The organism is Enterobacter cloacae complex sp. IR5459 (assembly GCF_049238005.1).
In the GTDB taxonomy this organism is placed as follows: domain Bacteria; phylum Pseudomonadota; class Gammaproteobacteria; order Enterobacterales; family Enterobacteriaceae; genus Enterobacter; species Enterobacter hormaechei_C.
On the sequence record NZ_JBMKIG010000011.1, the window covers coordinates 57,006 to 153,094 of the forward strand.

Genomic DNA, 96,089 nt, shown 5'->3' on the forward strand with positions numbered 1-96,089 from the left:
GAGAAGATATATCAGGAGTCATCCTTCCGGCTTTAACCATCAGTGCGTAAGTGGCTGCAAGCCGCCGCTTTGCATCCGGATAATCGTTACCAACCTTCTCTTCCATCTGTACATCATCGAACAGATTTATAAGCCCGGTAAGACGTTTTGCCCTGCTATAAGCTTTACGTTTCTCAGCGAGGCTCTCAAACTCTGCATTCATTCCGTCATCGAAGCGTGTAAACCCTTCAGATGACATGAGAACACTATTAAAGGCGTCACTGTAAACCTCACTGACGGTATAGCGACCATGACCAGCTTCATGACAGGTAAAACCTTCAATCAGACTGACAAAGTCATCATTGCTATAATCGCCGTTTGGTAAAACACAAACTTTATTGACAGGATCAAAATACGGTCCTTTGGTATTGTCGTCTATTACAACTCTTACATCGCCTAAGCCGCTAATGACTTTTGCTATATTCTGTAAACGCTTAATATGGCGCGGCGATGATTTAAGATCTAATTTCATAGAATACCTCTTTATAAAAAAGGGGTACTCACCCAGATGGTGAAGTACCCATCTGGGGTTTTTAATAAAGCAAACAGTTACCAGCCTTTGAGCTCGATATCAAAACCATTTTCAGCATTGTCTTCCTGTTGCGAAACTGATTTCTCAGGTTCAGCTACAGAATCAGTCTTTGAAAACGTGCTGTTTTTTATATCGTTCTCTACGACAGGTTCAACCTGAAACACATTTGTTGAATCTAAAATAGCTTCAATACCTGTGTTCTGTAGCGCGTTCGGTTCTGTTTGTGAGCTTTGATTAAATGATCTGGTAATAGATTCCAACCAGTCAGTAACCTTTTGCTCTCCTGAAATAATACGCTTTAACATTGAAGCATCACTCATGAAATAAAACCACTGCTGTAACACCGCAACGTCGCGAGGTTCAGAAATGGCACCTTTAGGTAAATTATTCATTATGTGTTTTATAGCTTCTGCAAGTACTGCCGCCTCTTTATGTATAAACATGAAGCTAATGATCTTATTTTGCATTTGCTTCAGTCGGTCAATAGTACTTGAGCGCAAATTATTATTTTTACTAATTTTTTCATAAACCCTCATTGCTTCTTCTGCCAGATCTGTTATCAATTGTTCCTGATAGTAGTCCTGGGTTTCATCACCTTCAACGCTAATAGGCGTAAAAGGAATAAAGTGAGCAATATTAAATCTAAAGGATTTTATGAAATCATCTTTAGTTAATTTCAACTGATCAATCAAAGAAGACATTCTTGGGCTTCTATTTTTTTCAGCCTCAATATGCATCTCATAATTGTCTACAACGTTTTGAATACCTGCCTGAAACTCTCGTTCAATCTCTTGGGCCCCTTCCAGAAACTCTTCCATACTGGAAACTGGTAAAATCCACATATTGCTATAGCGGATGCACAAGCGTGAGCAAAGGGTTGATATTCTGCTGGTAATCGTACTTTTGAAGCTAAGGGCTTTTATGTCAATCCAACGTACTTCGCTTTTAGATACGCTTTTTTGATCCGTAATATCATCTCCATCATAAGACAAATCGATTTTATCGGTTCGACGCGATCCTTGACAGCCACTTATTTCAATTTTTGTTATAACTGCACCTTCCAGTAAATCTGGATATGATTTTGCAAAATTCTCAGAGATTTGTTTTGCAGATACTTTGTTAAGCATTGAAGTATTTAAAGTCATGGGTTTCTCCAAAAAAAAGGGGAAACCCTCCCCAACGGGAAAGATTTCCCGATAGGGTTGATATTAAAGCTTCTCTGGTGCAATTAAAAGAATACCGGGAAACTCAGCGGCAACATCATCATTGCCCATTGCTCCCTGATACATATAACCTTTTAATTCCATTTCTTTAATTAGACCTTCCATATTTATTTTACCATCATGATAAAACAATAAAGAATAGTCGTTATTCAGTTGCATAAGTCCAGTAAAATTAGTTCCGTTTTTTGCTATAGCAATGGTAGCAGCACCATCCGTACTTAAAAACGCACTAAATTCAAGATGGGATAACTCTGAGATACAAATATCAGAGGTTTCATAACAAATCCCATCTAACTCGACTTTTTTGCTGTGAAATACTCCAGCGATTTATCCTTGTCTTCGCCAAGAGAAAGATCTATAGCTTGAAGAACAAGATCGACCACATGTAAAGGTAAAGCAGAAGCAAAAGCTATTTTGAAAGTGTCAAGAAGACTAAAGGTTTTTAACGTCATCGACGTGCCAACCCAAGCTACTAATTGACGAATATCCATCACACTGTCTTCTGTACCAGAGTCATTTACTGCAATCGCTACTCTTACGAACTTCTCAATGACCTGAAAAGGCAAAGAGCTATATCGTTTAGTAAGCACATTGGTTAAAGCAACTTTGTCGGGCTTCTCCATTTCAACTATCAAGAACCGCTTTATAAAAGCTGCATCTTGACGTTGAGAAGAAACGAACCGGCGAGCGCCTCCACTCATGTTTGTGTTTGCAGTACCAATAAATCGCGTGTAGCCATTAGCAGTTATAACCTCACCACCATTAGCACTGAGTGACCAGGGCTTACGTTCAATGGGCATGTGAAGTTTTGCTGCCGTATCAGGATCGATTTTGTCCACTTCATCCAGAAGAATGAGGTGACCATTACGAAATCCCGTTACCAAATCGCTGTGTACAAAACCTGTATTACCACCATTAAGACTGCGCTCACCTTCAAGCTCATCAACTCGAATATTGCTGTTGATCTGCTTAATTGTCAGCGGCCAATTCATCATGTGGCTAATGTACATTACCATTTCAGTCTTGCCAGAACCGGACTCACCTTTAAGACACACACTTAAATCTATATCCGGACTGATAAGCAGTTTAACCACTTGTTCAAGTATTCGGGGATTTGGTATGTAGTCTTTGTTCAGCGGAGCTCGATACGAGGTTTTAGTTTTGAAAACAGGCACAGCCATCTTTGGATCCATTTCTGGAATACCAAAAAGGTCCTTTGCTAGAACTAAAAGATACTCACCTTTATCCACATAATGTTTTAACTTTATAACATCCGGGGAAAGAAGAGCTTCTAATTTTTCATAAGCATCAGAAGATGTTTCATTTAACTTCATAGCGGCATTAGACATTTTTAACTCCGGTAAAATGCAAACACCGCCCTCTGGCAGATGTTTGCCAGTGGCATTTTATTTGAGATTCATTTGGCAAATAGTTGCCATCAGTTTCCTGATTTGAGGCACATTATAACCAAGATGATTTCCCACTATTTCAAAAGCTTCAGACATGATCCATTCAAAATGATTTTCGAATATTGGATTTATTTCTAACTTGCCAAAAGCGTTTCGTTTAGTTAACAGATCACATGAAACAAGCTCGTCAAACAACTCTAATGTGGATTTAAAAGCTTTTATGTAAACATCCATAATTTCCCTGTCAGTCCATTTAACAGCCAGTTTTTTTTCTGACATTAAATAATCCTGATCAAAGAAGATGTCCCAGCCCATATCGTCATTGCAATCATGCAAAATGATTTCATCATCATTCCTGCATTCAGCTAATTTCGTGTTTTCACTAATCGAACGATGCGAATGATAATAGAGCCATGATTTTAATTCCGCTCTAAATTCACATGCATCAAGTCCATGAGATAAACAAGTGTATTCAAATGATTTTGACATATACCACCGTGTTTCAGCTTCTAAAAGTGGATTCACTGTGATATTACCATTGTCATCTTTGAAGAATAACTTTCTCCTCAACACTAGTTCTTTAATGATTTCCAAAGACTCTTCCATAGCGGATAGAAAAACAACATACACATCCTCAGGGGTCCATTCTATTACCAGACCACCCAAATCTGGGTTATATTCTTCAACCGAATATAGATAATCTGTTTCTGCTGCAAAATTAATTGTATGCAAAATCTGATTTTTAAGTAATTTGGATTTTTCATAAAGGTGATTTTCACGCCTTTCAGAATCATAATTTATCTCAGAAATGTTACTTTCATCTGATTTAAAGTTTAATCCGGACGTGTATGCATCATTTAAATGCTCTTTGGGTGAATCAACTATTTGCGTTATTTCATCTTCATCTATATCGAATATAGAAAAAAAACTAAGTTGATTACTACTTATTGCAGTAGCCCTAAATTTTTGTTTCATGGGGACTCCAAAAGGAGAAATCCCATGAAGGGATTTCTCCCCTTTAGGGTGGGTTTAATGTCAGATCTGATTAAAGCTACTTTGTCCAAAACCTTTTAGAGGTTTAGGTATGTGAGCCAACTTACTTGTTGCTACCACTCTCATGTAGTCAAGAGGATGTTCTCTCCCTTCAATCATAATAGTATCGACAACAATATAACCGGAGACCATCAACTCATCACCCTGATTTATACCAGTGAAACAGGTTGAATACATTTCAGGCGACACCTTGATTTGAACTGAAAATTCTCTCTCAGTGATTTCACCATCAACTTCTGTCTTCATCCTATTTTTGAGCTTTATTAACAAACCTATACTCTGGTCAGTCATTTTTTTCTCCACAGCACTGATAACTATCCCGGACACTTTTACTTCATTGATATATTCAAGATATGACATTTTCCGCTCCTCGATTTGTTCAAAGAGAAGCCCCGTTAGGGTTCCCCCTTAACAGGATTAAATAAATTTATTAGTTACATACATGAACGTGCAGACTACCAAACAGGCAATTCCGGCAATATGTAACCAATTTCTTGTTGGTTTAGTTGGTGCAATCGCTAAAGAGTTCTCCAACTTCTCTGTTACAAGACGTCGATTCTCTGCTTTAGCCGCATCATCTAAATATTGAGTTTCACGCTTAGCGAGAGTCTCAATTTTCGATTTTATTGCATGGTCCCATCCTTTAGTTTCAAAAACGCTTAACTCACTAAAGGTGTGCGTCATGAGATCTTCTGGGAAACCCAGTTTTTTCATTAACGGACGAATGGTATCATACATTTTTTCTACATTTTCGTAGTGGGCCTTTACTGCGACATCAAAACGCTTACGTAAAGTTAATTTTTCACGTTTGCAAATGATGTCCGAAACCCAATTTATTAACTGCTCATTTTTGAGTTCACTGGCTTTTTCAAGTGAGTAATCCAGATTATCCACGTCAAGAAATGAATTTAATCCGTATTTTTCAAACTCCTCAACAAGATATTTATCCAGTTCAGTTAAGCTTTTAAAAAGTGGTACATCTGGGGAAGCTTTAAGAAGCTTATAAGCTCCTTCGAAATCAATTTTCTTGACCACGAGCTCCACAACATCCACATGATAATAGCTTGAATAAGCAGAAAGCTTTTCGGCCAACAAAGACACAGGCTTAAGAGACTTAAGTTCAATGATATTTGGGCCGTCCTCATTCAAAATAACAATCAGTTCATTATCACGTTCTGTATATTTCATCAGAACTTCTAAGAGCTGTTTGTTTAGCGCCTTATCCATCTCTGGAATAATTTCACTAAAGGTTTGATGAAGGGCTTTACTGCGAGCTTTATTTTTAGACATTTGGGGTCACCTATATATAGTAAGAAGGAAGAAACAAATTTTCGTTTCAACACGAAGGCAAAGCCTGTCATTCATCTCCCGTAAGCTATGAACCGCCTGATTTATACTATCTGGCATTAGAAGTACGCAACAAAAATAGCCCCAGGAGGAGCTAAATTAGTTACGGTTTGGTAAATTCAGATTGCCTTTTGCAGGCATGGGAAGTGCACCAGCGACAAAGGTGACATTTTGCCGGTGGTGTCTTACAGCTTGTTTAAGCTGGCCGCTTTTCACGGCTAAATCAACGCTTAACGCGAAAGTAACTTTAAGCAAAGTTACTCAAATTTGGGAGCTGATATTTAAGCTCATTGTTTTTATACTATAGCTTTAAGCATAAGTAAATGCCCATATCGAATTATTCTGTATAAAGTGGAGAAATTCGAATATTAGCTGCTTCTTTTATCTTTTCTTCACTGCATTCTCTTAAAAAGAAAGAAGGATCACCATACCACATTACAAAAAGTTGCTTTTCTGCACGCGTAAATCCAACATAAAGCAAACGTCTTTCTTCTTCTATTGCCTCCTCCCCAACTGATCTTTTACTTGGTATCTGATCCGCATTACAACTCATTATTATTACTTTATTCCACTCAAGACCCTTTGAACCATGCAAGGTTGATAGGACTACTTTCTCTGGGCTGTATTCCTCGTCCTTCTTCCTAGGGCCTAATGACATTGCAGCAGCACGATTTATCATATTCATCCAACCAGTCTTTTCTGCCCACTGTTTACAAGTGTCTAAAGCAATTTTTGTTAAGGTTGCTGTACCTTTATTACTCCTCATCTTGATTGACGACGATTCCATCCATTTCGTAAGGTTGGCGAAACGTTTTGCTATCTCAACTTTATCAGAACTTTCCTGGGTAAAGCGCACGAAGTTTGAATGTAATGTTTTTGTTTCGAGAGAACTGTCCTCCGGGATGGCAAGGTCGCCAAAAGTAACTTTTCTTCCTCTCATACTCAATGCCACTTCATCCAAAACTGATTCCTGTTCTCCAAACAATGCCAATACTCTCTTCATTAAGCGAGGATCATTTGATTGTCGGAAAAAGGCCATAAGGCTTAACACATCGCTTGTTTCTTTTTCATCCCAGAATGATTTACCTCCGTAACGAATTACTGGCTGTTCGATCAAACTTTCTAGCTCATCCAAGTGAGCATTATTGCGGCTTAGAATTGCCCATCCATGTGGATCCTGATTTATAAGGCTTAAAATACCCTGTATCTGTTCCTCCATATCTACATATGAACGAAAAGTGACCTTTCCCCCTCCCTTTTTTGCCGAGCGTAACTCTTTGGCATAACGGTAAACATTCTTTCCTATCAGTGCTCCGGCCACCTCTAAAATTTCAGGTTCACACCTAAAGCATGTGTTTAAGTAAAATATGTTAGGTCTGAAGTGTTTTTCAAACTGTTGAAATATTTTGACTCCTCCTGAGGATCTGAAGGAGTAGATGGCCTGATCATCGTCTCCAACTATACTCGTATAGACTCCAGCTCTTGTATGCAATGCTATCCATGAGAATTGTATAGAGTCAGTATCCTGAACTTCGTCTACTATCAAATGTGTCAAATCTAACGTGCGCATTTTTCCCGAATGCATTTGACCGACAACAAATTTTGAAAGAGCATTGAGGTCCGCCACATGGTCTTTCTGGCATAACGCCTGATAGGTATTAAACAAATGGATCTGTTGTCTGTTATGCCGAACTGAAATCACATCCGTATCCATTTCTCTGCCGATAGCATCAATAACGAATTCAGCTTCAGCAAACTTCATCGTTACACCGGATTCTTTCAAAGCCCGGTGAATGACAGATCTCTGTGCTGGCCCTATCAACATCTTTCCCGGCCAGCGAATCATGTCCAGTTGCTTCTTAACGAGTCCGTGAAAAGTATCCACCAGCACCCGGTCAAGATCCTTCTTGCTCAATCGCTTTTGTAACTTTGCTGCAAGTGCGTTTGTTGCAGCGCGAGTAAAGGTCACCATCCCGATTCTTGCATATGGATACTTTTTGAGAATCGATATAACCGCTTCTATCATGGTGAACGATTTGCCTGATCCAGGCGCTGCTATCACCATATTGTTTGCGCTAGCATTCTCGATAACAGGTCTTTGCTCTTCTGTTGGCTTACCCATTTCAACCTCATTACTTCGTTTTAATAATTATACATTTTTATAAAAGCGCTTTTCTTGTGTACTGCTGGTTCTACTGTAAATCACTTTTTTTCCTTTTTTATGCAATCAGGTTGTTTGTGAAACGCGTGACTATGGAATAATGGTTCCATCTCCAAAAGACATTACAAAAAGGGCTTTAAATGAAACTTTTACGTTTAGTATCTCTGGTCTCTTCTGTCGTCATTGGTTTTTCCCTATCGGGTTGTGCCGGTGACACCGGCACTACGCCAGGCACCGCTCTGAATGCGTACAGTCACGGCCAGTACTGGCATGCTAATGCAAATGATTCTGTCGCCAAGAATGCCTATTCGTTTGCTGGTTTCGACGTTAATTTTAAGGAGCAAGAGGTTACTCCTGGAGGGGATGCCGACAACTTTCTTTCTAAGTATCTCATCAATAGTTCGATGGGCTACGTAACAGGCGGTCTAAAAGGTTTTGGGATCATGAGCCTCAGCTCTTTGTACAGTTCTTCTGACGCCGAATACATCCAGGTCAATCAATACCTAGTGTTCGTCCCCAATCCAAAAAAATTGCCTTACAATGATGAAAGTTTGGTACGTGAGGGAGCTAAGTATGTTTTTGAGCATACAAAAGCAACTCAGGCCTCATTTGGATACAACCCTGAAAAACAGAAAGCAGCTCTGGCCACATGTAAAATTGATATGGCAGTCGTCAATAAATGGAGTACCTGTGATCTGCCCTCTAAGCCTGATGCTGATGTTTTCCCTACAGATTCAATGTACAGCTTTCAGGCGATTCGCCCCGCAACAGGAACCGAAATTCCTGAGCTAAACCTTCCCGCTGGTGATTACGCTGTAATTCGTTATGTGTTCATCCCATTTAAAGGAAACGAAACAAGCGCTGATTTTTCGGGTATCATTTTCCGTTCTGATAGCCCAAATACAACAACTCCAGGGGGTGTTGCAGCCTCCATCAACGGAAAAGATTATTACCTCTTTACCGGTGAATACGGTAAAAAAGGCTTCCCAGAAAAAACATTGAAAGCCAAGTAATTAAAAAAGGGGCCTAACGGCCCCTTCTTCAATATTTCGGCAACTGCTTGCCCGTAACCGGATCCAGCGTAGTTGAACCTACCTCACATATGGCCGGTCGAGGTAAATAGCTACAATCTACATTTTCCTCTTTTATAGCCTGAGCATTTTCTTGTCTGGCCTTTATCATATTTTCTTCACCGCCCATTGCTTCCTTGGTACGTTCTGATGGAAGTTGATAGTTCTCATTCTGGAATGGTAAGTTTTCCACAATTGATTCTTCGGAGAATTTTGAATATTGATCAGGAACTTCTCCTACCTGAACTGCATCATTAATCCACTCCGTCAGATCAATTTTATCGAAATCCAGTTGCTGTATTTGCTTTATTGATAGCCCCACGCAATTAGAGGCGACAGGGTCTATTCCTAATTGCGGATAAGCTTGTTGCATAATAACGCGTGACAACATGGAATTATAACAGCACATGTCTGTTGCTTTTTTAACGCATTTCTTTGTGAAACCAACATTCAGATATTTGACGCATCGTTCCGTATCTAATGTAAAACAGGATTTTTGATTCTTATGAATAGAAGCTTCCATCTCTTTCTGGTCGCATGCTACCAACATTTCTAAAAGCATTTTAGTGACCTGATAGGCTGTATAAATCCAACCGATCACGTTTAATGCAAGCATAAAGTTTTGAACCGCAGCCGAGAAGACAACCTCTCCTCCGGTAGTAGCAACGTTCTTAAAGACAAAGTCACGAACTGTATCTGGTAGCAATTCGTAGGCTTTCTTCATTGCCATCTGCTTAAGCTGACCTATACCGAAGCTGGACATTGTTTCCTGTGCCAACTGGCCAGCACCTCCTGCCCCTCCAGAAGTTGCGGAAGACCCAACTGCCCTGCTTAGATTACCAGCGACGTTTTCATATACGCTCGTTAAGGAGCTCGTGACGTTGTTCCACATTTGCCCTACTGTTTTACCAGCTGATGCAGTCCACTCTCCGACCGCATTAGACATAGAAGCCCATGTACCTGTATCACCGCCGGTCCATTTTATTAGCTGAGCATTAATTCTGGTCCAGTTTGTGTTTCTGATCATAGATCCGGCAAGCATGATACCTTCAAGTGCTCCTGCGGTTCCCTGTGGTGCTTCGCAGCAGTCCGTCTTTGCCAGGCCATTTACAAAGCCTACTGAACGACCACACCATTCAGGTTTTCCTTCAAAGACGGAACATGAATTGGCATCGTTAGGGTCTTCGCATTTGGCTTCGCCCTGCATGTACTGAACCATGTTTGAATAAGCCGCAACTTTTCCAAAATCGTTGTTCTCTTCCTTTGGCCCAGTTTCGCATGTTCCACCTGAACATGGGATCATGCCAACACAGGCATTTGTAGAAGATTCAACCTCCCGAACTACATCCTTCCCTCTGTCACAGGTGTATTTCTGTTCATACATGTAGCAACTGTTAGTGCCCTCATCGAACCAACCCTCTGCACATGTTTGTTTATCGAGTACACATGCTGCATCATTTTTATAAGCACTACATGCATCAGGCATACTCTTTATTTCTTCATAGTTGTAACAGAGGTCCTTTCCATTAGCGTCTTTCATAATTTTTCCACTAGCGTCATAAGAGCAAATTTTGTCTTTGGCCAATGGATCACAAAAGTAGCCTTCAAGGTTTGTCTTCCAGGTAAGAAATCCTTTATCACCTTCATACAGAGGCTTTGCCAATGAAAGCACGCTTTCCGGAAGCCGTTTTGTGCCAACATCCATATCTTTAAACCGATCGAAACGGCAGAATGTATTCGGAGCTTGTACAGCATCGTAACAACCAGCTGGTTCCTGGACGTGCTTATCTTCGAGCTTCATATTTTCAAAAGTCAGCTCAACCTCAAAATACCCTTCACCCTTCCCACCAACCCATACTCTGGATGCCATTGTCACTTCTCGATCAGGCTCCTCATACACCGATTTTCTGACCTTATCAGTCACATCGTAAACCTTGTCGAGTTTCCACGATTTTTTTAACTCCCAAGATCCCTTAGGAGCCGGATAGTCACTTTCTCGATATGCACCATCTATGTGAGCAAAAATCTGCGTGCCATCAAGTGTTACCCGCATGTGGTCATCCCACTCCGCGTTAACAATCTTTGCTGAGGCCAATTTTGCATCCGGATGGAATTTTAATGTCAGTTCGTTATCATATACCCCGTCACTCCAGTAGTTGTCATCACGGCGACCAAACCATATACGCACACAATTATCGCCGCACATCGACATGTCTCCGTTTCCGCCTGAAATGTAAACAGGGACTGAAAAATCACGGGTTATCGTGCAGCTGCTGAAGTTATCTTGCTTAGGCGAGTTACAGTAGAACTCTTTGTAATCAGGATAGTGTGTGGTTACTGTTTTTTTAGAGGTCTCAACATTACAGTTCTGAAGCCAGTTTCCAGTACCAGCAACAGCATTTGTTATCTCATTTCTCCCCGCAGTAAACATGGGATCGTTAGGCTTTATAGATGATGCCGGGTTGTCCTTGTTAGCATTTACGAGGGTGCGGTAGGCAACGCCATCATAACTTTGAGCATCAAATAACTGGCTTTTCCGATTCTTTATATCGTTTACAAAGCCATCCTCATCCCCATAACGATCTGCGGCATTGAACTTAATATCGCTGTGCTTTTGCTCTGAGCTGAAAATCTCTCCGGTATTTGTTTTGGTTCCAGGAGTAGTATTGGGATTACTGCTTATACCAATGTTGCCATTAGCATCCCGAGAGAGCAGCTTTGCCCCTTCCTTGGTATAGTTTGAATTGATTGTCCCTCCAGACATACTCGGCAGTTGTACGGCGCTACCAATGGACTTTCCATCGGATGCGGCATTTTTCATGACACTTTCATTTGAGTTCCCTGCCCCATACTTTCCGAGATTAAGATTAGCGGATTCGGCTTTACCCACGTATTTCTCGGTGATCTTCCCACTGACATTCTCGCCTGAATCCGCATTCTTGTACTTCTCAACAATGTCCTGAGCACTGGTTGTCGCATTGCGATTTGCGTTAGGATTAGCAAGATTAAAGTTACTTTCGAGCTGGTCAAATATAGCGTCTGCCGCATAAATACGAGGAGTCATTACCATATTTATGAGAGAGATATAAAAAGCCCAACTCATAGTATTGGCAATCATTGATGCAATAATAGTTGAAGCTATCGTTTTTCTAAGTTTCATTATTTTTACCTTTAGAAATCAAGCGCCTGGTATATATCTGACGCAACAGTCATTGTAACGCCACAACATATAGACATAATTATCATTGCCTATTTTTTTGCGCCCACCTTTAAGGGTTGACCAGTCATGTACCGAATCACCAAGACGATGACAGCAATCCGGCCCTTTCGCCTCAGGAGTTGGGAAAAGCATTGAAAGCCGATACTGGGAACGAGGTGTAAAGTATTCCCACGTTTTCTCACACATTGCGTCTGCTCCCATCGTTCGCATCAGCATTCCCTGGCGATGTAGTTTAGTCAGAAGACGCTGGGTTATCAGTGAACTCGTCCTTACAGCGTCATCATTTGCGTAAATGTGGCCGGTTAATGGATAAAGGTTGCCATCGCATCCGGCACAAAAGTATGCAGCGAGATTATCCTTTCCTGCTGTTACTGCTACACAGTCAGCAGCGCACACCATTGAGGCAATTGGGTTTGCAAAAACTACTGCCTCTGGATTCAGGACGAGTGTAAGCAGATCACTTTCCCACATAGGGTCCACTTCGCTTATATAGGTCAGGCTGGCATCTATATAGGGTTCAGCAGTGCACTCGCCAATAATCAGTAATTTGAGCATTGTCATGATTGGGAACTCCCAAAGATGAACATCGTAAAATCCGGCTTCAGTTGCTGTCATTGGCTGATTTGTGTTGCTTTTACCAATATCAAACTGCGATTTTTGAAGCATCGTGCCTTCAAGAAAGGGGCTGCACCAGGGGCTCTTTACAACTTCTACAATCTTCACCGGCTGAAAGAAGCTCAATTGCCAACCTATTTCCGGTACGCCGTTCTGATCTGTGCAGTAGCAACCCGGACGTGAAGGAGCAGCGCCTTCTGGAGCTGCCCCTATGCCCATTATCCTCATGGGAAAAATGCAGCTCCAACAGATATTCTTAATCAAGCCCTGCCACACTCCAGCTGACTGACACATAGCCCCAGGGACTCCAGCATCTGCTGCCATAGCCATACCCGGTATAGAAAGCGAAAGCATAACTGCTACAATGAACTCTAAAAGTAACTTTTTGAATTTTTTCACCATCATGCTCACTTGGATGTAATAAATGTTGCAACACTTTCGATATAGTCGACGGCTTTGGTAAAATAACTTCTCATCTGGTCCGGATAATTTAGCGTCAGCCATGTTGCAAAGAGAGCGCCTATAATAAATCCGAGTTTCATCTTATTTTTCCTCTGAAAGATTTGGGGCTCCGATACCACGGACTTCTGCCTCGCTAAACAGGGTGATCCGGAATTTATCTTGGTCAGTAGTTATAAGCGCAGGTGTGTTTTTAATCTGAAAGCGTGAGATAATCTGTTCGTTAACTTTAAACACCTTACCGTTAAATTTTTCACGTAAATCATTTAGGTGATCCCATCCATTATCTTTTTGGATACGGGTAAACATTGGCATTACTTTTCCACTACCCAGACGTTGTCGATACTGCTGCTCAGCCCATACCAGCTGGCCCGGATTGAGTGGATCGAAAATTATCATCGTCAGGTTTTGAGGAAATCTCGAAAGTGGATTAATCAACTCACCGGCGGAAGCTATTACACGGCCCTGCTTATCTTTTACGTCCTGAGTGACCCTCACTGTAGGGTCAATTAAAAATTCTTTGTGTTCCTGGGCAGGAGGGAGGTCGACCATCCATTGATTTTTCCATGTGTCAGAAACGGCCCTTTTTTTTGCACCTTCCCAGTCATATTTTTGTGCACGTTCTTCCAGTTCTTTAATGATGCTCTTTTCTTCAACGGGATAAGTGGTACCAGCAACCGGGAAAATATCCTGATCGGGTTTTTTAGCAAGTTCTCGCTGAAAAAACTCAACGTTGAAGGAGCCTACCATTTTTGCAAAACGAGCTTGCTCCCTAGAAATAATTGTCGGTACTTGAGTTACTTGATACTGACTGAAGCTATCAGGATCAATTGTAATCAAAGGAGATTCAAATTTTCCTTTGACAATCATTTGGTTTATTGCTGCCTGTGTCTCTGGTAGCCGAGTAGTTCCTTTCTTTAGACCATTGAAAACTACACGAGCTTTATGCTCTGAGGCCGTACGTAGAAGGTCTTCCAGTACATAATCCGGCAAGCTAAATGAAGCAAAGATCGTTATTCCATTTTCAGTTGATAGTGCTTCTTCACGTGTGCTATCCATTTTTCTTTCGAAGTCAGCAGCTGTGATGCCCGAGGAACCAAACAATTTTTCGATATTTTTAGATTGTCCTCGCATGACTTCCGGCTTATTTTCCACAGCTTTCAGAGCCGCTTCATTAAGGCTGGCGTTTTCTTGAATTTCATCACGTCTTCTAATTATATCGTTGACAGCTTCAGAGTTATTACTTTGGGCCCTGATAGCCTGGGTATGGTCTATAACTGCTTGAACACTATCCGCATTCATACCGGGGACGTAACCACGGTTTATTTGCTTGCTCAGGTCCTGGTTTTTTTGGAGTGCTTCAGCTTGCGCTATGTACTTCTGCACATCTGGTGATTTTAGCGTAGCATCAAGGCTAAGAGCCCCATCTGGCTGCTGTGCACCTTTAGCCTGTGCCCCAAGCCCTTTTGCTTGCTGAGCGATTAGGTCAGCATCATGTTGATACTCAGTGCTTGCATTTGTATTACTTAAAACTGCACATAACGCAAGTCCAGGAAGTATTGGTAAATATTTTTTATTTACATTAAAAGATCGCATATGTTTTCCCAATTACTGAATTCAGCTTTACTGTTCCCCAAAAACGGGAATCCCATGAGTGATCGGTTTGCCCAATTAGGAAAACTTCGCCTTCAGGAATTATCAATTCTTTTTCAATCAAAATGGACGGAATATTGTATTTCTTCGAAATACGACGTGCATTAGCTTCAAAAAATTTGTCCCCGTTATAAACCCCATCCATTGTTACTTTAAGTTTGTCACCGCCCACACCGGCAACAATTTTTATGACTCGTTCATTTTCTGGGATAAAACGTACCGATTTCGGCATGTTAAATGCTATGAGTTCACCAGTTTTAATACTTTTATCCGAATGATCAATCATATAAAAATCAGCAGGCAGGCACCCATTCAATAAACCGTATCCAAATGTATAACGGGTGAAAAAGACACACATAACGAGAATCAGCAATAAAATATTAAGGGGGACATACCAATCCAGTATAAGCAGCCCTCTCTTTTTAGGTATGTAGTCGCTCATATTTTTCTCACTGGCACTGAAGAATATTTTTACTAGGCAGATGCACCTCTATCCAAGTAACTATTATCCATGTTTTTCAACGCTCGGAAGTCTGCAAACTAACCTAATATTCACCTATAAGAATGTTAATTCCTCAGCATGTATACGCAGCTTTGTTAGCGGCCATGAAAGATGCCTTTGGAGCAAAGTTACTTTCCGACATTAATTTTTCAAAGGTCCAATTATTGGGTATAAAAAAGCCGGGACATAATGTCCCGGCTTTATATTTAAAAATTAACTACTCACTGCTTGGTATTGATACAGTGTTTTCAGACTTACTTGCCTCTTCAGCCGGTCCGAAAACTGTCACGTGCTGTGTTGCAAAGTCTCCACTATCATCATAAGCAATTACTTTTATGTCCTGCTTACCACGGTTAAGGTTTTTAGAAAGTGTAGCCGTACTACCGAAAACGTTCCTTAATTCGCCGTTGATGAACCATTCATATCTAACCATTTTTCCATCAGTATCATCACATTTATTGGTAAAGCTCCAGCTTAGGTTGGTTTCCGTGTAGCTCAATGTACAATTAGGCACTGCGTTTTTAACGACATCAAACTCAACAGATGCTGAACCTCTCTGTCCAAGTTTACTAACAACATCAATTGTAATCTCGTATTTCTTTTCTTTTAAACCCGAGATCAGTTGAGCCCAATAATTTTTGCCGCTGGGTATTACTTCACCGTTCACCTTGTATGTGACCGTATCTATCGAGTCCGCCGAATGAGATAGCTTGATGTTTGACCTTAAGGTTACATCGAGTGGAGCTCTCATATATTTGTTAGAGAACTTGGGTGTCATCTCAACGTTCATTGGCGTTTGTTCATCGACAACAAAGGTATTTTCGATACGCTGTTCATTGTTTCGGTTATCTTTGAAAACAACCATCAATGTATATTTGCCAGGATTTTCAATTGTAAATTCTTTGGTGTCACCTTCATCTTTAGTGATTACCAGATTCTCTTTGTCGTAGATCCATTCACGGGAATAAGTAACACCAGGATAGTCTCCATCCTTAATACCGCTCAACGCAACGCGTAGGGTGGTCGGTGCCATGTCGTATTTAAGTTTGGAGCTTATTTTCATCTCGGGAAATTTATAAACCCACGATTTGACAGAAACTCTACGGGTAGAAACCGTATTCTCCTTATTGTCCGCTAACCATGCACTGTATTCAAAAGCAGCATATCCCTGTTTATCCAACATTTGCTCAGTAAGGGTAACAGACAGTGAAGAGCCCTTAAATGTCTGGCCATCCGGTGTTTTCCATTCTTCAACTACGTTATTACCATTCTGGTACTTACTGTTAGGGTTCGTGAACTTACCTTCCAAAGTAACTTTTTGACCAACCTCTACCTTTGAAACCCCCGTTACCGAGACAGAAAGGCGCTTGGGTTTTGCGGCTGCCAACCGAGCAGACGTTTCCTTCCATGAAGACTCCTCTGCCAGTTCATCGGAATCAAGGTAACGCATCCGGGCATAAATCGTAGACGGTAGGGTATCAGCTGAAGCCACAGTGTAAGTTGTATCTCCCTGCACCCAGTTGACTTTATCCTCTGACCAGAGAACCTCAGCGGTGCCTGCTGGTATAGGTTCATCGTTATCAAGCAGGGTTACAGGTATATCTGAGCCCTGAAGAATGTCTGTAACATCTATACTGAGCTTAGGCTGCTTGTAGGTAACTACCGTTAAGGCATCTGTGTAGGAAATCTTGGATGTGAATTTATTAGTCATTTTTGCCCTATAAAGCCACTTTCCTACTTCTGTCTTTTTGATACTTACACTTCTCTTTCCGGTCATGTCGGAAAGCATGGTCCAGGTTTGACCATTATCAGAGGACTGCTGCCATTCGGTGGGGGCGAGTGCATCAGAGTTAGCCGTACTGGCAGATTTGAAGCTTACCAGAGTACTAAGTGGGATCCTTCCGATAATAAGGCTTTTCGACAGGTTACCCTCCAGTTCCTCACCTTTATAGATTCGAATGCCTACAGCACTGGTCTCACGTTTCATTTCAAAATCAGAGAATGGCGATCTGACCTTAGCCACACCAACCAGACGCATATTACCCAGATCCATATTTTCAATTTTAATCTTGGTTTCGACAATGCCCGCATCATTGACCGGCAATGCTTCAGTCAGCGCAGTTCTTTCGTATGTAGTTTTATAACGGCCTGTTTCTGGATCTTTGCCGTATACACTTTTTTGAGAGTATATCGTGACGTCCCATTCTCCCATTGTTTTACGGTCAAATGCACTTTTACGTGTGGAGTTGTTATAACGCCCCACTGTTACCTTTAAGGGCACTTCAAGAGATGTGGCTGTTTTTTTGTCATCCACTTCCATCGATGCTCGAATATTGAAATCAGGCACCGTATATACGTTGAGGGTGTCTGTAGTTCTTAATTCTGGATCCTTTGAGTATTCTACAGCTATGTCAAAGACGTTCTTTGTCCACAATGGTGCAGCAGCAACCTTGACCCTTTGTACAAAGGTCGTTGCATCGTTGTTTGAGGAACGATTTTTAAATGACGTTTTGACAGCCTCAGAGCCGTTTTGAGAGACGATCATCGTAACGTCAGCTGGTACCACCTTCGCTAATATTCGAGCGGCCTCCCCCCCGGTCGTATAAGCCAGAGCAGTGTTCGGATTGATGCCTGCTATGACTTTATTCTTTTTGTAAGAGATGATCGGGTTGTATGGTAATTGTGTGGTCAGAGTACGGCGATTCCTTGCGGAAACCGCTTTAGAGCCCTTCCCGTTAATCATATAGACTTGATAGTCGAGCAGATTCTCACCTGTTTTATTAAAGAATCCAGTTAGACCCGGGGTACGTCCTTTAAAATAGAACTCCAACCCATCAGGGACATTGTTCCACTGAGGGTAGCATGCTGTAACATCTGATTTTTCCCCATACCAGGCGAGGTAAGCATTCGCATTTTCCTCTGTGGTAAACAGAGTGCATTTATCACCAGCTGTTTGACTAAGCAGGTCCGTATACTGACGTACGCGCGAGTAAAGAGTTACGTTTTTTTCCAGATTCTTAAGAGTGAATCCAGTAGGTTGATAAGTGAACACGGTACTGAAATTTACGTTTTTTCCATAAAGGTTTTCAGCCACCACAGTAATCTCGTGATCCGAATTAACTGCTAAATCGTCTCCAACCGGCAGGTAGTAAATACCTTTATAATTTGTAGGTGTTAACGAAACTACTTTGTTGTCTATTGTTACTGATTTTATGTCAGCAACCCCAGCCTGCCCCTGGAAAGCTGCAACGATAATCTCGTTCAGGAAGTATACGGGTGCTCGTTTAGTTAATACCTGCCCATCTTTGAGAACCATAAGCGTTGGGTTATCAGACAGCATCAGTTTGCTTTCAGGCTCAGTGTACGTAGAAGAGTTTTTGCTCGTATTTTCTACTGTAAAAGTCGCTGCGTAGGACCCGTTTATAAGATCCGTTAAGTCAAAGATATAGAGGTACTCATCACCGACTTTTTGAGGTCCACTTACCGGCTGTAAAGTTCTACGTAAAGGGGTTGCCCAGGACTGTTTGAAATCAATCTCAGTGCCATCATCTAAAGTCACTTTAGTCGTCGGCTTAAACACGCCATCCGGAGTCATAGTGAGCGACATAGCTGTTGGGAGCCACCATTCACCTTCTGTTTCTTGCTGGGGTACCTTAACGGCCACAGCAACGGTTTTGGCTCCGGTATAGATGTCCTGGCCACCTACTTTGATTGTTTTAGCCTCATCGGTAAAATTCCAAAGTGTATGGTCTACTACAGGAGGCCGATAATCCCAGTTAACAACAAGCTTTTTGGATTCAGGAGGTGCGAAATAATTATTCTTAGAGTTTGCTGTAATTGTGATATCACGTGAACCCAAAAGTTCATCTGTATCACTGGCCTTAATGCTTCCAACTTCAATGGTACAGGAAGTTCCGCCAATAGGTACTTCACAGGCGGAGCCTGAACCTATTGAGATGTATTGAATATAATTGCGGGGTTCAACAGAAACAGCGATATCTTTGATCGCTTCATCCTTTAAATACGATTTGAAAGAAAAGCCGTCATAGACTAATCCGTTCAGGGATGATTTAAGACCGGTGATAGTTGGTTTTACCGGTGCCACACTTTTGATTGAATATTCACCTTTTACTATTTCAACTTTTTTCCGTTCAGAACCAGAGAAGTAAGAAATCTTGTAAGGTAGTTTTAAATCACCGGTGGTGTTGGGAACGCCTGAAAGAGTGAAGCCGTTAGAAGTTAATCCCAAGGTATTGGGTAACCACTCAAAAAAACAAACGAGGTTATCAACAGAGGAAGTCGCTCGATCATCAACCGTTACATTACAGGCTGTGCCTGCACCTGAGGCAGTGATAGTGTTAGAATTAACGTATGCAACAAAGTCGCCCGGCCCCGGGTCAAAGGATACGGCTGGCAGATCAGCCTGTAGCTTTCCTGAAATCATAATCGCTTCAGCATAGACCGCTTTAATCGGAGCAATTAAAGAAAACAACAGGGCTAAACCTAAACCTGATTTTCTCATGACGAATACCTGTTTTTCTGAGCAAAATTAAACTCACTTTACGATGAAAAACAGAAATATCCGTTCGTATAACATTTAAAAAAACCTGTATTTTTCCGTATATTCCGTATGTTAATGCGCTATTTTGAATTCTTGGCTTCAGATAAGCGAAGCGCGGTAATTATAGACTCGGAGCTTACCCAGGGCGTTTTTTGAGCAAGATATCCAAGTATGTAGAGGCCAATTTTAACGCAATCCATTTGTGAGACGGGGACCATGTGCATGAAGGGTTTTAAGCCATCTTTATCGACTGGAACTATCCCTGCGGATAACAACAAACCGCCCCTCTCGTTTGGGGTAACGCTTATATTTTTGTATACGACGTGGCCATGATGTGAGGTTTTCCTCTTATCAATCTTTAAAGTATGCATGATTCTAAGAAATACAGATGCCATCTGCATAACTTCATTCGTCGACAATTTTAGAAGTACAGAACGGTTTGAGCCCCAGTCATAATCTTTTTTTGCGTTCCTTGGAGCGACGTGCAATGTAAGATAATAATTATCAATCTCATTTGAAAAAGGTGAAGGTTTTGATGAGCTAACATCTTCATTGTTCATCTCAATGACAAGGGCTGCATCCTGACCAAATGCTTTAACATTATGGTTTTTAAGAGCGAAGTCTGAAGTTGCCATATAAAAAGTCACTTTTGATAAAACCACATACCGCCTAATGATTCATCATCGGCAAGATGCTTGAAATTTGATAGTGTAAATCCTGTTTTGGTTTCAGAAATCACCAGGCTGTAAGATGCCGTATGTACAAGGCGAGAATTGTTTAGATCAAGATCATCACAAAAACCAGGGCTTTTGACGGGGTCAGCCTTTTCAACAAAAGTTACTTTTGAAGCGATGCCGTTGATCACGATTTTCTCGTTATCAGCAATTTTAATGTTTAAAGAAGGCGAGCTTTTATCACATGGCAGGAAGAGTGATGTCTTTTTAAATGTGTTTCCAGTGAAGTCCAAAAGGTCAGGTTTAACCGGAACATTGTTTAGGATTTTATAAACTCCAGCAAATGCACATAACACAACAAAACCAGATAAAACATATCTAATCTTAGACTTCATCCCCCAGTTCCTCTCCTAAAAGTTTTAACGCGCTTACGCACATAAGCCTCAACTGATACAGTAAGTTATCAGCGGTTATTCCACCAACGAAGGTAACTGTACGTCGTATTGATGCTCCGCCAGGCTCGCACTGGATATGGCCAATACCAGAATCACGGAGGAAGTCATTTTCTGCACTTACAAGGTCTGACTCTACAGGTGGAATGATAACTTCAATGAGTATTGTATCAACTGGGGCCCACTCCCAATCGAACTTAAGAGAGGAAATTGGGGATATAGAAACAAGAAGCTCATCAATATTAAAAATTACGGGTTTTATTCCCATAACCTCAGACTGAATGAAGTGGCTTTCTACCATAACTACCGGAAACTCTGAAATAGTCAGAACTCCGATTAACTGGTCTCGGCGTAAACCATGTATTAGTGAGTTGCGAGATAGCATTCGATCAGCCTTTATTATAATAATCAATCATTTGGGACAAGGACAAAAGGGATTACAGAAACGAAGATTCTACATGAACATCGTTGTCAGTGACCTTAGGTCCATCGGGTATAAGGGTATCAAAAAATCCTTACATAACCATTAAACCACAAAGACTTTTTACGTAAAATAATAATTAAGTACCAGATTTATTAAGATAATTCTTAGGGAGGGTGCGAATAAGTACCCTCCGCAACGAAAATGAAACTTTTAGTCAATTAAATTCAATCACTTACATAGGCGTTTTTTTGCGTTTGGTGACTTATTCGCACCTTCCTTAGGTTTTTTACAAATTTAGGAAAAATCCGCACTTCCTGTAACAGCATCCAAATTAACCTAAAATACCGTTTCATTAACAGTAATTTTACAGATTCAGCTGAAGCCTGAGTTTATTATAACAAAAAAAAGGCCAGCAAGTATGCTGGCTTTCCTGGTAAGACAAGTTGAACTCAGAAGTCGATTGTACTGTCTCTCACCTATCTTGCCAAAGTCGCTAGTCGCTTGTTTGCCTTAGCTTTAGATTTTATGCTTATGGAGGCGGTTTGATTTTCATCCGATACTTTTTCTAGCACTGGCACCACAGAGGAAATGGACTTTTCTTTTGAAATTTTGGATGCACCTGAAGAAAGTGGGCTTTCAGATGGTATAGAGGTATCGCTTCCCTCATTTTCAATCTTCACACCAAAGCAGGCATGTTCCTTTTGTACAAGGAAGGTTTCTTTTACAGAAACAGAATCCTGCTTTGAATTATCTAATTGTAGAGGTGTTAAATACTCCTTAAACTTTTGATCTAAGACATTCTCTAGCAATACATTAATAGGAGGCTTAGGTTCAGTATCTATAGTATTTCCATCATTCAGAAACCTATTAAGATCTGCAAGTGTTAATCTTTCGTTTAAACCATTTATAAAATTTGCCAAGTCAGGAAATAAATTATTTAATACCAACCCGGTACTAATAGCCGACCTAATTAAATCCAGTTGGTCACCCCTATGAGAAAGTTCTGTTTTTTTCAAGAAACTATAAACATAGGGTGCTTTTCTTTCGGATATCCAGAAAGACCGGATCTGAATCCGGTCGTTATCTGCCTTATTTGAGATAGGGTTTTTAGCCATGTTCTAGCTCATTATTCTGAATAAATAGTATCAGCAATTGCCAAAGATAATGCGAACTGCGGATTGTCTACCATGATAACTTTAGCCGTTTCAAAATGTTTACGAATAGCTGTTTCGATGAGATATGAACCTCCCCCAACAAGGAAAACATTATGAGGCCTCTCTTCGACTTGTGTAACCGCTCTGATTACTTTACTTTGCAACTTCTGTACCGCAGAGTTTACCGCATCAAAAACACCGTCACGCTTGTCCTCTGCAACCTTCAAAGCTGATTTATCATGACGATTATCAACAAGATGATGAATGTAAGCATTACTCGTATTCAGTTTCTCAGATTCAAGATACCTGCTGATCTCATCGTAAACAATAGAACAACCAATACGGTCAAAACCTTTTACTTTCGAAATCTGTTCTAATTGCCCAGTAATACTTGCAACATCAAGAGTAGTACCACCAAGATCAATTACCAAACTTGATTCAAATGAAGCAATATCCTCAATTTCATCTGCCCGGGTCACAGCTGGTAAAGATTCAGGGAAAACAGTCACAGACAAAACGTTAAAAGAATAGCGTTTACCGTCAAGATAACGCTCTACTGGTTTCATCAGATTATCTTTTTTTCTCTGAATATTTTCAATATTCGTTTCCCCTAAAGCAGTATAGAACTGGCTAAGTGGTAAAGTAACAAAGAGGTGAACATCCTGAGGAACTAAACCAGAAGCATGAAGTGCATGGTGAACATTTAACCGGCTAATTTCATCGTATTGGTGAGATACATCAGTCGATTCCAGTGAGTTACTAGATTCGCTGTGATGCGAAAACCTTTCCAGCCCATCAATAAGATAGTTAAAAGGATTGAGACCCTCATGGCGAACACGGAAATCTGGAACAAAACTATTTTGTGTAAGCAAGGGAACTAATTCGTTTCTTTCATTAAGACAAACCAGTTTTGCAGCTTTACTTCCATCATCGACAACGATTTTTAAAGCTTCAGTGATATCCTGCACTGATGGTGAAACAGGACTTTCAGATTTTAATAGTTCAGCCATAAAAACTCTCTTTTATTAATAGGACCATATTAGATATTAACTTTATACATTAATGGTGACCTATTATCAACATTAACACTATTAAAAAAATACGTAAGTCTATGTTATTTCAGCATCCTTCCATTTTAAATACCTTACCGTTAAATTTCCTGTATTCATGTATTAACCATGTTTATAAAGGAGCCAATTATAATCAGAAAGTTACTTTGCATCCTAAGTATGAACTGTTTGAGAGCCAGGACTGGGGCCTTTACCTGTAAGTAACAAAGGTCCTTAGGCTTAGAATCCAAAATGACGCCTTTTTGTAAAAAAATCATAGTTCGAAATACCGTATCATCGATGTAAACATACGTAGAGGAATTTATGGCAGCTGAGCACGTCCAAACTATAGACCTTACAAACTTCTCCGGAAGGATTTTCTTTCTGGCAGATCCTCATGGACATTACTCTGCGCTGTGCAACTTGATCCAATCAGTTACAAAGCCAGAAGAAGAGATAGTAATTTTCTCTACTGGAAATTTGTTTGACTATGGGCCGGAACCCATAGAATTGATGAAGGCGATAAACAGTGGCTTTTTCGATGGACGTTTTGTGAGGCATTTCTCAGCTGCCGGAGCCGGAGAAGAAATGTTAAAAAAATTGTTACCATTAAACAAAGACCGGAGAACATTTTACCCCAGCACATACCTCAATGAGAGATGGTGTGTAATGGGCGGAAAGTGGCATAAAGCTGTGAATCGTTACTATTTAGAGGAAGAGGTAAAAAAACTTCTTAATACCCAGCTTGGTACGATGATGCAGATTTTACTAAAAGGCGATATAAAAATTGGGGTTTGCCCTTCTGATTACGCCCCTATCCGCACATCATTCACTGATACTTATAATGCGCTTCAAGCATTCAACTATGCCAATGTGAATATTTTTCAGAGCCAGTTTCTATTCGGTATGGACCATGCCGTAATACCAATGATGATAAATGACGTCAACCTTATGGTCCTAGGTAGGAATCCTGTAAACAGCATTCGAAAAGCCCATGGTCGTACTCAAAACAATCTTCCAGTACTGATCGGTAATTGTTTGCATATAAATACTGGATCACTCTATATGTCAAAATTAGAAGACCAGGTAATAGTTGCTCCGGGTATACCGCAAACTGACTCACCAGCACTTACATTAGTAGAAATAATCATGAAGAACAATCCAGTTTTATTGTGTCATCAGCTAATACAAACAACAAACAAGTTTTATTCACTTAAAACCTATCCTTTAGAACTCGATTCGATTGAAAACAACATTGAGGTAACAAGATGAAGATAAATTGGAAGATTATCTCAATTTCAACATTACTTTTGCATCTTCACGCAGCAGCTGCACCACATCAAGAGAAAGAGCATAGAAAAGATGCTTTTTCTTCTGCCGCACAGAAAAGTGATTCACTTATATCTGCTAAAGCGGAGCTTATAAACGGAAGGTGGTTTATAAATGGTAAATATAGGCCTGTTCTAAAGACCAGCATGACCAAAACCAATTTCTTAGAAATCATGAATGTTTCAAATAAAGAATCACTTTTTATTGTGATACCAAAACTTGAGTATAATATCATTGCCAAAAATAAAATCTTACTAAATGAAAAAATTGCATTAAGCGAAGGCACATCCGGAAAAAGCATTGTTTGGGTCGAGCCAAAATCAAGTCTAACTATATCGTTTATAAATGACCTTGCTAATACGCCCCTTCAGGCTATCGTTTCGATCACAAGAAACAACAAAGATATAATTGCCATCTTTGGACCGGATCAGGGTAAAGGGTTTACTCTTCCCGGAAATACGTCTAATGATCAAGTGTCCGTTCCTGACTATTCTGACCTAAATATAAAAAAACTTAACATACCTCAAAGTGTTGGTAATCCAGTAACCATCAATCCTAAAGAGAAGAATTACCTCTTAGTTGGACAAGGAAAATATGAAATCTTATCTCTTCCTAAATATCAACATTTAGTATTTTCTGAACCCGTTTATATTGAGAAAAGAAAAAATATCCTCGGTGGTTATGGTTATTGGACGAAAGAAACAATTCTCTACCCCGGTGAATCATTATCTTTTATAACGAGCGCCAAAAACAATCTAAGGAAGCGGGATGATTAAAGTTATCACACTTTTATTGTTTGCATTACTGACTGGTTGTCAGTCAGTAGAAAGTAAAATCGAAGAACTCCCGACAGTTGGTTTTGACCCTATTCTATACAATAAAAGTGAGGCCTTTACTGACGGAAAAGTTACTTTACGTGTCGAAAGTTCAGGAACTGATGTTTGGCTTGTCGCCAAGAATGGAACCAGAAGTTTTATTGAGCTTTCAGGCCTAACGCTAGGTGGTAGTCGTTGTGCTTACAATGCCCGTAGTAAGCAACTTTTGCCCCCAGGCAGCGTAAGCACATTCGTAGTTCCTACGGTTGGAATGCTTGGACTTTGCTTCAACAATGAAGATCAACTTATGTTTATTAACCGTGCTTTTAGCAGAATCTCTCCCAAAGCAAAAGGAAAAGATTCGCTTTCGCTTTTATTTTCTGTTAGTTACGATTTTCCCGGAAAAGCGGACCTAATTACTAACCACGATTTTCAAGAGTTATATCTTTTATTTTTGAATGAGGATAATCTATGAAACAAACATTAATTGTTATTTTAATATGTTTTTGTCACACGGCTTTAGCATATCCATACCGTATCTATACTGTCCCGGAAGGGGCATTAGTAAAAAACATACTAACTAATGAATATCTAGGAAAAACCCCTGTGGTTGTGGACGTGAGCAATACCGAAGCTGGTTCTACTTTTGGGATTTCATTATTTAGACATGAAAATGTTGCTATAAAGATTTTTACAGTAATGCCTTCAGCAGAAAATAATTTTGCTGTTTCTGGACCTGACGTTGCAACTATGTCATTGCCGGGAAAAGCACCTTTAAACGTAGTAAATGATGGGAATGGCGCTTCTGTTCATATAGAACTAAGACCTTATATGTCTGAACCTGCGCACACCCCATATTAATATAACAAGAAATTAAAAATATAAATCATATGAACTGCATCATAAAGATGCAGTTCAATATTTATTCTGATACTTTTAATTTTTCTTTTATGAACTCCTCTAGTTCCTTAATAAAACCCGCATTTATCCTATTGAATTCAAAGCGAATTTTTCTACCAGTATTGTTTTTACTGATTCTTGCATACTTATCTTTGTTATCAAAAGTAATAAGATCACTTGTTTCCCATTTTGTGGAATAAGTTTTTTCACAAACACTTTCCACAGATTGTGTGATTTTTTCCATTACAACTTTTTGAGCAACCTGGAGATCTCCAATGTCTAAATCTTTTGTTTCCTCTTTAACATTATCTATTACTTCATCTAAAGGAAATAGATTTTTTTGCACATATTTCTGTAAACGAGACAAGCGACTATAATAGGAGTTCGGGATTCCTTCATAATCCGGGAATAAAGAGATCAATGTTTCGTCAATACGGGCCGCCTGGATTCTTTTGGCTACCGATACATGACTAATCCCAAGATATGCTGCGAGTTCTTCATTAGTAGAAAATCCTTTTTCTTCCATTTTTTTGATAAATTGAAACCCAACTTCTCTATATGAAAATTTTCGAGATGTTTGTGCTGCGGATATAATTGAATTTATATCATCTTCGGTTAGTTCATCCGGAAGAACCCACAGGGGGAGATCCTTTTCTGCCTTTATACAGCAGAAACGTCTGCGACTTCCTTCTATTAATAAATAAACCCCATCTCTTTTTACAGCGATCCCTTCGGTATCGACCCCTCTTTCTTCAATCTGCTTAAGAATATCTCTAACAGAATAATCTGTAAGGGCTTCTTGATTTCGTGGGTTCGCTGGATGGACTAAGGTCTCCTTCTCCACTCTCTGGGCTGGAACAATCACATGTTCCGCTTCAAGTCTCCGGCCCTTATGAAGAGTGAATAACTTTTTTATGCGAGGTGCTGTTTTCAAACCCGCAAGACCTGAACGGTGACCGACTTCTGTCCGCTTTGGTGCGTTTAAATATCGAGATTTATCATTCCCGATATGTTGCTCATCGCTCATGCGTTAACTCCTTGCTTAGCTGAAAAACTTTTTATTTCATTTATAAATTGCTGATATACCTGTAATACAGATTCTTCTGCGACATCAAGCTGCTTTGCGGAACAAAGTTCCTCTGATTTTTTGATATCAAGCACTGTACGCCCTTTGGAAGCAGCTGCCTTAAATGCTTCAGAATTTTTTATGTTAGCGGACATCAAAAGGTCCTGAACAGTTCTGATTAATTTATCCAAAACTATTCTTTCATATGGACTTTTGTCATCTACATTGACAGCAAGAACTTTGAACCATTTTAAATTGTCGCCCTTACTTGGTGATTGTTTAAACCTTTCACTTATTGTAAGCATGAAGTCTGTAGTAGAGGCGTAATCATATTCACGTGGTGACACTGCGACAAGAATCCCATCGGCCGCTTCGTCAGCAGCCCAGATCAAAGGTGAATCTTCAGGTGGAGTGTCTATAATAATCAAATCATAGTTCTGCTTCAGTACCGGTAAGATAACTTCCTTGAAACGTAGTAACAAAGACGTACGTTCTTCTCTAGAACATTGCCAGTATTTATCTTTAAAACGAGCATCTGTCGGAAAAGCCGTTATTACGTCCAAGTTTGGCAGATGCGTTGAAAAAGGCATATTAGTGATGATTTCTTCTTCAGAGAATCCTGAATCTAAATATTTTTTATACTCAGAATTTTCTTCATAAATTCCAAGGATTGCATCAATTGCTGTAAGGAAGACATCATCTTCTGAGACACTTTGAATCATGCTGCTTCCAATCGAACCTTGTGGGTCCCATTCGATCATTAATACACGTGCATTGAGTTGTAGATCTAAAGCAGCTGCTACTGCTAAAGCTACAGATGTAGTGCTTTTCCCTGTACCGCCTTTATGATTCTGAGTAACAATAGCTCTGCTAAAGTAATGATCGCGGTACTTGGGATAACCCAGGGCATCCATTATTTTTTGAACATCCCAGCGGGTGTAAAGATGATTTTTGTTTTGATAAATAGGTGCACCAACAAGTTCTTTTTCTTCTAAGTCCGAAAGTATTTTATTGAACGTTACTCGTGACTTCCCAAAAAAATCAGAGAGATTTTTTTTATTCAAACAGTGGTTATAGATCAGTCTATCAACACCATCAACACTATCATCAGAAACAGATACTCTTGATGAAGCCATCAGAGATTCCTTTAGAGAAATCTGCTCGCTTTTCATGCGCTGACCAACGAGGGCGATCTTTTCAAGTAAATTCATGGTTATGACCTTTTTGCACTGAAAACCGACTTTTACGCATATATGTAAACTTTACGTATAATGCGTCCATTTCCTTGTTATGCGTACAATTCTATCCTTAGTTTCAATCTTAAGCTAATGTTTGTTTACTTTTTTATGATTTTTTGTGAGCTTAACTTGCAGATGTGAGCTCAGACTCTCTAGTCCATACCTAATGCACAACCTGTTTAAACCACGATTCTTGTCTCCTTCTCTACGCTTTGAAGTTAAGAGCTCCATTAATGAATCTTCACGCCTACCCTATTTCTTGCTTAGACCCTAAAATCTATCTCACCGGTGTGCTGATATACGTTTCCTAACTGTGAACCGTTGTCGTCAGTCCAGTCTAAAGATATGAGGTGTTAATCTCTTGAGGAGGCACACTACGAATTATGGGAGCAGAGTTAGCAACCTCACCCCGAACTGAAACCCAACTTAAGGAGGCAACCCCAGTGTGGAGATTAAGGGGGTTAAATCTGCCAGCGGCTGACAGTGTCCCAGCTGCTGCTCAGTCACACCACGCCCTGATTTAATCCCCTGCCCGGTATTGTAATGACCGAAAAAAACCCGTGCACTGGTGTCGGCAGACCGGCATGCATGAATATGACGTTAATCTGTATCAGCAGGCACTTTTCGCATAATGGGAGCAAGTGATAGCAACGCCGCCCAGAACGGAATGCCAACATCAGGACTGAACCCAAGTTTGGCGATTAAGGGGGTTAAATTTGCAAGCGGATGACAGTGCCCCCAGCTGCTGCTCAGTCACACCACGCTTGATTAAATCTCTCGCCAGGTCTTGTTTTGACCGAAAATAGCCCAAGCACTGATGTCGGCAGACCGGCATATAGGAATATGACGTTAATCTGTATCAGCAGGTACATTTCGCATTATGTGAGCAAGTGATAGCAACCCAGCCCGGAACTGAAGGCCAGCATGAGGACAGAACCCCAGTTTGGCGATTAAGGGGGTTAAATCTCACAGCGGCTGACAGTGCCTTCAGATGCTGCTCAGGCATACTACTCTCCCTGATATAATCTCCCATATGTTCTTGAGATCGTCGGAAATCGCCCATGCACCGGTGTCGGCAGACCGGTATGCAGTAATGTGAATTTAATCTGCATCATCAAGCACATTTCGTATTATGGAAGTAAGTGTTAGTAAACCAAAGCCCGCCCAGAACGGAAGGTCAACATCAGAACAGAATCCCAGTTTGGCGATTAAGGGTGTTAAATCTGCAAGCTGCTGACAGTGCCCCAGTTGCTGCTCAGTCACACCACGCCCTGATAGAATCTCCTGCCCGGAAATGTGATGACCGAAAAAAGCCCGTGCACTGGTGTCGGCAGACCGGCACGCAGGAATATGACGTTAATCTGTATCAGGAGGCACATTTCGCATTATGGGAGCAAGCGATAGCAACCCAAGCCCAGAACTGAAGGCCAGCATCAGGACAGAACCCCAGTATGGCGATTAAGGGGGTTAAATCCCCAGTGGCAATAAGATCCCGAGCGGTGTTTAAGAAATATTTCCCGAAGGACAATCTTCCGCTCGTACGATGAATATAGTGTTCAACCCGGGAGAGGGATCACTTAACCTGCTTAGCCTAAATCTTACGTCATTCTCTAAACGGAGTTTAAGCTTAATGGTCCTGAGAAAGTTAAAAGGACTACCCATAATGACGGTTTGAGATGGCGAATAAGGGTTTTTTCTGCCAGCGGCTGACATTGCCCCAGCTTCTGCTCAGTCACACCACGCCTGATTAAATCTTCCGCCAGGTCTTGTTATGACCGAAAATTGTCCGTGCACTAGAGTCGTAAGACCTGCATACAGGAATGAGGCGTAAATCTTTATCAGGTGGCAAGGTTCGCATCATGGGAGCAAGGGTCTTGAACTGGAGGTTAACATCATAAAATCCCAGATTGGCGATTAAGGGTGTTAAATCTGACAGCGACTGAAAGTGCCTTCAGATGCTGCTCAGGTATATTACACCCTGAAAAAATCAAGCATCTGGGCTTGCAAATATCGGAAAAGGCCATGCACCGGTGTCGGCAGACCGGCATGGGCAATGAGACGTTAATCTGTATCAGCTGGCGCATTTCGTATCATGGGAACAAGTGTTAGCAACCCTCTCCAGGACGGAAGGACACTATCAGGACTGATCCCAGTTTGGCGATTAAGGGGGTTAAATCTGCCAGCGGCTGACAGTGCCTTCTGATGCTGCTCAGACATACTATGCACAGATATAATCACCCGTCCGTCCTTGTGATTATCGGAAAAGGCCATGCACCGGAGTCGGCAAACCGGTATGCAGTGATGTGACTTTAATCTTTATCAGCAGGCGCATTTCGTATTAAGGGAGCAAGTGTTAGCAACCCTGCCCAGGACGGAAGGACACTATCAGGACTGAACGCCAGTTTGGCGATTAAGGGGGTTAAATCTGCCAGTGGCTGACAGTGCCTTCTGATGCTGCTCAGACATACTATGCACAGATATAATCACCCGTCCGTCCTTGTGATTATCGGAAAAGGCCATGCACCGGAGTCGGCAAACCGGTATGCAGTGATGTGACTTTAATCTTTATCAGCAGGCGCATTTCGTATTAAGGGAGCAAGTGTTAGCAACCCTGCCCAGGACGGAAGGACACTATCAGGACTGAACGCCAGTTTGGCGATTAAGGGGGTTAAATCTGCAAGCGGATGACAGTGCCCCAGCTGCTGCTCAGTCACACCACGTCCTGATAAAATCTCCTGCCCGGTAATGTGATGACCGAAAAAAGCCCGTGCACTGGTGTCGGCAGACCGGCACGCAGGAATATGACGTTAATCTGTATCAGCAGGTACATCTCGCATTAGGGAGCAAGTGATAGCAACCCCGCCCAGAACTGAAGGCCAGCATGAGGACAGAACCCCAGTTTGGCGATTAAGGGGGTTAAATCCGGCAGCGTGAGTAAGTGCCCGTGCTGTGTTAAAGAAATATTCCCTAAGGACAATCTTCCGCTCGGCCTTTTGTATAAAGTTGTCACCCCGGGAGCGGGGATCACTTTACCTGCTTAGCCTAAATCTTACGTCAATCGCTATCCGGAATTTTAGCTTAATGGTCCTGAGCAAGTTAAAAGGGCTACCCATAATGACGTCCCCAGATGGTGATAAAGGAGTTAATTCCGCCTTCGGCTTACAGTGCCGCAGCTGCTGCTCAGCAACACCACGCCCTGATTAAATCTCCCGCCTGTCCTTGTGATGACCAAAAATAGTCCGTGCACTGGCGTCGTAAGACCGGCATACAGGAATGAGGCGTTAATCTTTATTAGGTGGCAGGATTCGCATCATGGGAGCAAGGGCCCTAGAACTGTAGACTAACATTAGAAAATCACAGTTTGGCGATAAAGGGGGTTAAATAAGTTAAAAGTCTTCGGTGAGCAAATTGGATAAATTTTCAGAAACCAAACCGTTAATAATAAACTTTTAGAAGAATGATTAAAGGATATTAAGTTTTGTATGCAAAATGACACCAGTGATCTGTTTTCACTAATAATGCCGCGCTACTTTGATTACCTTTGGTAAACAAAAATGTAATTTACGTGATTTTCATCTTATAATGTCAGTATTGAAGTTATAAATTTTGTTTACTTAATGCGTACACAACCTAACTGCGATTTGTATTTATGTCACTGTTTTTACACCACATTAATTATAAAACCAAAATTTGCAGCACAGTGATGAACTCATTAAGTCACAACCTCATTTGTTTACTTAAGGCATACAATAAAAAACCAGATTCTTATGAGACATCTGGTTTAATTATTTTTGCTTGAAGATATTTACTCTACGCGGCCAAACCCGCTGCTACTTCTTGAGCATAGAGAATTTCTATTGCCTCGCCATAGCTACAATTCTCGCGGCTTTGAATTTCCCATAATTTACTCCTGTCAGCACTATCCGTAGTAAAACAAAGCTCCATTTTCCGGTCTACGTATAACCGACAGATCTCTTGGAAGTTTTCGAACCTGACTAACATCTCTGAAAACACCTTTTTGACTGTACGAATATTTTTCATACGTTCATATTCTGCATCTGAAGTAGAAAAATATTTATTAGCCTTCATTGCTTCAATGCTTTCTTTTTCTTGTTTCATGATTATCTTCCAAGGCGAGTTAGCAGTCAGGGCCCGGCCAACAGAAGAAGTAAAATAATCTTCAAACGACTGTGTGATACAGATGCCAGCGCAGTTTGTTTTCCTGAACCTACGCCATGCCGCTTCGAGGAAGGAAGAGAAGAATTGGTTTGATTGATTTCCGGCACCTGATGAATTATCAGGACGAATGTACTCCCATGCTTCATCAAGGATGAACAAGCGACGACGCCCATCTTTTTTGATGAACATTGCATGCTGAGCAGCCTGAATGATAGACATTAATACAACTGTCTGAAGGTGGGGGGTGCCTTTTAGCTCCTCCAGTTCCAAAACAATAAATCTGCTGTCGAAGTTGATTGGAGGCAACGTATCGGTAAACCGGTGCCCATAAATTCCACCTTCGCACCATGCTCCGAGTTGCTCCCCAATATCCTTTATACGTTTGTCTTCATGCTTCTTGCAACGCAGAGCAAAGCCGGTTATTGAACCGGTCCGACCTGATTTTCTGGATTCTTGGTACTCTTCTGCAATAAGCTGAAGCATCACTGATTGTTGATAATCATCGATAAGGCCTTTCTCTGAAGCCATAATTTTTAGCTGATTCAAAACCATTATGGTCTGAGCAACTTTGTCTTTTTCTGCATCGTTTGAAGTTGATTCACCGGTAAATTCAGGTGCTTCGTTAAATACATCGTCGTTAACAGTGATGTCAGTTAGGAAGGCAAAGGGATTTAGGGTGAAGTCAGGGGTTTTACCGAAATCAATAAATTGACTGTTTGTATATTGTTCCGCAATCCCCTGGTAAGAACGGCCCACGTCCACAACAAATACTTGAGCACCGTCAGGATCATCATCTGGGTATTCGTTTTCTAAAAAATGCTTAAATGTTGAGCGATAATGAACGAGGTTATTAGATCGCGGTCCAGCTCCAAGATAGTTATTGATTAGATATGCTGTCCAGAATGACTTCCCTGCACCTGACGTTGCACCAATAACCATGTTATAGCTTGCAGAAGTCTTGAAAATATCAAGTCCCATGAGTTGACCTTCACGAGAAACTAAACTCAGTACTGGTCTATCTGTATTACCTTTCCAGGGCCCAAAGATCGGTGTCATATGAGCCGCTCCGGTGTTGCTCACTACTTCGGAACGGTCAAGGTCGAAAATTGTCTTTGGGTCATTGCACATTGGCAGACATGACATAAATGACGGGAAAACGATAAAGGAATCATCTGCTACTTTGACCCGGCTTTCGAGGTAAAAGGATTTGAGATCGTTAGCTGCTGTCTGCACAGAATTGGCATTACTACCCATAACAGTGAAAGTAAGATACCCTCTTAAAAGCTTTGCGCCATCCTCAAGCTCGCGAGTTACGGCCATGTAGTCATTATCCATATCCCGCAGGCGAGGGCAGAATGTGACAACTGAAGGTATACTTGCCTGTTTATTAGTGATTGCTTTGTAGCGGACGTTTTCTTTTGACAACTTGAGCGGATCGGCAAACTGAACAGTCTGAGTGATCATAAATGGGCTGAAAATTGTCTTACGTCCATGCATCCAGTTAACTACTAACTCATACATACAACCGAAATTGACGTATTCAGGAAACTTTACAACGGAAAGTTGTTTGAAGTAACGATGCTCAGATTCGTCGTCACTTTGTGTGACTGATGAGAAATGATTTTCTGTGACTGTATACTTACGGCCGGGAACGTTAACTTGTTCATTAAGCCTTTTCATAGTGTTAACGTCTATGAAACCTTCAGCCCACCGGGAGTTCTTTCCGGGGTTTACGACCTTATCTATACAATAGAGCCAGTTTTCTGCATCGACCTTAAACGGATGCAATCCAATCGTAATTAACTTACTTACAAGTTCAGAGTAAAGTGAATCGATACGCGAATGTTCCAGCTCGGTAGGAAGGGCAGACTGTAAAGGAATCGATAGCGAGATCCATACCTGAAAATCCCTCAACATAAGGTTATCATGATCAGGTTTTAAAGGCTTATGCATACTTCTGTCGTAGTAGTCCAACTGATAACCATTAAGCAGATCTGCTTTAAGCTTATCGTTCCCAGTCATACGCCCACCTCGCACAGCTGACCAAGCACTAAGCTGTAAAGTCAGGTCTGGCAATGCAGTCAGAGATATTTGACAGACAGTATCTGTAGGGAAATCCATTTTGAACATTTCAGCAAGAACATCTTGCTGATTATCAAAAACTCCAGGGGATGGATTACAGATAAACATAAACCCTAATCTGTTGCCATCAATCAAAAAATAGTGAGTCCCTGCTAATTGATCGTAAACAGGGATAAACCCACCTAATTGATGGCGATTTAAACCGCTATTGTAATTATTGATAGCTTCCATATTTGACCTTACAGTTGTCTAACAATGCCGTTCGAAGAGACAGCTTTAGTTGCTTTTTGTTGCTGCTGCATATTTTCCCGGGCCGCATCCTGTACTTCTAAAGGAACTATGCGAGCTGGGTTTGAGGTCGAATTCTTGCCAGCAATCCATGTTTGCGGTTTTACGTTGACATAAACGTAGCCGGGAAGATTAAGCGCATCGTTATCATCGGTATAAGGTGCAAAAGTAATTCTCATTACTTTCCCCTGTTGCAGAACAGCAAGTGGTTCAGGAGCCACTACAGCTTGTTTATAACCTTGCGAACGGTATTGCTGGATCTGCCCAGGGTTGAGAGTCGGGTTAACGGGCTGGCCATTGTAAAGAGAGTACATATCCTTACCAGGGCTGATATCAGAATTAGGTGCAACGTAGCGTGGGGCATTTCCAGCAGAAACCGGATAGCTTGTTTGTTTAACGACTTCCGCAGCCGGATGAACGAAAGGGTTACCAGTTGAAGAGGCAGTGCTATAACTGCTAGTCATCCTTACGTTTGAATTAACCGGTACACCAGAAATAGGCCGTGGTCCAATGGATGAAGTAGGGGCACCCATTTTTAAAGTTTTATCGTACATGACAGGTAACTGACCAACTGGCTTAATTTCGGTTTTTGAATAAGCCACAGGCTGATTTTTAAGGGTAGTAGACTGTGGATATTTGACTTCCCCTGGAGGGCTAATTTCAGTTGGATAACGGCTGTCATTGACAGCCGATTTCTCCTTTCCCGATTCCGACTCTTCCCCCGCCAGTGCAGACAGATCATCTCGATTATTAGTTAACTCCATAACTTCGCGAGGACCTTTACAGATAACGCCCTTTTCAATGCCTGGACATTCGGATTCGGAACTACCGATGGAGCACCCCGTAAGATATGAGGATGTACCTACAACCAGAGCACTGAGTACCAATCTTTTGATGTTCATAAACTAGCCTTAATTTGTCTCAAATGGATTTTTTAAGAGAGGTTCAACGCTTTGGTTCAACCAGTAGTCGAAATCTTTTGGAATGCCATTACCAGCCAAACCATCCTGTCTGACAACTGAAGGTACACCCTGCAATTTATAAATTCCTGCGAGCATCAATGACGCTACCAAAGGTTCCGCCGGACATTCTTCTGCTTCTTTTTGAGAGAGCAATCTTTTTTCAATGTCGGATTTGCTTCCCATTAGCCAACGAAGAATATCGAGGTTGTTTATTTTTCCTTTTTCTTTACTACACCAGAGCCTTCTAAGCTCTTCTTTTGGCTCACCGGGTGAGGGAACTAAAACAATATCTATCCGATACTTGTCCCGATCTGCATAGAATTTCTTAACAAGTTCCATGCAACCGTCACAATCAAGTGTTATGAAAATGGCTGCTTGTCTTTTAAGCTTTGAATTTCCCAGAGGAATGGACGCTACAGTTTCCAGAGGGAAGGGGGCCTCATCAAGACTAATAAAATAGGAATTCCTGATTTCTTCTACAGTCAGAACAGGTTTACGTTTAATTACATCAACAAGGCTTCCCCCAGTAAGGGAGTATCGGCCATCGGTCGTTACTGCCATTAGCTGCGAACGTTCGTCCTGAAAGAGGTATAGCCCACCAGAAGGAATGTATATGGCATCCTTAGGTTTATATCCTTTCATTTTTGATAACACACCCGAGATCTGACTGGGTGAAACGCCACCTTCCTTTGCCTTTGCCATTAACGCAGCAGCATCACTATTAGTTAGGACCTGCTCTGAAGCATAAGTGACCGTATTCGCCATAATGGCGAAAGCCGCCATTAAAGGGAAAAGTAACTTTTTCACTATTGGGTGCCCTCTACTTCTTTGCATTATAAGAACTTGATTGTACCGCTTCAGAGCTATCTTCAAGTTCCATATAAGTGACGATTTCAACACTATCCGGTACAGTAACGGCAAGCGTTGCATCAATAATTAAATAGCCACGGTCACGGTAGATCTTCATTAATGTTCTGAAATATTCTTCGAATTGAGATCTATCATTGTCAGCAGTACGGCCTCCGTGATGCTTGAAAAATTCCTTACGTAATTCAGGCATGTCAAGCACTGCAATCTTGTACGAAGGCTGGGATTGTTTATTGAAGTAATCGTAAACATTCATAAAGCCTTTATAACCATAAATAATGACCAATACGGCAAAGGCGAAGAAAAATAAATACTTCAATATTTTTTCAATATCAATTTCGAAGGTAATTTTTTTTGTTGTCCTTTCTCGCACCATTTTTTTAGTGATTTCAGGTCCAGCTGATTCAGGCGATTCTTTTTTTTCTAAACTATCCATTTAAACCTCAGCGACTGGTCAGATTCGTTGGAATTGTAGTTCCGGTCTGAACGACAAATGTAATAGCTCGGCCAGGGCTAATTTCTACGATTGGCCACTGTTGTTCTGCAATTGCGGTGTAGTAATCGACGAGTCGATTAAGACCACCTTGAGCTGCACCAGCCCCGGCTAATGCCCCAAGTGCACCAAAATTAGGGGACTGATACTGAGCCTGTGAATTAGGGTCGATGTTAAGTGAAGATACCTTACTGGGACTTAAGCTACCGGCAAGTGAAGAAAGTCCACCGGCAAATGCAGCTCCTGCAATTGCGTTACCATTTCGGCTGATAAGCGTGCCTCGGATCCCATTTTTTCCGTCATTTTCACTTACAGCATATGCTTCCAGTTTTACGTCAAAAGCTTTCCCTTTTGAATTAACACAAGAGATAGAAGTGGCACGTATGTAAGCACGCTGTGACGCCAGATCACCAACAGCTGAACCCAGAAGATTACAGTCACGCAAATCCATGGTGAAATTATTGGGCATGATGACATCTTTTTTAATACGCATCGTTACTGGCATTGGTTCTGATTTGGAAGAAAGGCTTGTAGGCGCTTCAAGCCCGGTAATCAGAACACCAGTGATAATAGATGTTGCCGGAAGAAACATTTCATCTTTTCGGGCAGCATGCCGCGCTTTGCTATCAACTGGCGCAGTACCATCACCTCGTACAGTCCGAGTTGGCGCTTTATCTCCTGCAATGACCTCTCTGCCTTCCTTGATTCTGTTTTCAGACACGGGCATAACCTGAATGACACCATCGGTACCATTAGTCTTAATGGAACTTTGTGTGATTGTTCTCATTGGGCTATTACGCGTAGGTGTGATAGAAGCGTAATTAGGGTTTACGCCATTAATCGGCGCATTAGCATTAAGCTGATAAGGAGCTGCCGGTGCCTGCTCATTAATCGTTTTACGCGAACTACCAGCATCCAAGTTACGATTGCCGTTTCGATTTGTCTGCATATCATTAATTTGCTGAGACAGCTGCTGAAGTTGAGAAGTTAAACTTGCAACTTGGGCTTTAGTTTCCTGTTGGGCTTTTTCTGCTTTTTCGCGGTCCTCTTTCGCCGCATTTTGGTCAAGTCGGTTTTGCTTAACCATTTCTTTATATACTTTCTGGCTTTCTTCATTACTCAATTTGTTCATTTGCGAATCATCTAACAACAAATTGGTCTGCATGTCTTTTTTCTGTGTTTTCTTTTCTTTCTTAACTGGTGTGGAAAAAATAGACTGGCTAATAATATAAACAATCACTACCAGCAGAGCGCCAATAACAGAAAGTCTGACGGTCTTATTTTCCCAGGCCTTTTTAATGTCCATGATTAGCTCCACTTGTAGGTTTCTGGAATCGTTTAATTTTTAGATTTCGTTCGCTGTCAGACATCTGAGGAACGATATAGGGTTCACCTGCTCTGGCCCAGTTTTCACGAACAGATGGATGATTCATTTCAGCTTTATCTATCTGGCTCGTTCTAGATATTTCATGTTTGTAATTAGGTTCCAAAACGTTACTTTTGTGATAGTCAAAAGCATTCTCCTCATTAATATTGCCCTCTCCTACAAATTTATCAATAAGAGTTGGATCGTTCATTATTACTGTCTGAACGGGAAAAGCGTTACTGCCATCTTCGATACTAATGGGTGCGTCCGGAACGATTAATACACTCCTTTTTGGTATATATTCTGACCTGTAGTAAAAGCTGGTTAAAGCAAATACGACAAAACCAATCACGGTGGCCCCAAGCAGAGCAGGCAAAGTAACTTTTCCCATATTATTTTCTGATTAGACTTGGTCTGGTTGTAACCCGGGCCTCGCGTTCCTTGAACAATTTATCCCGGACTATGTAAAGCTCTGTTTCTTCTCCCGGTTGCAGGTATGCTTTATCAAATAAAGCACTTGCAATAACGCCTTCTGCCATACACTGCTGATCAGCAACGATTTGACCGTATGGTTTATCGTTTTTCACAAGAATTACATCAATAAGTTCACGTGAGCCAACCAGTCTCTGACCGAGCTTTGCATACATATTAAAGTTACATGGTGACTGCTCTGGCGCAGGAATACGAGAAAGTCGGTCCTGTTGTAAACTGAATCCTGAAGGGACCTCACCAAGAGCCACAGGAGTCAATAAATCAATGATTCTTTGTTTATGATCGTCTTGTTTTGGATCCGTTGGAGCCAGTTCTTCTGACTGGGAGCGGGCCAACATTTCCTCATAGTTTTGCTTATCCAATGAGGTTTCACGTTTGGCTTGCATAGATGGGCTTAAAGATGTAGTAACTGAAATCATCGCACCGGGAACATCAAGCGGTACCAGGGTCAGGTTATAGGTCGATTCAGGTACCTGATCTTCAGACAACATAATCCCGATTGGTTTATCGGTATTAGTTGAAATAAAGACATCGCCACCATTAACAAATATGCTTGCCTCTTCAGCAGGGGTAGAAGTACTGACAGAAGCATTCTTGAAGCTGGTCGATATTCTGTTTTGAAGTCCTCGTGAAACTGGCAGTACCACATTCCCACCAGGCGGCACATTTACACGCTGAACTTCTTTATATCGGTTACGAGCTTCGACATAAAGTTCATCGGCTTTTGACGTGGCGGTCGCATTGGTTGCATTCTGCTGGGAAGAGGTACCTGTTGGTCTCCCATAGCTATCAATTGCACCAGATCGGGTCTGTGCGTCAAATCCGGGGAGACTAGGATTATTTGATAATGCTCCAGTAATAGCGCTTACCGCAGGCGAAGCATTGCTGGCTGGGGAAAGTTGCACGGTAGGGAGATCAGTTGTAGGTTTTTGTCCCTGCGCATTACCGGCTTCACTAAGGTTTGTTTGTGCACCTGACTGTTCAGAACCAGCTTGACCCGGAATAATGGCTTTTGCAGCTCCATTCTGAAATCCGTCAGCACCAACTGGCATTACAACCGGGTTATTAATTGTTGCTGGCAATTGGTATTCTTCAGCGATTACGCAGTTCGAAGTCGTGAGCATGATCAATGCTGTAATTGCGTTGAAGCCTAAGCCCTTTTTTTTAATCATCACTTGTTACCTGTAGACGGTGGCGGATTATCCAGCGTTGCCAGTTGCTCTTTGCCGTTTATCGTAATTTTTTTAATATTCGGTGTTCCGGAATATTGATTTACATATGCAATTCTTGGGCGACCATTTTTCATCCCGAGAACCCATTCATAAGTCCATTTCGATGATTCAGTTTTGTCCGGAACATTTACAAGTCGAGTCGTTTTGGTACCCCAGACATAGACCATGTCATTTTTTGGATCAAAGTAAATATCATTAGGCTTAAAGGTCTGCTCAACACCACGAGCCTGCATGATATTTATCTGCTCCTGTAAAGACTCACTCGTTTTAGCCTGTAGTTCAGGTGAAAGGGCATCGAGGACATAGGCCGTCACAAAGGAAATATTAGTTGGATTAATATTCCCTAAAAGGGTACTAAAAAAGAGAGCCCATTGTGTTTTATAAGATTCCGATGCTTTGTTACCAACAACCGTGATCTCTTCATTCATGTTTGGAGGGGTAACAATCGTCACTGGGTCAGTGAAAAAAAGAATCTTTGCAACCAATAACCCAATGACGGCTATTGAAACAGTATTAATGCGGATAAGTTTTGTATCACGATTAATCAGGGCGCTGTATGTAATTCCAGCACCTGACGCTTCAGCTTGTGGGCTAAATCGTTTTTTAATGTCCAAAAAACGTCCCTTAGCACTTTCATCTTTCTTTACGTATGACTGTTCAAGATCACCGTTTTCATCCTTTTTAGATTTTTTGAAAAAAGGGATGTTAATGCCACTTAGCATTTTCATTCATAGCTCCATCAAGAATACAAATCTCTGATAAATGGATCGTTGAAATAACGGCTACTAAAAACTGCTTTACCTGGCAAAAAACCGAGCCACCAGAGTTTGTGTTTTAGCAATCCTCTTATTCCTGACTCAGCTGCTTTGTTATACGCAATCCAATACACAACCGCTGCTACAACAGAAAACCCGAAGCATTCGAAGATATTCCCAAATGCAACCAGAATGAATGCAAGCCCTAATTTTTTGGCATCCCAAAACAAAATCAGTAGAGGCATGTTGATCCTGAAAGGGAATCTATAGGTATGCTGAGGAACGTCGTTCTGCTTACTCATTAAAAATCCAGAGAGGGGGATGAACCCCCTCATGCATGATTAACAATAAATTACAGCGGTACGCCAGCATCCATAAAGGTGCTGATAATTTTCTCGCCGTTGGCCATTACCAGCATCATGAATAATGAAACCAGTGCCAGGCCCGGGTTAGGCTTAAGGACAGAGAAATATACGCTTGAGATCAACATCGCGGCTGCCAGAATTTTGCCCGGAGCTCCAGTCATACTTTCACTCATGTATGACCAAATATCTCCCAGTGCCCCATCATCTGAACCCGCATATGCCAGACCGCAAAAAAGCACGGTCAGCAGAACAAACAAAATCACTTTTGCGCTTTTTGTTTTAAAAAGTGCAGCCGTGTTAGATTTCTTTTCACTAAGGCCAATATTTAAAGAAAGTTCCATAATTACTCCGTGTAGATTTGAGTTCACGTAAACGCGAATGAATAATACTTTTTTATTCCGATCCTTCCGTTCGCATAAACCCCCTTTTTTTAACGTTTAGCGATTGGTGAATTTTTAAGCAAAGGGCCTAAAGCATAATCTTTGAAAGGTACCAGTGAACGCTTAGTAAAAGTTTGAAAGAGGGGAGGGGGTAAGATTACGTTAAGCTCAATCCTGAAGCTGATGAGACTCCTCAAGCATAAAAGTCACTTTTGATGGTTTGAAAAGCTCTAACTAGATATCGGGCAGGTAACTAAGCTTCATATCTAATCTTTTTTGTTCCCTTATTATCTATCTCTTGATTCTGAGAAGGCCGCATATCACTGTGCTCCCTGGTTCGGCAACTATCAGTTGGAGAAACTACATACAATCCTCGGGCCGGTGCGTCATTCATCTAAATGCCTTTTACACCTCTGGGCGTGAGTGGGACTTTGTCTTGTCCATACGAACATCATTCATTCGAATGCTTTTGGCCAATGCTATTTAAGCAAATGCTTTCTGGCTGAGTCCTTTTGCGAATGAGTCTTTGATATAACTGCATGAATTTTGGGTTGTTTGGTGTACTAACAAAACAAAGGCATTTCTTTGAATGCCATTGGAGTTGTGATGCTTCTGATATTTTTTTGATCTCATATCAAGCACATAGTCCTTCTGATGCCCAATGTCATAGATGTCTTGGACCATTCTCGCTCTTAACAAAGCTGAACTGTGTGTCATTCGACCTAATGCCATTCACCAAAATGCCTTTTTATACCACTGCATAGCTATGCTCGGGATACAGTGGCAAACAAAAGCATTTCAATGAATGAATTTTTGGGATACCGACATCAAAAGCATTTGTATGAATGTAAGAGGCGTAATCCACAAAAGGCATTCACGTGAATAGAGTGCGCACGAAACCATCTTGCTCAACGGCATTTAATGAATGGGCTAGCATGTACGCTTGAGTCAGAAAGGCATACAGATGAATAGTCAGGAGTTCGTTTGAAAAGTTACTTTTTTGCACATTAAGCCGAGATGTAAGACCAGTAGTAAAAGAAGCACTAAGCATAGCACTGATAAATAACTTATTTTTCAGCAGGTTATAACCAGTGCATACCAGATAGCTTTCAACCTTGTTTGGCAAGGGCCAGCTTAGGGCTTCTTTTGAAGATCTGAAATTGTATGTCGCGACCTTTCTTAACTTCTTGATAATCGAGATATCCGATAGATTCAAGTTCCCGCATTGCTTTACGAATTATCTGGTTTTGCGTACGAATAGGGGTTGTAAGAAGCAACCTTTCCCTCAACCGTTTCATATTAACGAACAACGTACCAGCTGGCATTGCTTCAAAATAAATATAGAGAGATTGCGCAGCTTCTTTTTTAGCCAAAATGTATAGAACCTGAAGGCTTAACAATGTCTTATGGTCGTAACGATACAGTTCCCACATAGAAGGATCCCCAACCAGCTCAACAGTATCGCTTTTTGGATCAATCATAGCCTTCTGCACCAGATGCGTTACTGTGAACCGACCACTACGAGAGTCTGAGAAGGCAAGCACTACCGATGCAAGGTTCATTAATGACTCTTTAAAGCGCGCACGAGTTCGTTTGTTGATGTTTGTTGAACTGATACCACACATCTTCGCAAACTCGTTAAAAGTCAGGCTAATCTTCTCGGAAGTAAAACCATATTTACTGAAAGCCATGATGATCCCGAGCCAGCACTTAAAGTCGGTAGACATAGATAGTTTGACACCAGTTATCTTGATGTCGTCATAACCCTCCGATCTTGCAATTTCCATACACGAAAGCTCATCAGAGGCATCAACTTCAAAGTTTCGGTCGCGGTTTTCTTTTGTGCCGACAGGGGTAAATACACTCAATCTCAGCAGGGCCACGGGCTGAACCGACTTGGACGAGTTAGGCGTCAGTTGATAAGTCTTACCTGATTCATTACTGGTTACGTCAAAAGGATGGATTAACTCGTTGTTTTTAATCATTAACTTAACTCGTCGGTGATAAGATTTTCATTTGGCAAACTGTTTATAACATATTCTTGCAAATGCTTTTTACGCATTTACCTAAATGCCATAAGCATTCCAGTAAATGCCTTCCTTATTCATTCAAATGCTTTTCGCATGCATCCGAATGCCGGATCCTTTCATAAAGTTACTATAATCAATGAGTTAAAGATGCCGTGATCTTTACTTGAACTCTATTGATCTTTAGTGATCTAAAGAATTGATCTAACCTGTTGAAAACAATGATAAGTCCATATAAAACAAGGAATAGCGCTCCTTTATCAATATCTACAGATCGCAAACGGAAATGAAAGTGGGTTTACTATCATTGTTTTATTCAAGACAGTTTTTATTTTAATTTTATTAAGCAAATTTTTTGAGTTTACCTTTTAGATGTATCAGCCCTATTTGGCAAATTTGAGGTTCATGTATCATGTAGTAAACAGGAGGAAGATATGAACAACAGCAAACATACAGTCATTGAAGTGGATACTAATCTAGTTGAAATTGAAAAGGGATTTAATCCCCGAGAGGCGGTAATCGGAGATTTGTGTTACGAACAAGAACCTGTCAAATCGATGATTGTGTCAATCAAACAAGCCTTTAAGGAAGGAAGGCAGGTTGATATGATCAAGGTCGTAAAAAGAAAAGGTAAATATTTAGTTCGTCAAGGTCATACTCGTTTTCATGGCTTAAAATTAGCAATTTCTGAAGGTGCTAATATTCCAAAATTATCTGTTATCTTAATCGATTATAAAAACGAAATTGAAGAATACCTTGAGAACCTCGATGGTAACAGAAGCAATGGGCTAAATCCGGTTGGGCAAGCTCATGCATTAGCTCATGCTGTTAGTCTCGGGTATTCGGTTGAAGAACTAGCAATGCGATATCAACGATCAACTACCGCAATTCGTAATATGCTAAAAATCCTTGATATGCCATTAGAGCTTCAACGTTTGATTAGCCTAAATCTAATCAAAAAAACGCTCGCCATTGAAATAATGTTAAAATATTCCAACGATCACAAAATGGTTTTAAAACATATAGAAGGTTTCTTACCTGGCGTTAAGAATATTGAGACTACAACGAGCAAAATTGTAGGCATACCTGAACACAATGCAGCTGGAGCAGGACCAGACACCTTAAATAAAGGCGGACCAGAAAAGAAAAATTCGGCAGTCACACGTAAGACTTTGGGTATTAAGCGCCTCTCGCATAAGAAAACAGAACGGCTAAAATCTGAATTTCTTGAGCTTGTGGAAAGTACACATACGGAATCTATAACGAATACTCAAACAGAACTAAAATTTGGTAGAGATAGTGCACACTTGTTCAAAAATGTTGATAGTAAAAATGTAATATTTTCTGATGATGGTGTTCAAATAATCTTGAATGATGAAAAGCTAAATATTTTATTGTCTTTACTTAACGACGAAAATACAGCAATCATTCTTTCTAAACCAAAATTAGAAGAGCTTCTGGAAATTCGAGATCTCCTTAAGGAATAAAAAACCGAGGATTAGTTGAGTGATTAAACCTATAAAGCTGACTCTTATCGATAATTATAATGATTTGCTTCTAACTCATGAAGTCCTTAAACGCAACATGGAAGAGTTAGAACACGGTAAACGTTTTGACCAATTTCCTGAAGGGCATGACCACTATGAAAAAACTGTGAAAGAAGCTGTAGCAATCGTAGAGGCACGTTTGGAGGTGTTTCGAAAATGAAATCTCTTTTCTTTACTCTTGATGGTCATATGGTACCAGCCTCAGTGAATGTATCCCTTAACGGAGATGGAAATTATTATGCACCTATCGAAAGAGAATGTAACGAATGTGCGGGCACAGGCCACAAAGGGGCTGATGTATGTGAAAAGTGTCATGGGGTACAAACAGTTGGACCCATTATTGAAAAATTAGTGGTACTAGAGCCAATTACCTTTCTCGATAACATTCCGGAACTGCGTGTTAACCCAACACTCGAAGCATGGAAATCCAGAAACCACGTACTTATTGAGAAAGCAAAAAAGGCTAACACTAAGTTTTCTAATAGTATATTGGCGCAACTAGACAATAACCGTTTTTTGACAGAACGCCAGCTGGATTGTTTCTTTACAACCTTTGATGTGATGTTGTCTGAAACTCCGGAAAATGAACAAGAAATTTTAAAACATAGCTACAATATCGGCCAGGTCATAAGCATTGAACTAACATTTACTGAAGTCAGGGCCGCGTACGCAAAAAGTAAAGGGAGTTATTTTTTTACATTTACTGGTAAAGTTAGAAATGACGGGATCGCTTTAACGGCCGATAAACAGGATCACATTTTATTGGGTGAACGTTATCATTTGACTGGAAAAGTCAGAAAATTCTATGATTTTGATTCGAAAAATTATGCTGCAATAACAGTTTTTAAGTTAAGTAAACTCCAAGACAGTTAAATGTTTTACTGCTTAAATATAGAGCCAAGACTTAAACTGTCGTTAGGACTCACTCACGTAATATTGTTGCTTACGCAATGGGTTTTATCCCTCATAAAGATCTGCGAGTATAAATCTTTTACATTTAAATTCCCCTCTATCACAACCTTTTCAATAGTAAAAAAATGATAATCTTATTAATTATAATTTTTAATTTTTTGTATACCAATACCATACAGTTAAGGCTAAAAGGTGATGATGGAGATGGACTTTAAAATGCACAATGATCTGGGTCTCGGTTTCATTTGTAAAAATGCAAGAACATCGTCAAAGCCAACGTTAAGAAAAGTTACTTTTCCGGTAAGCGCATATGAAACGTCTAAGCTTTCTTTAACCGGTTTTCAATGCCCCACAGCCTGCCGATTTCCTTTTTTTGTGCTATGCATGATAATCCATAACCATCTTTCGTCTGCATGCCCTATCAACCAAAATGAATGTTCAAATCATATATCGCAATTTTCTATCGACATTAAAGTACAAGATTGGCTTAGCCGTTCAAGAGTAGCGTTTATTGATTTCCATAATCTAAGAAATACAGATAAAACCACATTAATAACAGTGGAACATCTTGAAGCTTTACTTACTGTTATGTCAACTACTCTTGTCGCTTACGCTCCATATTCAAAAAAGAGACTTAACTTTAGCTTTCTAAATTCATTTACTTTGTCTAAAACTTCTCAAAGTTACACATTAACTTTCCCGGTAGTTCTCAGTCCGCTTTTAGATGCTCTTGGCGGTTTCATTCAGGAATGCATAACCGAAAAATTGTTAAAACGACGAAATTCGAATTTCATGGTTTACGAGTATCTTAAACGTTCAGGCCAGAGCTCTCATAAAGTGGAGGACATTAATAACGACTTACAGCTTAAAACTCTAAATATAAGACTTATGAGCGTCCTTACTGGGCTTTCTCAGCAAGGACTCATTTCATTTATTTGCGAAGGAAAGAGGGGCGACCGGAGAATAGAAGAGCTTCAGTTTATACCTTATGTTCAACGAACTCACCCTGAGGTATTAACTTTTCAGGAATGGATTAGCCCCGTTGATTAGAATTAACTCTATTTCAGCACGGCCAGTATTTCTGTTTCCGTTTTCCGTGTATTTGGCTTACTTCCTACGGATCGGTAAGCGCTGAGTCTGTGTATGACGAATCCACGCTCTTCATAGAGGCCCAAAGTGAATGGTGTCAGGCTATTTGATATCGCAACAGCAGCGCCTTTTCTGTGAGCGTCAACGAGCATATTTGCTAACAGCACGTGGTCGCTTTGGCTGAACGGTTTACCATCGTAACTGACAAAACTAGTTTTGCTTGTTTTGTCATATGGCGGATCACAATAAATCTGATCTCCTTCGCCGGTTGCGGCCAGAGTCTCCTCAAAACCAGCGGTGATCAGTTCAATACCTGAAAGACGAAATGAAAGGTAGTCTATTTTATTGAAGTCAAGCTTCAGTTCTGTATGTTTCCCCCAGGGCACTGAATAGATTCTTTCTGAGTTATAGCGGCACATACCGTTATAGCCCAGGCGATTCAGGGAGTAAAACAAAGCCGCTCTTTGAAGCGGTTGACCAGAAATACAGGTTTTGTTGAAACGGTCCCTCATCTCATAGTAGTCCTTTTCGACAAAGGTTTTATCCGCTAGGTTTTGGACCTGATTTATAAAGTTAGTTTTCTGTCTTTGAATAGTCCTGTATAGGTTGATCAAGTCTGGATTGCTATCTGCAAGCAATGCATTTTGTGCAAACATGTTCAGAAAAACGGCACCACCGCCTATAAAGGGTTCTACCCACCGGCAACTATGATCGTGTGGGTAGTGATGGCTGATGAAAGGCATCAGTTTCGTTTTTCCACCAGCCCATTTGATTATCGGCATGTGTCTGAGATGTCGAGTCAAAGTGTCTATACCTGAGAGAGAAATTTAGGTGCTGGTATCGTACCTAACCACGGGCTTTAACTAATAACTTAGGGAGCAAAAAAAAGTTGTTTAAGACGCACAGTTTTGACTTTCAGCATTGCGGATTTATAAGATTTTTCCTCACTGATACCTGAACTTTATGTTTTGGATTTATGTCTTTGTTTATGAAGCGATTTTGATGCCATCACAAGAAATGGGGAGCCCTCTTTTTTTGTGAAAAATCAGAATAGGCTCAAAAAGTACCTTTTTTGCGAAAAATTATGGATTTTTTTTTCGGTAGTATCCCCGCTACGCAGAAAGTAAGCAGAAAAATGTAACGGAGCCCCTATGAGTGTTTTACTGACAGAACCTACACAGCAAGCTAATGACAAGGTCTTTAAAACGGCCCATGTTGCCTTTTCAGTAGTTACTGGCACAGGTCGTTACGTCACTGGGCTTAAACAGTTCCGTGATGCAAACCCTGAACTTTGTACTGAAGTAAGTGACCAGAAAGCATGGGCTATCCACCCTTCAGTAATTCAGGTCACGCCAGGCTTCAACTCCCGCGAAATGGGAATGGGTGACGATTACTATAAGCTCCCTGAGGTTGAAGAACACATCTACAACATCAAGAATGCCTACATTCGAGGTGACTATGTAGACCCTATCCGAGTACGTGTCATTGATGGGGTACCTTTTGTTCGCCAGGGGCACTGCCGTTTAAAAGCCGCAATGATGGCATGTGATGAAGATCATGACATCACAATCCTTTGCGTTGAGATTAAAGAAGATGAAATTGGCTGTGAGCTCGCGACCATTGATGGTAACCGTGGTCTTGCGCTTTCTCCTGTTGCGCTTGGCGAGTCCTATCGTCGCCTACATTCTCTTGCTGGCTGGTCACTCGAACGAATTGCTCAACGTGAAAATAAAAGCCCGACGACCATCAGTTCTCTTATCCGCCTGACAACCTGTTCTGTTGTTATCAAGAAATGGATTCATGCTGACGCTATTTCGTATGTTAACGTGCTTTCACTGATCGATGAGCTCGGTGAAACAGAAGCAATTTCACGTATCAAGAAGATGATCGCGGAACTTGAGCAGGCCGATGCGAATGGCATCACGGTGAAAAAAACCCAACATGGTCAGGTACGAGTCAGACCTTCAGACTTCAAGCCAGCACGGATTCCGCCGGTTATTGCCACAAAAGCCGTAGAAGGCGTCAAACTCATCACCACCAGCTTATTACAGAAACTGGGGGATATTGAATTGCCGGAGATGACAGATTCAAGTGCTGACGAAGAAATCAACATTACGTTGAACCGCAGTACTCTGGAGATGCTGAGAAATCTTTCAAAAGAGATCACAGAATCAGAGAACAAGCAGCTTCGCCGTGCGGAGAATCGTCAGGCAAAACTTAATGGTGAGAAGCCAAAATACCCACGTAAAAAAAATGCTAAGAAGGCAGGGGAAGAGACCGATCAGGATACTGACCCACAGCCGGACGCAGAATAATTTACTTTTGGCAAAGTGTTGGTTTTGTCAGAGTCATTAAGGATTCAGGCTTTTTGCCCGCCTTTTTTAAACCTCCATGTATCGTTCTTGCCCCGTTTATGCGGGGCTTTTTTTTTGCTTCTTTCTATGAGTTGACATCTTTAAGTTTTATTCAGAGACATAAAAAACTTTTTCGTGTCACTGAACCTATTAGGTTACAGAGCGACGTTGCTATCCTGGTAAAAGTTTTTTCTAAAGGACCGGTAAAATGTCATCTCTTGATTCTGAAGCTAAACCCGATAATGCAGGTCACAGCGTACTGGCTTTAACAACCTCTCATAGCCTGGTGGTTAGCTCTTCTGAAACATTTCTTCCAGATATGCGCAAAGAGCTCGGCATTATCGCGGATCTTGTTGAGTCCTATAATGATGAACTCTGCTTGTTGAAACACATGGCTGTCCAGTTCAAAACCCACAATCACCAGAAACTTTATTCTTATCTCTCAGGCTACAACCACAGTATCTCTGAAGCGGATGCCTTGTTCGCGGAAAACGCTCTGAGATCTGAATACTGGAAACGCGTTATGGCACTCACTGATGTTTTGCCTATCATGTCGGATGCCAAACGTAACGAATGGGATAAGCAGTTTACGGCCGACCGCTATATTATGCCGCCTCAGGTGATCCCTGATTTCACAGCTGACGCTGTAGTAGGCACAGTCGTTGCTTTGCTTAATGACCGCAATCAATTTATTAAAGAAAGGGTTTACGACGTCTTCCAGTCTCTGAGCCGCAGTCATAAGACAAACAAAGCTTTTGGGTTCTCCACCCGCATGATCACTACCGGAGTTTGCGAGCCGTCTAAATACCCCTGGCAGAAATTAAGGGTGGATTTTAAAGAGTCTGGCATTTCACCACTGAGCGAGCTCCGCGTTATATGCGCATTCTTCCGTGGCGAACAGGTGAAGGCGATCCATAACACCAAATCATTGGTTGAGGCGTTGGTCGAACATGAGGGGTTCAGAAAATGGATCTGCATCGATGGCAACAGTATTCGTTTCAGGGTTTACAAAAATGGATCAATGCATATTGACGTCCACCCTGATATCGCCGAGCGGCTTAACAATATTTTATCAGCTATCGTACCGCTGGCATTACCTGCCGACCGCATGGCTCATAGCAAGAAATCTTTGGAGGCATTCCCTGTACTTAAGCAGTGCATCGACTTTGATACCCGGATGCAGCTTTCTGAACTAATGTTTAAAAATGACGGGGACAATAAATGGAGTTGCTGGACATCTTTAGGGTCTCTCGCCGAACGCAAATCTTCGAGTGTTGCCGCTGACACCCTTCGGTTCTTAGGGGCAACAGTAACAAAATACGATGTGACATTTTCCTATGATCCGTGTGAGGTTATTCGTTACATCGGCCAGATAGGGGAGATGCCTGATATTGTATCGCATCAGTTTTACCCTTCATCTTGCCGAATCAGCGAATATGTATATTCCCTGCTCGGTGCAGGGGAAGGGGATACCCTCCTGGAGCCTAATATTGGCCATGCGGATTTGCTTAAATCATTCCCTGCCGGTGTGATCGTTACTGGCATCGAGCTTGATACTTTGAATTGCCTTATCTCCCGGGCTAAGGGATACGATACGACAGAAGCTGACTTCCTCACATGGTCTAAGTCTAATCAACAGAAGAAGTTTGATTATGTCGTGATGAACCCACCTTTTGCCGATAACCGGGCCAGGCTGCATCTCCAGGCAGCTGCATCTCATCTCGCAGCCGGGGGATCTCTAGCAGCCGTTCTTCCATTATCTCTTCAGGGGCTCGATAACCTTCTGGGGGAAGAATTCCGGACGGAATGGATGGACGTTTTTGAGAACGAGTTTGAAAACACGACCGTTTCGGTTCGCATCCTGTACGCCGAACGTATTCAACAAGAGGAAGTCCTATGAGCAACCAACCCACCAGCCTGCCAGAAGAAGATATTGAGTTTGTTATGGATACCTTTCAGAGGAGCATGGGTAAATCCAAACCTGTCAGGGATACTCAAATAGAGGGCGAGAAACCGCAAAGTAAAGAGTCCGCAAACTCAACTGAAAACCCCGGTTATGAAGAATTCTTTTAATTACGCTCATGATATCCTGGTGCAGTTATTTAGAATGATATTTGAGGGATGGGGGACATTGTGATTAAAAGGCGTAACATTCGACGATCAGTTTATGGATTGCTTATTGTTCTTATCGCCGGAAATGTGTGGTTAGGCCTTAGAGCTGATAAAATTCATAAAGTGCGTTATCAGGATTTCTGGTCACCGGCAACTGTGATTAAAGTAACTGTAATGCCTTCAACGAATGAAATCCAGCTCAGTGGTAAAATCCCTAAATCGGTAAGAGTTTCAAACAATTATGTTGAGTACTCGTTACCGGGCACACTCTCGGACAAGACCATTTACCGAAGCGTGTTAGAAGATGAGATGCTCACTTTGCTTAATGCTGGAGGTCAACTTGAAGTTAAATACACTCTGGACAAGCAGACAAATCGAACTAAGGTATGCACTAAGTGCTTACGGGTGATTAAAGATATTAACCATCAATATTCAGCCACTGAGGTAAAGCATGGGCAGTCCTAAATTTGAAATTGCTGAGCAAATTAAAATGTGGATCGTTGTTTATCTAGTTTGCTTTTTAGCACTTTACTGTGTGTTAAGCGCTCTACATGCGCTTTATGATCCGCTAAATTTACCTGCCCTGACGTGGCCTATCAGCTGGTTCGTGGTGCCTGAAATGACAAGTTTTGGCAGTGCATTATTAGCTTTTGTCCTAACGCCAGGCCTTTGCTCTATAATTGCTGTTTTATTCGGTAAGTCTACCTTTAAAAAAGCTAAAACAAAAATATAGAGTTAATTAGATTGGTGGCTCAGGTTTATAAAACCTCTCACTAGAGAGGTTTATTTATTATTTTTGACTGAGATTAACAGCGTTTTCCATAAATGTATCAATAACAACCGTAAGAGACTGGCTGGTACCATGGCTATACTCAGGCCAAGGTAAAAAAGGATATGAAGAATACGCCATCAACATGATACTGGTTGGGCAACGCCAGTCCGTTGGAACACCTTTACTGTAATGGACAATCATAGCCGGGCGACTACAATCAATATCTCCAGCGTTTTTATCGAGTACGAAAGTAGCCAGAACGCCGGTGTCCTTCTGGGATACGAAAACAAGGCTGTCAGTAAAAATAAAGGCCATTAAGGAAGAGGCCAGGAAAGCGCCAGTAAATAAGGACTTCTTCTCTTTCCAAACGCGTCGAGCATATAACCCCATTAGCGCTACCGCTGAAACCATTCCGGACCACTGAGCACCCAAAGAAAAATCTGTTACTGTTTTAGATGTCATACTTTCATTAATAGTAATCATTGCGACAATGAATGGTGATGCAATTCCAAGTGTTGCTAGGACTATCAGCGATATTTCAGACCGGTTTTCTTTAGCGGATCCTTTACTTATTGCAGACATTGCTCTGAACATAACGAATGTACTGTTGAGCATCAGAAAACAGCATAAGAGCATGTATAACATTGGGTTTCCTCAACCTAGAAGTGATGGTTACCCTGTTATTTTACATAAATTTGACTCAACAGATGCTTTTAAAATCTCGCTTCCTTGAATTTAAAAACATATCAGCACAATTGGCAAACATAAAGGAGCAGCGTCTATCAAAAGTTACTTTTATGATTGGTTGAATACTCATTTTGAAGGCTAAAATCCAAAAAAGTGGGTACAAAAAGTTACTTTTGCGTCATCCAGATGCACTGCCGCCATTTTGCATTCTGTACGTTGGTTGCTTTCTCACTTGATGTCTCTTTTAACAGGCAAATTATCACTTTATCCGACCGGACCTTGTAGGCTGAATCCGTAGAATAAGGCTATAACCTATTCCCGGAGCATCATATGCGTAAAACTCTAATTGGCTGCATGGTTGCAACTGCCCTTGCTACTGTATCTTCGGCACATGCTCAGGTATTTAGCTACTCATTTACAGATACCAATAAGGCTGTTCGGAATATTAAGCCTGCAACACAAACATATCTTAATCCCGCTGGTGTTTTGACTCTGAACTTGATATCGGGTCTTGATCGGTACGAGCGAGTGACGGTCACACGAGACAGCGATAAAAAGGTTATGTATTCCTCCGTCTCGACCAAAACGAGCGTTGCAGATCGTATCGTTGCTGCCGATGGAACAGAATACTATGGAAAGGATATGGTTCTACCGGCGCTCGGAGAAGGGACCTTTACTGTAGTCAATGAAACTCTGGATATTCGCCAGACTGTAGTGAGCACATCTACTTATCATTTCATCGTTGATACAACTCCTCCACGCTATAAGAGTATTTATCCGAGTCAAAACGCAGGTTACGACATGGTACTTTCTGGGCCACTTTGGGAGTTGGGCCGAGGCGGTAGTGGCCAGTTTTCTATATTTGCAGACGGTATTGAGGATGCTAGTGGAATTGCCAAGATCCGTCTTGTCATTAAACGAAGTAATGGTTCTGTGGTCTCCGACAATAACCTGAGTTATGACACAGCCAATAAACGTGCGTTCTATCCGTGGATTAAAGATATGAACACCCAGGCTGGCATGCCCTCAAGTGATCTTGATGAAGAATTCACCTTCAATTTCATCGTTACGGACCTGGCAGGAAATACGCTTAACATTCCTCCCCAGCGGTTTTTATATGACGATCAAATGGGAGAATTTACGCCATTTGCAGTTCATGACTCACGTGTAAGCACCAGTGTTGTACCCGGCATTTCTTCGGGATACGTCCCGTTTAAACGAGGCCTTACAGTGCTGGAAAACCCCTACAAGTTGGTTATACGTATCCCAAGAACTAACTGGAAGCCATATCGAAATGGTGGCATGAGCATTACCAATAACTATGGCGGAGTACAGGTCCTTTCCGAAGATGCCACCTATGTCTACGTGGAAGTTAAGCTGCCACAGGGTGCCTTAGATGGAAACTACTATAGACCTGTGAATACATATCAATGGTCTGGAGGAGATCTTGGTCAGTATGCCAGCTGGCTCAACTGGGATCCTGCCTCTGTAAAGAGTCCGGCTTGGGGAAGTTCACCCATAGAACGACAAAAGGCTGATGGAACATGGTTCAACAGCGTAAACTGGAACCTGTTCAAGGCATCTGATATGCCTATAAAACTTACTAATATCCGGTTCAATGTACAGGCTAGGCCATATGATCAAAAAATCACTGGCGGAGCAACATGCAGTATTCCAGCTGGCTCAACAACCTGTACCGTCTCTTTGCCCCAGGATATTATAAATGGCACTACCGGCTATCTTCATAGTGGCTATGAAGTAAGGTCAACCACCGAAGCAACCTTCTTTGCCCCTATATGGGAGAATATAGCCTGGCATACACTGGGTCCCTCCGTCACTGGATTTGATTACATTGAAACCACCAACATTCTCCAGGTTTACGTGAATCAACCTGGAGATGGTTCATATTTCGACCATGTTTATGTAAATCGAGTTTGGTTGTCAGATAAAAACCGTAACAACGCAGAAATAAGCGTAACCGGCAAACAAACAGGTAGAAATATGGCGTCTGGGAACTACACGTATGAGTTCAACATGAAAGAGGTACCAGAAGGCAGTTATAACGTGGTAATTAATGCCCAAGATACATTCAACAATACCGGTAACCTCCCTTATCAAACTGTTGTCGTTGATAATACAGCACCATCTGTAAGTATTAGCTACGAAGGAAAACCGATCAGCAAAAACGTAACAGTATATGGGCTGGAGAACGTCCGTATACAGCTCACCGATGCTCTAACTAAACCATCCTTAAGCCGTATGACTCTTCGCGGTGGCCCTGTTTCTGATGCGGTGGAATTGTCTTGGGTGAATCTGGGAAACAACCTGTATGCACCTAATTATCCCAAGATCTTTCCGTCTCTTAATGAAGGCGAAACATACACTCTCACAGTTCAGGCCAAAGATGAGATGAACAACGTTAAAGAAAGCTCAGTCGAATTTAACTACCTTCCAAACAATCTCGTCAGGCTAGAGAATCTGAAAACCTTAGCTGTCAATGCTTCTCTCAAAACATCTGACAATACTCCTCTGGCTGTTCTGTATGCCAGCCAGCTGCGTAAAAAGGATGGTTCAATCGCTACAGGGCTTCAGGACGCAGTGCTTACTGTCCGTAAGGACGCTGCATTCGGCGTGACTGTAAATGGTGTTTCTGCGATGCCAGGTGAAAGCAAAGAGCTTCAACTGGATTTGGGGCTCGGGGACAGCCGTAGCTTTCCTATTTTCCCTGCTGTATCCGGCCTTACAGGCAGATCTGAGTTCATGATTAACATTGAAGAATTAAAATAAAGCAGGGCTGTTTTGCTGAAGCACAACGGCCGTCTTCTGATGCGCCGTAGCCCATGTTGTTGCAAATCAGTCCGACGTTCATTGCGTAAGTAACGCTTACTGCGGACCATGGTAGTGATTAGACTCACTACCATGGTCATTTCACCACATATCTTCTCTGCATTGCTCTTGTTGGGCAGACTAGTAACTCGTCACTAAATTGCAGCTTTTGTCTTGCTAAGTCGCTGGTATAACTGCACTACGAAATCGTCAAAAGATTTTATCCCTCATGTAGATCCAATAAATGATCCCAAAGGTGCCAGAGAGTACAAAGAAGATCCCGGTACGCTGTAGGCCGCATGGTTACTGGGCTGGAGCATTGTCACTGACAACAGTAGCGACATAAGTGACAACGGGAGTGACTTAAAAGACAATGGTAGAGACTATTTCGACGTTGGTAATGATTTTAAGTGACAATGGTAGTGAGGTTAGACTTAAACTTCCACTGTAAGGTAAGGTGACTCGCATTATTTAAATAAATTATTACTTTCAATTACTTGCGACACGAGTCTGCATGTATGCTTCTATTTCTCAAAAATTTATCCACCGAAAATGCCTGTGGCTGTGATTTAGCTTTGACGACAGTTTTTATCAGGGAGGCAAGTTGAGACCTGTATAAGAACTAAGCATTTATTTATCCCCATTTTCCACAAGGTAGTTCCAATAATTAGTACCTTAGTGTTCCTGATAGATCAAAAGAGATCCCCGCTGCCTCCAGGCCAGACGGCACAAGGCCTGAGACGTGATCAGTGACAACAGTAGTGATTATTTTGACATTGGTAGTGATTATTATAACGTTGGTAATGAGTTTTTTGACATCAGTAGTGATCAGAGCGACAATAGTAGTGACTTTTCATTAGATCTTTTTAACTTGATCTGATCCGTTGTTGATAAGAGTTGCAGGTCATTGTATGCAAAGAGTTTTTGCCAAGTTTTAATGAGTGGAGTCGTTTTTTTAGGTAGAACTTATGCACAGATATGGATCATCACAATGATCCATCCAGTGACATAGAGTTCGCTGGGGCTTACTATTCACCAATCTGTTTACACATTCAGTGATAACTTATTATGACTAAAGAGAAAGATACTGAGCAGCAGGACCTGGTCACCAGGGCTTTCTCTGTTAGAGAGAAAGAATCAGGTAAAGACATCATTTTGCGTCCTAACAGCAACCGTACGGTGCAGTCTATTGCTTTGATGCGGCTCGGGCTGTTCGTCCCATCACCAAAGAGTGTGGGGCGTCAAAATCGGGAATATAAAACGGTTGGCTTTGACGCAACGAAAGAGTTACAGACGCTCTCTTTAATGGAGAGCGAGGGGTTCACCAATATTTCAATTGTCGGTGAGCGTCTTGATATGTCAGTAGATTTTAAGACGTGGATGGGCATCATTCGAACCTATGCCAATCATCCGATTAACAATGACACGATAAGCTTAAAATTCACTGAATTCCTCAAGCTATGTACGCCTGAAAATTATCGCTCATCTACAGCGTCCAGAAAACGTATAGACGCCTCCTTACGCAGGTTAGCATCCGTTACCTTGTCGTTCACCAGTAATAACTCGTCCAAAGTCTATACAACGCATCTGGTACAGTCTGCCCTGTTAGACCCGGAATCAGATCAGGTTGTCCTTCAGGTTGATCCTAAGATTTTCGAGCTCTATCAATACGATCATAAGGTTTTGATGCAGCTGAAGGCAATTAAGGAGTTGGCCAAGAAGGAAAGCGCCCAGGCTCTCTATACGTTCATAGAGTCATTACCGCCAAATCCTATACCGATATCCCTTACTCGGCTGAAAAATCGTCTGAACCTCAAAACACGAGCAAATAGTCAGAATGCTACCGTGAGAAAGGCTCTTGAAGAGTTGGCATCGATAGGATACCTCCAGTACACCGAAATTAAGAAAGACGGAAAAGTATACTTCCAGATTCATAAGCGGGATCCCGATCTGAATTTGAACAATACTCAGCCTCCTTTAGAAGTGGTTGAAGATGAAGAAGAGAACTCAGGGTCTTCTGTTTTAGAAGGTGAGTTATGCCCACCAGCTGACCCGATAGACGGCGATGATGTTCTTACCGTCCATGATTTAACCGCTGAAGAACTGCGCTATATTCGTAGTCTTCGAAGCCAGAAAAAGAACAGCAACGCCAGCTAAAGTTAACCCGGCGGTTCAGGCTCCGGGTGCTAAATTACTTCTTCGATTTTCGTTAGTCCCAGCCCGCTCTTTCACGTCAACGGTAATGAGTCAAAAGTCATTACCGTTGTCATTGTTCTCTACCACCCTATGTAGATCGAGATTGCGAATTCAACGCTTTCTCCTGAGTCACCTGTTAACACCCGGTTTCTACGCTTTACTTCATTGGCCAGTACATCCAACGGAAAATATCGTAACGGGGTGACAATGGCAGTGAGTTGACCCACTCACTACCATCGACATTCAAATCCCGGCTTCTCTGGTAGCTATAGTGACAATGGTAATGATGTGTACCTTACTGGCATTGTCATTGTCCTCCGAGTGTGCGTTCAGCTTTGGGAGGACACCGGAACTTAATGCGGCGAGTCACGGCCATTGTGAATCTCGATTGGATTGGCGAATACGGCTTCCGGTTGGGCCAGATGTCAATGGTTATGCTTCATCCAGCTCATTACTGTAGTCATTGCCGTTCAGCTGAGCTGATGCTCCTCTCATTCTATGTGGCGACAACGGTAGTGAGCCCAGAAAGTGACTACCGTTGTCATGGCCGTCCAGTAGAGCGGGTCAACCTCTTAAATCACAGGGTGACAACGGTATTGAGCCCAGAAAGTCACTACCGTTGTCATGGACGTCTGGTTAAGCGGATCTACCTCTCAATTCACAGGGTGACAATGGTAGTGAGCCCAGCAAGTCACTACCGTTGTCATAGTCGTCCCGTTGAGCAGATCAACCTCTTAACTTACAGGATGACAACGGTAGTGAGCCTATTAAGTCATTACCGTTGTCATTGCCATCCAGAAGAGCGGATGATCCTCTCAATTCATACGGCGACAATGGCACTGAGCCCAGCAAGTCACTTCCGTTGTCATAGCCTTCCAGAAGAGCAGATGAGCCTCTTAATTAACAGGGTGACAACGGTAGTGAGCTCATTAAGTCATTACTATTGTCATGGCCGTACAGCTGAGCTGATCATCCTCTCAATTCACACGCCGACAATGGTAGTGAGCTATTAAAGTCACTACCATTGTCATAGACGTCCAGTTAAGTGGACCATCCTCTCAATACACACGGTGACAACGGTAGTGAGCCATTAGAATCACTACCGTTGTCATTGCTTTTCAGGTGCACTGATAAGGCTCTCAATAGACACGACGACAATGGCAGTGAGCAATTAGAGTCACTTCCGTTGTCATTGCTTTCAGCTGAGCTGATAAGGTACGTCATTTACACGATGACAATGGCAGTGAGCCAATCGAGTCACTACCGTTGTTAATGCCGACCAACCGAGGGAAGGGTCCGCTCAAAGAACTGAGTGACAACAGTAGTGAGATCATCCAATCACTACCATTGTCAGCTTAAACCTGTAGGACGAAGAGGCTTGTCCGATAAAATGACGACAATGGAAATGAGCCTATCCATCACTACCACTGTCATTAAAGTCCAGCGGTTCAACGTTAATCAGTAGCTCCGGATGACAATGGTTGTGAGTCAGGCAATTCCCAAGCATTAAGTGACAGCAGCGTAACACCTCTAAGCTCACTCCTGTTGTCAGGGGTTAGGGTATTGAGTCTCTACCGTCGTCAGTGTTTCTGAGACACCAGTATTGCAGATCACTACAATTGTCACTTAAGTATCGACGGGGGAATAGATGCAAGTGACTGGCTAACCAGTACCAGTTTAGATTCAAAACGATCCCATCTTTGTGGATGCACTTGAGTAAGCTCGTATGACGATATGTCAGAGAAGTGACAACGGGAGTGAGTTGCCGGACTCACTACCGTTGTCATCCCCGGTTGAAGGAAGAGGATCCCCGGGGCTGTATATTTACCGGGTATCCTTACTCAAGGGTTTCGACACTCACTCCCATTGTCGTAATCAACGAGTGTGCATTGTCTTTTAAAAGCATCGCTGGAAACGTACGATTAAAGTAACTTTTCTTTCGGTTCTTCCTTGCGAATCTCTGAAGACGTACTGGCTGATCGGAGTCAAGGAGGGCAGTAAAATTGAAGCCGTCAGTTTTACTGTCGGCTCCGGGTAGTTACTTCAACTCGTCGATCTGAATCATGAATTCTGAGGTGCCAACTTTCCCATTTTCGGAAGGATAAACGGGTAACAGAAGATTATCCCCCTGGCCCATATCTATTTGCACCTCAACTGACTCACCTGGAGCCGCCTGTGCCCCGTTAAATTTAATACCGAAGGCTGCATCCTTCCGCACAGTCAGCGTTGCGTTCTGGACCCCTTTAGCAATTTCTCCATTTGTCTTACGCAGAACGTTAGTGGACAGGTACGCAAGGGGTACGCCATCTGTCGTTTTGAGAGGCGAACTGACCGATAATGTGCGTAGATTATGTAACTGCACAAGGTTATTCGGTAGATAACTGAACTTCTGAGTATAGGTTTTGGTATTCGACTGACTATCGGCAACTGTTACGCTAATTGAATAATTTTCAGATGGTTCGAAATTTGGGAACAGCCTCGGATACTCAGGCATGTATGTATCTTTGCCTGCCGGTGACCACGTAAGCTCAACGTTATCAGCTGTGGGGCCACCTACGAGCTGAAGACGGGTTATCCTCGGGGTTGTCAGATTATCTGCCAGAGCGATCCTGAGGTTCTCCAGGCCGTACACTACCGTATCGTCTTTTACCGGCTTTCCGTCGAATGTTATGGCCACTGTCGGAGGAGTGTTATCCAGAGCAATTTCTCCGAAAGTTTTATTGGTCTGGTTCTGGAAGAAGTCCCTGATGTTGACCTCAACGTTGTATTTTCCTTCAGACTGACGGGATAAATCATAAGCAATCGTGTAGTTACCTGAGATACGAGATTTGATTACGCCTGTGGGTGACATCCGGGTACCGGTGTTCTTATCGGAAAGATAAAATTCCCTCAATGAGACCGAGTCGAACCAGTTACCATCGCCTTCAAGTGACGCCAGTACATCCAGCTGCTTGTTAGTCTCGTCATATGATATCGAGTTTATTACCGGCAGTTGTTTATTGTTCCAGCGTGTCATAATCCATTGCTCAGACCGCAAAATGGGATTGCTGATGCTGCGAACGAAGTAAAGGATCCTATTGTAGCCCTGGGTACCCAAGGCCATATCAAACGTCTCAGGCGCTTCACACGAGGTTTTTCCTGCCGGAATGGTGCAGGTCGCCTTACCGCCGATCTCTTGTGCAAAGGGCCGGGCTTCAACGTTAAAACGAAGTCGGGAAATTTTAATTGGCAGTCGTGATGAAGCCACACTCTCAAAATCCTTCCACTTAACCCAGTTCCCCTTATCATCGAGGAAATCTACCCAGGTACCCGCAAATGCAGGCGTTTGGTTTGCAGATGGGTTTAGAACGAGGCTGTATGACGGATAATACCCTCCCCACTGGCCAAAGTTCGCCATACGAGCCATATCCCCATTAATTGAGCCATAGGGAAGAGTCATTTCAACATAAGCATAAGTGCTGTCTACAGCTATCTCTTTGGGGGCGGAATATTGATTGATGAACTGAAGCCCACCTTCTGAATAAGCACGGTAGTTAGATTTTGGGATCCGGTAGACTAATCGAATAGGGTTTTCGTTAACGACCATACCGGCTTTGTAAGCCGGATAATTAGAAACCCCGGGTACGACGCTGGAAGACGTATTTGGATCATGAACGGCCCACAGTGTCATCTCACCCAGCGTGTTGTCGTAGCGAAATTTTTGAGTTGGCAGCGTTCGGCTATTACCTGCGTTATCGAAGATAACAACTTTTGCAGTAAAGTCTTCATCCAGGTTGCTGTCTGGTATTCCGGTTCCCTTAACTGAATTCTTAGAGTAAGTGTGGTACATCTTTTGGCCGGATACGTCATACTGCATCTGTGTAGTGCTGTAGAGGCTACCGTCCTGCCTGTAAATATATATTAGGCCCTTATCAATACCATTTGCATCACTTACGCCCGAAGAGGTGAAGTCATACTGCCCCGTTGCCTCTAATCCAAGCTTCCACACGTCACCAGCGGTAGAGCCAGAACCAGTATTAGCGGTAAGAGCATTTGCCGCTGGAGGGGTGACATCAATTAGCCAGTTATAGTTATAGGTCGCTACAGGCTTCTGATTGAGATCTAACACGTTTATCTGAACGACAAATTTGCCTTCACCCAAAGCAGGCAAAGTTACTTTTTTGCCGTAGAACTCACTACCGTCAGCAGCTGTTAGTCGGTCTGATACACCCGTCCGTGTAGTCGTAGTATTAAGAATGACAGTTCCAGTGTCTTTCGTGACTTTGACATTAACGAAACGATCAAGACCTGAAATAAGTGTCAAAGTTACCGGTGATGCCGGATTAAGCATAAGACGAGAAGACGGGGCGTGGATCTCAATACCGTTCGTGTCCTTAAAGGCCGATTCATATATCTGAGCTGGGGCCTGAACAGACATACCGAGTCCGGCTACAGCAGTAATAAAAGCGAGATGTTTCATTCTTATTCCCCTTTAGGTTTGGTGTTATTTTAAGCTTTTCCTAAAGGTCACTATGTTCGTAAAAGTATAAAAAACTTCTCCATATGGTGCTCGAAATTACAAATCTATAATTTGCCTTTCGACAAACCTTATTGTGCGTTCAGGACGTAAATCTTTCTTTTTGGAATTACATCTGACATTGCTGTGGTATCCAAACTGGCAACGATTGCAAAACTTATAACATTAGCCTGAAACTATCGGCATCCACATATCGCATTAAGTGATGCTTTTACTTTGTGTAAAAAAGAATCAGGATAAATTAGGTATGACAGATATAAATGCGTTAACGGACGGCATATATGAATCAAAACCTGGCGGTATTACGCCACCAGTCGAGAGGGGAGTGAACCTCAGTCAGTACGTCTACCTTCGTTCCGCAAGGCGCTTCTTGTTGTGAATTACAAACTGCCCTGGCGAGAACTGCATCATTTCACCCCCAGCAACACACGTGCCTCTTCAACGGTTTGCCACGAAGGCATTGCTACGCCAGATTGACTGCCGTTGCCTCTGCGCTCACCGGTGTCACATTCTACATAAAGACGCATCAGCATCGCTTCTATTTCAGCGGCCCGGCTATTATCCATTACCAGTTCTGCTGCGCGTCGTAGCTGTTCTGGAATGTCATTCCACATTCCCGCACCACTTCTGTCTTTGTTAGTGAGCAAGTCTTCAATAGCAGATGAAGCCATGTTAAGCAGGTCAGCCGAAACTAAAGGCATCGGCGGGGCGGTATAGAGGATTCGACGTCTTCCGCGTCTGTCTGGATCGTATTTATCATAAAAAGCTTTGTTCACATCTTCCCAGTGCCACTGAAGTTGCCCGGTTGCGTCATGGTGGCAAAACTCGCACTGATAAACAGGCGCAATCGACATAACTGCCTTTCCAATACGTGCCAGTACAGCAACTTCGTCAGCTCTAAGACTCATTGCTTCGCTTGGGTTACTACCCTCGGAAAATTCCAAAATTTGTTCAATACGTTCTGGTGTGAAAGTGGTCATAGGCTTTGAAAACATATTTTTTCCAGTTGTGCTTACCATATCATCAGGCCTTAAGAGCGTTAGCGAATAATTAACAGGTCAGGACCAAAACTAAATCCTTCCCCCATACGGTCTTCATGACGGGAGACATATGCCTTACCGTATTTCTCCAGATCCTGTAAGCGATCTTTTGCCAGATTCCACGAGTATTCCTGGCCCCACACGGGTCCGTCACGCCCGTCAAAGCGGTCAGGTTTACAATTTGCTTTCAGAAGTGCGTAGACATGCTCCAGCGTGGGTAGCTGCAAAGCACTATTAGCCTGAGAAACGGCAGTATGCGTCATTTCTGTTCACTCTTTATTGATTTAGTCAGTTAAGCCGGTCAGGTAACTTTAACCGGCTACTCGTATTAAGATTTCTTTCCGGTTGCTTGTCAGTTAGCGGCGAAGATCAATTTCAAGGCGGGCTGTTTTGACCTTTGTTCCGGACTCCCTAAATGTATCATCCGGAAGAGGCGAAATTTGTCCGCCAAGTTGTTTGACTCGCTCCCTGAGCGCTTTTGTCAGTGTGTCTTCCCGGAACAATACCCCAGCTGACAGAATGGCCTGTAAGCGACCTCGCTTAGCGAGCATTGCGATGGCATGCATGACATGTTTAACGTCAGAGCGTTTAAGGAATGGTGGATTCATAACGATAACATCAAAAGTTTCATCGGGCTGGTACCCAAGAAAGTCGGTATGCACCAGCTCGGCCCCTGTGCTAAGGACACTATCGTTCTTCACTGCAAGGAATCGCTCATCGTTCAATTCGATCCCGGTAATCAATGCATCCGGAGCCGCCAGTTTTAAGGCTTTCAGAATGCGGCCATCACCAAACTCAGGCTCCAGAACACGTTCCCCGGCAGCTGGTTCAGCGCGTAGAACCATATCTGTGACTAAATTCTCAGGGGTAGGGAAGAAATTGAACAAATCACGTGGGATGTCGACCGAACCTGTCAGAATGATTTGCTCGATACGCTCAGCTGCATCCGCCGTAAAAATATGTGCCTGCTCTTTTCGGTTCCATTTGCCACCGGCAGCTTCCAGCACTTTGTTTGTCTTAACATAAATGCTGCGGTCGAGCTGGTCGGCCAGGAAAAGAAAGTTCCCTTCAGCACGGCAGCGAGATAAGACGTTCAGAACTTCAGTTGAGATTTGCATTAAAACTCCATTAAGAGGATTTACCCGCCTGGCGGCAGCGGGTTGGTTACTTAAACAGGACAATTCAGATTTGGCCTTGGTTAGTCGGCAGACAACAGCAGGGATGGGCTGTTATAAGCGAAGCGGTCAACGGGAGCCTTCTCAAATCGCTGACCGCTTGCATCAGGGGTCAGAACGAGTCCGTTATGGGCGCAATGAATGTGGAGCAACATATCCCCGCCGGTGTTGATGTGTAAGGCAGGCACACCCTGATCGATTTCGAACATGACACCAAAACAGGGGTTACCTTCCTTGTTAACAACTTCACAGTGGATGTTATGTTGGCCGGTAACGCTGACCTGATAGGCCTGACTGTCCTCTTCTCTCAGTGTTTCCTCCTCCAGGCGCCAGTCCTGAAGTGTGAGGCTAATTTCAGGGGTATCATGCTCCTTCTGAAGAGCCTGGATACCTTTACGGAACAGCTGCATCATTTCATGAGTAAGGCAGTCTTCCTCAGCTCCAAAATGTTCTTTCCAGCCTTCAGGATCTGCATACATCCAGACGTTTTTAGCGAGCGAAGGTAAGGAAGCATCAGGCTCTACAAGGAGGTGAGGGATGCTCTCTTTGATTCCGAGATAACGTACTGGCTGGCCGTTAAGCGGTAACCCATCCGGCACTGTAACTTCAGCTCCTGGCAAGACGACGCTGTTTACCAGACCTCCACAATGTTCTGCCACCACCCGGCCTAAATCTGCCATAAACATCCGATGCTTTTCTGGTGAGTCCAGCTCACCAAGGAGTTCAGGTTTAAGCAGTAAACCGGTAATAATCTCAGTCAGTTCACGAGGAGATACTAATTTATACATTTTGTTTTCCTTTTCTGTGTTGGCTTTATATTAACAATCCAGATGCACGAGCTAATAACCTCCAGACAACTTTTTCAAAAATTATATACTTAAAGCAGGGGCTAATATGCGCAAGAAATGAATTTAGGAAGGATGGCTTCAAATTTAACTTTTTGGTTTTTTATTTTAGACGGACTTTAAAATAGCATCGCTGGTAAAATAATAAACATGGTTTATTTTTTGTTTGTATTGACAATCAAATGGGTAAAAATTAATTTACTTACATGGCGTATATTTAATGCCACCGTCCCGGCGGCACCGGGCATAAAAGGAAAACCATCTTGAAACCAATGCTCAAAAAAGATTTTTTTTCAGCTATTGAAAACCTTCTCAAAGCTGGCTTTCAACCTCGCTTTTACACTGTTAACAGTGGACGAATCGGTCTCATTACATTCACTGATAAAAATGGAACAAAACAGGTCCCGCCGGGCAGAAAAGAAAAACATTAAAATTAGCTATTTTCCCGAAAAGATCTCGAACACTGAAAAAGTATCATGGGGAACCTGATCAGGAGACAACCCATGAAAATCAAACTAGCCCTGCTTATTGCATTTGCAGGTTTCAGCGCAGGAGCTTCCGCTGAAATCGCAGAATTCAGCTTTAAAGATACCCTGAACGTTAAAAAGACCGTATCGCCTGCATCCGTATGGATTAATCCGGTAACGAGCTTTGACGTTGCCGTTATTTCCGGTCTGGACCGTTATATTACGCTCAGTCTGCTGAAAAGTGACGGGAGCCTCATCTGGAGCACGAAAAGCAGCCTGGTTACCGTAGATGACCGTACCACATCTTCGACAGGCTTTGATTATTACGGCAAGACTCTGACCGTACCAGCGATGGGAGAAGATAGCTTCACCCTCAGAGAGGTGATTACCGACTTGCAAGGGAAGGAGGTCTCCCGGCAGGATTACCCGCTTGCAATTGACCGAACGCCTCCGGCAACGGGTACCATAAGTTATACGAGAAACGGGTGGAACTTTGGCAGCGAAGCGATCTTCACTTCAGTACCAGCCGGTATGCAGTACGCCAGCGTCCAGGCACTGGTCTTTAATGGACTGAGTGATAAAGGTTCCGGGCTTGCTAATGCTGAATATTTCATAACCGATGCCGCTGGAGTGGAGCGTAAAAAGCCAGCGGAAATTAATACAGTGGAAGGTAGCGTAACCGTTCAAGTCGCCGACGCAAGCAGCAATGCCCTGGCACCGGAAAACCGCTCTGAATATAAAGTGGGGATCTACCTTTATGACAAAGCGGGAAACAGGATCGAACTAAGCCGCCGAAGCGTAATTGATCGGGTTAAGCCTGACGATATCATCCAGGTGCAGGACGCCACTACCGGATCATGGGTCACTTATCAGTCTGGCATGACCGTCTTCCAGAACCCTATTTCCGTACGGGTATTAAGGAAAAAAAGTGACTTTACTGCTGTTAACGGTTCCAAATATGGCTGGGCGGACTCGAATTTCCAGACGTCCGATAGCACTTATAATATTTATACTTTCAAATACATATATCCCAATGTGGGGGATACTTATCATGAATTCCAGACTCTGGCAGGAGGAGTAAGACGAATTCATCATAACTCCCTCAACTTCACTCCAGCCCCGGCGATGGAAATAGCCCCGAAGATAGTGGCTAAAGAGATGTACCGGAGTGATACCAGTGAGTGGTTAACTCAGGCCTCAATCAGCGTTAAAACCGCCACCATTAGCCGCATAAAGGTAACCGCTGAACCCCGACCATACGTGCAAAAGTTCAGAACGGTAAAAAATGCAGCCTGGTTCTGCACTATACCTATCGGACAAAGTTCATGCGAGATGACGGTTAACTTCAACTACACCAGTGACAAAGGATTTGAGTATCTGCACCTTTACTCGGGAAAAGATGGTGACAGCATATTCGATGCGCTTGCTGGTAATTTTACGGTTATCTGGGATAACAACCCACCGGTGGTTAATGTCGCTCAGGTAAACAAGGCCTCCAAGACAATCACTATGACGGCCACCGATAATGATCGCGTCAACGCCTGGAACATCAGCTACTGGGATACCAAAGTTTTCGAAGCCACCCTTAAAAATGCCCGGGGGGAACCTTTCACGCTGAAGCCTGTGACCGTCAGTGAAAGCGATTATAAAACCAAAAACGCCACCTTCTCATACGCTGGTCTACCGGACGGGGATTATACGGTGGTTAGCGTCTCTGCCACGGATCTTGTTGGAAACACCGGAACCAAAACGCTTAATGCACCGCTGAAAATTGACTCAACGCTTCCGGTTATCGCGTTCAGTTTTAATGGCGCAGACGCAGAAGGAAAACTGGTTAAAGGGCTTGAGAACCTTCGCATAAGCGTTACTGATGCCTCTGGGGATGCTTCCCTGACATCGCTTCAGCTCGCTGGTGGACCTAACTCTGAAAAGGTCACCCTGGCATTCACGCCGTTATCCAAGGATGTCTTTATTCCGGAATACCCCAGAATCTTCCCCAACACTGACGAATCGGGACAGATGTATCATCTGGAGGCACTGGCTATTGACGAATCAGGTAACCGGACCACTAAAACGCTTAATTTTACCTACCAGCCTGCGAATCTGATTATGCTGGATAATCTCAAGACGCTGGCCACAGCCGTAGCACTGAAAGCAACGGACAACACGCCGCTGGCCATCATCCGAACCAGTGTGTTGCGGCGTCAGGACGGTTCTATCATTACCGGACAGTTAAACGGAACCCTGACTGTTCAGAAAAATGCCCAGTTCGGCGTTACGGTTGCCGGAGTTACGGTCCAGCCTGGTGAAACTAAATCGCTGTCACTGGATCTTGGTAATGGTGAAGAGCGCACGTATCCCGTTACTCCCGCTGTAAGTGGTCAATCTGGCACGGCCACATTTGCTATAGAATTCCCTCAAACATAAGCTCTTCAGAAGGGTGCGGTAGTATGCCGTACCCTGTTACGCCATCCTCAATGTAATATGTAGAGTTGAGCATGACTTAATTATTACTTTCTCATTAAGTGGCTCTTAAATTGCAAACGGGAAAGTAATATTCCCGAGACGGGAAGGACGCCTTCCTTTTGGTTTTAATCTATGATGCTAAACCGTTTAATCACTCCGGAACAATGCCCGCGTTTAAATGGCTGGCACCAGTACATGATTTATCCATGAATGCTTTTTGATGCACTTTTACTTCAGAATGCTCTTAATTTTTTAAACAAAATTATATTTGAATCCTTCGTGTATAAATTTGCAGACCCTCTCTCAATGTTTTTTTAAAATATTTACTCTCAGGTTATTAGCCAGTAGATTCATTCTGTCATGATTACTCCAGAACTAACCGGAGGAATCACATTATGACCAAATATTATGATCGCAGTGGAATTGAAATCTCCAGCGCAAAAATCCGCTGTGTTGATTCTGTAAAAGGTACTGCGGAATATACTTTTCGTATTCTTTGCGATAAATGCAATGGTCGGGGAGAGCGTAAGCATTTTTATAGAAGTCGCTGTATGGCTTGTAAAGCCACGGGTTACAGCCTCGAAACGACCCGCACTGCTTACACGCTGAATGCGCTGTACCGCATTAATGCTCAAGCTGCCCGCAAAGTGTCAGCATCCTTGCAAAACGAGCGTTTGAGGACTGAAAACGCCCACAACTCTGCGTTCAATGCATGGTGCAGATCTCATCAAAAAATGGTTGATGCAATCACCCAGCAATCCAGCAGTAATAATTTTCTGGAAAGCCTTAAGTCTTCTTTAACCCACCAGCGTCAGTTAAGTGATAAGCAGCTGGCAGTCGCCGCCCGCATTTTAGGGATTCATTAATTCAAAGCCCTTTTAATTTAATTTTAAGGTCAATTATTACGGAGGAACTATGATCCATTCATTTAAAGACAGACGGCTTGAAAAGTTCTTCCGTAATGGAAAAACAACGGCAGGTATTCCTTCTGAAATTATTAACGCGATTCTGTGTCGACTCGAAACGCTGGATAATGTCCAGAGTGAGCGGGAGTTATTATCCAACAGCTTGCGTTATGAACGCTTAAGAATGACGTCAAACCGTTATTCCTCCATTCGAGTAAACTCTAAGTATCGATTATTCTTTGAATGGAATGATGGCGCACATAATGTCCATTTGTCAGCACATGACTATAAATCGCTCATCCATTAAGGTTAAAAATGAAGCTATTTTCAATTTCATCCCGGGATACAAGCATGGACGCGATGTTTTATATCCAGGCCAGTACTAAACAATAGGCAAGTTACATATTTAGTACCCTTTCCCCGAAGCCTACTGCGAACTGCCAGCTTACAGATTTGCAGAATGAGACGGTCGTCCCTTCCATAAGCCCTATTTCGCTTTCACTTAACCCCTGGTCGATCAATTCCCAGTCCCGAACCCGGGAATTGAGTATGGCCACGCATGGTCTTAACCTGATCTGTGCAGTCACGGATGAGCATACCCGTCAGATAGTAGACTTTTGCGATAACCTTGGACAGCAGCTTAAGGATCCGGACGACAAAAGCGCCTGGGTTAAGCTCATTAATTCTGAATGCGCATTGCTTAATTCTCCGCGTTTATATCCCGTTCTGCTGGAGCCGGAGACACCGGCACAATTTGAAATCTTTGTGCCAGCTCCGGAAGATGGCGATCACGACACGGTTATAGCCAGCGTTGTTGAAGAATGTTTCGGAGATGAATGCCGGTACAGAGCAACGGACAAAGCTTTTGCAATGTCGGAAAAGCCAATCATCAGGCTGGAAGCACATTTCAATGACAAACGGGAAAAGGTTTTAGAACTGACCTTTTCCAGTTTCAACCTTTCACTTTCTGCGTCCGTGTATGAACACCAGCTACGTCAGATTTTATTACTTTGCGAAGATTTTGGCGTAAGGCTTCAGGGTAGAGCCGGGGCATCCTGCCACATCAATATGCGCAGCGCTTACCGTCGTCTTGCACATGTCGGCACCGGCTCTCGCCCAGGTGATGGGAGTGATGTGCGGGGCTATACCTCATCTAAAGAGCAAAAAGATGTTAAGGGGCTGCTCGATAAGTCAACCAGGGGAAGTGAGCTTGTACCGGCGAGGCACGGGCAGCAGTTTAACGGTGTCTTAGTGAATGCCACACCCGCACCGGCCACGACGGGTTTTATATACCTGTCGCATGATTTTCCGGAAGGCCAGTTTATGATGACAGCCGAGGTGTTGCATGTTGGAATAACACCGGGCGGGATCTACTACATTGAAACACTGGACGGATACCGGTTTATCGTTACAGCGTTTGAAAAGGGATTAATGAACGGTTTAAGGGAGTTTTTGGCTGTAAATGAGGACTACTTTAAGTATTACCGCTGGTCTTAGCGTCTGACCTGAAACCGGTAGGCCAGGGAAGGCAACCGGGAAAATGCAATTTAACCTGATCCTCTCCCTACCACTACCTTTACCCACGTATAATAGCCCGACCAAATTATAATGCCCGATCACCGCATTGGCTGAAACCACACATATTCTTCTTAGGCCTCGCCTGATGAACTTCGACCACAAGACAAAGGAACGTAACTAATAAATAAAATTTATGAGCTGCACAAAAGTTACTTTTCCATAATGGCGCTTCACTTACATTGTGGTTTCATAATCATTGTTGGTATTTAAAAAGGATGTGTTCAATCTTAAATAAAAGGCGGTGTTTTTTTTCTGAAAATTTGCTGGGAGGTTATTAGCTGGGGGTTGGGTAACAGTATAATAAGTACAGATGAAAAGGAGGTTTTATGAAAACGTTAGACGTGATTTCAACTCAACTCAACTTTAATAATCTGCTGAATCAGGCAGGATATAATCTTTCAGAAATTGTTGTTAAACGCTACAGCGCTGCACCCGCCTTTAACGAAGGGCACTGGTTGTTCATTGCAGAGCAGGATAATCGCTACATTGAAGTGGTCAGTCTTCTTTCAAAGGCATCAGAAAGCGGAGAGCAGCATGTCGATATCTTTATCAATATGTTCGAAGATCCGATTGATGACATTATCTCCCGAAACATTGAACCCAAAACATTTGCGACACTTTATAAATACATTGAACGTATACCTTTTACACCGGACGTAAAAAAAGAATTCTTGAGCAGTATTGAGACTATTAATTTTAGTTAACTAAAAATTACAGATTTTCTTTCACCAAGTTATTAGGTAATGATATCGACCTGGTATCATTACCGTATCATGAATATGGACGGGGACGGGTAAAATGCCTAATAATACTGAAGTCATTAGCTGCGACTTATTTTCAATTCTTTCCTCACTTAATTTTAGTGTTGAGGATATTACAGGGCTAACTCCGGCCAAATTCAGAAAGGGGGCTTTCTTGCATGCAAAAATATCTGCAAGCCAGGCCACGCGAGCAGCTGATATTTCCCTTCAATTACTCACGGATCGTGTTTCAGGTGAAATGAACTACGTAATAGTAATTGGCAGGCACGAAGGGCTCCTGCAAAGCGAAGCAATTGACCCAAACGCTGATAAGCAGTACCGGGAAAACCGTCATTCTCGCCATTTTATCCCAGTAACCGATGCCAATACCAAAGCCCTGAAAAAAACCTGCAAGGTAATGAAAACATATATCAAAGAGCAGGCATTTAAGCCTAACACCTGGGGGCACAATTTCATTAAGGGTTGATTTATTCTTGCCCCGGTGAACCGGGGCAACGCTAAATTAACCTCAACCTGAGCTGGAGGCACAAATGTCTGAAAAACACTTTATCGTAAAGATCCAGAACCGTAACGGCGACCATGAGAAAAGCTATGTTCGTATACTCGTCAGCGATTGTGAGAAAAATGCTTGCCAGACGGCACTGATTTCCGAGTGTGCTGGCGAGGTTGAACAGCTGAGTTTTGAAGACGGTGGGGTTTATGACTACAACGGCGAAAATCACTACAGTGTCAGGAGCTGCGTGGAGGTTGCCCCTGAAGATGTTGCAACTTTGCAACGCTACCTTTAACACCTGCGGCATTAAAAAAAATATCGGGTGTCTGTTACAGGATGCCGCTGTTTTAAACGATGCCTCAAAGATCGCTATCGCTCCTGATGCCTTCATTAAGAGCGGGTTTGTGGTAGGTTCAGCGTAACAAAACTACTGGAATTTTGGTTGCCTCGATGAAGAGCTGCTTTTCTGATTTACCCGTTAAAGACGGCAAGTCCGGAACTTGGAAACTGGACACTTTCGAAATTACCACAGATAAGGCGCTGACCCTCGCCCTTCGTGCCGAGTGTACTGGTAATACAGATGAGTTTATCCCGCCCGGTAGATATCGCCGCTTGTCCAACGTCTGGGATGTGGTGATGTCCAATACCCCGATGGAGATCCGAACCTGCCAGGATTTTATAGAGCGAGCCACCGGGCGGGTGCTCATTAATGGTCTTGGTCTTGGTATGGTGCTCCACGCCATTCTTCAGAAAGACGATGTAACCCATGTCACGGTAATCGAAAAAGAACAGGATGTTATTAACCTCGTTGCAGCCTCGTTTGCAACCGATCTTCGCGTTGAAATTATTAATGCTGATGCAATGGAGTATTGTCCACCAGCTGGCGTTACGTACAACGCTTGCTGGCATGACATATGGACAGACTTCGCAACAGCTAATCTCGCACAGATGGATAAGCTGGAAAGTAAGTACCGGGACATCTGTGACTGGCAGGGATCGTGGGGCAGGGAGGAGTGTGAGCAAAAGCTCATTGAGTTCCAGAATCTTGAGGCTGATTAATCCAACTTGCGAAGGTGTCTCCGCTAAAGGAGCCCGGCTCGCTCTGTGCAAGCCCAGCTGTGCTGCATGATTTGGCAAAGTCTTCAACAAACCAGATCGGTCTGATTTAGTAATCTCACTTCCAACCATCAGGCCGATATAATAACTGTATCCCCATTAGGATGGCTGATGAGTACGATTAATACGGACTTAATTGCGCATATCTACGCTGCCTCCGAATCGCCGTTGACCAACGACGAGCTTTATCGCGAAGTGCAGCGTAAAACTGGCATGTCGGATGCCGAATTGCACGAACTGAAAGAATTTGGGTCAGATAAAACCAGAACCAGCGGCGTCAAACATAAGGTTCGCTGGTTTCAGCAGACTCTCCGTCAGGCCGGGGTCATCGAACGCGTTCCAGAAAAACGGGGCGTCTGGAGATACGCCTCTAAGACGAAAACAAACCTGCATGAGTCATGGGAAAAGCTCTGTGTTGTCGGTTTCTCAACTTCTCTTGGGGCATCGGTTTTTGGAAACGCCTATGCCTTCTTCAGCAATATCACCGAGCAAATTCATCTTTGCCTGACCTCGCCACCTTACCTCCTTCGAAATTCAAGAGACTACGGGCACGGAGGGGGGCGTGGCGAGCAGGCTTATATTGACTGGCTTCTGCGTATCCTCGAACCGATCGTGAAACAGCTTGTACCGGGCGCAAGTGTGGCATTGAATATCACTCAAGATAGCTTTAATAGGGGTAGGCCTTCACGTTCTCTGTATCTGGAGCGTCTGACACTGGCATTATGTGACAAGCTGGGGCTTGAGCTCATGGACAGGCTTCAGTGGGTGAATCGCAGTAAGCCCCCATCGCCAACGCACTGGGCATGTAAGCAACGGGTGCAGCTCTGCTCATCGTATGAGCCTGTGCTGTGGTTTACCAATGATGCGAGTAAGGTTCGTTCAAACAACTTACGTGTACTACAACCGCATTCAGACCAGCATCTAAAATTGCAGGCAGCAGGCGGTGAAAATCGCACGACCTTTTATGGTGATGGGGCGTACCAGCTTAAAAGCGGTTCCTTTGGAAATAAAACAGAAGGAACGATCCCCAAGAATACTTTGTTTTACGGCAATAGCTGCGCTGATACGAGATTTTGCCATTCCATTGCCCGCGAGCTCGGTTTTCCGCTGCACGGTGCAACGTCTCCTACCAGGCTTGCAGCGTTTCTGATTGAGTTTTTGACAGAGCCGGGAGATCTTGTTGTAGATCCCTTCGCTGGCTTGCATAAAGTCCCCATCGCAGCCGAGCGACTTGGCAGACGTTGGCTGGCGACGGACAAAATCATGGAGTGGCTGGCGATTTCCCGAAACCTTTTTACGGCCGCACCGGGATATAAGAGTAACCCCATGCTGGATGAGCTCGCCGAACTGTATCGGACTTAATGCAAGTTAACGGTTTTGATAAAGTGGTTTGAAGCGACAAACGGTTTATTCATTTAGCAGTGGTTCCACCAGAGAATGGCAATATTAACGGCTTAGCATATACCGCTGAGATAATCAGGTAGTCATTCATTTCCGGTTGTCTGTATTAACGAGTGTATTCATTATTCACTTGTTTCTACGATATAGACCCAACAAAAACAAATTGATGGTTGTGATACAGATGTTGTTGGATTAACTAATTTGGTAATTTAGACGGTTTCTAAATTAAAGGTGGACAGATATGAAGTCAGATTCAGAAATGGCTTCTCCTATCGAGTTGCACATTGGCGATCATGTCCAGCGGCATGGTGCTTTATCTGAGGTCATGCATATTGTTGAATCCAAATGCGATATTCCCGGCGGCATCCGGGTAGCAGCATGCATTTGACGGGTTATCGGTAACGTTCCGGGCAATATTCCTCGTGGTTGGCTGGAAACACCGAAGCGTATGGCTGAGCGAGGCGTTAAGTGGGCGACGAGTCTGCCCGGAGGGCTTTACTTTAACATGCAGGGGAACGCACATGCGAAAGTAAGCCGGGTTATTCGTAATGTGACTAACTGAAACTTTTTTCTGAATTGCGGTGTAAAAGTTACTTTTCACCGCGTCGTTTTCCATCACTACTAATTCAGAGTTTTTCTGAAATAAGCAGAGTTAAAGCTAACGATTTATTCAGGCCATTTTATTCTAATCATTATCCTACACTTCAAAAATATGCAATATTTTTTCTTCTGACCTATTAGCCAGAATTCTCGATTCGGTATCATTTACTTACGGTAATTCTTTTAAAAACGAGGTAAATGGCATGCATTCTCAGGATCCTATCACGAAATTAACCCAGACGTTGCAACGCGACGATGGTTCTCAGGTTCGTATTGTAGCGCAGCGGGGATATGGAAGCGGGCTTACAGCCTCGCTTGATGTGTACGTTCTCCGTCGTGATTCCTCTGAAAGCAACTGGTCACTGTGCGGAAAAGATCCTCACCCCGAGTGGAGAAAGATGTCAGTAGATGAGTATCAGAAATTTGGACGCTCAGAAATGCTGCGCTATGCCACACCAGGTGAAATTCTCAGGGTGGCATCCGCTATTGGCCAGCCAATGAGCTTCCTCGATGGCAACCCTGCGTTTTAGCCTGAACCCTGGCGACGCCTTTTAAACCGGCGTCATTCTTTTTACGAGCAACAGACGGAGAAAAAATGAATCTGAACGAACGAAGCACGAGCGCAGCGACGCCAGATTTGAGCCGACTTTATCTCATTTCCGGGCGCATTATGTTTGATGATGATGATCAGGCCTACCCGGTCGAAGCCGATTCCCCTGGTGATGCAGAGGAGGCTTTTCGGCATCATATTGCCGACAGTGCCGACGACTTAGAAAAGGTGATTATAGTTTCCTCTACAAGTTTCGCTTCAGCTCACAGCAGTCGCGTAATTTGTCGGCCTGCCGTGAAGTAATTTCAGCTTCCAATGATATTTCCCTCTTTATAAAAGCCGCCGTCTGGCGGTTTTTATTTGCAAAAATGAATATTAATCCTGAACAATATTAATTTAAGATGAGGTGGTGTTCATATTCTTCTTAATATTTTTTCTAAAAAAACGACTTCAGGTTATTAGTTGGTAGTAGTGTGTTTGTTATGATCTTCTCATCAAATACATTAATTAAATAATCAAGGAGTCAACTGTGGCAGATAATTATACTCTGGCGTCGTTTATTATTCCCTGCACTCAGGAGCAGGCTAAAATGGCACAAGAAGCAATCACATTCGTTACCGAAGCAGAAATTGCAGAAGGTGAGCGTTTGATTGATAAGCCACTGGCAGATTGTTCTCTGACTGAGAAGCTGATTCTCAGTATTATTGAGAACCACCCTGAGTATGACCCTTCAGAGCCGAGCTTTGGGCAACCATCCTGCCCAGACTGTAATTATGAACTGTCGTTCGCAACAGAAGTTAACAGCAGTGGGCTGTCAGTTTTTCATGGAGAGACTATTGATCTTGACCATGCAATTTGCCTCACAACTGCCGTGCTGTCGGTATTCGACCTCCCGGAAATGGTAACAATTACTGCTGCATTTACATGCAGTAAAAGCCGGACAGATGAATTTGGGGGTATGACTATTCTGGTCACAAAGGATACCCACTATTACCAGGATGGCTGTCAGTTTTCTCGTCTCATGAATGAGGCTCACAAAGCCGGTATCCAGTATGCTCTGTGTAAAGTGACGCATTACCACGGTGAGAGCAGCTATGTGGCAAGCTATGTCCTGAGCTGCGACGTAGCGGATTCAGCCCAGGAGGTCGTTAACAGACGACTGAAGGCATGTGCCGGAAAAGAGCCAGAAGACGGAATCTATATTCTGAGTGAAGAAGACAACACCAGTCTTTCGGTCGAACTCGTTACAGAACTGTCTCCGCTCGATTACGACAAGCTGAGCAAGCTTCTTCCTTCCCTTGACACCCTTTGCGGCGCATAAGCCTGCCTGATAACCGTAGCCACCGGTTCCCCCGGTGGCCTGGAGCCTGCCATGACCAATAAATTCATAGTATCTACCGTTGTTTGCATCAATGACTTTGCAAGTGATGTTCCGCAAAGTGTTTCCTTACGGATAGATACAATGCTTGAACAGCGTATCCGCAAATTGGCGACATACGTGAAAAAAAACGATCTTCAGTTAACTGAGTTTTACTTCTATGACGCTAACTGGTCATTTTGTGGTGAAGATGAAATTCAAGAAATAACAGACCAGGATGAATATAAGCATAGCGATAGCACAAGGCAGGAAGCGATGCTGCGGGAAGTAATGCCATCAGCACGTACGGAATGCCCGGTTATTAGGGTGATGAAAGATTCATTTCAGCTTTCTGCTCTACCACGCCATTGTGGTGATGACATGACTCTTAACACTCCTTCAATTCCGCTGTCTGAGTTGAAAACAAATGTCACGGCTTTTATTACACCACCAACCTATATCTAATAGCTGTGCTGGGAGATTAAATTACAATGGGTTTTTATTTTAAATCTATTTAAGAATTAAATTTGCGTGATTTTGATTTAATATAATTTCGCTAAATGGTTGCGCTGTAGTTATTTTAAAGTTCTAATAAAAATATCAGTGATGCAGCATATGCCGTGGTTCAGGAAAATATATGTTTATTGAAAAAAGTGACTCATTCCTTGAATTACCCTCAGAAGTTATTTTTCCTGAGGCGGCTAATGCTGCCATTTTGAAACATGATAAATGGGCTGATGTTTGGGAGACCCTGACAACCGATGCCGATCTGAACTATACCGATGAAAAGGAGACTGTGAGTCTTTCTTCTCTGGTCACGTCAGCCACATCTGCTATTTATCAGGCTATTACGGACGGATGGACGATGTGCGTGGGATACAGTGGCGGTAAAGACTCCCATTCTCTTCTTCACCTATTTCTGATGGCATTGATCAGGGCAGTACGTAACGGCACAAATATCAGCGAACATCATTTCATTCAGATGTCCGATACGCTGATCGAAAACCCTGAGATGCACTATCAGGCTTCACAGGTTCTCAACCAGCTTAGAATGTTCATTGCTGAACACCAGCTACCGGTCACAGTCCTTGTCGCCCAACCGTCTCTTACGCAGAGCTGGGTAGGCCGCATTCTGACTGGACGTGGACTTCCGACCTGGACTAATTCTTCAACCCGTCAGTGCTCAACCGACTACAAAATCGCCCCCCTGCGCAAGGCCAAAGCTCGTTATCTAAAAAACGCCCCGGCATCCGTACGAAGCAGGGTATGCCTGATGCTGGGCTCCAGGGATGATGAAAGTGCCCGAAGGGCCGGAAATATCCTCAAAATGGGAGGGCAGGCGAGGAAAGTAACCCTGACTGAGCACGGTGGTGAACTCTATCCAGTAAAGGAGTGGCGCACTCAGGACATCTGGTCTTTTCTAATGGCCTGTGGTTCCGAATCCCGCTTCCCTTTACCAAGCTTTATGCCGGATAACTTCAGCCTGGCAACGCTTTATAAAGACGCCACCGGAGAGTGTATCTGGTCGCCGGAGAAACCCACGCGAACCTCAGCTTGTGGGGCTAGATATGGGTGCTCGCTTTGCACAGCCGTAGGGGTTGACCATTCAATGGAAACGCTCCTTCGCACTGACCCTGAGAAATATGGTTATCAGGCAGGCCTAAGTCGTCTTCAGCGATTTCTTTCTAAGATCCAGTACGACTGGAGCCTGCGGGATTATATCGGTCGTAAAGTGTTCGAAGGCGGGTATGTGCGTCTTCAACCCAATATCTTTTCTTCGTCCCTGACTGAACGTCTTTTTCATGTCTGTTGCAGCCTTGATTATGTTGAAGCCAGACGTGCGGCAAAGCATCGCAGAAAGCTACTTTCCGGCGAGGTGGACGATACGGCTTATAACCGTCGTATGGCTGAGCCACAATTTCGGCTTGTACATGAAGCAAACGTGATCCACGTTGATTTCCTCTGGTCGTTGCACTGTTTCAACCCTCGCCCGTTTCGGGCAATTGAGATCTATCGCAGAGTCTGGGAAGAGGCCGATCTGGACCTTCTTGAGGATGAGCCTGACATGCTGCCTGTGGCCCGTACACCAATGCCAGCTCCACTCTGGATGAAACTGCCCGGAGGCCGGTTCGGTACAGCTTATGATGGACTGACTGATACGTTGCCGCTGATGACCTATTTTGACGGGCAGGCTGACCCCAGGGCTTCACGTAGCCTAAAGACCGGAGAGAGCAGTTCTGTCGTCGTGGCATTCGAGGAAGAGGATGAGCTGACTGTTGAAGAAGATACGGCGTCCTGGATTATCTGGCATGAATACGACGGGTTACGCCAGAGCATCGCTGACGGTGAGTTTACTCCAACGACTGCTGCTCAGTATCTTCTTCGTTATGGCGCGGTCCGAATTTCAAAAGGGAAGGGCGCTGTCTATCATCGTCTCGCACAACGGGGACAAACCTTTTCCCGCCTGGGGATAGGCGAAAGAGTGTCGCTTCCAGAGCTGGTTGCCAGTCGGCGTTTTAAAATACTCAGCGATACTGCATACCGTCAGGTTGTAGCCCGGAAATTGCGTGGACAGATAAAAAAGTTCAGATTCTGGGCATGCGTAGCTGCCTGTGTACAGTTGCACGTACACAACAAGACGGCACTCGGAGAAAGAATCTTAACGTTACTCGAAGGTGAGAGGGAACAGCAACAAGGTGCGATCCAGGCGAAGCTGAAGGCGGGAATGATGGATGCAGTTCTAACTCTGTGTAACCAGCGACTCCGGGTGAAAGAAAATACTAACCAGCCAGAGGAGTTCCGCTATTACCGTGCCGTAAGAGCTCGTTTCATGCGCCATTTATCTGAATGCCTTAAGCCAGAAAATGGCGGCGTTATCCGTGACGTTATCTGGGAACTGAGGGTGCTGAGCAGTGCTCACGGTACGACCAAAACAGGTTTTTACTATGTCGATAGCAATCGCCCGACAGCGAAAGGACTGTTAAACCGCCTTCTGATGAGGATGGTCAGGCAGGTCGTATAAGCGTCTGAAACGCGAAACACACGAAAATGAAGGGGTTATACAAAAAAAACTTAGCTTTGATCGTGATGTAATGTGGACATCATGTCCAAGCGTTGCTGCATCCAGAAAAGTAACTTTAATCCTGTTGATACAGCCTTTGCATTACCTGTTTACGCATAGCCTGGAAACGTTCTAATTAAACCAGACAAATATAAATTTAAATTAATTCACTCACCCCCGGAATCGGGGAACTAAACAAAAGGATCATCAATGCAAAATCAAAATACCCCCGCTCAGGAAAAACACACCGTATACCTTTTTAATGCTGAACATGCTGACAAGACAGCCGCCAAGCAAGCCGGGAAACTCTTCACGCTGGACATTGAACACCCAATGACCCTCAACGATCTCTCGCTGCTGTGTGAGTCGGTCGCGGACGCTGTGGGAGCACCTGGCGGTATTAAATATGAAATCACAACAGAGCCTAATGGGGTTCAGGAGGAATACTGAATCAGTGTGGTGTGAGTCCATTTTAATTTGAGGTTTCATGAGTTCTATCGAGAGGCTGAAGTATGACTTTGAAAATGGGAAGTCCCCGGACTTCCAAGCCTGAGGGGCCATTTGTATTAATCACTTTTGAGGGGGACGAATTTCTTTTTGATGACAGACATAATGTCGTCAAGATAAATGGCAGGCCTAAAAAAATGGATGTAAAGCGAAATTATTTTGAGTCCGATCTGGGAGAAGGGAAAGCGAAATACTGGACTTTAAATATCGAAGAGGCTCATCGGTTCAATTCGATTGATGAAGCGACAGAACAACTTTGTAAACTGAATCGCCCTCATCTGATCAAAATTCGCAAAGTTGAGGGGGTATCTGAATGACCAAAGAGATGTTTTTACGCATTTTAAATGAGGCACAGGCTCGTGTGGATAACGATTCGCTTCCGCTTGATGTTCGTATCCGGTCACGCACCACGGTAAATGATTGCGTCATCCGGGCAGATAAAGAGGGGTGGCCTATTGAGTATAAACAGAAGGTCTGGGTAGAGGCAGTCAGTGGCTGTTAACTTCAGCGGTTACTTAAGCCAGCTCCTGTGCCCGTGAGATTAGTAAAGGCGGAAAATGATATGGTCAAGGTGATAAATATCAACGGGAATTTAGTTGAGTTACCTGAGCCCTCAGCAAAGTTATCCAAAGCGGAATCACCTGATGGTAGGTTCTCAAAACCTAAAAATAAGATCTCTAAAATACAGCGAGCTGAGCTGCGAATGAAATTTGGGGGGCGTTGTGCCTATTGTGGTTGCAAGCTTCCTGAAAAAGGGTGGCATGCCGATCATGTTGAGCCTGTTCGACGCGACTTTGAACTGGTGAGAGCCCCGGTCGGCAGCGGCGTAACTCATGTTGCCCGAAGTACGGGTAAGGTTATGCACCCTGAACTGCATGCAATAGAAAACTTATTTCCATCATGCGCTCCCTGCAACCTTTTTAAAGGAGCTTTTAGTGTTGAAGGAATGAGAAATGAAATTACCAAACAGGTTGAACGGGCTCGCGCATATAGCGTGAATTTCCGTACCGCAGAACGTTTTGGTTTGCTTCATATTGTAGTAAAACCGGTCGTCTTCTGGTTTGAGCAGTATAACGAACAGAAACAAAACGAATAATTTCTCAGAGACATAAAACAAGTCAATCAACAGTGGTTAACCAATTAAAAAAGTCTATTAACTATTTTGATGCTGCTGAGGATCTGCCAGTTATATCCATAAAAGGAGAAAATGATGTATCTGCATCTTGTGCCACGTATTCTTCACCATATGAAAAACAAGTGTACTCTCATGTCCGTGTCTGTCCCTGAATTGTCACTTGAGCTTAAAGCTGATTCGCTGGTGGCAATGAAACCCTATCCCAACAAGACCTACCACGTTGGCATGCTGAAGGGGCGACGAGCATTAAATGGCTTTCTGGTAAAGAGCCCACGAACTTTAGCTGAGTTCACAATGATAACGCTCTGGGAAATAGACGGCTTTGGGGAAATTAGTCATACCGTAAAAACGCTCGTTCAGGACAACGACTATGACCTGGTCTCCCACGATGTCCTTTTGGCACATGCATACCATCAGACGGAGGAGGGATTGGGGTACCGTGTTCATCCATCCTATGACAGTTTAGCCCCTGTCGATTTTGAGCCAACAATGCAATCCCGGTACATAAAGGAATCCGACCTTTCTCACGACGTATGGGAAACCTATTCATGGGGGGAATTTCTGCGTTCGCGTGAAGAGACATTTCTGGCGATGACCATTTCTTCTTCTCGTTTAAACCACCCTGCATTTATCAGAGGAAACCGGCTTCCTCAAACTGACCAGGCCATCATTATTAGTTCCTAACTCTGCCTGGAATAAAAGTCAGACGACGGGTCAGATTTCTAGCATCTAATTAAATGAATGCCCGGTAAGCCGGGCTTTGTCTATTCAGCAATCAGCTTCTAAAATATAGTTGCTAACCGAAATTCACTCCTCCAGCTTGTTAGCTAAAGTGCTTACTTATGTATAATAATTTACGTCTGGTTATAAATTTTTTTGAATCATTTAACACAACGTCTTAAGGATACATAATGTATAAGTTCACTCCCGTCCAAATTATTGCTGATTATATACTGAGGTTTCTTAAAAATAATGCGGATGCCAAGCTTTACGAGGCAATGCAGCGGCTTGAAACAAAAATCGGTCAGTTTATCGCTGATGGGGTTGATGAACATCAACTACGCTCTTCATTAAGCAAAGCCAGTCGATCTCGTTCCAGGGCGACTCTTATACAGGAGTGTGAGAAACTTATTTCGTAAAAAGAGCATCATCCGGGAAAGTTACTTTAACGATAAATGGCTCCCTTCTTATCGGTTTAAGTTGACGGCCATCCCTACTAAAGCCATCATAAAGCTTGATTAGCATTCGAGTGTAGCACAACTGATTTTCATAGAGTCTTTATCCATTCTCCAGTTCTCTAACTGTATAGGTTCTATTCATGCCCAATAGCTTCGATAAGCCGCAGACGCGCCCAGCACATAACTCTGATGCCGAACCCTTTTTTCCCAAAAACCTTGGTTCGTTTATAGAGCAGGTGTCCGGAAGAGATCTGGCAATGCTCACAGAATCCGAAAAAGAACAGCTTGCGCACCTAATCAAAATTGGACGGAGATATGGAGTTTCTGTAGCTATCGTTCCCGATACAGACTCTGCTGAGCTTCATGAATTACTGTCTAATGCCGGTTCCATTGAAAGGCAGTTTTCCATCTATGAACGCATCCAGACGAAGATTGCGTTCACACGGTGTCAGGAAGCATAAACAAAGTGAGAAATACAACTACGTGGTATGACGTTGTACATGTTGAAATCATTACAGGCGAGCGAGACGGCAGGATATGGGTGCTGAAGCTCTCCTGTGGCCATACAGTATTTCGTCGAATACCTCCTCTTCGTCTTCATAGCCTCACCGCTTTTTCTCTGCGGGAGCCCCCAGAAAAATGTCGGTGCTCCCTTTGTAATTCGAATCCAAAATAAAACCTTTTTAAGGCCCCAAACTGAATATCACTGGATAAATCAACCTCTACAGCGTTCAATCATAAACGCTAAATTTATATTTCATTCATTCTATTTTAAAAGCGATATAAAAGACGGAATCCGATTTAGTCTGTTTGATGCTTAAATCATCTTTAGTGCCCTTTATCTTTTACACAGCGACTTTAACATTAACCTGAGCAGAAAAGTTGTTTTCAAACAAAGTGCGAAAACTTTCTGCTCAGGTTATTAGCCGGGTAAGCCACTTTGTTATATTTGTTTCACATTAACAGAGGAGGCGATATGCAAATTGAAAAGGTGATGTCATTACTTGAAGTGCTTTCAAGCTGGCTTGAAGATAACATCAATATGGATTCTGAAATTATCTTTGATAATGACGAAGATAATACCAACTCAGAAATTCTGTATCCTGCTGTAGAAAAGGCTAATGCCGTTTTGCGCAAAATGGCATCTTTATCTTCAGATTCTGTTCATGCAATTCGACAGCGCTTGCAGCTTGCCGTAGAAGGCAAAGCTGAATTGTCCCTCAAGGATGTGGGAGAGCTTCTGCTGGCAACAAAGTATCTGATGTTGTCCACTGAAGAGGGAGAGTAAGCCTGTGACCACTCTCGTATTTGAAATGGCGGATATTAATAAACTGATCGAAGAAATTCGCACCGCAAAAACGTTTTCGGTCACCGCAGATCAGATCTATGACCCGGCATGCTATCCGGGGGGAGCCCTCCTTAACGCTGAGGGACAGACTGAAGAAGAGGCGCGTAAAGCTGGTAGGGTTTTCTTTCCCTCATCCTCAAAAATTGCCAGCACACATCTGGTGCCAAAAGTGCTTCTCGCGCACAGTCATGGTGTATACCTGATCACTAATGCTGAGCTTGAGGGCTCTCCCGCATCCCGCGATACTGTGGCTTACGCCCAGGGGATGAATCCAAAACTGGATGAGGACTGGGATTACGCTTGTGATGCCGCTTTGGGTGGGTCTGATTGTAGCTATACCATTCCCGTTGAGTGGCTGGAGTTAGCGGTAGAGCAGGGTTTTCAGGAGTTTCGACTTCGAATGAGTGAAACCAAGATCAAACTTGTCACTAAATAGTATGTCCTTGCTGTTGCCAGTCAAACATTGTCCGCCAGTCGAGCTGCTGGCGGATTGTTTTATATAAGGAGGGGAAGGTATGTCAGGTTTAAGCAGTTCCGCCCAGAAGCTTACAATGGCACAGATTTACGTGTTACGACGGATGGCATCCGGCACGGTCTATGATATCTCTGGCAATTTCAGACGGGCCAGAGAACGGCGTACGTTTATGGGGAATCCTGATGATGTGACGTGCAGGAGCTCTCCGGTCCTGTTCCGGCTCGGCCTCGTGGAGTTATGCCAGCCAGCAAGCCATCTGGAGCCAGGTTTATACTATCGGCTCAAGTTGAGCTCCTCAGGGCATGAGGCTCTCAAGGCGAACGCACACCTCTAACATTTGAGATAGTTCGTTCGCAGCCAGGAAAGTAACTTTCACCTCAAGTGTGACCCTTACTACCTCATTTATGAGTAAACCCCCCCTCTGATATGTCGAAAATGCTCATTTATACGAAAATAGTTTCTCTTCAGGTGTGATGTAATTACTGAGAATTCTCCCTGAATGGAAGGCAACCGATGAAAATGTTTTTTACCCCTTATGTTCGTATCGTTTTCTATTTTTGCGCATTGATTTTTATTGTTTACAGTTTCAGTGATTTTTTCCAGGGCGTCCCTGACAGCACCTTCTTCAGTGCGGTCATCATGCTACTTGTTATCGGAACCATTGTTGCCCGGCATCTGGATCGCAAAAAATCTCTCAAAAATACTTCACAGATTTAAGTTTCAACTCAGGCCACTCTCGGGTGGCTTTTATAATTTAATAAGGACCGGTTCATGCATAACCACGAAATTCAGACCATTGCTATATTTAGTGCCCAGTATAAAAACATCGAAGATGCTGAAAATGCAGGTGCTTTATATTCTGTAGATATTGAATATCCGATGACACTAAATGATTTATCGCGGCTTTGCGACTCTATTGCCGAAGCAGTAGGTGTGCCTGGCGGCGTCAAATACCAGTTCGTGTCCCAGCCGGAAGCGCATGAAACCAGCTTCTGATAACCAGTAACCAAACTGCCTAAAAGCAGGTGCAAAGCCATGAAACAAACAAAGTCTTCTATGTCACGTATTGTGCAGCTGTACGACGGGAGCCGATACGGAAACTGCGAGCAGGCTGATAACGAAGGAGAGCTTTTTACGGTGGTGTTGAATAAGCCTTCGCAGATCGATGACATCCGTAAAATCGTAGACACAACCGCCGAAGTACTTGGCAAAGCTTTGCCAGTACTCCTCTTATAAAGCTTACATCCGTGAAGGATAATTACGGTCTTACTACTTTCAGTTTTTCATTCCAGTGCCGTCCATTTTAATTTATCGATTTTAAGCGGTCGGCGCTATTTCATCGTTTCTTTTCCGACTGTAATTCCTTATATATAGGAATATTTCAAAGAATTTTTCTCAGGTTATTTGTGGCGGGATGCCAGTTGTTATAATGATTCCACATAATCTGGAGAGTTAATCATGATCACATCTCTAATGAATTTCCGCGATTTAACCGGAGAGGCAGTCATCCAGGCGCGGCAATGCGTTATTAATGCGGAGATCGAAGCGGCCCGGGAAAAGGTAATTCATGCTCGTTCGTTATTCGAAGCGGGTATACATAATGTTGTAAACGGTAGTTCTGGCATTAAGGCTGCGGCAGCACATTTTCTGGTGATAAAACGTTTACAGACTGACACTCGGTATCTGGATGCGGTTATCACTGATAACCTTTGCATGTTTTCTCCTGAGGGTTATCTGTATCTGTTTATGCAACAGCGTTATATGCGATAAAACAATGTGTTAGGGAAGTATCTTGCCATTAAAAATATTAAAAAGGTGACTTGATGAAACCATTTGGACTTGCCGGAAAACCCCGGCCCGAACCTTGCGGCTGCTGCTGGTATACCCGTGAGGACTGCCCTTACGTCAGCGCAAAATAGATCTATCGCCGCAGGCAGCGCAAGGCAGAACGCCAGCGTCAGCGCAGCACCATTGTGATGGCCGTTTCTGAATTTCGCTGACTTCTTCTGGAAATATCATTTTTTCTCCAGAAGAATTTTAAAATAAAGGGAAATCTCTTCACGGGTATCTGATGTTTATTGTTTATGGTAAATTGCGCCACATTAATTTTTGTGGCGCAGTTCGTGTTGGCTTAAGGATATAATATGAAAATCAGCCAGCTGGAATCCGGGATGCAGGTTTGGTCTGTAACCCGTACCAAAATGGGAAATACCACCATTACAACGGTCATTGTCCACCCCGTTGTCATTATAGAAATTCATGATAATCATGTGATTGCTCGCTGGAACGGCAATGCACCACGTCGTTTTGGAGAAACGGCTATCAGGGGCTGGAAGAAGGAGAAGCCCCTGCTTGTCCGTGAACCTTTCGGAAATGCTCGCCTGGCCACCCGGGCTGAAAAAGCCGCTATGCAGGAAAAAGAGTAATACCCCTTTTAGCATCCACAATTTCAACGTCCATCTGCCTTTAACCTTGCCTGTTAATAACGGAATCCTTTCTGACTGGCCGGATCCCACGCATAACCTGAACTGTTGGCTAACCGTCTTACAGCCAAATTCCCTCCTTTATCTGGCAGGAGTGCGTCCGTGAGCTCTGTATGATCTACGTGTTTGTTCAGTAGAGCACATAACAGGAGTGGGGTATGACTGAATTAAATAAAAGCCCGTCCGGTTTTTCCGGAGCTGATGTCAGTAAAGAACAGGCTGCCATAAGGGCACTTGTAGAAAGAGTAGTGACCAACTATCGCAGCCGGACAGCACCTGATCGGGTTCAAAAGGCTTCGGTAGCGTTTAATGGGGGATTAATCCTGACCCTGATGCTGGCCTTGTCGCTATTGGGCTACCTTGTGGCGGAATTGTTCAGGGGGTATGTTGCGGATAGTTCACCCTATGTGCCTGGTCTAAGTTATTCGCAATTTTCGATGCTGATGATCGTTGAGCTGTGTCTATGCTTTCTCGCATGGTTTTTGGTTGTCACAGGGGACTATCCCCGGCCGTGGATATTTCAGGTAGTCCCGATGGAGCAGTACTGGTTCTTTGACGAAGTGGATGACGACGATCTTGCCCGGCTTTCCTGTAACCCTTACATCAAGCGCTGGCTACTTGATGAAATGTCCGGTATTCATCGACTGACCTACACGAGGCTGCATGATCGACTGGAGCGCATCTGTAATATTCCATCCCATCTCGAATACAGCCGTATTCAGGCACATAAGCTTTCCCTAATCAACGGAACCAGTGCCTCCTGATCCTACCATTGCATCCGGAAATTAAACGGGCAGGAACTGCACTGTATGTTCCGACCAAGCAGCTGCCCGTTACCCTTTTCTTTAGTGTAAAAAGACTGTCTCCGACAACCGGAAGTGACTCATGTCAAATAAATTATAAATCAATGATTTATGCAGGCAGGGTGTTTGGCTGATCAGGGCAGAGTGATATAATGACGCTGGTGCTGGAGGCTTTTGCCCCAGCCAGCGGTAACACTGTTTGACTGTGGTAAAAGCAGAAAGCCCCGAGTAATTTTTCAATTAACCTGTACTGCACCCATTTTGTTGGACGATGAAATGGAATAGCCCCTGATATGTCAAAGCCAAAATACCCTTTTGAAAAGCGCCTTGAAGTCGTGAATCACTACTTCACTACTGATGATGGTTACAGGATCATCTCGGCACGTTTTGGTGTCCCCCGAACCCAGGTCAGGACATGGGTTGCCCTCTATGAAAAACATGGAGAAAAAGGTTTAATTCCCAAACCTAAAGGTGTTAGTGCTGATCCTGAGTTGCGTATTAAGGTCGTGAAAGCGGTGATCGAGCAGCACATGTCCCTTAATCAGGCTGCTGCTCACTTTATGCTTGCTGGTAGTGGTTCTGTAGCCAGGTGGCTGAAGGTTTATGAAGAGCGCGGAGAAGCTGGTTTACGCGCGCTCAAGATTGGCACCAAAAGAAACATTGCAATATCAGTTGATCCAGAAAAAGCGGCATCAGCATTGGAGCTGTCAAAAGACCGACGCATTGAGGATCTTGAAAGGCAAGTTCGATTTCTTGAAACGCGGCTTGTGTATCTAAAAAAGCTGAAAGCCTTAGCTCATCCCACGAAAAAGTGAAAGTACTCAACGAGCTAAGGCAGTTTTATCCTCTTGATGAGCTTCTCAGGGCTGCGGAGATACCGCGCAGTACGTTTTATTACCATCTAAAGGCTCTCAGCAAGCCTGACAAGTATGCGGACGTTAAAAAGCGTATTGGTGAGATTTATCATGAGAATAGAGGCCGATACGGATACCGTAGGGTAACGCTGTCTCTTCATCGAGAAGGGAAACAGATTAACCATAAAGCTGTTCAGCGCCTGATGGGAATCCTCTCACTGAAGGCAGCGATTAAGGTCAAGCGATACCGCTCTTACAGAGGAGAGGTAGGGCAAACCGCCCCCAATGTTCTCCAAAGAGATTTCAAGGCTACGCGGCCAAACGAGAAGTGGGTTACCGATGTTACTGAATTTGCAGTCAATGGGCGCAAGCTGTATTTGTCTCCAGTAATAGATCTCTTCAACAACGAAGTTATTTCTTACAGCCTTTCGGAAAGACCAGTGATGAACATGGTCGAGAATATGCTCGATCAGGCATTCAAAAAGCTTAATCCTCACGAGCATCCTGTTCTGCACTCTGACCAGGGATGGCAGTATCGTATGAGAAGATATCAAAATATCCTTAAAGAACATGGTATTAAACAAAGCATGTCCAGAAAAGGCAATTGTCTGGATAATGCTGTGGTGGAGTGTTTCTTTGGAACCTTAAAGTCGGAGTGTTTTTATCTTGATGAGTTCAGTAATATAAGCGAGCTGAAGGATGCTGTTACGGAATATATTGAATACTACAACAGCAGAAGAATTAGCCTGAAATTAAAAGGTCTGACTCCAATTGAATATCGGAATCAGACCTATATGCCTCGTGTTTAACTGTCCAACTTTCTGGGGTCAGTACAACCCGAGGCCCCTGTATGCTAGTCACACACAGCGTAGCCTCTTGCCTGCTTAAATGCAAGGAGAAGAAGGCCATGAAAATGCCGAACCAACCCATTGTTTTGTGCATATTAATAGTTTGTTTAACGCTGTTGATATTCACCTGGCTCACACGAAACTCGCTTTGCGAGTTGCGGATGAAAGACGGAACAAGGGAGGTATTTGCTATCCTGGCCTACGAATCCGGTAAGTAGCTGACAAAGAGGGGGGCAACCCCCCTCTTTTCAGGGTGTGGATTAGTATGCCATCGGCACCTTTTGAAAGGGTTCCTCTAAAGCGGAGGAACCCTTTTTTCTTTTAGTGAAAAGATTGTGGTTAGTAACGTTATGCAGGGTAAGCGTTCATATCAGCGGGCCACCAGCCATCTTTCATTCCCATCATGAAATTGCGGTTCATTGTGCCCACAAACACTCAGCTGGGCACCGTTCCGCTTCATGCAGGTCCGGTGCATCTTCATTTTCAGACGCTAAGCTGATCGGGGTGCATCGTGGAGCAGTGATGCCAGAGGGAGAAATTGCAACCGTGAAATCAAAACTTATCATTCGGCTACCGGGCAGTGGTACTCACCTGGCAGAGCATGTATTTATATCCGGGCCTGGCTGATGCAGCCCTTCATACCTTCTGCTTCTCAAGGACACGGCGGAGTTTTTTTACCTGGGACGCAGTGGAAAGTGTGCCGGTTCTGGGATGGCATGCGCTTGCCTTTTCATCAGGTTTAAGCTCATAGGCTAATGCCAGATCGTTCAGAGCCGCCTCAGCTTTCAGCAGGGCCTCAATGGCCGTGTTCAGGTATACAGTTCGGCTCTCATGGTTCATCAGTATTGTCCTCACAAGGGTAAAATGACAGGCGATACCTGCCGTTTACCCTTTGTCTCCGTTAAGAATGGCATTACGGCAGGCTTCCCAGATAACCTGGGCATTAGCATCACACTCCACGAACCCGCCGCACTGATCGTATATCACCTGGTATACCTCTGGGGGAATCTTCCCAGGCGCAACCGGAGTTGAGCGTTTGCCTTTATGAATCTCATCTGCGGTATCACAGACAGCGTCGAGATGCCGCGACATCCACTCAGATAATTTCAGACCCTCTCGATTTGCCTGTTTTACATAGCGAACCTTTCTGGAAACCGTAGATCGCATCTGAATCTGTGTCACAGCTGGCACATCTTCTTTCATGGCATTCTGTAATGCAGCTTTGGGCTTTTTCATGTTCATGGTTGCTTTAAATTATTCTGGAGTTCGTCTGTTATAAATGCTGCCGTGATCTGTCAGCGTCGCTTAAATAGTTTATCGCCTTCCGCCAGTTCGCCGTTGAGCTGTTCAATCACACTCCAGATGAGCCGATCATCCGGCGTTGAGCCTGCACACTCTTTCACGACCGCCACGGGTCTAAATTCTTCAGGGTCTGCCTGCCCGGAGGTGAAGAGCCTGCTCTCAACCCAGTGGGCCCCCTCTGTGCAGCAGTGGCAACTGGTTTCAGGTGGTTCATCCAGACCGTCCACTCCACAGGCTGAGCAGGTGAACAGTTTGCGAGACCCACCAGCCAGTGGCGTATCGCAAGCTGCTGGAAGTGCGCCAGCATTGCGCCAGTAAAGCACATGATTTGAATCGTAGCAGTGTCCATGAAGCAGAAGCGAAACGCCGCAACTGCGAGTTTCAATGGCTTTGCCTGTGCCAAGGTATTGCCCGATTTCGTCCCATACGTCCACTAAGGTGTCAGGCAGCGGACGCGTAACAGGGAACTTAGCGCAGTCGTCCGGGGTGCCTTTAATGCAGCAGAGGGCCGAATACGCAAGCTCCTGCATTTCGTAGGAGTACTGACCACATACCACGCGTTCCAGTTTGTCGATTAGTTGTTCTTTATTCATCATACTTAGCCTTATTAAACAAATTCATTACACCACTGGCACCATCTGGGCAGGAGCAGACTGCGGCCCGGTAGTAGAGCCGCAGGGGGTGTCGCTGGACTAACAGGCGCTCAGTGAGTCCCGCACTTCCTCATGACTGGTCATATTCAGAAGAAGCTTTCCAGGGCAGCGTGGTTCCGCCTGTGAACGGGTGACGTCTTCATTGAGTGCCTGGATATGAGCAGATTCAACGGTCCTACGCTGTACGACATGGTTGCTAAGGTTGAATTCGCACTGGAGCCTTCTGGCATCAGAATCCGCGTTCATTGCAATGCGTTCATCAAAGCGGCGGTTCATTCGCAGAGCCTCTTCGTGAGCTGCATCAACAAGGGTGCGTCTGGTGACATAGTCGTTACCAGCAAAAAACGATAGCTGAGCGTGTTCCGAAGAGTAGTCGGAGCTTCCCTTACAACGGGCAATCGCGGCTTCAGAGTGCAGGATTAATGAACTCAACCGTGAACAGACGTCATTGATGGTGCCTGTTTTCAGACAGTCGTGGATAAGTGTCCAGGCGGAAATGCTCAGCGGGCGGCTGGTGGTCACATAGGGATTGTAATGATCAACCGTTACGATTGTACGCAGTGAATGAAGCGATTCGGACTGCGTACGTAAGTCACGGCGAACAGTAGATGCCACCGAGGCAACATCTTTACATTCTTTGTCGGACATCGAGTCCAGTACGCGGATCTCCACCTCTGCCGCCTTTGAGGCGATATGCGCACTAATCTCCCCCTTAAGACGTTTGTAGTCAGCCTTGAAGCTTCCCACGCTGTCAATATCGATCCAGTAACCACAGCTGTAACCAGCATTACCAAACTCGTCATCTTTCTCATAGTTCGGACAGCCGTCATTGCTCCAGCCAGCTTTTTCCAGCAGCTCGTCAATAGCGACCAGCTCAGCCATTGGTGCATGTTCGATAATGAAATAATGGACACGGCCCCAGGCATATGCGCGTGAACGGCCATCAACAGAAGTATCAGAAGTCGTCTGACGGGAAAGTTTCATGAGGTACTCCAGTTCTGCCCGGTACCGCCGGGGCGGTGGTGCGAAAGCCGCACCATGAATGACACTATGATCCTCCTGACTTCTATTGTCAATACAATTGAAGCGGCGTTTTATTTATTCATTATTTGGACCCGGCTCGTACGGAACGACCGTCGGGACTTGCCGATCTTTCTACGGTGAGCAGGGGAAGGGAACATCCCAACGCTTGTTTCCAGATGTGCAGCCTGGGAGGGCGCAGAATGCCTGACAGAATCATCGTGCAGCGGTGGCGAAAGACCCGACAAACGGGAAAAGCATCCTTTTATTCCAAATCCAACCTCAGCTTTTAATTACGCCAGTACGTTTCCTAAACATGCCAAATCGGTCTCTTATACGCCCGGATGGGCCCGATGAAAACGATAAAATGAGAAAAAGAACCCGACACATCGCTGCTCTCTGGGAAAGCCGGTCAGCAGATGGAGCGCCAGAAACTAAATCCGCTGGTTTTAATAATGATTGAGGAGAACAAGATGAAAGATAACAAGACACGTCCTGTAGACTCGTATGCTCATGCTGATTTCATGGAGTCCGTCTTCAGCAACCTCAGGGCTTTCTGTGATGCGGAATGCCAGCGGCTAACTGCCGGTTATCCCCCAACTGTCAAACCAGAACAGCAAAGCACTGACGGCCAGCTGTCGGCGGCATAAAGCATTACCTGCCAGTTCGTTCAAATTTCTGCTTCCTTAAGCCCGGGCCAAAAGCCCGGCTCAATCCAAAAACTGAACGTACCAGTTTACCTCTATATCTCCTGAATCCCCTGCGACTTACAAGAGACCCGCACCGGTTTAGCCATTCCTGTCCTGCCACTCTCCCATCACTGGCCCAGACAACCGGAAAAGTAACTTTTCTCTCTGAGTCACCTTCTGAACCAGTTATTTTGCTTAAACGTAAAAACGGCCCACTGTTGTGAAGATTTAAAACGGACGGATCGAGTAGTATTGCCTCAGGAAAATTTTTAAAAAAAGTTACTTTTTCTTCTCCGCAACCTATTAGGAAAAATGTCGAACCTGGTATTGTTGTGTTGTAGCGCAGTTAAACAACCAACCAAAAAAGAGAACAAAAATGTCCGCAATCGAAACTGAAGTAAAAAACAACAGCAACGAAATCAGCCTTCGTGGTTACCTGGAACGCACTGGTAACGGTGCCCGTAAAGGCAACGGCCTTATCATTGACCCTTCGGTTGTTGTAGAGCAGGAAGGCTTTAACACCCGCACGGCCGGTATGGGCGAGCTCTACTATTCAATGCCTCACGTTGTGGAACACCTGAACAGCCTGGCCGATGCCTACATGGAAGACCCGTTCAGCGTGACGCCTATCGTTGTTCAGATGGTTAATGGCGTACCTGTACTGCGTCAGGGGGCTTGCCGTATCCGTTCCATCGCTATTGCAAACCGCCAGCTGGAAGCAGAAGGGCGTGAACGCATTACTCGTATTCGCTGCGAAGAGTTTCGCGGTAGCGCTTCAAAAGCAGAACTCTTCACCCTGACCGGCAACTCCAACCTGGCGCTGTCTGTCGTAGCTGAAGCGCTTTCAATTAAGCGTCTGGTTGAAGATAAAGAAGAGCCTAAGACCTTTGCGGAACTGGCAAAAAAACGTGGTAAATCAGAGCAGCATCTTCGCCAGATGGTTCGCGTACTGGACCTGCCTTCTGAACTACAGACCATGCTTGTGAGCGATCAGGTGAGCATGTACGTTGCACTGGACGAGTATATGTACAGCGGTGAGGATGCGGTAGATAACATCAACAAAGCGATCTCCATCTATGGCAAGGCGACGAAAAACACGCTGAAATTCGTCAAAGCTGCCAAGGTAGAAGAGCGCATGGCAGATCCGCAGACTCCGGAAAACATCGGTGCTGAGCAACCGGCAGATGATACTACCGATAACACCCCGGTACCGGATCAACTGAACGATGAAAGCAATACGGAGACGCTGGATACGCCACCGGTACAGGAACCGGCTCCAGCTCCAAAGGACAGCGCTCCTAAACAGAACCCGGCAGGTAAAGCACCTTCCATGTCCAGCGTTCTGAACAAAAAGACTGTGACCGTCATTGCAGACACCGCGATCCCGATTTTTGAACGTATTGCTGAAGAAGCCAAGCTTAAAGAAGGTGAATCTGTCAGTACGGCACTGTTGCAAATAGTCGGTGGTGATAAACTTATCATCCCCTTTTGCTGATGGAGCTGCACATGAACCCATTCAAAGGCCGGCATTTTCA

General features: G+C 43.4%; 94 protein-coding genes and 1 pseudogene (1 of these 95 only partly in view). 52 read left to right on the plus strand and 43 right to left on the minus strand.

Features of this window, described 5'->3' with window-relative positions; all coding sequences use genetic code 11:
- The 8 genes from ACOTX4_RS20230 to trhI form a co-directional block, all read right to left on the minus strand.
- Positions 1 to 511: the start of a VWA domain-containing protein gene (locus tag ACOTX4_RS20230; protein ID WP_421635418.1), read on the minus strand. The gene continues 1,496 nt to the left of window position 1, outside the view; only the first 511 of its 2,007 coding nucleotides appear in the window; its start codon is at positions 509 to 511; the stop codon falls past the left edge of the window.
- 77 nt (positions 512 to 588) lie between these two features.
- On the minus strand, positions 589 to 1,716 hold the full coding sequence (locus ACOTX4_RS20235) for a DUF3150 domain-containing protein (protein WP_001447808.1): 1,128 nt from the start codon (positions 1,714 to 1,716) through the stop codon (positions 589 to 591).
- Between the two features lie 63 nt (positions 1,717 to 1,779).
- Positions 1,780 to 1,953, minus strand: a complete 174-nt coding sequence (locus ACOTX4_RS20240) for a hypothetical protein (RefSeq protein WP_001176645.1) — start codon at positions 1,951 to 1,953, stop codon at positions 1,780 to 1,782.
- Positions 1,954 to 2,084: 131 nt separating this feature from the next.
- Positions 2,085 to 3,143, minus strand: a complete 1,059-nt coding sequence (locus ACOTX4_RS20245; RefSeq protein ID WP_000063335.1) for an ATP-binding protein — start codon at positions 3,141 to 3,143, stop codon at positions 2,085 to 2,087.
- 57 nt (positions 3,144 to 3,200) lie between these two features.
- Positions 3,201 to 4,178: a hypothetical protein gene (locus ACOTX4_RS20250; protein WP_000810361.1), complete on the minus strand. Its 978-nt coding sequence runs from the start codon at positions 4,176 to 4,178 to the stop codon at positions 3,201 to 3,203.
- 60 nt (positions 4,179 to 4,238) lie between these two features.
- Positions 4,239 to 4,616 carry a hypothetical protein gene (locus ACOTX4_RS20255; RefSeq protein ID WP_000120822.1) on the minus strand — a complete coding sequence of 126 codons (378 nt, stop codon included), beginning with the start codon at positions 4,614 to 4,616 and terminating at the stop codon, positions 4,239 to 4,241.
- A 57-nt stretch (positions 4,617 to 4,673) separates the two neighbouring features.
- A complete protein-coding gene (locus tag ACOTX4_RS20260; RefSeq protein WP_000041927.1) occupies positions 4,674 to 5,546 on the minus strand; it encodes a hypothetical protein in 873 nt (290 codons plus the stop codon).
- Positions 5,547 to 5,940: 394 nt separating this feature from the next.
- Positions 5,941 to 7,725 carry an IncHI-type conjugal transfer helicase TrhI gene (trhI, locus tag ACOTX4_RS20265; RefSeq protein ID WP_000517885.1) on the minus strand — a complete coding sequence of 595 codons (1,785 nt, stop codon included), beginning with the start codon at positions 7,723 to 7,725 and terminating at the stop codon, positions 5,941 to 5,943.
- A 179-nt stretch (positions 7,726 to 7,904) separates the two neighbouring features.
- Here trhI and ACOTX4_RS20270 point away from each other — a divergent pair, with 179 nt between their 5' ends.
- Entirely contained in the window at positions 7,905 to 8,777 is an 873-nt protein-coding gene (locus tag ACOTX4_RS20270) for a hypothetical protein (protein ID WP_000771834.1), read from the plus strand.
- Positions 8,778 to 8,805: 28 nt separating this feature from the next.
- On the opposite strand, the gene trhN is transcribed toward ACOTX4_RS20270, so the two are convergent.
- The 10 genes from trhN to parM form a co-directional block, all read right to left on the minus strand.
- A complete protein-coding gene (gene trhN, locus ACOTX4_RS20275; RefSeq protein WP_421635419.1) occupies positions 8,806 to 11,994 on the minus strand; it encodes an IncHI-type conjugal transfer protein TrhN in 3,189 nt (1,062 codons plus the stop codon).
- An 18-nt stretch (positions 11,995 to 12,012) separates the two neighbouring features.
- Positions 12,013 to 13,068 carry an IncHI-type conjugal transfer protein TrhU gene (trhU, locus tag ACOTX4_RS20280; protein ID WP_181231580.1) on the minus strand — a complete coding sequence of 352 codons (1,056 nt, stop codon included), beginning with the start codon at positions 13,066 to 13,068 and terminating at the stop codon, positions 12,013 to 12,015.
- Between the two features lie 144 nt (positions 13,069 to 13,212).
- Complete coding sequence (locus ACOTX4_RS20285) at positions 13,213 to 14,724, minus strand: TrbC family F-type conjugative pilus assembly protein (RefSeq protein WP_001256132.1); 1,512 nt, start codon at positions 14,722 to 14,724, stop codon at positions 13,213 to 13,215.
- The gene (gene trhF, locus ACOTX4_RS20290) at positions 14,711 to 15,223 is read right to left on the minus strand and encodes an IncHI-type conjugal transfer protein TrhF (RefSeq protein WP_001286760.1); all 513 of its coding nucleotides are present in this window, start codon (positions 15,221 to 15,223) and stop codon (positions 14,711 to 14,713) included. Before trhF ends, ACOTX4_RS20285 begins: the two co-directional genes overlap by 14 nt.
- A gap of 277 nt (positions 15,224 to 15,500) precedes the next feature.
- The gene (gene rsp, locus ACOTX4_RS20295) at positions 15,501 to 19,805 is read right to left on the minus strand and encodes an IncHI-type conjugal transfer protein RSP (RefSeq protein ID WP_001232109.1); all 4,305 of its coding nucleotides are present in this window, start codon (positions 19,803 to 19,805) and stop codon (positions 15,501 to 15,503) included.
- 119 nt (positions 19,806 to 19,924) lie between these two features.
- Positions 19,925 to 20,479 (minus strand): plasmid transfer protein, encoded by a 555-nt coding sequence (locus ACOTX4_RS20300; protein WP_000235773.1) that lies wholly within the window; start codon positions 20,477 to 20,479, stop codon positions 19,925 to 19,927.
- A gap of 8 nt (positions 20,480 to 20,487) precedes the next feature.
- Complete coding sequence (locus ACOTX4_RS20305) at positions 20,488 to 20,913, minus strand: hypothetical protein (RefSeq protein ID WP_000836981.1); 426 nt, start codon at positions 20,911 to 20,913, stop codon at positions 20,488 to 20,490.
- Complete coding sequence (gene hdtA, locus ACOTX4_RS20310) at positions 20,903 to 21,355, minus strand: H transfer determinant A (RefSeq protein ID WP_000952689.1); 453 nt, start codon at positions 21,353 to 21,355, stop codon at positions 20,903 to 20,905. Before hdtA ends, ACOTX4_RS20305 begins: the two co-directional genes overlap by 11 nt.
- Positions 21,356 to 21,870: 515 nt before the next feature.
- Positions 21,871 to 22,509, minus strand: coding sequence for a hypothetical protein (locus ACOTX4_RS20315; protein WP_001107538.1), 639 nt, complete (start codon positions 22,507 to 22,509; stop codon positions 21,871 to 21,873).
- 11 nt (positions 22,510 to 22,520) lie between these two features.
- Positions 22,521 to 23,558: a plasmid segregation protein ParM domain-containing protein gene (parM, locus tag ACOTX4_RS20320; RefSeq protein WP_000818954.1), complete on the minus strand. Its 1,038-nt coding sequence runs from the start codon at positions 23,556 to 23,558 to the stop codon at positions 22,521 to 22,523.
- A gap of 363 nt (positions 23,559 to 23,921) precedes the next feature.
- On the opposite strand from parM, the gene ACOTX4_RS20325 reads away from it, so the two are divergent.
- From ACOTX4_RS20325 to ACOTX4_RS20340, 4 genes are read left to right on the plus strand one after another with little or no spacing between them, the layout of a single operon-like run.
- Positions 23,922 to 24,869 (plus strand): metallophosphoesterase, encoded by a 948-nt coding sequence (locus ACOTX4_RS20325; protein ID WP_000718595.1) that lies wholly within the window; start codon positions 23,922 to 23,924, stop codon positions 24,867 to 24,869.
- Positions 24,866 to 25,702 carry a hypothetical protein gene (locus ACOTX4_RS20330; protein WP_000700976.1) on the plus strand — a complete coding sequence of 279 codons (837 nt, stop codon included), beginning with the start codon at positions 24,866 to 24,868 and terminating at the stop codon, positions 25,700 to 25,702. Before ACOTX4_RS20325 ends, ACOTX4_RS20330 begins: the two co-directional genes overlap by 4 nt.
- Positions 25,695 to 26,216 carry a hypothetical protein gene (locus tag ACOTX4_RS20335; RefSeq protein WP_000598517.1) on the plus strand — a complete coding sequence of 174 codons (522 nt, stop codon included), beginning with the start codon at positions 25,695 to 25,697 and terminating at the stop codon, positions 26,214 to 26,216. Before ACOTX4_RS20330 ends, ACOTX4_RS20335 begins: the two co-directional genes overlap by 8 nt.
- Positions 26,213 to 26,602 (plus strand): hypothetical protein, encoded by a 390-nt coding sequence (locus ACOTX4_RS20340; protein WP_000815011.1) that lies wholly within the window; start codon positions 26,213 to 26,215, stop codon positions 26,600 to 26,602. Before ACOTX4_RS20335 ends, ACOTX4_RS20340 begins: the two co-directional genes overlap by 4 nt.
- Before the next feature lie 61 nt (positions 26,603 to 26,663).
- Here ACOTX4_RS20340 and ACOTX4_RS20345 read toward each other — a convergent pair whose 3' ends face one another.
- From ACOTX4_RS20345 to ACOTX4_RS20410, 14 genes are all read right to left on the minus strand, one after another.
- Positions 26,664 to 27,668 (minus strand): ParB family protein, encoded by a 1,005-nt coding sequence (locus ACOTX4_RS20345; RefSeq protein WP_001278838.1) that lies wholly within the window; start codon positions 27,666 to 27,668, stop codon positions 26,664 to 26,666.
- Positions 27,665 to 28,918, minus strand: coding sequence for a ParA family protein (locus tag ACOTX4_RS20350; protein ID WP_001050364.1), 1,254 nt, complete (start codon positions 28,916 to 28,918; stop codon positions 27,665 to 27,667). Before ACOTX4_RS20350 ends, ACOTX4_RS20345 begins: the two co-directional genes overlap by 4 nt.
- A gap of 1,128 nt (positions 28,919 to 30,046) precedes the next feature.
- Positions 30,047 to 30,208, minus strand: a complete 162-nt coding sequence (locus tag ACOTX4_RS20355) for a hypothetical protein (protein WP_001371949.1) — start codon at positions 30,206 to 30,208, stop codon at positions 30,047 to 30,049.
- 2,547 nt (positions 30,209 to 32,755) lie between these two features.
- Complete coding sequence (locus ACOTX4_RS20360) at positions 32,756 to 35,437, minus strand: TraC family protein (protein ID WP_000387412.1); 2,682 nt, start codon at positions 35,435 to 35,437, stop codon at positions 32,756 to 32,758.
- Between the two features lie 8 nt (positions 35,438 to 35,445).
- Positions 35,446 to 36,396, minus strand: a complete 951-nt coding sequence (gene trhV / locus ACOTX4_RS20365; protein ID WP_001022588.1) for an IncHI-type conjugal transfer lipoprotein TrhV — start codon at positions 36,394 to 36,396, stop codon at positions 35,446 to 35,448.
- Between the two features lie 9 nt (positions 36,397 to 36,405).
- Entirely contained in the window at positions 36,406 to 37,158 is a 753-nt protein-coding gene (gene htdT / locus ACOTX4_RS20370) for a protein-disulfide isomerase HtdT (RefSeq protein WP_182911723.1), read from the minus strand.
- Positions 37,159 to 37,276: 118 nt separating this feature from the next.
- On the minus strand, positions 37,277 to 37,759 hold the full coding sequence (locus tag ACOTX4_RS20375; protein ID WP_000377632.1) for a hypothetical protein: 483 nt from the start codon (positions 37,757 to 37,759) through the stop codon (positions 37,277 to 37,279).
- Between the two features lie 7 nt (positions 37,760 to 37,766).
- The gene (gene trhB / locus ACOTX4_RS20380; RefSeq protein ID WP_000351841.1) at positions 37,767 to 39,122 is read right to left on the minus strand and encodes an IncHI-type conjugal transfer protein TrhB; all 1,356 of its coding nucleotides are present in this window, start codon (positions 39,120 to 39,122) and stop codon (positions 37,767 to 37,769) included.
- The gene (gene htdO, locus ACOTX4_RS20385; protein ID WP_000521242.1) at positions 39,112 to 39,573 is read right to left on the minus strand and encodes a plasmid transfer protein HtdO; all 462 of its coding nucleotides are present in this window, start codon (positions 39,571 to 39,573) and stop codon (positions 39,112 to 39,114) included. Before htdO ends, trhB begins: the two co-directional genes overlap by 11 nt.
- Before the next feature lies 1 nt (position 39,574).
- Entirely contained in the window at positions 39,575 to 40,846 is a 1,272-nt protein-coding gene (locus ACOTX4_RS20390; protein WP_000592092.1) for a TraK domain-containing protein, read from the minus strand.
- Positions 40,846 to 41,634, minus strand: a complete 789-nt coding sequence (locus tag ACOTX4_RS20395; protein ID WP_000783153.1) for a TraE/TraK family type IV conjugative transfer system protein — start codon at positions 41,632 to 41,634, stop codon at positions 40,846 to 40,848. The genes ACOTX4_RS20390 and ACOTX4_RS20395 overlap by 1 nt, the downstream gene beginning before the upstream one ends.
- An 11-nt stretch (positions 41,635 to 41,645) precedes the next feature.
- Positions 41,646 to 41,996 (minus strand): type IV conjugative transfer system protein TraL, encoded by a 351-nt coding sequence (locus ACOTX4_RS20400; protein WP_001447770.1) that lies wholly within the window; start codon positions 41,994 to 41,996, stop codon positions 41,646 to 41,648.
- 17 nt (positions 41,997 to 42,013) lie between these two features.
- A complete protein-coding gene (locus tag ACOTX4_RS20405) occupies positions 42,014 to 42,367 on the minus strand; it encodes a hypothetical protein (protein ID WP_000423602.1) in 354 nt (117 codons plus the stop codon).
- A 1,148-nt stretch (positions 42,368 to 43,515) separates the two neighbouring features.
- On the minus strand, positions 43,516 to 44,391 hold the full coding sequence (locus ACOTX4_RS20410) for a RepB family plasmid replication initiator protein (protein ID WP_000594611.1): 876 nt from the start codon (positions 44,389 to 44,391) through the stop codon (positions 43,516 to 43,518).
- Between the two features lie 476 nt (positions 44,392 to 44,867).
- Here ACOTX4_RS20410 and ACOTX4_RS20415 point away from each other — a divergent pair, with 476 nt between their 5' ends.
- The 4 genes from ACOTX4_RS20415 to ACOTX4_RS20430 all read left to right on the plus strand — a co-directional run bounded on the left by ACOTX4_RS20415 (position 44,868) and on the right by ACOTX4_RS20430 (position 47,942).
- Positions 44,868 to 45,920 (plus strand): hypothetical protein, encoded by a 1,053-nt coding sequence (locus tag ACOTX4_RS20415; protein WP_001065778.1) that lies wholly within the window; start codon positions 44,868 to 44,870, stop codon positions 45,918 to 45,920.
- Positions 45,921 to 45,939: 19 nt separating this feature from the next.
- Positions 45,940 to 46,140 carry a hypothetical protein gene (locus ACOTX4_RS20420; protein WP_000594930.1) on the plus strand — a complete coding sequence of 67 codons (201 nt, stop codon included), beginning with the start codon at positions 45,940 to 45,942 and terminating at the stop codon, positions 46,138 to 46,140.
- On the plus strand, positions 46,137 to 46,853 hold the full coding sequence (locus tag ACOTX4_RS20425; protein ID WP_000838219.1) for a zinc finger-like domain-containing protein: 717 nt from the start codon (positions 46,137 to 46,139) through the stop codon (positions 46,851 to 46,853). Before ACOTX4_RS20420 ends, ACOTX4_RS20425 begins: the two co-directional genes overlap by 4 nt.
- 234 nt (positions 46,854 to 47,087) lie before the next feature.
- Positions 47,088 to 47,942: a hypothetical protein gene (locus tag ACOTX4_RS20430; protein ID WP_000970401.1), complete on the plus strand. Its 855-nt coding sequence runs from the start codon at positions 47,088 to 47,090 to the stop codon at positions 47,940 to 47,942.
- A gap of 8 nt (positions 47,943 to 47,950) precedes the next feature.
- Here the strand turns inward: ACOTX4_RS20430 and ACOTX4_RS20435 are convergent, their stop codons facing one another.
- Positions 47,951 to 48,763, minus strand: coding sequence for a DNA adenine methylase (locus ACOTX4_RS20435; protein ID WP_001121574.1), 813 nt, complete (start codon positions 48,761 to 48,763; stop codon positions 47,951 to 47,953).
- A 369-nt stretch (positions 48,764 to 49,132) separates the two neighbouring features.
- On the opposite strand from ACOTX4_RS20435, the gene ACOTX4_RS20440 reads away from it, so the two are divergent.
- From ACOTX4_RS20440 to ACOTX4_RS20460, 5 genes are all read left to right on the plus strand, one after another.
- Positions 49,133 to 50,296, plus strand: a complete 1,164-nt coding sequence (locus ACOTX4_RS20440; protein ID WP_000114860.1) for a hypothetical protein — start codon at positions 49,133 to 49,135, stop codon at positions 50,294 to 50,296.
- A 247-nt stretch (positions 50,297 to 50,543) separates the two neighbouring features.
- The gene (locus ACOTX4_RS20445; protein ID WP_000096325.1) at positions 50,544 to 52,235 is read left to right on the plus strand and encodes a DUF4942 domain-containing protein; all 1,692 of its coding nucleotides are present in this window, start codon (positions 50,544 to 50,546) and stop codon (positions 52,233 to 52,235) included.
- The gene (locus tag ACOTX4_RS20450; protein WP_000070862.1) at positions 52,232 to 52,408 is read left to right on the plus strand and encodes a hypothetical protein; all 177 of its coding nucleotides are present in this window, start codon (positions 52,232 to 52,234) and stop codon (positions 52,406 to 52,408) included. The genes ACOTX4_RS20445 and ACOTX4_RS20450 overlap by 4 nt, the downstream gene beginning before the upstream one ends.
- 60 nt (positions 52,409 to 52,468) lie before the next feature.
- A complete protein-coding gene (locus tag ACOTX4_RS20455) occupies positions 52,469 to 52,912 on the plus strand; it encodes a hypothetical protein (RefSeq protein WP_001805248.1) in 444 nt (147 codons plus the stop codon).
- On the plus strand, positions 52,899 to 53,180 hold the full coding sequence (locus ACOTX4_RS20460) for a hypothetical protein (protein WP_000535423.1): 282 nt from the start codon (positions 52,899 to 52,901) through the stop codon (positions 53,178 to 53,180). The genes ACOTX4_RS20455 and ACOTX4_RS20460 overlap by 14 nt, the downstream gene beginning before the upstream one ends.
- Positions 53,181 to 53,237: 57 nt before the next feature.
- Here the strand turns inward: ACOTX4_RS20460 and ACOTX4_RS20465 are convergent, their stop codons facing one another.
- On the minus strand, positions 53,238 to 53,864 hold the full coding sequence (locus ACOTX4_RS20465) for a hypothetical protein (RefSeq protein WP_000966518.1): 627 nt from the start codon (positions 53,862 to 53,864) through the stop codon (positions 53,238 to 53,240).
- A gap of 372 nt (positions 53,865 to 54,236) precedes the next feature.
- On the opposite strand from ACOTX4_RS20465, the gene ACOTX4_RS20470 reads away from it, so the two are divergent.
- Positions 54,237 to 56,693, plus strand: coding sequence for an Ig-like domain-containing protein (locus ACOTX4_RS20470; protein WP_001232713.1), 2,457 nt, complete (start codon positions 54,237 to 54,239; stop codon positions 56,691 to 56,693).
- A gap of 1,107 nt (positions 56,694 to 57,800) precedes the next feature.
- Positions 57,801 to 58,889: an IncHI-type plasmid replication initiator protein RepHI2 gene (repHI2, locus tag ACOTX4_RS20475; protein WP_000159528.1), complete on the plus strand. Its 1,089-nt coding sequence runs from the start codon at positions 57,801 to 57,803 to the stop codon at positions 58,887 to 58,889.
- Positions 58,890 to 60,966: 2,077 nt separating this feature from the next.
- Here the strand turns inward: repHI2 and ACOTX4_RS20480 are convergent.
- From ACOTX4_RS20480 to ACOTX4_RS20500, 5 genes are all read right to left on the minus strand, one after another.
- The gene (locus ACOTX4_RS20480; protein ID WP_000681217.1) at positions 60,967 to 63,387 is read right to left on the minus strand and encodes an Ig-like domain-containing protein; all 2,421 of its coding nucleotides are present in this window, start codon (positions 63,385 to 63,387) and stop codon (positions 60,967 to 60,969) included.
- A gap of 464 nt (positions 63,388 to 63,851) precedes the next feature.
- Positions 63,852 to 64,463: a hypothetical protein gene (locus tag ACOTX4_RS20485; protein WP_001572415.1), complete on the minus strand. Its 612-nt coding sequence runs from the start codon at positions 64,461 to 64,463 to the stop codon at positions 63,852 to 63,854.
- Positions 64,464 to 64,483: 20 nt separating this feature from the next.
- On the minus strand, positions 64,484 to 64,747 hold the full coding sequence (locus ACOTX4_RS20490; RefSeq protein ID WP_000149861.1) for a hypothetical protein: 264 nt from the start codon (positions 64,745 to 64,747) through the stop codon (positions 64,484 to 64,486).
- A gap of 93 nt (positions 64,748 to 64,840) precedes the next feature.
- Positions 64,841 to 65,602 carry a methyltransferase gene (locus tag ACOTX4_RS20495; protein ID WP_001167416.1) on the minus strand — a complete coding sequence of 254 codons (762 nt, stop codon included), beginning with the start codon at positions 65,600 to 65,602 and terminating at the stop codon, positions 64,841 to 64,843.
- Between the two features lie 80 nt (positions 65,603 to 65,682).
- A complete protein-coding gene (locus ACOTX4_RS20500; RefSeq protein ID WP_000277497.1) occupies positions 65,683 to 66,447 on the minus strand; it encodes a hypothetical protein in 765 nt (254 codons plus the stop codon).
- Positions 66,448 to 66,767: 320 nt separating this feature from the next.
- Here ACOTX4_RS20500 and ACOTX4_RS20505 point away from each other — a divergent pair, with 320 nt between their 5' ends.
- From ACOTX4_RS20505 to ACOTX4_RS20670, 34 genes and pseudogenes are all read left to right on the plus strand, one after another.
- Positions 66,768 to 66,935: a hypothetical protein gene (locus tag ACOTX4_RS20505; protein ID WP_000803860.1), complete on the plus strand. Its 168-nt coding sequence runs from the start codon at positions 66,768 to 66,770 to the stop codon at positions 66,933 to 66,935.
- Positions 66,936 to 67,007: 72 nt separating this feature from the next.
- On the plus strand, positions 67,008 to 69,398 hold the full coding sequence (locus ACOTX4_RS20510) for an Ig-like domain-containing protein (protein ID WP_000694550.1): 2,391 nt from the start codon (positions 67,008 to 67,010) through the stop codon (positions 69,396 to 69,398).
- A gap of 434 nt (positions 69,399 to 69,832) precedes the next feature.
- Positions 69,833 to 70,303 (plus strand): hypothetical protein, encoded by a 471-nt coding sequence (locus tag ACOTX4_RS20515; protein ID WP_000170638.1) that lies wholly within the window; start codon positions 69,833 to 69,835, stop codon positions 70,301 to 70,303.
- A gap of 49 nt (positions 70,304 to 70,352) precedes the next feature.
- Positions 70,353 to 70,649: a type II toxin-antitoxin system RelE/ParE family toxin gene (locus ACOTX4_RS20520; RefSeq protein ID WP_000581857.1), complete on the plus strand. Its 297-nt coding sequence runs from the start codon at positions 70,353 to 70,355 to the stop codon at positions 70,647 to 70,649.
- A gap of 242 nt (positions 70,650 to 70,891) precedes the next feature.
- Positions 70,892 to 71,839: a flavin reductase gene (locus ACOTX4_RS20525; protein WP_164846946.1), complete on the plus strand. Its 948-nt coding sequence runs from the start codon at positions 70,892 to 70,894 to the stop codon at positions 71,837 to 71,839.
- 407 nt (positions 71,840 to 72,246) lie between these two features.
- The gene (locus tag ACOTX4_RS20530; protein ID WP_000853477.1) at positions 72,247 to 72,624 is read left to right on the plus strand and encodes a hypothetical protein; all 378 of its coding nucleotides are present in this window, start codon (positions 72,247 to 72,249) and stop codon (positions 72,622 to 72,624) included.
- Between the two features lie 94 nt (positions 72,625 to 72,718).
- Positions 72,719 to 73,147: a hypothetical protein gene (locus ACOTX4_RS20535; RefSeq protein WP_001133498.1), complete on the plus strand. Its 429-nt coding sequence runs from the start codon at positions 72,719 to 72,721 to the stop codon at positions 73,145 to 73,147.
- Between the two features lie 64 nt (positions 73,148 to 73,211).
- On the plus strand, positions 73,212 to 73,469 hold the full coding sequence (locus ACOTX4_RS20540) for a hypothetical protein (RefSeq protein ID WP_001290637.1): 258 nt from the start codon (positions 73,212 to 73,214) through the stop codon (positions 73,467 to 73,469).
- 155 nt (positions 73,470 to 73,624) lie between these two features.
- The gene (locus ACOTX4_RS20545) at positions 73,625 to 74,233 is read left to right on the plus strand and encodes a hypothetical protein (protein ID WP_061456200.1); all 609 of its coding nucleotides are present in this window, start codon (positions 73,625 to 73,627) and stop codon (positions 74,231 to 74,233) included.
- A 168-nt stretch (positions 74,234 to 74,401) separates the two neighbouring features.
- On the plus strand, positions 74,402 to 75,652 hold the full coding sequence (locus ACOTX4_RS20550; protein ID WP_000104323.1) for a site-specific DNA-methyltransferase: 1,251 nt from the start codon (positions 74,402 to 74,404) through the stop codon (positions 75,650 to 75,652).
- Positions 75,653 to 75,932: 280 nt separating this feature from the next.
- A complete protein-coding gene (locus ACOTX4_RS20555) occupies positions 75,933 to 76,079 on the plus strand; it encodes a hypothetical protein (protein ID WP_001426334.1) in 147 nt (48 codons plus the stop codon).
- Between the two features lie 415 nt (positions 76,080 to 76,494).
- A complete protein-coding gene (locus tag ACOTX4_RS20560) occupies positions 76,495 to 76,821 on the plus strand; it encodes a hypothetical protein (RefSeq protein ID WP_000556022.1) in 327 nt (108 codons plus the stop codon).
- Positions 76,822 to 76,886: 65 nt separating this feature from the next.
- Entirely contained in the window at positions 76,887 to 77,144 is a 258-nt protein-coding gene (locus ACOTX4_RS20565) for a hypothetical protein (protein ID WP_042634392.1), read from the plus strand.
- 226 nt (positions 77,145 to 77,370) lie between these two features.
- The gene (locus ACOTX4_RS20570; protein WP_046788417.1) at positions 77,371 to 78,162 is read left to right on the plus strand and encodes a hypothetical protein; all 792 of its coding nucleotides are present in this window, start codon (positions 77,371 to 77,373) and stop codon (positions 78,160 to 78,162) included.
- A 51-nt stretch (positions 78,163 to 78,213) separates the two neighbouring features.
- On the plus strand, positions 78,214 to 78,663 hold the full coding sequence (locus tag ACOTX4_RS20575; RefSeq protein ID WP_000182314.1) for a hypothetical protein: 450 nt from the start codon (positions 78,214 to 78,216) through the stop codon (positions 78,661 to 78,663).
- A gap of 172 nt (positions 78,664 to 78,835) precedes the next feature.
- Positions 78,836 to 81,220 (plus strand): phosphoadenosine phosphosulfate reductase family protein, encoded by a 2,385-nt coding sequence (locus tag ACOTX4_RS20580; RefSeq protein WP_000469466.1) that lies wholly within the window; start codon positions 78,836 to 78,838, stop codon positions 81,218 to 81,220.
- A gap of 249 nt (positions 81,221 to 81,469) precedes the next feature.
- The gene (locus ACOTX4_RS20585; RefSeq protein WP_001180999.1) at positions 81,470 to 81,709 is read left to right on the plus strand and encodes a hypothetical protein; all 240 of its coding nucleotides are present in this window, start codon (positions 81,470 to 81,472) and stop codon (positions 81,707 to 81,709) included.
- A 62-nt stretch (positions 81,710 to 81,771) separates the two neighbouring features.
- Positions 81,772 to 82,083: a hypothetical protein gene (locus tag ACOTX4_RS20590; RefSeq protein WP_000172889.1), complete on the plus strand. Its 312-nt coding sequence runs from the start codon at positions 81,772 to 81,774 to the stop codon at positions 82,081 to 82,083.
- Positions 82,080 to 82,268: a hypothetical protein gene (locus tag ACOTX4_RS20595; protein ID WP_000159618.1), complete on the plus strand. Its 189-nt coding sequence runs from the start codon at positions 82,080 to 82,082 to the stop codon at positions 82,266 to 82,268. Before ACOTX4_RS20590 ends, ACOTX4_RS20595 begins: the two co-directional genes overlap by 4 nt.
- A gap of 60 nt (positions 82,269 to 82,328) precedes the next feature.
- Positions 82,329 to 82,862: an HNH endonuclease gene (locus tag ACOTX4_RS20600; RefSeq protein ID WP_000241454.1), complete on the plus strand. Its 534-nt coding sequence runs from the start codon at positions 82,329 to 82,331 to the stop codon at positions 82,860 to 82,862.
- Positions 82,863 to 82,973: 111 nt separating this feature from the next.
- Positions 82,974 to 83,585, plus strand: a complete 612-nt coding sequence (locus tag ACOTX4_RS20605; RefSeq protein ID WP_077248242.1) for a DUF6012 family protein — start codon at positions 82,974 to 82,976, stop codon at positions 83,583 to 83,585.
- Between the two features lie 227 nt (positions 83,586 to 83,812).
- Positions 83,813 to 84,040 (plus strand): hypothetical protein, encoded by a 228-nt coding sequence (locus ACOTX4_RS20610; RefSeq protein WP_000276410.1) that lies wholly within the window; start codon positions 83,813 to 83,815, stop codon positions 84,038 to 84,040.
- A gap of 179 nt (positions 84,041 to 84,219) precedes the next feature.
- Complete coding sequence (locus tag ACOTX4_RS20615) at positions 84,220 to 84,540, plus strand: hypothetical protein (RefSeq protein ID WP_001133831.1); 321 nt, start codon at positions 84,220 to 84,222, stop codon at positions 84,538 to 84,540.
- 515 nt (positions 84,541 to 85,055) lie between these two features.
- A complete protein-coding gene (locus ACOTX4_RS20620; protein WP_001165367.1) occupies positions 85,056 to 85,367 on the plus strand; it encodes a DUF957 domain-containing protein in 312 nt (103 codons plus the stop codon).
- A gap of 4 nt (positions 85,368 to 85,371) precedes the next feature.
- A complete protein-coding gene (locus ACOTX4_RS20625) occupies positions 85,372 to 85,863 on the plus strand; it encodes a DUF3085 domain-containing protein (RefSeq protein ID WP_001424592.1) in 492 nt (163 codons plus the stop codon).
- Positions 85,864 to 86,415: 552 nt separating this feature from the next.
- Positions 86,416 to 86,619 carry a hypothetical protein gene (locus ACOTX4_RS20630; protein WP_000781545.1) on the plus strand — a complete coding sequence of 68 codons (204 nt, stop codon included), beginning with the start codon at positions 86,416 to 86,418 and terminating at the stop codon, positions 86,617 to 86,619.
- 54 nt (positions 86,620 to 86,673) lie between these two features.
- Positions 86,674 to 86,898, plus strand: coding sequence for a hypothetical protein (locus ACOTX4_RS20635; RefSeq protein WP_000551490.1), 225 nt, complete (start codon positions 86,674 to 86,676; stop codon positions 86,896 to 86,898).
- A 39-nt stretch (positions 86,899 to 86,937) separates the two neighbouring features.
- Entirely contained in the window at positions 86,938 to 87,138 is a 201-nt protein-coding gene (locus tag ACOTX4_RS20640) for a hypothetical protein (RefSeq protein ID WP_000814954.1), read from the plus strand.
- 222 nt (positions 87,139 to 87,360) lie between these two features.
- Complete coding sequence (locus tag ACOTX4_RS20645) at positions 87,361 to 87,672, plus strand: hypothetical protein (RefSeq protein ID WP_001424621.1); 312 nt, start codon at positions 87,361 to 87,363, stop codon at positions 87,670 to 87,672.
- Positions 87,673 to 88,046: 374 nt separating this feature from the next.
- Entirely contained in the window at positions 88,047 to 88,328 is a 282-nt protein-coding gene (locus tag ACOTX4_RS20650; RefSeq protein WP_000703843.1) for a hypothetical protein, read from the plus strand.
- A gap of 215 nt (positions 88,329 to 88,543) precedes the next feature.
- Positions 88,544 to 89,149 carry a hypothetical protein gene (locus tag ACOTX4_RS20655; protein WP_000137793.1) on the plus strand — a complete coding sequence of 202 codons (606 nt, stop codon included), beginning with the start codon at positions 88,544 to 88,546 and terminating at the stop codon, positions 89,147 to 89,149.
- A 332-nt stretch (positions 89,150 to 89,481) separates the two neighbouring features.
- Positions 89,482 to 90,851 (plus strand): IS3-like element IS150 family transposase gene (locus tag ACOTX4_RS20660; RefSeq protein WP_087522250.1). Its coding sequence is split into 2 segments (ribosomal slippage): positions 89,482 to 89,962 and positions 89,962 to 90,851, totalling 1,371 coding nucleotides; the frame shifts between segments, so codons are not numbered across the junction.
- A 79-nt stretch (positions 90,852 to 90,930) separates the two neighbouring features.
- Positions 90,931 to 91,041 (plus strand): annotated as a pseudogene (locus ACOTX4_RS20665) (DUF5431 family protein); the annotation flags it as partial.
- Positions 90,989 to 91,108: a type I toxin-antitoxin system Hok family toxin gene (locus ACOTX4_RS20670; RefSeq protein ID WP_223165953.1), complete on the plus strand. Its 120-nt coding sequence runs from the start codon at positions 90,989 to 90,991 to the stop codon at positions 91,106 to 91,108. The pseudogene ACOTX4_RS20665 and the gene ACOTX4_RS20670, both read left to right, overlap by 53 nt.
- A 418-nt stretch (positions 91,109 to 91,526) precedes the next feature.
- Here ACOTX4_RS20670 and ACOTX4_RS20675 read toward each other — a convergent pair whose 3' ends face one another.
- The 4 genes from ACOTX4_RS20675 to ACOTX4_RS20690 form a co-directional block, all read right to left on the minus strand.
- A complete protein-coding gene (locus ACOTX4_RS20675; protein WP_001015182.1) occupies positions 91,527 to 91,730 on the minus strand; it encodes a hypothetical protein in 204 nt (67 codons plus the stop codon).
- Positions 91,731 to 91,775: 45 nt separating this feature from the next.
- Positions 91,776 to 92,126, minus strand: coding sequence for a hypothetical protein (locus tag ACOTX4_RS20680; RefSeq protein ID WP_000743060.1), 351 nt, complete (start codon positions 92,124 to 92,126; stop codon positions 91,776 to 91,778).
- 59 nt (positions 92,127 to 92,185) lie between these two features.
- The gene (locus ACOTX4_RS20685) at positions 92,186 to 92,788 is read right to left on the minus strand and encodes a hypothetical protein (protein ID WP_001424602.1); all 603 of its coding nucleotides are present in this window, start codon (positions 92,786 to 92,788) and stop codon (positions 92,186 to 92,188) included.
- Positions 92,789 to 92,884: 96 nt separating this feature from the next.
- A complete protein-coding gene (locus tag ACOTX4_RS20690; RefSeq protein WP_000778030.1) occupies positions 92,885 to 93,829 on the minus strand; it encodes a DUF5417 domain-containing protein in 945 nt (314 codons plus the stop codon).
- Between the two features lie 509 nt (positions 93,830 to 94,338).
- Here ACOTX4_RS20690 and ACOTX4_RS20695 point away from each other — a divergent pair.
- Positions 94,339 to 94,515, plus strand: a complete 177-nt coding sequence (locus ACOTX4_RS20695; RefSeq protein ID WP_001371930.1) for a hypothetical protein — start codon at positions 94,339 to 94,341, stop codon at positions 94,513 to 94,515.
- Between the two features lie 415 nt (positions 94,516 to 94,930).
- Positions 94,931 to 96,049 carry a DNA-binding protein gene (locus ACOTX4_RS20700; protein WP_421635420.1) on the plus strand — a complete coding sequence of 373 codons (1,119 nt, stop codon included), beginning with the start codon at positions 94,931 to 94,933 and terminating at the stop codon, positions 96,047 to 96,049.
- Positions 96,050 to 96,089: the final 40 nt, after the last annotated feature.

What these genes read in the sequence shown, in the direction of transcription:
- ACOTX4_RS20520 (WP_000581857.1), top strand. Translation starts at nt 70,353, where the DNA reads ATGATCCATTCATTTAAAGACAGACGGCTTGAAAAGTTCTTCCGTAAT.
- trhB (WP_000351841.1), bottom strand. Translation starts at nt 39,122, where the DNA reads ATGGACATTAAAAAGGCCTGGGAAAATAAGACCGTCAGACTTTCTGTT.
- ACOTX4_RS20300 (WP_000235773.1), bottom strand. Translation starts at nt 20,479, where the DNA reads ATGGCAACTTCAGACTTCGCTCTTAAAAACCATAATGTTAAAGCATTT.
- ACOTX4_RS20585 (WP_001180999.1), top strand. Translation starts at nt 81,470, where the DNA reads ATGCAAAATCAAAATACCCCCGCTCAGGAAAAACACACCGTATACCTT.
- ACOTX4_RS20425 (WP_000838219.1), top strand. Translation starts at nt 46,137, where the DNA reads ATGAAATCTCTTTTCTTTACTCTTGATGGTCATATGGTACCAGCCTCA.
- ACOTX4_RS20515 (WP_000170638.1), top strand. Translation starts at nt 69,833, where the DNA reads ATGACCAAATATTATGATCGCAGTGGAATTGAAATCTCCAGCGCAAAA.
- ACOTX4_RS20470 (WP_001232713.1), top strand. Translation starts at nt 54,237, where the DNA reads ATGCGTAAAACTCTAATTGGCTGCATGGTTGCAACTGCCCTTGCTACT.
- ACOTX4_RS20695 (WP_001371930.1), top strand. Translation starts at nt 94,339, where the DNA reads ATGAAAGATAACAAGACACGTCCTGTAGACTCGTATGCTCATGCTGAT.
- ACOTX4_RS20400 (WP_001447770.1), bottom strand. Translation starts at nt 41,996, where the DNA reads ATGAGGGGGTTCATCCCCCTCTCTGGATTTTTAATGAGTAAGCAGAAC.
- ACOTX4_RS20555 (WP_001426334.1), top strand. Translation starts at nt 75,933, where the DNA reads ATGAAGTCAGATTCAGAAATGGCTTCTCCTATCGAGTTGCACATTGGC.
- ACOTX4_RS20700 (WP_421635420.1), top strand. Translation starts at nt 94,931, where the DNA reads ATGTCCGCAATCGAAACTGAAGTAAAAAACAACAGCAACGAAATCAGC.
- ACOTX4_RS20340 (WP_000815011.1), top strand. Translation starts at nt 26,213, where the DNA reads ATGAAACAAACATTAATTGTTATTTTAATATGTTTTTGTCACACGGCT.
- ACOTX4_RS20550 (WP_000104323.1), top strand. Translation starts at nt 74,402, where the DNA reads ATGAGTACGATTAATACGGACTTAATTGCGCATATCTACGCTGCCTCC.
- ACOTX4_RS20495 (WP_001167416.1), bottom strand. Translation starts at nt 65,602, where the DNA reads ATGCAAATCTCAACTGAAGTTCTGAACGTCTTATCTCGCTGCCGTGCT.
- ACOTX4_RS20565 (WP_042634392.1), top strand. Translation starts at nt 76,887, where the DNA reads ATGAATCTGAACGAACGAAGCACGAGCGCAGCGACGCCAGATTTGAGC.
- ACOTX4_RS20250 (WP_000810361.1), bottom strand. Translation starts at nt 4,178, where the DNA reads ATGAAACAAAAATTTAGGGCTACTGCAATAAGTAGTAATCAACTTAGT.
- ACOTX4_RS20630 (WP_000781545.1), top strand. Translation starts at nt 86,416, where the DNA reads ATGAAAATGTTTTTTACCCCTTATGTTCGTATCGTTTTCTATTTTTGC.
- ACOTX4_RS20685 (WP_001424602.1), bottom strand. Translation starts at nt 92,788, where the DNA reads ATGATGAATAAAGAACAACTAATCGACAAACTGGAACGCGTGGTATGT.
- ACOTX4_RS20410 (WP_000594611.1), bottom strand. Translation starts at nt 44,391, where the DNA reads ATGATTAAAAACAACGAGTTAATCCATCCTTTTGACGTAACCAGTAAT.
- ACOTX4_RS20465 (WP_000966518.1), bottom strand. Translation starts at nt 53,864, where the DNA reads ATGTTATACATGCTCTTATGCTGTTTTCTGATGCTCAACAGTACATTC.
- ACOTX4_RS20675 (WP_001015182.1), bottom strand. Translation starts at nt 91,730, where the DNA reads ATGAACCATGAGAGCCGAACTGTATACCTGAACACGGCCATTGAGGCC.
- ACOTX4_RS20430 (WP_000970401.1), top strand. Translation starts at nt 47,088, where the DNA reads ATGATGGAGATGGACTTTAAAATGCACAATGATCTGGGTCTCGGTTTC.
- ACOTX4_RS20490 (WP_000149861.1), bottom strand. Translation starts at nt 64,747, where the DNA reads ATGACGCATACTGCCGTTTCTCAGGCTAATAGTGCTTTGCAGCTACCC.
- ACOTX4_RS20315 (WP_001107538.1), bottom strand. Translation starts at nt 22,509, where the DNA reads ATGGCTAAAAACCCTATCTCAAATAAGGCAGATAACGACCGGATTCAG.
- trhI (WP_000517885.1), bottom strand. Translation starts at nt 7,725, where the DNA reads ATGGGTAAGCCAACAGAAGAGCAAAGACCTGTTATCGAGAATGCTAGC.
- ACOTX4_RS20605 (WP_077248242.1), top strand. Translation starts at nt 82,974, where the DNA reads ATGATGTATCTGCATCTTGTGCCACGTATTCTTCACCATATGAAAAAC.
- trhV (WP_001022588.1), bottom strand. Translation starts at nt 36,396, where the DNA reads ATGAACATCAAAAGATTGGTACTCAGTGCTCTGGTTGTAGGTACATCC.
- ACOTX4_RS20440 (WP_000114860.1), top strand. Translation starts at nt 49,133, where the DNA reads ATGAGTGTTTTACTGACAGAACCTACACAGCAAGCTAATGACAAGGTC.
- ACOTX4_RS20540 (WP_001290637.1), top strand. Translation starts at nt 73,212, where the DNA reads ATGTCTGAAAAACACTTTATCGTAAAGATCCAGAACCGTAACGGCGAC.
- ACOTX4_RS20240 (WP_001176645.1), bottom strand. Translation starts at nt 1,953, where the DNA reads ATGCAACTGAATAACGACTATTCTTTATTGTTTTATCATGATGGTAAA.
- ACOTX4_RS20260 (WP_000041927.1), bottom strand. Translation starts at nt 5,546, where the DNA reads ATGTCTAAAAATAAAGCTCGCAGTAAAGCCCTTCATCAAACCTTTAGT.
- ACOTX4_RS20485 (WP_001572415.1), bottom strand. Translation starts at nt 64,463, where the DNA reads ATGGTAAGCACAACTGGAAAAAATATGTTTTCAAAGCCTATGACCACT.
- ACOTX4_RS20635 (WP_000551490.1), top strand. Translation starts at nt 86,674, where the DNA reads ATGCATAACCACGAAATTCAGACCATTGCTATATTTAGTGCCCAGTAT.
- ACOTX4_RS20345 (WP_001278838.1), bottom strand. Translation starts at nt 27,668, where the DNA reads ATGAGCGATGAGCAACATATCGGGAATGATAAATCTCGATATTTAAAC.
- ACOTX4_RS20575 (WP_000182314.1), top strand. Translation starts at nt 78,214, where the DNA reads ATGACCAATAAATTCATAGTATCTACCGTTGTTTGCATCAATGACTTT.
- ACOTX4_RS20530 (WP_000853477.1), top strand. Translation starts at nt 72,247, where the DNA reads ATGAAAACGTTAGACGTGATTTCAACTCAACTCAACTTTAATAATCTG.
- htdO (WP_000521242.1), bottom strand. Translation starts at nt 39,573, where the DNA reads ATGGGAAAAGTTACTTTGCCTGCTCTGCTTGGGGCCACCGTGATTGGT.
- ACOTX4_RS20335 (WP_000598517.1), top strand. Translation starts at nt 25,695, where the DNA reads ATGATTAAAGTTATCACACTTTTATTGTTTGCATTACTGACTGGTTGT.
- ACOTX4_RS20620 (WP_001165367.1), top strand. Translation starts at nt 85,056, where the DNA reads ATGCAAATTGAAAAGGTGATGTCATTACTTGAAGTGCTTTCAAGCTGG.
- htdT (WP_182911723.1), bottom strand. Translation starts at nt 37,158, where the DNA reads ATGGCAAAGGCAAAGGAAGGTGGCGTTTCACCCAGTCAGATCTCGGGT.
- ACOTX4_RS20480 (WP_000681217.1), bottom strand. Translation starts at nt 63,387, where the DNA reads ATGAAACATCTCGCTTTTATTACTGCTGTAGCCGGACTCGGTATGTCT.
- ACOTX4_RS20390 (WP_000592092.1), bottom strand. Translation starts at nt 40,846, where the DNA reads ATGATTAAAAAAAAGGGCTTAGGCTTCAACGCAATTACAGCATTGATC.
- ACOTX4_RS20450 (WP_000070862.1), top strand. Translation starts at nt 52,232, where the DNA reads ATGAGCAACCAACCCACCAGCCTGCCAGAAGAAGATATTGAGTTTGTT.
- ACOTX4_RS20435 (WP_001121574.1), bottom strand. Translation starts at nt 48,763, where the DNA reads ATGCCGATAATCAAATGGGCTGGTGGAAAAACGAAACTGATGCCTTTC.
- ACOTX4_RS20360 (WP_000387412.1), bottom strand. Translation starts at nt 35,437, where the DNA reads ATGGAAGCTATCAATAATTACAATAGCGGTTTAAATCGCCATCAATTA.
- trhN (WP_421635419.1), bottom strand. Translation starts at nt 11,994, where the DNA reads ATGAAACTTAGAAAAACGATAGCTTCAACTATTATTGCATCAATGATT.
- ACOTX4_RS20245 (WP_000063335.1), bottom strand. Translation starts at nt 3,143, where the DNA reads ATGTCTAATGCCGCTATGAAGTTAAATGAAACATCTTCTGATGCTTAT.
- ACOTX4_RS20650 (WP_000703843.1), top strand. Translation starts at nt 88,047, where the DNA reads ATGAAAATCAGCCAGCTGGAATCCGGGATGCAGGTTTGGTCTGTAACC.
- ACOTX4_RS20255 (WP_000120822.1), bottom strand. Translation starts at nt 4,616, where the DNA reads ATGTCATATCTTGAATATATCAATGAAGTAAAAGTGTCCGGGATAGTT.
- trhF (WP_001286760.1), bottom strand. Translation starts at nt 15,223, where the DNA reads ATGAGCGACTACATACCTAAAAAGAGAGGGCTGCTTATACTGGATTGG.
- ACOTX4_RS20615 (WP_001133831.1), top strand. Translation starts at nt 84,220, where the DNA reads ATGCCCAATAGCTTCGATAAGCCGCAGACGCGCCCAGCACATAACTCT.
- ACOTX4_RS20595 (WP_000159618.1), top strand. Translation starts at nt 82,080, where the DNA reads ATGACCAAAGAGATGTTTTTACGCATTTTAAATGAGGCACAGGCTCGT.
- ACOTX4_RS20305 (WP_000836981.1), bottom strand. Translation starts at nt 20,913, where the DNA reads ATGAAGTCTAAGATTAGATATGTTTTATCTGGTTTTGTTGTGTTATGT.
- parM (WP_000818954.1), bottom strand. Translation starts at nt 23,558, where the DNA reads ATGGCTGAACTATTAAAATCTGAAAGTCCTGTTTCACCATCAGTGCAG.
- ACOTX4_RS20460 (WP_000535423.1), top strand. Translation starts at nt 52,899, where the DNA reads ATGGGCAGTCCTAAATTTGAAATTGCTGAGCAAATTAAAATGTGGATC.
- rsp (WP_001232109.1), bottom strand. Translation starts at nt 19,805, where the DNA reads ATGAGAAAATCAGGTTTAGGTTTAGCCCTGTTGTTTTCTTTAATTGCT.
- ACOTX4_RS20690 (WP_000778030.1), bottom strand. Translation starts at nt 93,829, where the DNA reads ATGAAACTTTCCCGTCAGACGACTTCTGATACTTCTGTTGATGGCCGT.
- ACOTX4_RS20500 (WP_000277497.1), bottom strand. Translation starts at nt 66,447, where the DNA reads ATGTATAAATTAGTATCTCCTCGTGAACTGACTGAGATTATTACCGGT.
- ACOTX4_RS20545 (WP_061456200.1), top strand. Translation starts at nt 73,625, where the DNA reads ATGAAGAGCTGCTTTTCTGATTTACCCGTTAAAGACGGCAAGTCCGGA.
- ACOTX4_RS20600 (WP_000241454.1), top strand. Translation starts at nt 82,329, where the DNA reads ATGGTCAAGGTGATAAATATCAACGGGAATTTAGTTGAGTTACCTGAG.
- ACOTX4_RS20445 (WP_000096325.1), top strand. Translation starts at nt 50,544, where the DNA reads ATGTCATCTCTTGATTCTGAAGCTAAACCCGATAATGCAGGTCACAGC.
- ACOTX4_RS20510 (WP_000694550.1), top strand. Translation starts at nt 67,008, where the DNA reads ATGAAAATCAAACTAGCCCTGCTTATTGCATTTGCAGGTTTCAGCGCA.
- ACOTX4_RS20375 (WP_000377632.1), bottom strand. Translation starts at nt 37,759, where the DNA reads ATGGATAGTTTAGAAAAAAAAGAATCGCCTGAATCAGCTGGACCTGAA.
- ACOTX4_RS20680 (WP_000743060.1), bottom strand. Translation starts at nt 92,126, where the DNA reads ATGAAAAAGCCCAAAGCTGCATTACAGAATGCCATGAAAGAAGATGTG.
- ACOTX4_RS20655 (WP_000137793.1), top strand. Translation starts at nt 88,544, where the DNA reads ATGACTGAATTAAATAAAAGCCCGTCCGGTTTTTCCGGAGCTGATGTC.
- ACOTX4_RS20395 (WP_000783153.1), bottom strand. Translation starts at nt 41,634, where the DNA reads ATGAAAATGCTAAGTGGCATTAACATCCCTTTTTTCAAAAAATCTAAA.
- ACOTX4_RS20350 (WP_001050364.1), bottom strand. Translation starts at nt 28,918, where the DNA reads ATGAATTTACTTGAAAAGATCGCCCTCGTTGGTCAGCGCATGAAAAGC.
- ACOTX4_RS20285 (WP_001256132.1), bottom strand. Translation starts at nt 14,724, where the DNA reads ATGCGATCTTTTAATGTAAATAAAAAATATTTACCAATACTTCCTGGA.
- ACOTX4_RS20535 (WP_001133498.1), top strand. Translation starts at nt 72,719, where the DNA reads ATGCCTAATAATACTGAAGTCATTAGCTGCGACTTATTTTCAATTCTT.
- ACOTX4_RS20580 (WP_000469466.1), top strand. Translation starts at nt 78,836, where the DNA reads ATGTTTATTGAAAAAAGTGACTCATTCCTTGAATTACCCTCAGAAGTT.
- ACOTX4_RS20560 (WP_000556022.1), top strand. Translation starts at nt 76,495, where the DNA reads ATGCATTCTCAGGATCCTATCACGAAATTAACCCAGACGTTGCAACGC.
- ACOTX4_RS20610 (WP_000276410.1), top strand. Translation starts at nt 83,813, where the DNA reads ATGTATAAGTTCACTCCCGTCCAAATTATTGCTGATTATATACTGAGG.
- ACOTX4_RS20640 (WP_000814954.1), top strand. Translation starts at nt 86,938, where the DNA reads ATGAAACAAACAAAGTCTTCTATGTCACGTATTGTGCAGCTGTACGAC.
- ACOTX4_RS20525 (WP_164846946.1), top strand. Translation starts at nt 70,892, where the DNA reads ATGGCCACGCATGGTCTTAACCTGATCTGTGCAGTCACGGATGAGCAT.
- ACOTX4_RS20325 (WP_000718595.1), top strand. Translation starts at nt 23,922, where the DNA reads ATGGCAGCTGAGCACGTCCAAACTATAGACCTTACAAACTTCTCCGGA.
- ACOTX4_RS20645 (WP_001424621.1), top strand. Translation starts at nt 87,361, where the DNA reads ATGATCACATCTCTAATGAATTTCCGCGATTTAACCGGAGAGGCAGTC.
- ACOTX4_RS20590 (WP_000172889.1), top strand. Translation starts at nt 81,772, where the DNA reads ATGACTTTGAAAATGGGAAGTCCCCGGACTTCCAAGCCTGAGGGGCCA.
- ACOTX4_RS20330 (WP_000700976.1), top strand. Translation starts at nt 24,866, where the DNA reads ATGAAGATAAATTGGAAGATTATCTCAATTTCAACATTACTTTTGCAT.
- ACOTX4_RS20270 (WP_000771834.1), top strand. Translation starts at nt 7,905, where the DNA reads ATGAAACTTTTACGTTTAGTATCTCTGGTCTCTTCTGTCGTCATTGGT.
- ACOTX4_RS20405 (WP_000423602.1), bottom strand. Translation starts at nt 42,367, where the DNA reads ATGGAACTTTCTTTAAATATTGGCCTTAGTGAAAAGAAATCTAACACG.
- hdtA (WP_000952689.1), bottom strand. Translation starts at nt 21,355, where the DNA reads ATGCTATCTCGCAACTCACTAATACATGGTTTACGCCGAGACCAGTTA.
- ACOTX4_RS20415 (WP_001065778.1), top strand. Translation starts at nt 44,868, where the DNA reads ATGAACAACAGCAAACATACAGTCATTGAAGTGGATACTAATCTAGTT.
- ACOTX4_RS20235 (WP_001447808.1), bottom strand. Translation starts at nt 1,716, where the DNA reads ATGACTTTAAATACTTCAATGCTTAACAAAGTATCTGCAAAACAAATC.
- repHI2 (WP_000159528.1), top strand. Translation starts at nt 57,801, where the DNA reads ATGACTAAAGAGAAAGATACTGAGCAGCAGGACCTGGTCACCAGGGCT.